107 protein-coding genes, 20 tRNA genes, 3 rRNA genes, 3 riboswitches and 1 other annotated feature (2 of these 134 cut by a window edge) are annotated in these 112,490 nt (G+C 48.8%); of the genes, 97 read left to right on the forward strand and 33 right to left on the reverse strand.

The window, feature by feature from the left end; all coding sequences use genetic code 11:
• Nucleotides 1-683 carry the 5' portion of an SDR family oxidoreductase gene (locus M1Q06_RS05925; protein ID WP_121301068.1) on the reverse strand. It extends 52 nt beyond the left edge of the window, so 683 of the gene's 735 nt are visible here — the first part of the coding sequence; the start codon lies at nucleotides 681-683; the stop codon falls past the left edge of the window.
• A 399-nt stretch (nucleotides 684-1,082) separates the two neighbouring features.
• Here M1Q06_RS05925 and M1Q06_RS05930 point away from each other — a divergent pair, with 399 nt between their 5' ends.
• A complete protein-coding gene (locus M1Q06_RS05930; protein ID WP_121301069.1) occupies nucleotides 1,083-2,579 on the forward strand; it encodes a glycine betaine uptake BCCT transporter in 1,497 nt (498 codons plus the stop codon).
• A gap of 387 nt (nucleotides 2,580-2,966) precedes the next feature.
• Nucleotides 2,967-3,845, forward strand: coding sequence for a 5'-3' exonuclease (locus M1Q06_RS05935; RefSeq protein WP_121301070.1), 879 nt, complete (start codon nucleotides 2,967-2,969; stop codon nucleotides 3,843-3,845).
• Here M1Q06_RS05935 and M1Q06_RS05940 read toward each other — a convergent pair.
• From M1Q06_RS05940 to M1Q06_RS05950, 3 genes are read right to left on the reverse strand one after another with little or no spacing between them, the layout of a single operon-like run.
• Nucleotides 3,834-4,355, reverse strand: a complete 522-nt coding sequence (locus M1Q06_RS05940) for a hypothetical protein (RefSeq protein ID WP_434402226.1) — start codon at nucleotides 4,353-4,355, stop codon at nucleotides 3,834-3,836. The two genes, M1Q06_RS05935 and M1Q06_RS05940, sit on opposite strands and share 12 nt — an antisense overlap.
• A 23-nt stretch (nucleotides 4,356-4,378) precedes the next feature.
• Nucleotides 4,379-4,837 carry an STAS domain-containing protein gene (locus tag M1Q06_RS05945; RefSeq protein ID WP_434402228.1) on the reverse strand — a complete coding sequence of 153 codons (459 nt, stop codon included), beginning with the start codon at nucleotides 4,835-4,837 and terminating at the stop codon, nucleotides 4,379-4,381.
• Nucleotides 4,838-4,884: 47 nt separating this feature from the next.
• A complete protein-coding gene (locus M1Q06_RS05950) occupies nucleotides 4,885-5,205 on the reverse strand; it encodes a thioredoxin family protein (protein WP_434402230.1) in 321 nt (106 codons plus the stop codon).
• Nucleotides 5,206-5,410: 205 nt separating this feature from the next.
• On the opposite strand from M1Q06_RS05950, the gene M1Q06_RS05955 reads away from it, so the two are divergent.
• From M1Q06_RS05955 to M1Q06_RS06045, 19 genes are all read left to right on the forward strand, one after another.
• On the forward strand, nucleotides 5,411-7,795 hold the full coding sequence (locus M1Q06_RS05955; protein WP_434402232.1) for a 3-hydroxyacyl-CoA dehydrogenase NAD-binding domain-containing protein: 2,385 nt from the start codon (nucleotides 5,411-5,413) through the stop codon (nucleotides 7,793-7,795).
• A gap of 28 nt (nucleotides 7,796-7,823) precedes the next feature.
• A complete protein-coding gene (locus M1Q06_RS05960; RefSeq protein WP_121301075.1) occupies nucleotides 7,824-8,996 on the forward strand; it encodes an acetyl-CoA C-acetyltransferase in 1,173 nt (390 codons plus the stop codon).
• Between the two features lie 66 nt (nucleotides 8,997-9,062).
• Nucleotides 9,063-10,844: an acyl-CoA dehydrogenase family protein gene (locus M1Q06_RS05965; protein ID WP_058381222.1), complete on the forward strand. Its 1,782-nt coding sequence runs from the start codon at nucleotides 9,063-9,065 to the stop codon at nucleotides 10,842-10,844.
• 553 nt (nucleotides 10,845-11,397) lie between these two features.
• Nucleotides 11,398-11,754: an arsenate reductase family protein gene (locus M1Q06_RS05970; RefSeq protein ID WP_167456536.1), complete on the forward strand. Its 357-nt coding sequence runs from the start codon at nucleotides 11,398-11,400 to the stop codon at nucleotides 11,752-11,754.
• A gap of 77 nt (nucleotides 11,755-11,831) precedes the next feature.
• Nucleotides 11,832-12,212 (forward strand): glycine cleavage system protein GcvH, encoded by a 381-nt coding sequence (gene gcvH, locus M1Q06_RS05975; protein WP_058381220.1) that lies wholly within the window; start codon nucleotides 11,832-11,834, stop codon nucleotides 12,210-12,212.
• A 61-nt stretch (nucleotides 12,213-12,273) separates the two neighbouring features.
• Nucleotides 12,274-12,615, forward strand: coding sequence for a toprim domain-containing protein (locus M1Q06_RS05980; RefSeq protein WP_058381219.1), 342 nt, complete (start codon nucleotides 12,274-12,276; stop codon nucleotides 12,613-12,615).
• Between the two features lies 1 nt (nucleotide 12,616).
• The gene (locus M1Q06_RS05985; RefSeq protein ID WP_058381218.1) at nucleotides 12,617-12,940 is read left to right on the forward strand and encodes a thioredoxin family protein; all 324 of its coding nucleotides are present in this window, start codon (nucleotides 12,617-12,619) and stop codon (nucleotides 12,938-12,940) included.
• A 35-nt stretch (nucleotides 12,941-12,975) separates the two neighbouring features.
• Nucleotides 12,976-13,080, forward strand: a riboswitch (SAM riboswitch).
• 90 nt (nucleotides 13,081-13,170) lie between these two features.
• Nucleotides 13,171-14,196, forward strand: coding sequence for a methionine ABC transporter ATP-binding protein (locus M1Q06_RS05990; RefSeq protein ID WP_434402236.1), 1,026 nt, complete (start codon nucleotides 13,171-13,173; stop codon nucleotides 14,194-14,196).
• Nucleotides 14,189-14,857 (forward strand): methionine ABC transporter permease, encoded by a 669-nt coding sequence (locus M1Q06_RS05995; RefSeq protein WP_058381216.1) that lies wholly within the window; start codon nucleotides 14,189-14,191, stop codon nucleotides 14,855-14,857. The genes M1Q06_RS05990 and M1Q06_RS05995 overlap by 8 nt, the downstream gene beginning before the upstream one ends.
• A gap of 93 nt (nucleotides 14,858-14,950) precedes the next feature.
• A complete protein-coding gene (locus M1Q06_RS06000) occupies nucleotides 14,951-15,781 on the forward strand; it encodes a MetQ/NlpA family ABC transporter substrate-binding protein (protein ID WP_101189997.1) in 831 nt (276 codons plus the stop codon).
• 239 nt (nucleotides 15,782-16,020) lie between these two features.
• Nucleotides 16,021-17,187, forward strand: a complete 1,167-nt coding sequence (locus M1Q06_RS06005) for a dicarboxylate/amino acid:cation symporter (RefSeq protein ID WP_434402239.1) — start codon at nucleotides 16,021-16,023, stop codon at nucleotides 17,185-17,187.
• A 102-nt stretch (nucleotides 17,188-17,289) separates the two neighbouring features.
• Entirely contained in the window at nucleotides 17,290-17,820 is a 531-nt protein-coding gene (locus M1Q06_RS06010) for a hypothetical protein (RefSeq protein ID WP_101189999.1), read from the forward strand.
• A 200-nt stretch (nucleotides 17,821-18,020) separates the two neighbouring features.
• Nucleotides 18,021-18,176 (forward strand): hypothetical protein, encoded by a 156-nt coding sequence (locus tag M1Q06_RS06015; RefSeq protein WP_167399234.1) that lies wholly within the window; start codon nucleotides 18,021-18,023, stop codon nucleotides 18,174-18,176.
• Nucleotides 18,177-18,522: 346 nt separating this feature from the next.
• On the forward strand, nucleotides 18,523-19,302 hold the full coding sequence (sufC, locus tag M1Q06_RS06020) for a Fe-S cluster assembly ATPase SufC (RefSeq protein ID WP_434402241.1): 780 nt from the start codon (nucleotides 18,523-18,525) through the stop codon (nucleotides 19,300-19,302).
• Nucleotides 19,303-19,320: 18 nt separating this feature from the next.
• Nucleotides 19,321-20,625, forward strand: a complete 1,305-nt coding sequence (sufD, locus tag M1Q06_RS06025) for a Fe-S cluster assembly protein SufD (RefSeq protein WP_101190000.1) — start codon at nucleotides 19,321-19,323, stop codon at nucleotides 20,623-20,625.
• Nucleotides 20,625-21,851 carry a cysteine desulfurase gene (locus M1Q06_RS06030; RefSeq protein ID WP_101805223.1) on the forward strand — a complete coding sequence of 409 codons (1,227 nt, stop codon included), beginning with the start codon at nucleotides 20,625-20,627 and terminating at the stop codon, nucleotides 21,849-21,851. The genes sufD and M1Q06_RS06030 overlap by 1 nt, the downstream gene beginning before the upstream one ends.
• Entirely contained in the window at nucleotides 21,841-22,281 is a 441-nt protein-coding gene (sufU, locus tag M1Q06_RS06035) for a Fe-S cluster assembly sulfur transfer protein SufU (protein ID WP_121301082.1), read from the forward strand. The genes M1Q06_RS06030 and sufU overlap by 11 nt, the downstream gene beginning before the upstream one ends.
• Nucleotides 22,282-22,301: 20 nt before the next feature.
• Nucleotides 22,302-23,699 (forward strand): Fe-S cluster assembly protein SufB, encoded by a 1,398-nt coding sequence (gene sufB / locus M1Q06_RS06040; RefSeq protein WP_101190002.1) that lies wholly within the window; start codon nucleotides 22,302-22,304, stop codon nucleotides 23,697-23,699.
• A 150-nt stretch (nucleotides 23,700-23,849) separates the two neighbouring features.
• A complete protein-coding gene (locus M1Q06_RS06045) occupies nucleotides 23,850-24,035 on the forward strand; it encodes a hypothetical protein (RefSeq protein WP_121301083.1) in 186 nt (61 codons plus the stop codon).
• Between the two features lie 57 nt (nucleotides 24,036-24,092).
• Here M1Q06_RS06045 and M1Q06_RS06050 read toward each other — a convergent pair whose 3' ends face one another.
• Nucleotides 24,093-24,770 (reverse strand): DNA alkylation repair protein, encoded by a 678-nt coding sequence (locus M1Q06_RS06050; RefSeq protein WP_434402244.1) that lies wholly within the window; start codon nucleotides 24,768-24,770, stop codon nucleotides 24,093-24,095.
• Nucleotides 24,771-24,921: 151 nt separating this feature from the next.
• On the opposite strand from M1Q06_RS06050, the gene M1Q06_RS06055 reads away from it, so the two are divergent.
• The 9 genes from M1Q06_RS06055 to M1Q06_RS06095 all read left to right on the forward strand — a co-directional run bounded on the left by M1Q06_RS06055 (nucleotide 24,922) and on the right by M1Q06_RS06095 (nucleotide 33,611).
• On the forward strand, nucleotides 24,922-25,782 hold the full coding sequence (locus M1Q06_RS06055) for a DUF72 domain-containing protein (RefSeq protein ID WP_434402246.1): 861 nt from the start codon (nucleotides 24,922-24,924) through the stop codon (nucleotides 25,780-25,782).
• Nucleotides 25,782-26,612: a sulfite exporter TauE/SafE family protein gene (locus M1Q06_RS06060; protein ID WP_434402248.1), complete on the forward strand. Its 831-nt coding sequence runs from the start codon at nucleotides 25,782-25,784 to the stop codon at nucleotides 26,610-26,612. The genes M1Q06_RS06055 and M1Q06_RS06060 overlap by 1 nt, the downstream gene beginning before the upstream one ends.
• A 13-nt stretch (nucleotides 26,613-26,625) precedes the next feature.
• A complete protein-coding gene (locus tag M1Q06_RS06065; RefSeq protein ID WP_434402250.1) occupies nucleotides 26,626-27,969 on the forward strand; it encodes a bifunctional metallophosphatase/5'-nucleotidase in 1,344 nt (447 codons plus the stop codon).
• Between the two features lie 71 nt (nucleotides 27,970-28,040).
• Nucleotides 28,041-28,223, forward strand: a riboswitch (Lysine riboswitch).
• A 110-nt stretch (nucleotides 28,224-28,333) separates the two neighbouring features.
• Nucleotides 28,334-29,908, forward strand: a complete 1,575-nt coding sequence (locus M1Q06_RS06070) for a Na+/H+ antiporter NhaC family protein (RefSeq protein WP_434402252.1) — start codon at nucleotides 28,334-28,336, stop codon at nucleotides 29,906-29,908.
• 199 nt (nucleotides 29,909-30,107) lie between these two features.
• Nucleotides 30,108-31,652 carry a sodium-dependent transporter gene (locus tag M1Q06_RS06075; RefSeq protein WP_101190008.1) on the forward strand — a complete coding sequence of 515 codons (1,545 nt, stop codon included), beginning with the start codon at nucleotides 30,108-30,110 and terminating at the stop codon, nucleotides 31,650-31,652.
• 12 nt (nucleotides 31,653-31,664) lie between these two features.
• Nucleotides 31,665-31,787, forward strand: coding sequence for a methionine/alanine import family NSS transporter small subunit (locus tag M1Q06_RS06080; RefSeq protein ID WP_145990591.1), 123 nt, complete (start codon nucleotides 31,665-31,667; stop codon nucleotides 31,785-31,787).
• A gap of 174 nt (nucleotides 31,788-31,961) precedes the next feature.
• Nucleotides 31,962-32,309, forward strand: coding sequence for a YutD-like domain-containing protein (locus M1Q06_RS06085; protein WP_434402254.1), 348 nt, complete (start codon nucleotides 31,962-31,964; stop codon nucleotides 32,307-32,309).
• A gap of 83 nt (nucleotides 32,310-32,392) precedes the next feature.
• On the forward strand, nucleotides 32,393-32,851 hold the full coding sequence (gene hepT / locus M1Q06_RS06090; RefSeq protein WP_434402256.1) for a type VII toxin-antitoxin system HepT family RNase toxin: 459 nt from the start codon (nucleotides 32,393-32,395) through the stop codon (nucleotides 32,849-32,851).
• A complete protein-coding gene (locus tag M1Q06_RS06095) occupies nucleotides 32,838-33,611 on the forward strand; it encodes a TIGR01457 family HAD-type hydrolase (RefSeq protein ID WP_434402258.1) in 774 nt (257 codons plus the stop codon). Before hepT ends, M1Q06_RS06095 begins: the two co-directional genes overlap by 14 nt.
• Nucleotides 33,612-33,633: 22 nt before the next feature.
• Here the strand turns inward: M1Q06_RS06095 and M1Q06_RS06100 are convergent, their stop codons facing one another.
• Nucleotides 33,634-33,870 carry a YuzB family protein gene (locus M1Q06_RS06100; protein WP_058381198.1) on the reverse strand — a complete coding sequence of 79 codons (237 nt, stop codon included), beginning with the start codon at nucleotides 33,868-33,870 and terminating at the stop codon, nucleotides 33,634-33,636.
• Between the two features lie 151 nt (nucleotides 33,871-34,021).
• On the opposite strand from M1Q06_RS06100, the gene M1Q06_RS06105 reads away from it, so the two are divergent.
• Nucleotides 34,022-35,089 carry an NAD(P)/FAD-dependent oxidoreductase gene (locus tag M1Q06_RS06105; protein ID WP_434402260.1) on the forward strand — a complete coding sequence of 356 codons (1,068 nt, stop codon included), beginning with the start codon at nucleotides 34,022-34,024 and terminating at the stop codon, nucleotides 35,087-35,089.
• A 444-nt stretch (nucleotides 35,090-35,533) separates the two neighbouring features.
• Here M1Q06_RS06105 and M1Q06_RS06110 read toward each other — a convergent pair whose 3' ends face one another.
• Nucleotides 35,534-35,860 carry a YuzD family protein gene (locus tag M1Q06_RS06110; protein ID WP_101190012.1) on the reverse strand — a complete coding sequence of 109 codons (327 nt, stop codon included), beginning with the start codon at nucleotides 35,858-35,860 and terminating at the stop codon, nucleotides 35,534-35,536.
• An 83-nt stretch (nucleotides 35,861-35,943) separates the two neighbouring features.
• Here M1Q06_RS06110 and M1Q06_RS06115 point away from each other — a divergent pair, with 83 nt between their 5' ends.
• The 6 genes from M1Q06_RS06115 to M1Q06_RS06140 all read left to right on the forward strand — a co-directional run bounded on the left by M1Q06_RS06115 (nucleotide 35,944) and on the right by M1Q06_RS06140 (nucleotide 39,369).
• The gene (locus tag M1Q06_RS06115; RefSeq protein WP_058381195.1) at nucleotides 35,944-36,180 is read left to right on the forward strand and encodes a NifU family protein; all 237 of its coding nucleotides are present in this window, start codon (nucleotides 35,944-35,946) and stop codon (nucleotides 36,178-36,180) included.
• A 79-nt stretch (nucleotides 36,181-36,259) separates the two neighbouring features.
• Nucleotides 36,260-36,622, forward strand: a complete 363-nt coding sequence (locus M1Q06_RS06120) for a HesB/IscA family protein (protein WP_121301093.1) — start codon at nucleotides 36,260-36,262, stop codon at nucleotides 36,620-36,622.
• A 185-nt stretch (nucleotides 36,623-36,807) separates the two neighbouring features.
• A complete protein-coding gene (locus M1Q06_RS06125; RefSeq protein WP_121301118.1) occupies nucleotides 36,808-38,022 on the forward strand; it encodes an NAD(P)/FAD-dependent oxidoreductase in 1,215 nt (404 codons plus the stop codon).
• 59 nt (nucleotides 38,023-38,081) lie between these two features.
• Nucleotides 38,082-38,585: an NUDIX domain-containing protein gene (locus tag M1Q06_RS06130; protein ID WP_434402263.1), complete on the forward strand. Its 504-nt coding sequence runs from the start codon at nucleotides 38,082-38,084 to the stop codon at nucleotides 38,583-38,585.
• A gap of 175 nt (nucleotides 38,586-38,760) precedes the next feature.
• On the forward strand, nucleotides 38,761-38,889 hold the full coding sequence (locus M1Q06_RS06135; protein WP_167456537.1) for a YuiA family protein: 129 nt from the start codon (nucleotides 38,761-38,763) through the stop codon (nucleotides 38,887-38,889).
• A gap of 150 nt (nucleotides 38,890-39,039) precedes the next feature.
• A complete protein-coding gene (locus tag M1Q06_RS06140; RefSeq protein ID WP_058381191.1) occupies nucleotides 39,040-39,369 on the forward strand; it encodes a YuiB family protein in 330 nt (109 codons plus the stop codon).
• Between the two features lie 53 nt (nucleotides 39,370-39,422).
• Here M1Q06_RS06140 and M1Q06_RS06145 read toward each other — a convergent pair whose 3' ends face one another.
• Nucleotides 39,423-39,896, reverse strand: a complete 474-nt coding sequence (locus M1Q06_RS06145; RefSeq protein WP_058381190.1) for a divergent PAP2 family protein — start codon at nucleotides 39,894-39,896, stop codon at nucleotides 39,423-39,425.
• Between the two features lie 134 nt (nucleotides 39,897-40,030).
• Here M1Q06_RS06145 and M1Q06_RS06150 point away from each other — a divergent pair, with 134 nt between their 5' ends.
• Nucleotides 40,031-41,524 carry a leucyl aminopeptidase gene (locus M1Q06_RS06150; RefSeq protein WP_434402266.1) on the forward strand — a complete coding sequence of 498 codons (1,494 nt, stop codon included), beginning with the start codon at nucleotides 40,031-40,033 and terminating at the stop codon, nucleotides 41,522-41,524.
• A 30-nt stretch (nucleotides 41,525-41,554) separates the two neighbouring features.
• Here the strand turns inward: M1Q06_RS06150 and mnhG are convergent, their stop codons facing one another.
• From mnhG to M1Q06_RS06190, 8 genes are all read right to left on the reverse strand, one after another.
• Nucleotides 41,555-41,968: a monovalent cation/H(+) antiporter subunit G gene (mnhG, locus tag M1Q06_RS06155; RefSeq protein ID WP_244201660.1), complete on the reverse strand. Its 414-nt coding sequence runs from the start codon at nucleotides 41,966-41,968 to the stop codon at nucleotides 41,555-41,557.
• A complete protein-coding gene (locus tag M1Q06_RS06160; RefSeq protein WP_121301096.1) occupies nucleotides 41,919-42,197 on the reverse strand; it encodes a Na(+)/H(+) antiporter subunit F1 in 279 nt (92 codons plus the stop codon). The genes mnhG and M1Q06_RS06160 overlap by 50 nt, the downstream gene beginning before the upstream one ends.
• The gene (locus M1Q06_RS06165; RefSeq protein ID WP_434402268.1) at nucleotides 42,194-42,673 is read right to left on the reverse strand and encodes a Na+/H+ antiporter subunit E; all 480 of its coding nucleotides are present in this window, start codon (nucleotides 42,671-42,673) and stop codon (nucleotides 42,194-42,196) included. Before M1Q06_RS06165 ends, M1Q06_RS06160 begins: the two co-directional genes overlap by 4 nt.
• A 6-nt stretch (nucleotides 42,674-42,679) precedes the next feature.
• On the reverse strand, nucleotides 42,680-44,161 hold the full coding sequence (locus M1Q06_RS06170) for a Na+/H+ antiporter subunit D (RefSeq protein WP_434402270.1): 1,482 nt from the start codon (nucleotides 44,159-44,161) through the stop codon (nucleotides 42,680-42,682).
• On the reverse strand, nucleotides 44,154-44,501 hold the full coding sequence (locus M1Q06_RS06175; protein ID WP_121301099.1) for a Na(+)/H(+) antiporter subunit C: 348 nt from the start codon (nucleotides 44,499-44,501) through the stop codon (nucleotides 44,154-44,156). Before M1Q06_RS06175 ends, M1Q06_RS06170 begins: the two co-directional genes overlap by 8 nt.
• Entirely contained in the window at nucleotides 44,501-44,923 is a 423-nt protein-coding gene (locus M1Q06_RS06180; RefSeq protein WP_121301100.1) for a Na(+)/H(+) antiporter subunit B, read from the reverse strand. Before M1Q06_RS06180 ends, M1Q06_RS06175 begins: the two co-directional genes overlap by 1 nt.
• On the reverse strand, nucleotides 44,910-47,324 hold the full coding sequence (locus M1Q06_RS06185; protein ID WP_274625589.1) for a Na+/H+ antiporter subunit A: 2,415 nt from the start codon (nucleotides 47,322-47,324) through the stop codon (nucleotides 44,910-44,912). Before M1Q06_RS06185 ends, M1Q06_RS06180 begins: the two co-directional genes overlap by 14 nt.
• A gap of 234 nt (nucleotides 47,325-47,558) precedes the next feature.
• The gene (locus M1Q06_RS06190) at nucleotides 47,559-48,791 is read right to left on the reverse strand and encodes an MFS transporter (RefSeq protein WP_121301120.1); all 1,233 of its coding nucleotides are present in this window, start codon (nucleotides 48,789-48,791) and stop codon (nucleotides 47,559-47,561) included.
• Nucleotides 48,792-48,922: 131 nt separating this feature from the next.
• Here M1Q06_RS06190 and M1Q06_RS06195 point away from each other — a divergent pair, with 131 nt between their 5' ends.
• Nucleotides 48,923-49,618 (forward strand): peptidylprolyl isomerase, encoded by a 696-nt coding sequence (locus tag M1Q06_RS06195; protein WP_434402273.1) that lies wholly within the window; start codon nucleotides 48,923-48,925, stop codon nucleotides 49,616-49,618.
• 49 nt (nucleotides 49,619-49,667) lie between these two features.
• On the opposite strand, the gene M1Q06_RS06200 is transcribed toward M1Q06_RS06195, so the two are convergent.
• Entirely contained in the window at nucleotides 49,668-50,831 is a 1,164-nt protein-coding gene (locus M1Q06_RS06200; protein WP_434402275.1) for a MalY/PatB family protein, read from the reverse strand.
• A gap of 81 nt (nucleotides 50,832-50,912) precedes the next feature.
• Here M1Q06_RS06200 and M1Q06_RS06205 point away from each other — a divergent pair, with 81 nt between their 5' ends.
• Nucleotides 50,913-51,173 (forward strand): DUF1871 family protein, encoded by a 261-nt coding sequence (locus tag M1Q06_RS06205; RefSeq protein ID WP_121301104.1) that lies wholly within the window; start codon nucleotides 50,913-50,915, stop codon nucleotides 51,171-51,173.
• Between the two features lie 44 nt (nucleotides 51,174-51,217).
• On the opposite strand, the gene M1Q06_RS06210 is transcribed toward M1Q06_RS06205, so the two are convergent.
• Both M1Q06_RS06210 and M1Q06_RS06215 read right to left on the reverse strand, forming a co-directional pair.
• Complete coding sequence (locus M1Q06_RS06210) at nucleotides 51,218-51,433, reverse strand: helix-turn-helix domain-containing protein (protein ID WP_175578541.1); 216 nt, start codon at nucleotides 51,431-51,433, stop codon at nucleotides 51,218-51,220.
• 101 nt (nucleotides 51,434-51,534) lie between these two features.
• On the reverse strand, nucleotides 51,535-52,872 hold the full coding sequence (locus M1Q06_RS06215) for a sodium-dependent transporter (RefSeq protein WP_121301105.1): 1,338 nt from the start codon (nucleotides 52,870-52,872) through the stop codon (nucleotides 51,535-51,537).
• 196 nt (nucleotides 52,873-53,068) lie between these two features.
• On the opposite strand from M1Q06_RS06215, the gene M1Q06_RS06220 reads away from it, so the two are divergent.
• Nucleotides 53,069-55,564 (forward strand): hypothetical protein, encoded by a 2,496-nt coding sequence (locus M1Q06_RS06220; RefSeq protein ID WP_434402278.1) that lies wholly within the window; start codon nucleotides 53,069-53,071, stop codon nucleotides 55,562-55,564.
• A gap of 86 nt (nucleotides 55,565-55,650) precedes the next feature.
• Nucleotides 55,651-56,025, forward strand: a complete 375-nt coding sequence (gene yugI / locus M1Q06_RS06225) for a S1 domain-containing post-transcriptional regulator GSP13 (protein ID WP_121301107.1) — start codon at nucleotides 55,651-55,653, stop codon at nucleotides 56,023-56,025.
• A gap of 26 nt (nucleotides 56,026-56,051) precedes the next feature.
• On the opposite strand, the gene M1Q06_RS06230 is transcribed toward yugI, so the two are convergent.
• Nucleotides 56,052-57,362, reverse strand: a complete 1,311-nt coding sequence (locus M1Q06_RS06230; protein WP_434402280.1) for a sigma 54-interacting transcriptional regulator — start codon at nucleotides 57,360-57,362, stop codon at nucleotides 56,052-56,054.
• Between the two features lie 139 nt (nucleotides 57,363-57,501).
• On the opposite strand from M1Q06_RS06230, the gene pruA reads away from it, so the two are divergent.
• The 4 genes from pruA to M1Q06_RS06250 all read left to right on the forward strand — a co-directional run bounded on the left by pruA (nucleotide 57,502) and on the right by M1Q06_RS06250 (nucleotide 62,993).
• Nucleotides 57,502-59,046, forward strand: coding sequence for an L-glutamate gamma-semialdehyde dehydrogenase (gene pruA, locus M1Q06_RS06235; RefSeq protein ID WP_121301109.1), 1,545 nt, complete (start codon nucleotides 57,502-57,504; stop codon nucleotides 59,044-59,046).
• Between the two features lie 153 nt (nucleotides 59,047-59,199).
• Nucleotides 59,200-60,393, forward strand: a complete 1,194-nt coding sequence (locus tag M1Q06_RS06240) for an ornithine--oxo-acid transaminase (protein WP_121301110.1) — start codon at nucleotides 59,200-59,202, stop codon at nucleotides 60,391-60,393.
• Nucleotides 60,394-60,474: 81 nt separating this feature from the next.
• Complete coding sequence (locus M1Q06_RS06245; protein WP_058381172.1) at nucleotides 60,475-61,719, forward strand: Glu/Leu/Phe/Val family dehydrogenase; 1,245 nt, start codon at nucleotides 60,475-60,477, stop codon at nucleotides 61,717-61,719.
• Nucleotides 61,720-61,829: 110 nt separating this feature from the next.
• Complete coding sequence (locus tag M1Q06_RS06250) at nucleotides 61,830-62,993, forward strand: iron-containing alcohol dehydrogenase (protein WP_058381171.1); 1,164 nt, start codon at nucleotides 61,830-61,832, stop codon at nucleotides 62,991-62,993.
• 53 nt (nucleotides 62,994-63,046) lie between these two features.
• Here the strand turns inward: M1Q06_RS06250 and M1Q06_RS06255 are convergent, their stop codons facing one another.
• On the reverse strand, nucleotides 63,047-64,024 hold the full coding sequence (locus M1Q06_RS06255; protein ID WP_434402284.1) for a cation diffusion facilitator family transporter: 978 nt from the start codon (nucleotides 64,022-64,024) through the stop codon (nucleotides 63,047-63,049).
• 13 nt (nucleotides 64,025-64,037) lie between these two features.
• Nucleotides 64,038-64,769, reverse strand: a complete 732-nt coding sequence (locus M1Q06_RS06260; RefSeq protein ID WP_434402286.1) for an MgtC/SapB family protein — start codon at nucleotides 64,767-64,769, stop codon at nucleotides 64,038-64,040.
• Nucleotides 64,770-64,865: 96 nt separating this feature from the next.
• Here M1Q06_RS06260 and M1Q06_RS06265 point away from each other — a divergent pair, with 96 nt between their 5' ends.
• From M1Q06_RS06265 to M1Q06_RS06380, 24 genes are all read left to right on the forward strand, one after another.
• Entirely contained in the window at nucleotides 64,866-65,768 is a 903-nt protein-coding gene (locus M1Q06_RS06265; RefSeq protein WP_121301114.1) for a DMT family transporter, read from the forward strand.
• A 350-nt stretch (nucleotides 65,769-66,118) separates the two neighbouring features.
• Nucleotides 66,119-67,669, forward strand: a 16S ribosomal RNA gene (locus tag M1Q06_RS06270).
• 190 nt (nucleotides 67,670-67,859) lie between these two features.
• Nucleotides 67,860-70,792 (forward strand): 23S ribosomal RNA (locus M1Q06_RS06275).
• A gap of 135 nt (nucleotides 70,793-70,927) precedes the next feature.
• Nucleotides 70,928-71,043 (forward strand): 5S ribosomal RNA (rrf, locus tag M1Q06_RS06280).
• The 16S, 23S and 5S rRNA genes sit together here with 20 tRNA genes alongside, the layout of an rRNA operon.
• A gap of 8 nt (nucleotides 71,044-71,051) precedes the next feature.
• Nucleotides 71,052-71,127, forward strand: a tRNA-Val gene (locus M1Q06_RS06285).
• Nucleotides 71,128-71,139: 12 nt separating this feature from the next.
• Nucleotides 71,140-71,215, forward strand: a tRNA-Thr gene (locus M1Q06_RS06290).
• Between the two features lie 9 nt (nucleotides 71,216-71,224).
• A tRNA-Lys gene (locus M1Q06_RS06295) sits at nucleotides 71,225-71,300 on the forward strand.
• A gap of 21 nt (nucleotides 71,301-71,321) precedes the next feature.
• Nucleotides 71,322-71,406: transfer RNA gene (locus M1Q06_RS06300), tRNA-Leu, on the forward strand.
• A gap of 1 nt (nucleotide 71,407) precedes the next feature.
• Nucleotides 71,408-71,482, forward strand: a tRNA-Gly gene (locus M1Q06_RS06305).
• 23 nt (nucleotides 71,483-71,505) lie between these two features.
• Nucleotides 71,506-71,594 (forward strand) — tRNA-Leu (locus M1Q06_RS06310).
• A 25-nt stretch (nucleotides 71,595-71,619) separates the two neighbouring features.
• Nucleotides 71,620-71,696: transfer RNA gene (locus tag M1Q06_RS06315), tRNA-Arg, on the forward strand.
• Nucleotides 71,697-71,721: 25 nt separating this feature from the next.
• Nucleotides 71,722-71,798 (forward strand) — tRNA-Pro (locus M1Q06_RS06320).
• 6 nt (nucleotides 71,799-71,804) lie between these two features.
• Nucleotides 71,805-71,880 (forward strand) — tRNA-Ala (locus tag M1Q06_RS06325).
• 21 nt (nucleotides 71,881-71,901) lie between these two features.
• A tRNA-Met gene (locus tag M1Q06_RS06330) sits at nucleotides 71,902-71,975 on the forward strand.
• A gap of 8 nt (nucleotides 71,976-71,983) precedes the next feature.
• Nucleotides 71,984-72,060: transfer RNA gene (locus M1Q06_RS06335), tRNA-Ile, on the forward strand.
• Between the two features lie 15 nt (nucleotides 72,061-72,075).
• Nucleotides 72,076-72,168, forward strand: a tRNA-Ser gene (locus tag M1Q06_RS06340).
• Nucleotides 72,169-72,210: 42 nt separating this feature from the next.
• Nucleotides 72,211-72,287: transfer RNA gene (locus M1Q06_RS06345), tRNA-Met, on the forward strand.
• A 3-nt stretch (nucleotides 72,288-72,290) separates the two neighbouring features.
• Nucleotides 72,291-72,366, forward strand: a tRNA-Asp gene (locus M1Q06_RS06350).
• Nucleotides 72,367-72,381: 15 nt separating this feature from the next.
• Nucleotides 72,382-72,457, forward strand: a tRNA-Phe gene (locus tag M1Q06_RS06355).
• Nucleotides 72,458-72,461: 4 nt separating this feature from the next.
• A tRNA-Gly gene (locus M1Q06_RS06360) sits at nucleotides 72,462-72,535 on the forward strand.
• Between the two features lie 5 nt (nucleotides 72,536-72,540).
• A tRNA-Ile gene (locus M1Q06_RS06365) sits at nucleotides 72,541-72,617 on the forward strand.
• 4 nt (nucleotides 72,618-72,621) lie between these two features.
• Nucleotides 72,622-72,696: transfer RNA gene (locus M1Q06_RS06370), tRNA-Asn, on the forward strand.
• A gap of 4 nt (nucleotides 72,697-72,700) precedes the next feature.
• A tRNA-Ser gene (locus M1Q06_RS06375) sits at nucleotides 72,701-72,792 on the forward strand.
• 6 nt (nucleotides 72,793-72,798) lie between these two features.
• Nucleotides 72,799-72,870: transfer RNA gene (locus M1Q06_RS06380), tRNA-Glu, on the forward strand.
• Between the two features lie 12 nt (nucleotides 72,871-72,882).
• On the opposite strand, the gene M1Q06_RS06385 is transcribed toward M1Q06_RS06380, so the two are convergent.
• Nucleotides 72,883-73,863 carry a DMT family transporter gene (locus M1Q06_RS06385; protein WP_434402288.1) on the reverse strand — a complete coding sequence of 327 codons (981 nt, stop codon included), beginning with the start codon at nucleotides 73,861-73,863 and terminating at the stop codon, nucleotides 72,883-72,885.
• A gap of 138 nt (nucleotides 73,864-74,001) precedes the next feature.
• Complete coding sequence (locus M1Q06_RS06390; protein ID WP_434402290.1) at nucleotides 74,002-74,916, reverse strand: 1,4-dihydroxy-2-naphthoate polyprenyltransferase; 915 nt, start codon at nucleotides 74,914-74,916, stop codon at nucleotides 74,002-74,004.
• A 160-nt stretch (nucleotides 74,917-75,076) separates the two neighbouring features.
• On the opposite strand from M1Q06_RS06390, the gene M1Q06_RS06395 reads away from it, so the two are divergent.
• The 6 genes from M1Q06_RS06395 to menC all read left to right on the forward strand — a co-directional run bounded on the left by M1Q06_RS06395 (nucleotide 75,077) and on the right by menC (nucleotide 82,368).
• Nucleotides 75,077-76,468 carry an isochorismate synthase gene (locus M1Q06_RS06395; RefSeq protein WP_434402292.1) on the forward strand — a complete coding sequence of 464 codons (1,392 nt, stop codon included), beginning with the start codon at nucleotides 75,077-75,079 and terminating at the stop codon, nucleotides 76,466-76,468.
• Nucleotides 76,455-78,152 (forward strand): 2-succinyl-5-enolpyruvyl-6-hydroxy-3-cyclohexene-1-carboxylic-acid synthase, encoded by a 1,698-nt coding sequence (gene menD, locus M1Q06_RS06400; RefSeq protein ID WP_434402294.1) that lies wholly within the window; start codon nucleotides 76,455-76,457, stop codon nucleotides 78,150-78,152. The genes M1Q06_RS06395 and menD overlap by 14 nt, the downstream gene beginning before the upstream one ends.
• Complete coding sequence (gene menH / locus M1Q06_RS06405) at nucleotides 78,149-78,970, forward strand: 2-succinyl-6-hydroxy-2,4-cyclohexadiene-1-carboxylate synthase (protein WP_434402296.1); 822 nt, start codon at nucleotides 78,149-78,151, stop codon at nucleotides 78,968-78,970. The genes menD and menH overlap by 4 nt, the downstream gene beginning before the upstream one ends.
• Nucleotide 78,971: 1 nt before the next feature.
• Nucleotides 78,972-79,793 carry a 1,4-dihydroxy-2-naphthoyl-CoA synthase gene (gene menB, locus M1Q06_RS06410; RefSeq protein WP_058381162.1) on the forward strand — a complete coding sequence of 274 codons (822 nt, stop codon included), beginning with the start codon at nucleotides 78,972-78,974 and terminating at the stop codon, nucleotides 79,791-79,793.
• A gap of 92 nt (nucleotides 79,794-79,885) precedes the next feature.
• Nucleotides 79,886-81,316: an o-succinylbenzoate--CoA ligase gene (locus M1Q06_RS06415; protein WP_434402835.1), complete on the forward strand. Its 1,431-nt coding sequence runs from the start codon at nucleotides 79,886-79,888 to the stop codon at nucleotides 81,314-81,316.
• On the forward strand, nucleotides 81,307-82,368 hold the full coding sequence (menC, locus tag M1Q06_RS06420; protein WP_434402298.1) for an o-succinylbenzoate synthase: 1,062 nt from the start codon (nucleotides 81,307-81,309) through the stop codon (nucleotides 82,366-82,368). Before M1Q06_RS06415 ends, menC begins: the two co-directional genes overlap by 10 nt.
• A 34-nt stretch (nucleotides 82,369-82,402) precedes the next feature.
• Here menC and M1Q06_RS06425 read toward each other — a convergent pair whose 3' ends face one another.
• Together M1Q06_RS06425 and yidD are read right to left on the reverse strand one after the other, a co-directional pair.
• On the reverse strand, nucleotides 82,403-83,428 hold the full coding sequence (locus M1Q06_RS06425; protein WP_434402300.1) for a metal ABC transporter solute-binding protein, Zn/Mn family: 1,026 nt from the start codon (nucleotides 83,426-83,428) through the stop codon (nucleotides 82,403-82,405).
• A gap of 108 nt (nucleotides 83,429-83,536) precedes the next feature.
• Entirely contained in the window at nucleotides 83,537-83,767 is a 231-nt protein-coding gene (gene yidD, locus M1Q06_RS06430; protein ID WP_058381158.1) for a membrane protein insertion efficiency factor YidD, read from the reverse strand.
• A gap of 111 nt (nucleotides 83,768-83,878) precedes the next feature.
• On the opposite strand from yidD, the gene M1Q06_RS06435 reads away from it, so the two are divergent.
• The 3 genes from M1Q06_RS06435 to M1Q06_RS06445 all read left to right on the forward strand — a co-directional run bounded on the left by M1Q06_RS06435 (nucleotide 83,879) and on the right by M1Q06_RS06445 (nucleotide 85,656).
• Entirely contained in the window at nucleotides 83,879-84,325 is a 447-nt protein-coding gene (locus tag M1Q06_RS06435; protein WP_121301190.1) for a Dps family protein, read from the forward strand.
• Nucleotides 84,326-84,392: 67 nt separating this feature from the next.
• Entirely contained in the window at nucleotides 84,393-84,845 is a 453-nt protein-coding gene (locus M1Q06_RS06440) for an NUDIX domain-containing protein (protein WP_434402303.1), read from the forward strand.
• A complete protein-coding gene (locus M1Q06_RS06445; protein ID WP_434402305.1) occupies nucleotides 84,832-85,656 on the forward strand; it encodes an alpha/beta hydrolase family protein in 825 nt (274 codons plus the stop codon). Before M1Q06_RS06440 ends, M1Q06_RS06445 begins: the two co-directional genes overlap by 14 nt.
• Before the next feature lie 73 nt (nucleotides 85,657-85,729).
• Here M1Q06_RS06445 and pckA read toward each other — a convergent pair whose 3' ends face one another.
• A complete protein-coding gene (gene pckA / locus M1Q06_RS06450) occupies nucleotides 85,730-87,319 on the reverse strand; it encodes a phosphoenolpyruvate carboxykinase (ATP) (protein WP_434402307.1) in 1,590 nt (529 codons plus the stop codon).
• Between the two features lie 237 nt (nucleotides 87,320-87,556).
• A riboswitch (SAM riboswitch) is annotated at nucleotides 87,557-87,667 on the forward strand.
• A 204-nt stretch (nucleotides 87,668-87,871) separates the two neighbouring features.
• Here pckA and metK point away from each other — a divergent pair.
• Nucleotides 87,872-89,068 carry a methionine adenosyltransferase gene (metK, locus tag M1Q06_RS06455; protein WP_058381154.1) on the forward strand — a complete coding sequence of 399 codons (1,197 nt, stop codon included), beginning with the start codon at nucleotides 87,872-87,874 and terminating at the stop codon, nucleotides 89,066-89,068.
• A gap of 35 nt (nucleotides 89,069-89,103) precedes the next feature.
• On the opposite strand, the gene M1Q06_RS06460 is transcribed toward metK, so the two are convergent.
• On the reverse strand, nucleotides 89,104-89,613 hold the full coding sequence (locus tag M1Q06_RS06460) for a gamma carbonic anhydrase (RefSeq protein WP_434402309.1): 510 nt from the start codon (nucleotides 89,611-89,613) through the stop codon (nucleotides 89,104-89,106).
• Between the two features lie 99 nt (nucleotides 89,614-89,712).
• Here M1Q06_RS06460 and M1Q06_RS06465 point away from each other — a divergent pair, with 99 nt between their 5' ends.
• The 4 genes from M1Q06_RS06465 to M1Q06_RS06480 all read left to right on the forward strand — a co-directional run bounded on the left by M1Q06_RS06465 (nucleotide 89,713) and on the right by M1Q06_RS06480 (nucleotide 94,376).
• The gene (locus M1Q06_RS06465) at nucleotides 89,713-90,513 is read left to right on the forward strand and encodes an alpha/beta hydrolase (protein ID WP_434402311.1); all 801 of its coding nucleotides are present in this window, start codon (nucleotides 89,713-89,715) and stop codon (nucleotides 90,511-90,513) included.
• Nucleotides 90,514-90,563: 50 nt separating this feature from the next.
• Complete coding sequence (locus M1Q06_RS06470; RefSeq protein WP_434402313.1) at nucleotides 90,564-91,574, forward strand: LLM class flavin-dependent oxidoreductase; 1,011 nt, start codon at nucleotides 90,564-90,566, stop codon at nucleotides 91,572-91,574.
• Nucleotides 91,575-91,694: 120 nt separating this feature from the next.
• Nucleotides 91,695-93,293 carry a pyruvate oxidase gene (locus tag M1Q06_RS06475; RefSeq protein ID WP_434402315.1) on the forward strand — a complete coding sequence of 533 codons (1,599 nt, stop codon included), beginning with the start codon at nucleotides 91,695-91,697 and terminating at the stop codon, nucleotides 93,291-93,293.
• Between the two features lie 60 nt (nucleotides 93,294-93,353).
• Nucleotides 93,354-94,376, forward strand: a complete 1,023-nt coding sequence (locus M1Q06_RS06480; RefSeq protein WP_434402837.1) for a zinc-binding alcohol dehydrogenase family protein — start codon at nucleotides 93,354-93,356, stop codon at nucleotides 94,374-94,376.
• 46 nt (nucleotides 94,377-94,422) lie between these two features.
• Here the strand turns inward: M1Q06_RS06480 and M1Q06_RS06485 are convergent, their stop codons facing one another.
• Entirely contained in the window at nucleotides 94,423-94,992 is a 570-nt protein-coding gene (locus M1Q06_RS06485) for a class I SAM-dependent methyltransferase (RefSeq protein WP_434402317.1), read from the reverse strand.
• Nucleotides 94,989-95,942 (reverse strand): TIGR01212 family radical SAM protein, encoded by a 954-nt coding sequence (locus M1Q06_RS06490; protein WP_434402319.1) that lies wholly within the window; start codon nucleotides 95,940-95,942, stop codon nucleotides 94,989-94,991. Before M1Q06_RS06490 ends, M1Q06_RS06485 begins: the two co-directional genes overlap by 4 nt.
• Nucleotides 95,943-96,115: 173 nt before the next feature.
• Between M1Q06_RS06490 and M1Q06_RS06495 the strand changes: the two genes are divergently transcribed.
• The 3 genes from M1Q06_RS06495 (at nucleotide 96,116) to leuS (ending at nucleotide 100,214) form a co-directional block, all read left to right on the forward strand.
• Nucleotides 96,116-96,802: a CoA transferase subunit A gene (locus M1Q06_RS06495; RefSeq protein ID WP_434402321.1), complete on the forward strand. Its 687-nt coding sequence runs from the start codon at nucleotides 96,116-96,118 to the stop codon at nucleotides 96,800-96,802.
• Nucleotides 96,803-96,820: 18 nt separating this feature from the next.
• Nucleotides 96,821-97,474, forward strand: a complete 654-nt coding sequence (locus M1Q06_RS06500; protein ID WP_434402323.1) for a 3-oxoacid CoA-transferase subunit B — start codon at nucleotides 96,821-96,823, stop codon at nucleotides 97,472-97,474.
• A 44-nt stretch (nucleotides 97,475-97,518) separates the two neighbouring features.
• Nucleotides 97,519-97,714 (forward strand) — a binding site (T-box leader).
• Between the two features lie 88 nt (nucleotides 97,715-97,802).
• A complete protein-coding gene (leuS, locus tag M1Q06_RS06505) occupies nucleotides 97,803-100,214 on the forward strand; it encodes a leucine--tRNA ligase (RefSeq protein WP_434402325.1) in 2,412 nt (803 codons plus the stop codon).
• A 749-nt stretch (nucleotides 100,215-100,963) separates the two neighbouring features.
• Here leuS and M1Q06_RS06510 read toward each other — a convergent pair.
• Complete coding sequence (locus M1Q06_RS06510) at nucleotides 100,964-102,250, reverse strand: NAD(P)/FAD-dependent oxidoreductase (protein ID WP_434402838.1); 1,287 nt, start codon at nucleotides 102,248-102,250, stop codon at nucleotides 100,964-100,966.
• Nucleotides 102,251-102,381: 131 nt separating this feature from the next.
• Between M1Q06_RS06510 and M1Q06_RS06515 the strand changes: the two genes are divergently transcribed.
• On the forward strand, nucleotides 102,382-103,986 hold the full coding sequence (locus M1Q06_RS06515) for a putative polysaccharide biosynthesis protein (RefSeq protein ID WP_434402327.1): 1,605 nt from the start codon (nucleotides 102,382-102,384) through the stop codon (nucleotides 103,984-103,986).
• Nucleotides 103,987-103,997: 11 nt separating this feature from the next.
• Nucleotides 103,998-104,711: a pseudouridine synthase gene (locus tag M1Q06_RS06520; RefSeq protein WP_434402329.1), complete on the forward strand. Its 714-nt coding sequence runs from the start codon at nucleotides 103,998-104,000 to the stop codon at nucleotides 104,709-104,711.
• 29 nt (nucleotides 104,712-104,740) lie between these two features.
• On the opposite strand, the gene M1Q06_RS06525 is transcribed toward M1Q06_RS06520, so the two are convergent.
• Nucleotides 104,741-104,962, reverse strand: a complete 222-nt coding sequence (locus M1Q06_RS06525; protein WP_121301176.1) for a DeoR family transcriptional regulator — start codon at nucleotides 104,960-104,962, stop codon at nucleotides 104,741-104,743.
• 303 nt (nucleotides 104,963-105,265) lie between these two features.
• On the opposite strand from M1Q06_RS06525, the gene pepV reads away from it, so the two are divergent.
• The 6 genes from pepV to M1Q06_RS06555 all read left to right on the forward strand — a co-directional run bounded on the left by pepV (nucleotide 105,266) and on the right by M1Q06_RS06555 (nucleotide 110,610).
• Nucleotides 105,266-106,633 (forward strand): dipeptidase PepV, encoded by a 1,368-nt coding sequence (gene pepV, locus M1Q06_RS06530; RefSeq protein WP_434402331.1) that lies wholly within the window; start codon nucleotides 105,266-105,268, stop codon nucleotides 106,631-106,633.
• A gap of 22 nt (nucleotides 106,634-106,655) precedes the next feature.
• Entirely contained in the window at nucleotides 106,656-107,504 is an 849-nt protein-coding gene (gene dat, locus M1Q06_RS06535) for a D-amino-acid transaminase (protein ID WP_434402333.1), read from the forward strand.
• A gap of 88 nt (nucleotides 107,505-107,592) precedes the next feature.
• Nucleotides 107,593-108,129: an RNA 2',3'-cyclic phosphodiesterase gene (thpR, locus tag M1Q06_RS06540; protein ID WP_434402335.1), complete on the forward strand. Its 537-nt coding sequence runs from the start codon at nucleotides 107,593-107,595 to the stop codon at nucleotides 108,127-108,129.
• A gap of 17 nt (nucleotides 108,130-108,146) precedes the next feature.
• A complete protein-coding gene (locus M1Q06_RS06545) occupies nucleotides 108,147-109,058 on the forward strand; it encodes a diacylglycerol/lipid kinase family protein (protein ID WP_434402337.1) in 912 nt (303 codons plus the stop codon).
• A 21-nt stretch (nucleotides 109,059-109,079) separates the two neighbouring features.
• Complete coding sequence (trmB, locus tag M1Q06_RS06550) at nucleotides 109,080-109,727, forward strand: tRNA (guanosine(46)-N7)-methyltransferase TrmB (RefSeq protein ID WP_434402339.1); 648 nt, start codon at nucleotides 109,080-109,082, stop codon at nucleotides 109,725-109,727.
• 25 nt (nucleotides 109,728-109,752) lie between these two features.
• Nucleotides 109,753-110,610 (forward strand): YtnP family quorum-quenching lactonase, encoded by an 858-nt coding sequence (locus tag M1Q06_RS06555; protein WP_121301169.1) that lies wholly within the window; start codon nucleotides 109,753-109,755, stop codon nucleotides 110,608-110,610.
• Between the two features lie 56 nt (nucleotides 110,611-110,666).
• On the opposite strand, the gene M1Q06_RS06560 is transcribed toward M1Q06_RS06555, so the two are convergent.
• Entirely contained in the window at nucleotides 110,667-110,981 is a 315-nt protein-coding gene (locus M1Q06_RS06560) for a PepSY domain-containing protein (protein WP_058381133.1), read from the reverse strand.
• 176 nt (nucleotides 110,982-111,157) lie between these two features.
• Between M1Q06_RS06560 and M1Q06_RS06565 the strand changes: the two genes are divergently transcribed.
• Together M1Q06_RS06565 and M1Q06_RS06570 are read left to right on the forward strand one after the other, a co-directional pair.
• Nucleotides 111,158-112,231, forward strand: a complete 1,074-nt coding sequence (locus tag M1Q06_RS06565) for a M42 family metallopeptidase (RefSeq protein ID WP_434402342.1) — start codon at nucleotides 111,158-111,160, stop codon at nucleotides 112,229-112,231.
• Nucleotides 112,232-112,305: 74 nt separating this feature from the next.
• Nucleotides 112,306-112,490, forward strand: partial view of a DUF84 family protein gene (locus tag M1Q06_RS06570; RefSeq protein ID WP_068347023.1) — the 5' end (the start) only. Its footprint extends 325 nt past the window's final position; 185 of the gene's 510 nt are visible here — the first part of the coding sequence; its start codon is at nucleotides 112,306-112,308; its stop codon lies beyond the right edge, outside the window.

The following is a 112,490-nucleotide window of genomic DNA, read 5'->3' on the forward strand; positions in this document are numbered from 1 at the left end:
GGCTGTTCCACCGCATAGCCGATAGCATTCGCGATATCTTCCGCCTGTAGCGGTTCCATGGACATGCTCTTGAAGCTGTCGAGTACATCATCATCAGTGATGGTATCTGTCAATTCGGTTGCGACCGCACCTGGCGATACGATGGTCACGCGGATTTCATGCGATGGATCGATCTCTTGGCGCAGCCCATCTGAAATGGCGCGCACCGCGTATTTCGTGCCGCTGTAAACGGCGCTGCCTTTCATGACTTGATGGCCTGCCACAGAGGAAACGTTCAAGATGTGGCCGGATTTCTGTTCTTCCATGATCGGAAGAACAGCCGCGATGCCGTAAAGCACGCCTTTAATGTTAACGTCGACCATCTGGTCCCATTCATCGAGTTTCAGCTTATTCATATAGGACAATGGCATAAGTCCGGCATTATTGACGAGGATGTCAATTTTTCCGGTTTTCTCTAATGCCGCTTGTGCTAGTGATTTCATTTCATCGGCTGAGGTGACATCGGTTACTTTATAATCAGCGCTTCCGCCTTCAGCTTCGATTTCTTTTTTCAAGTCCACTAAGCGCTCTTCGCGCCGTGCAGCGAGCATGACGTGGTAGCCTCTTGCTGCCAGTTCCTTTGCAGTAGCTTGACCGATACCACTGCTTGCCCCTGTAATGATTGCAGTATTTTTCTCTGTCATATCTATTCAGCTCCAGTTCTGTTTTATTTTAAATGATGGCGAAAATGTCCTGAAATAAAGACATCTTATTTCCTTACCCGCAACTATGGCTTTTCTAAACAAGTGCTGATTATGCAGTGTCGAATGCTCTGCTTATGGGTGTTTTGGCAAGATGCGTGGCTTCGAATGACTTGAAAAAGAGAGATGGAAGTTTAAGAATTGGAGCACGAAGTCATGCAAGCGGATTCCAACTATTTCCATGGGCAATTGGTCTTAATTTCCATTGTTTCATTCCGCAGGTTGATGGGTATTTGATATTGAACCTAAGTGCTTTAGTTGATACATAATTCAGACAGTTGACAAGCGCGCCAATGTTCCGTAGCGTAATATCTTGTGAAGAAATTTAAAGGAGGAGACTATATGAAGAAAGTAACAAACGTGTTTTGGATCTCGATCGTTCTAATTGCTTTGGCAGTTGGCTACGGTGCGCTTGCTCCAGAACATTTTGCGGAAGTTACCGGCAATATGGAATCGTTCCTGACTACTTCGTTCGGTTGGTATTATTTATTGATCGTTTCAGTAATGGTTATCTTTTGCTTGTACTTCCTTGTTAGTCCAATGGGACAGATTAAATTAGGGAAAGACACAGACAAGCCGGAATATTCATTTGCAACATGGATTGCAATGCTGTTCTCAGCGGGCATGGGTATCGGGCTCGTATTCTGGGGTGCGGCAGAGCCGCTATCGCATTTCGCGATCGACCCGGCGACAGCTGAGCCGGGATCTCAGGAAGCGTTCCGGGAATCCATGCGTTTTACATTTTTCCACTGGGGCATCCATGCATGGGCAATTTACGCAGTAGTTGCATTATCGCTGGCATACTTCCAATTCCGTAAAGGTGAGCCAGGGCTTATTTCCTCGACGCTTCGCCCATTGTTCGGCGACCGCATGAAAGGCCCGTGGGGTGTTCTTGTTGACGTTATTGCTGTATTCGCTACAGCGGTCGGTGTCGCGACGACACTTGGCTTCGGTGCCATCCAGATCAATGGAGGGCTCGCGTATTTGTTTGACGGCATTCCAGGGGATAGCCTGATTACGCAAATCATCATCATCGCAGTCGTCACTGTGCTGTTTATGGTTTCCTCTTGGTCAGGCATCAGCAAAGGGATCAAGTACTTGTCGAATACCAATATGGTGCTTGCTATTACCTTGCTCATTTTGGTAATCGTTCTTGGGCCGACCTTATTGATTTTCAACATGTTCACCGATTCACTCGGAAGCTATTTCCAAAACTTGATCAATATGAGTTTCCGTTCTGCCCCGATCAATGGCGAAAACCGCTCATGGATTGACGGTTGGACGATCTTCTATTGGGCATGGTGGATCTCTTGGTCGCCATTTGTCGGGATTTTCATTGCCCGCGTTTCCAAAGGCCGGACCATCCGGGAATTCCTGTTTGGCGTCTTGCTCATTCCGACGTTCATCAGCTTCATCTGGTTCGCGGCATTTGGCACAACGGCAATCGATGTGCAAAGCAGCGGCGTCGATTTGACTGGATTGTTGACAGAAGAAACATTGTTCGCCGTGTTTAATGAATTGCCGCTTGGCATGTTGTTGTCGATTGTGGCAGTGTTGCTCATTTCGACTTTCTTTATCACTTCTGCCGACTCAGCTACATTTGTACTCGGCATGCAGACTTCCAACGGATCGCTGGACCCAGCGAACGCCGTGAAGCTGACATGGGGGATTGCGCAATCGACCATCGCGGTCATCCTGCTCTTTGCAGGCGGGCTCGGGTCCTTGCAGACGGCATTGATTATCGCCGCCTTCCCGTTCTCGTTCATCATGCTATTGATGATGGCGTCGTTCTATAAAGCCTTGAACCTTGAATACAAAGCAATCAAGCGCAAACGATAAGCTATAAAAGATGCTGAACTAGAGGATAGCTTTCTATATGTAAAAGTGATCAAAAGCTTATCCTATATAAAAAATTCAGTGAACTGTCTAAGTGTTTGGAGAAGCGTTTGCTTGACTCCTGTGGGATCAGCGGGTTTGAGAGACCCCGCAGGCAATGATTAAGCGAAGCATTGCTGAGTCTAATCATTTGCGACGCATCTGCTATGCAGATGTGAGAGCACAAAGGTTTCGAAGCGGTTGAGGAGGCTCGATTCCCGCCCCACGGAAAGCAAGCAAGTAGCTTCGGAAAACACAGAACGAAAAGGGTGCCGGAAGTCCGGCACCCTTTTTCTATGGAAAGTCGCGTATAATGGATAATGGAAATCGTGTTGAATGGAGGAGTATTTTTTGGAAAAACCACATATTATGCTTGTAGACGGAATGGCGGTATTGTTCCGTTCGTATTTTGCCACTGCGGGCGTCGGGCAATTTTTCCGCACAGAAAGCGGGCTCGCGACAAACGGTGTGCAAGGATTCGCTCGCCACGTGCTCACCGCAAAATCATTGATGAAGCCGACCCATATCGCCGTGTGCTGGGATATGGGCGCGCATACGTTCCGCACAGACTTGTTCGACGGCTATAAGGCAAACCGGCCGGCGCCGCCTGAAGATATGTTGCATCAATTCGACCAAGCACGTGAAGTTTCTGAGCTTCTGGGATGGAAAAATTACGGCGAAAAGGGCATCGAAGCGGATGATTTTATCGGCTCGTTTACGAAAAAATGGCCTGACGAGGCAGACTATACGATTATTACCGGCGATAAAGACATGCTTCAGCTATTGAACCCATCGGTCAAGATCGCTTTCATGAAAAAAGGCTTCCATATCTATGACCTCTATACCGAAGCGCGATTCGGTGAAGAATATGGCATCTTGCCGGAGCAGTTCGCCGATGTGAAAGCGTTTATGGGCGACCCGAGCGACGGCTATCCAGGTGTCAAAGGCATCGGCCCGAAGACGGCGCTTCAGTTGATTCAGCGCTATGGTTCGGTAGAAGGCGTCCTGGAACATATTGAGGACTTGAAGCCGGCCCAGAAAAAGAAAATCGAAGAACATCAGGATATGCTCGCGCTATCAAAAAAGCTGGCGGTCATCAAAGATGACCTCCAGCTCGATGTGGCACTCGAGGAAATCGCAGTGCCCGATTATTCTTCTGATTTGGTGAGGATATGCGACGAACGGGAATTCCGTCTGCTCGCAAGACTTTTGGAAAAATCATTTATCTGACTTCGACACCGGTGAAATCTGGACGAAACTCAATACGCCCCGGTTCTCCCGGAACGACACCGCCCGCAGCTTGCTCGGGCGGTTTTTTTGTCCGTTATCGTGAATATACAGAAGCAAATCGTCCGGAGTTTCCTCATAACCGATGAGCGGAACCCAGTGATAGGCGAAAGTGGTTTTTTGGCACCAACGCATTGAAAAATAACAGTCGAATTTCACAGCGAGCGGATAGCCGGCATCGAGTTGCAGTTTGATCTGTTCAGTCGTGCGAACCCGCTTGATGTCATACCGCGGCCAAGCCATTTTTCTCAATCGCCGGATCAGGCAAAAAGCGCTCAATCCGATCGGCGTCGTCCCGAGATATTTATAAAGCGGCCCGATCCCCGGTGCCACACCTTCATGGTAGAGGAGAATCGACGCAGCGGTGACCGGCCCGCATGCAGAAGCACGGTAAGCAGCCGGTACATGTTCAGCGTATTGGTTCATGGCTTGAAAAGGCAGCAGCACTTTCATGATGCATCCTCCTTTTAAACGGTTCAGCGCAGCTTGGCTTCTCGTTCATCGAGCAAAGTTTGCAAGGCACTGCGGAATGTCGTATAGACTTCCAGCTCAACGTGAATGCCGGCGTGGACAATTTCCCTGACGAAGCGGGGGTTGAAGCCGACATAAATGCCGCGTAAGCCCATCAATTTCAAGGCGCTGTTCAATTGGGTCAGTTCGAGTGCGAGCTCATTGAAATCAAACGATTGGACGTCTTGCATAGTCACTCCGGTGAAGTCGAAAATCGCTTGTTCCGTATCGCGGTGGTTATCGGCATAATCGAGTACTTTTTTCCGGATCGTCTCGAAGCGGTCGCGGAAGATATACCCGGCAATCGGCACGAGAATGGTATTCGGGACAATCGATGGGATGATCGGTGCCGACATGTTGTAGATGACGTCTTGGTAATACGCCACGAGGTCTTGCAATTCCTTAATTTCTTGTTGCGGATCCATTTCGGCACCTCTGTTTTATAGTATTCGTAAATATCGGGCTTTCGCCTTTAAGCTTTTTGCTCTTCCAGGAAGTGGATGACAGAAGCGGGGGTCTTGGCATTGGCACTATGCAGATGTGCTTGTTTCACGCCGTCCTTGAAGATCAGCAGGCTCGGAATGCCCATCACTTCGTACTGCTCTGCGATTTCTGGCAGTTCGTCACGGTTGACGTCAAACCATTGGTAGTTGTTGTATTGCTCGATGATCGGATCGATGAACATATCCATGCGCGTGCAGTCAGGGCACCAGCCAGCCTGGAATTTCACGATGACTGGTTCGCCGTTTTGGATTGTATCGTTGAACTGTTCAGTTGTTTTTAGGGATTTCATTAAAATGCCTCCTTTAATAGTCCTTTTAATCTTACCCTTTTTTTGCTTTCTCTCCAAGCGCTTGGATAAAAGCGGCAGAAAAATCTTCCGATTAAATATTGCGAAAATAGGAAAAATAATTTACACTAAGAACGAGAAGGAAAGTATTTCTTTTTTTTACCCAGAAAATGAATGAGTGTTCATTCAAAAATAGGAGGGTTTGCTCGTGTCATACAAAATCAAAAAAGCAGCCGTGCTCGGATCTGGCGTCATGGGATCTGGTATCGCAGCTCATCTAGCCAATATCGGAATTCCGGTCATGCTGCTCGACATTGTGCCGAAAGAAGTGACAAAAGAAGAACAAGCGAAAGGGCTAACGCTTGAAGATAAAGCAGTCCGCAACCGGATCGCAGCGACTGCCACTCAAAAACTATTGAAACAAAAGCCTGCTCCGCTGACACAAAAGAAAAATTTGCAGTTGATCACGCCAGGTAATTTAGAAGACGATCTCGAGAAATTATCCGATGTGGATTGGATCATTGAAGTCATCGTAGAAAACTTGGATATCAAGAAATCACTCTATGAAAAGGTGGATGCGGTCAGAAAGCCCGGCACCATCATTTCCTCCAATACATCAGGCATCAGCATCAATGCGATGTCAGAAGGGCGCTCGGAAGATTTCCAGAAGCATTTCCTCGGCACCCATTTCTTCAACCCGCCGCGCTATTTGAAATTGCTTGAAGTCATTCCGGCAGAAGCGACAGCTCCCGAAGTCGTTGAATTCATGCAGCAATTCGGCGAAGACCGCTTAGGTAAAGGTGTCGTCTTGGCAAAAGATACGCCCAACTTCATCGCCAACCGCATCGGCACATACGGCTTGCTCGTCACGGTCCGTGAAATGCAAAACCGCGGCTATTCTGTCGGTGAAGTGGATTCCGTTACCGGCCCATTGATTGGCCGCCCGAAATCGGCGACATTCCGTACACTCGATGTCGTAGGCCTGGATACGTTTATGCATGTTTCGAAAAACGTTTACGATCAAACCGAAGGCGAAGAACAGCAAGTGTTCAAAACGCCTGAATTCATGAAGAACATGGTCGAAAACGGCTGGATTGGCGCCAAAGCTAAACAAGGCTTTTTCCAGAAGAAAGACAAAGAAATTCTGGAGCTCGACCCGGAAACAATGGAATACCGCCCAGCGCAAAAATTGAAAACGCCTTCACAGGAAATGGCCAAGCAGCAAAAAGGCTTGTCCGCGAAAATGAAGACACTCGTTTATGCAGAAGACCGCACAGGCGAATTGCTGTGGAGCATCCTCGCTCCGACACTCGTCTATTCCGCACAGCTTCATGGCGAGATTGCAGACGACATCGTCGCCATCGACAACGCCATGAAATGGGGCTTCGGCTGGGAACAAGGTCCATTTGAAGTATGGGACGCAATCGGCGTCAAGCAGTCGACAGAAAAAATGGCTGCTCAAGGCCTAGAAGTACCGGCATTTGCACAAGCGCTATTGGAAAAAGGCTTTGATTCCTTCTATAAAGAAGAGAACGGCGATCTGTATTATTTCGACGGTTCAGATTACCAGCCTGTTCCGGTCAATGAAAAAGTGATCGACTTGAAACGTTACAAGAAAAAGCACGGCGTCATCAAATCGAATTCCGGCGCAAGCTTGATCGATCTTGGAGACGGCATCGCATTGCTCGAATTCCATTCGCGTTCGAACGCGATCGGGCTCGATATCATGCAAATGATTAATTTCGCTGTGGACGAAGTCGAGAAAAACTTCAAAGGACTCGTCATCGGCAACCAAGGAAAGAACTTCTGTGTTGGCGCCAACCTTGGCATGATTTTGATGGAAGCACAAGACGACAATATCTTTGAACTGGATTTGACGATCCGTACGTTCCAGAACGCCATGCTGAAATTGAAATACAGCTCGAAGCCGGTCGTAGCGGCACCATTCGGCATGACACTCGGCGGCGGGGCGGAAGTCATCCTGCCGGCAGCACGTGTACAGGCATCTATGGAAACCTATATGGGCTTAGTCGAAGCAGGCGTTGGGCTCATTCCGGGCGGCGGCGGAAACAAGGAATTGTATATGAAACAATTGAAAGGCTTACCGAATCATGTCACGGCAGACTATGTCAACTTGGCAGCGGGCGTGTTCGAATCGATCGCGACTGCGAAAGTGTCGACATCGGCAGACGAAGCACGTGAAAACAATTTCCTGAATTTCGTCGACGGCATCAGCGTCAATAGCGACCATTTGATCTACGATGCAAAGCAATTGGCATTGTCGCTCCACGATAATGGCTACCAGGCGCCGAGAAGAGAAAAAGTACCGGTTGCAGGGGAAGCAGGCTATGCGGCGATGTTGCTTGGGGCTGAAGGTATGTTATTGTCCGGCTATATCAGCGAACACGATATGAAAATCGCCAAGAAACTGGCTTATGTATTGTCAGGAGGCAAATTGCCATACGGCACGAAAGTCGATGAGCAGTATTTGCTCGATTTGGAACGCGAAGCCTTCCTGAGCCTCGTTGCTGAACCGAAGTCACAGCAGCGCATGCAACATATGCTTGTCAAAGGGAAACCATTACGCAATTGATCGCCGATTAGATAGAGGAGGAAATGATATGCGCGAAGCAGTAATTGTGGCCGGAGCCAGAACACCGGTCGGAAAAGCGAAAAAAGGTTCTCTTGCCTCGGTGCGCCCGGATGATTTCGGGGCACTCGTCGTACGGGAAACATTGAAGCGGGCTGGATATGACGGCCCTATTGATGATTTGATTATGGGGTGTGCCATGCCCGAAGCAGAACAAGGCATGAACATTGCCCGCAACATCGGGGCACTCGCAGGGCTTCCGGATACGACGCCGGCAGTTACCGTCAATCGCTTTTGTTCATCGGGCTTGCAGTCGATCGCTTATGCCGCTGAACGAATCATGGTCGGCCATGCTGAAGCGATTGTTGCCGGCGGTGTTGAATCGATGAGCATGGTGCCAATGATGGGCAACGTGTTGCGGCCGAATGCCAAAATCGCCGAAACCGCTCCACAATATTATATGAGCATGGGGCATACAGCAGAGCAAGTAGCGACACAATACGGCGTTAGCCGTGAAGACCAGGATGCATTTGCGGTCCGGTCCCATGAAAATGCAGCTAGAGCTATCGAAAAAGGGCATTTCGTCGATGAAATCGTTCCGGTCGAAGTGATCCAACGCTATGTCGATAGCCAGAATAAATACCAGGAAAAATCGTTTATGTTTGAAATGGACGAAGGGGTACGCCACGGCACATCCATCCAGACACTCAATAAATTGCGTGCGGCATTCTCGGCACGCGGCACGGTGACAGCGGGCAACTCTTCGCAGACTTCTGACGGCGCAGGTTCAGTGCTCGTCATGGACCGTGAAAAAGCGGAAGCGCTTGGCCTTAAGCCGATCGCGAAATTCCGTTCATTTGCAACAGGCGGCGTTCCGCCGGAAGTCATGGGTATCGGCCCGGTCGTCGCGATTCCGAAAGCCTTGAAACTGGCCGGCCTGACGAAAGACGATATCGACGTCTGGGAACTGAACGAAGCATTTGCGTCTCAATCGCTTGGCGTCATCCGAGAGCTTGGCCTGGATATGGATAAGATCAATTTGAACGGCGGCGCCATCGCACTCGGCCATCCGCTAGGTGCGACAGGTTCGATTTTGACCTTGCGCATGCTCAGCGAATTGAAGCGCCAGAACAAACAATTCGGCGTCGTCACGATGTGCATCGGCGGCGGAATGGGCGCAGCTGGCGTCTTCGAAATGCTGTAAAGAGAACTTTAGGGGATACGGTTAACAGGGGATTCAAGATAAACGATAAATTGGGAGGAATGGAAAATGGAACAAGAAAAAACATTGATCAAAGGCGGAAGCTTCTTGATCGAAGATGCAGACCTATCGCGTGTGTTCACGCCGGAAGATTTCACGGAAGAGCATAAAATGATCGCCAAAACGACAGAGGATTACGTCAACACGGAAGTTATGCCTTTGGTCGAAAAGTTGGAGAACCATGAATTCGAACATTCCGTCAAGCTTCTGAAGAAAGCCGGCGAACTCGGGCTCCTTGGGGCAGACGTTCCGGAACAATACGACGGGCTCGGGCTCGACAAAATCGCGTCGGCCTTGATTGCTGAGAAAATGTCCAAAGCGGGCGGCTTCTCCATCACTCACGGCGCACACGTGGGCATCGGTTCATTGCCGATCGTCCTATTCGGTAACGAAGAACAGAAAAAGAAATACTTGCCGGTTCTTGCAACGGGCGAGAAAATCGCAGCATACGCCTTGACAGAGCCAAGCTCCGGATCGGATGCTTTGGGTGCGAAAACAGTTGCGAAACTGAACGAAGCGGGTACACATTACGTCTTGAATGGTGAAAAACAGTGGATCACAAACGCAGGATTTGCGGATGTCTTCGTCGTCTATGCAAAAATCGACGGTGAACAGTTCTCGGCATTTATCGTTGAGCGCGACTTCGGGGGCGTATCGGTTGGTCCGGAAGAAAAGAAAATGGGCATCAAATCGTCTTCCACACGTACATTGATCTTGGAAGACGCAGAAGTGCCAGTGGAAAATCTTCTTGGTGAAGCAGGGCGCGGACATATCATCGCCTTCAATATTTTGAACATCGGGCGCTACAAACTCGGTGTCGGCACAATCGGCGCATCCAAGCGTGCTATGGAATTGACCATTCCTTACACGAACCAGCGCCAGCAATTCAAGACGCCGATTTCTTCTTTCAACCTGACAAAAGAGAAATTGGCGACAATGGCATCCAAATTGTATGCGGTTGAAAGTTCCGTTTACCGCACAGTCGGCTTGTTCGAAGACCGCATGAGCGGCTTCACGGATGAACAGCAGGCTGACGGCAAACTAGTCGCCGATTCCATCGCGGAATTTGCCATCGAATGTTCATTGAATAAATTCTTCGGAACGGAAACTCTGGATTATATCGTTGATGAAGGCGTCCAGCTTCACGGCGGCTACGGCTTTATGCAGGAGTATGAAATCGAGCGCATCTACCGCGATTCCCGCATCAACCGGATCTTCGAAGGAACAAATGAAATCAACCGCCTGCTTGTACCTGGCACACTGCTCCGCAAAGCGATGAAAGGTGAATTGCCGCTATTGCAACATGCACAAGCTTTGCAGGAAGAATTATTGATGATGATGCCTGAAGAAGTCGGAACCGAAGCTTTGGCACAGGAAAAAGCATTGGTGAAAAATGCGAAGAAAATTGCCATCCTCGCTGCAGGCCTTGCCGCACAGACTTACGGCAAGAAACTTGAAGCAGAACAGGAAGTGCTCGTGAACATCGCGGATATCGTCAGCAATGTCTTCGCGATGGAATCGGTTGTCTTGCGCACAGAAAAAGCGATCGCAGCAAGCGGCGAAGAAAAGGCGAAGCAGAAACTTCTTTATACGCAGATCTTCTGCCAGGAAGCTTTGGAGGAAATCGAGAAAGACGCGAAAGAAACCTTGATCGCAGCAATCGATGGCGACAACCAGCGCATGATGCTGTCCGCACTCCGCAAGTTGACGCGTTCAACGCCGTACAACTTGATCGCGAAAAAACGCGAAGCATCCGAAAAATTGATCAGTGTAGAAAAATACGTCGTCTAATAGATTGCACAAAACAGGAAGGGGAAACCCTTCCTGTTTTTTAAGGTTGTCGATATAATTGGGAAGTCGTATTTTCCGATGCTTATCGCTCGCTTTCCGTGGGCTCGCACCCAAGCCTCCTCCGTCGCTACGAAACCTTTTTTTGTTTAAGACATGCAAGAAGAGGAGTTTTATAATTTTTGTATAAAGTGTTTCTTCTGAGAGCAACAGAAACGGTGAGATTTAATTAGCATTTAAGGTTTTTCCTTCGTTCAATACACAATACCGGATGGGAATGGAGACGGCGACTCCTGCGGAAATAGCACGAGCTGAAGACCCTGGACTGAGCGCAGCGAAGGAAGCGGCTGAAGCCGTGTCCTGGCAGCTGGCACCGCGACGTCCTGTCGCGCCAGCTGCATGACCCACATCCTGTGGGCCCGAAAGCGTCCGTCGAAATGGACATCCGATTTTTCATACAAGAAAGTCACATTTTCAATTCAATTTTCACTAACTCCCTTCCAGTCGACTGCTCTGTGGCATTTTGATATGCTTGATTTACAAGACAGGAGGAGATTTGATGATCCAGTATTACGCTTACCCGAAATGCTCGACCTGCCAAAAAGGCAAGAAATGGCTTGAAGCGAATGGCGCGGAGTTCGACTATATCGATATTTCGCAAAACCCGCCATCCGCGGCACAGCTGAAAGAGATCCACGAAGCAAGCGGCATCGAGCTGAAGAAGTTTTTCAATACGAGCGGCAAGAAATACCGTGAACTTGAACTGAAGGAAAAGCTGCCGGAAATGTCAGCAGATGAGCAATACGAATTGCTGGCAGCGGACGGCATGCTCATCAAACGCCCGCTCGCATGGGACGGTTCTCAGGCGACACTCGGTTTCAAGGAAGACGCTTACGCAAATACATGGAGCTGACAAGTTTGTCATCTTGTTTTTCATTCCTGGTTGTGGCAAACTAAAATTGAGTCAATTACATATTTGGAGGGGTTTGGATGAGCACACCACAAGAGCTTCGCTATTCAAAAGAACACGAATGGGTCAAAGTCGAAGACGGCAAAGCACGTATCGGCATCACTCATTTCGCGCAAGATGAACTTGGAGACATCGTATTTGTCGAGCTTCCGCAAGTCGGCGACGAGCTGAAAAAAGACGAGCCATTCGGCAGCGTCGAGTCCGTTAAAACAGTATCGGAATTGTATGCGCCGATCAGCGGCAAAATCGTCGAAGTCAATTCTGAGCTTGAAGACAGCCCGGAATTCGTCAACGAATCCCCTTATGAAAAAGCGTGGATGGTCGTTGTGGAAGCCCCTTCCGAAGATGAGGTCAATGCATTGATGTCAGCTGACGAATATAAAGAAATGACAAACGAGTAAGTTCTGAAAGCGCCTCTTCATGGCGCTTTTTTTCATATATGGTTTTCTGGGGGGATTACTTATGGAGAAAGTGATAGTGGTTGAAGGGATCAGCGACAAAACCCGGATAGCGCCATTGATTGCAGAACCCGTGACGATTCTTTGCACAAATGGTACAGTAAGTGCTACAAGACTCGAAGAAATGCTGTTGCCTTTTGAAGGGCAGGATATCATCATCCTCGTCGATGCGGATGCTTCCGGCGATAAACTGCGCAAGCTCATCAAGCGCGAATTTCCGGAAGCCCGCCATTTCCATATCGACCGAAGCTATAAAGAGGTGGCGACGACGCCGCTGCGGAAGCTGATTGATGTGCTCATCGCAGCAGATGTACGGGTCTTAAATCCAGTAGCAGGGAATGACTAGCATGAATGAATGGACACATAAAGAATGGCTGAAGGAAAAAAACACCCAGCCTGTTTCAGCTTATTATCTATATACGCCGATGTGCGGTACGTGCCAAGTCGCAAGCAAGATGCTCGGCGTGGTGGCGGAACTATTGCCAGACCTTCCAATGGGCAAAGCTAATTTGAATTATGTACAGGAAGTGGCGGAGCTTTATGAAGTGGAAAGCGTGCCGTGTCTGCTGATTTCACAGAATGGCCAAGTGACAGACAAGGTCTACGCTTTCCAGTCGGTGCCGTATCTATATGAGAAATTGAAAACGGTTGACGAATACAGCCAGCCATGATAAATTTAATTTCTAAAATTAACTTAATAGCGTAGCTCTTATACAGAGAGGTGGAGGGAAGTGCCCGATGAAGCCCGGCAACCGTCATGAAAATGAAATGGTGCCAAGTCACTCAAAGTGAAAACTTTGAAAGATGAGAGAACGGTTTATTGTGTTTACACATGTGCCTTTCTGCTTATCTGAGCAGGAAGGCTTTTTTATTAGCAAAAGATTTAGGAGAGTGCCCAACCATGATTGAGTTAAAAGGATTGACTAAAGTTTTCGATACTGGCAAAGCGCGCTTGACGGCTGTCGACCATGTCGACTTAACGGTGCCGGCCGGCGAGATTTTTGGCATTATCGGTTATAGCGGAGCGGGAAAAAGTACGTTGATCCGCCTTCTGAATGGCCTGGAAAAACCGAGCGAAGGTTCCGTTGAGATCAATGGCCAGAACATCACAGCGATTTCAGGGCCGAAACTTCGCAAAGCCCGCCAAAAAGTCAGCATGATTTTCCAGCATTTCAATTTGCTGTGGTCGCGGACTGTGCGCGAGAACATTGAATTCCCGCTCGAGATCGCGGGTGTGGGGAAAGAGGAGCGGCGCAAGCGTTCAGCAGAGTTAATCGAACTGGTTGGCCTGGAAGGTCGTGAAAGTGCATATCCTGCCCAGCTTTCCGGTGGACAGAAGCAGCGTGTCGGCATCGCCCGTGCGCTGGCCAATGATCCGGAAGTGCTTCTGTGCGACGAAGCGACATCGGCACTTGATCCGCAAACAACTGATGCGATATTGGAATTATTGGTCGACATCAATAAGCGACTCGGCTTGACGATTGTCTTGATCACGCACGAAATGCACGTCATCCGGAAAATCTGTCACCGCGTGGCAGTGATGGAAGGCGGGCGCGTCGTCGAACTGGGCGAAGTGCTCCATGTCTTCCAGCATCCGAAGGAAACAATCACCAAGCGATTTGTTGCCCAAGTGACCGAGACGGAAGATTCGGCAGAAACCGTCCGCCATTTGCGCGAACAATATCCGGAAGGACAATTGGTCAAATTAATATTCGTGGGGGACCAAGCGGAACAGCCGATCCTGACACAGCTGATTCGGGAATATACGGTGGAAGTCAATATCGTCCACGGCAATATCTCCCATACCCAGCGCGGTGCTTATGGCACACTCATCCTTCAATTGAAGGGGACAGCAGATGAAATCGCAAAGGCACTCGCCTTCCTCGGTGCGCATGATGTACAGACGGAGGTGATGGGCAATGCTTGAGAATTTGTTCCCGAACGTTGATTGGCAAGCTATGTGGGAAGCGACGCTCGAAACGATTTACATGACGGCAGTGTCCACACTGTTCACCTTTATCATCGGGCTCGTGCTAGGCGTTATCCTGTTTTTGACTGCACCAAACCAATTATGGGCGAATAAAGTAGTCAACTGGCTATCAGGAGCGTTCGTTAATATATTCCGTTCGATTCCATTTATCATCTTGATCATTTTGCTTATCCCATTCACGAAATTCCTGATCGGCAGCATCCGTGGGCCGAACGCTGCACTCCCGGCATTGATCATCGGGGCAGCACCATTCTATGCCCGCATGGTGCTGATCGCCTTGAAAGAAATCGACAAAGGCGTCATCGAAGCCGCGCGCTCGATGGGAGCGACAACGTGGACGATTATCCGCAAAGTGCTGCTGCCTGAATCAAAACCCGCTTTAATCTCCGGAATCACCGTAACCGCCATCGCTTTAGTTGGCTATACTGCCATGGCAGGCATCATCGGCGCTGGAGGGCTCGGAACGCTCGCGTTCTTGGACGGGTTCCAACGAAGCCGCGAAGACGTAACTCTCGTCTCGACGATCTTGATTTTGGTCATCGTCTTCGCCGTCCAATTTGTCGGTGACTTCTTGACCGGCAGAGCCGATAAACGCTAAGCCGTCTTGGGCGGATCGATTAAATAAAAAGGGGCAGTCATTGCCCGGTATTATATAAAACTACATTTAATAGAAGAAAAGGGGAATTTTGTAATGAAAAAATTAGTATTTGGTTCATTTGCAGCAGTATTGGCGTTATCGGCTTGCGGCGCTGAAGAAAGCAACGGCGGCGGTTCAGAAGGCGAAGAAACAAGCACGTTGACAGTCGGCGCTTCTAACGTGCCTCACGGAGAGATTTTAGAACAGGCAAAACCAATCCTTGCAGAACAAGGAATTGAGCTTGAAATCGAAACATACCAGGATTATATCCTTCCGAACCAAGACTTGGAATCAGGGGATCTGGATGCCAACTATTATCAGCACATTCCTTATCTGGAAGCACAAATTGCCGATCACGGATATGACTTCGCCAATGCTGGCGCGGTCCACATCGAGCCAATGGGCATCTACTCAAAAGACATTGCGTCTTTGGATGAGATTCCACAAGATGGAACGATTCTTATGAGCAACTCTGTCGCGGAGCACGGCCGTATGCTGTCCATCCTAGAAGCAGAAGGGTTGATCAAGCTCGATGAAAACGTCGATAAAACGACAGCTGAAGTCAGCGACATCGTTGAAAACGAGAAAAACATCCAGTTCGAGACAGAATACGAGCCGGCTCTTCTTGTGCAAATGTACGAAGCAAATGAAGGCGACGCTGTCTTCATCAACGCTAACTACGCTATCGATGCCGGCTTGAAGCCGATGGAAGATTCAATCGCACTTGAAGGTTCGGATTCTCCTTATGCCAACCTGATCGTCGTTCAATCCGGTGATGAAGAAAACGAAGACATTCAAGCACTAGTCGAAGTCTTGACTTCACAAGAAATCCAAGACTTCATCCTTGAAGAATGGGACGGCGCTGTCATTCCTGTTGAACAATAAACCATAAAACGCGATGCATTCCCGAGAGGAATGCATCGCGTTTTTTTATGTTGAAAAACAGGGGGAACGGAAGAGCTTGCGGAATAAAACACTTTCAGCAATCCTTCAAAACATTTTATTATTTTTTCGAAATAATAAAAATATTACGTGATTTAGGAAAAAGCTATTAGCTTTTCGAAAACTATGGTAATTTCACATAATAACGAATAAACAACTGTTTCCACAGGGAGGACAAGATTATGAAATTTCAATTCGGTTTGCTGCCGCGGATTGTGCTGGCCATCGTGCTTGGCGTACTCATCGGCTCTGTTGCGCCAGAAGCGCTCGTCCGTGTATTTGCTACGTTCACAGGAATTTTCGGAGGGTTCTTGAATTTTATCGTGCCATTGATCATTCTCGGTTTTATTGCACCAGGTATTGCAAAACTCGGCAAAGGTTCGGGGAAATTATTGGGCCTTGCGACTGCAGTCGCGTATCTATCCACTATCGTGGCAGGCGTCCTGGCCTTTATCGTAGCTTCTTCCATTTTGCCTAATTTGATGGAAGGCGGTTCGCTGAACAACTTGGATGACCCGGCAAATGCGCTTGCTTCAAGCTTCATTGAACTGGAAATTCCGCAATTATTCGGCGTGATGAGCGCCTTGATTTTGGCGTTCTTGCTCGGAATCGGCATGGCTTCTACAGGAAGCAAGACGATGGCATCATTCTTCGAAGAGTTCCAGGAGATCATTGAAAAAGTTATTTCATACATCATAATCCCGCTATTGCCATTCCACATCTTCGGTATTTTTGCGAACATGGCGTACGGTGGGGCTGTAATGGAGATCCTTTCACTATTTGCGGTGGTCTTCATCCTGATCATCGCTTTGCACTGGGTCATGCTCACGGGCCAATACACCACTGCAGGGGTATTGAGAAAGAAAAATCCGTTCGCTTTGATCCGGACGATGCTGCCGGCTTACTTCACGGCACTCGGCACTCAATCATCAGCAGCTACCATTCCTGTCACTTTGCGCCAAGCACGTAAAACGGGCGTGAAAGAACGTGTGGCTGACTTCACGGTCCCATTGTTTGCAACGATCCATTTATCGGGCAGTACAATTACGCTCGTCACTTGTGCAATCGGCGTGATTTTATTGACAGGGCAGTCGCCGTCATTCGGCAGCTTCTTCCCGTTCATCCTCATGCTTGGCGTGACGATGATTGCGGCTCCCGGCGTTCCAGGCGGCGCTGTCATGGCAGCCATTGGTTTGCTGGAAGTGATGCTCGGCTTCGACGAGACGATGGTCGCTTTGATGATCGCCTTGTACATGGCTCAGGACAGTTTCGGAACTGCAGCCAATGTAACAGGAGACGGGGCGCTCGCGAATATCGTCGACCGTTTCACTCCATCCCAAAAAGCATGAATTATGCCGGAATTCAATGAATTCCGGCTTTTTCATGCTCTCTATACGGATAAATCGGGCTATGCTATCATATGCTGGATATGAAAATCAGGAGGCACGATCATGAAAAAAATCACAATCCTCGGCCTATCTGCGGCCTTGTTGCTCGCGGCATGCGGAACCGAACAATCCACTGACACAACTGAAACGGCTTCTGGATCTGCCACGATGGAATCCGGAAAAGAAAGCATCAAAAGCCAATTGATGCAATTCTATCTATCCGTTTCCAAAGAAATAAATAAAGAAGACGCACAGCTGAACGATTTTGAAATTGCCCAAGCTGAAGATACACTGCCAAGCGGTACAGAACTTGCTGAGATGAAAGAAGCGGCTGCAAGCTCTGCTGAACAAGCGATGCAAGCGGTAAAATCAATCGAAGTGCCTGAATCGCTAAGCGATCATCAAGAGGAAATCGACGGGGCATTGGCTTCGATCGCTTCATCTTACGAGATGAAAATCGAAGAACTTGGAACAGATGCACCTGAATTCGGAGCGGCTGCTGATAAATTTGCCGAAGCGGATGCTACTTTCAATGAAATATTGAAAGAAAACGGCTTGGTTGCATCTAATTTATATAACGAAGTAAGCCAATAATTTATGAAAGCTGTCCGTATAACGGGCAGCTTTTTCTATATATTCCCAATAACTATGACGATAGGTCTATTTTCAGATAAATTAGATTATTTATCTTGTTTAATCTTTGGACGGTCGGGTATACTTGTAAAAGTAAAAATAAGATAACTCGAAAGGAATGGTTTATTATCGATTCTCAAGGTATTGAAAAGACGGAAAAAATGGAACAGGCATTCAGAGACGTACACGGGTACGGACTGAACGAATACCAAAATGACCCGCAAAAAATCCTTGAAGTTGAACAGCGCCGTGAGCAGGATTATCGCCAAGGCCAGTCGGTTGCGGCACAGATCGAGCGCCAAGCGCACCGCGAATAGCAATAGATACACGATCCACATACATTCAAACATTAAAATGAAGCTGCCGGACAGAGTGATTTCTCTGTCCGGTTTTTCTATGCCCAAACATGTGGAATCTAGTGTCTTACACGAAGTTTATTGAAATGAATTCTCATTTAGCCTAACTTTATTGAAAATGTAGGAAAACCGTGAATATCCATAAAAACAGCCCTCCAACAGCAGGAAATACGGATTTCAAAATGGTTTTTGGCAAGGACATGCAGCCGATTTTAACATTTGCTACTGAAGTCAATATAAGTTAAGATTAGAATGATACTAATTAAGAGTGCAAGGCATTCTTCAATAACATTATGGAGGTATTTACATGTCAACTTTGGTCATTAAAGATCTACACGTTGAAATCGAAGGAAAACAGATTTTAAAAGGTGTAAACATCACAATTAACACGAGCGAAATCCATGCTATCATGGGGCCGAACGGAACAGGGAAATCTACCTTGGCGTCCGCTATCATGGGGCATCCTAAATATGAAGTAACAAAAGGCACGATCGAATTGGACGGAGAAGACGTATTGGCGATGGAAGTCGACGAGCGCGCACGCGCAGGACTCTTCCTAGCTATGCAGTACCCGAGCGAAATCTCCGGCGTCACAAATGCTGACTTCATGCGCTCTGCGATGAACGCACGCCGCGAAGAAGGCAACGAAGTTTCATTGATGAAATTCATCCGTGAACTTGACAGCAAAATGGAAACTCTTGCAATGGACCAGGACATGGCACAGCGCTACTTGAACGAAGGATTCTCTGGCGGCGAGAAGAAACGCAACGAAATCCTCCAAATGATGATGATCAAACCGACATTCGCTGTACTTGATGAAATTGACTCCGGTCTTGATATCGATGCATTGAAAGTCGTTTCTGACGGCATCAACCAAATGAAGGGCGAGAACTTCGGCTGCTTGATCATCACTCACTATCAACGCCTGTTGAACTACATCACGCCAGATCACGTCCATGTCATGATGCAAGGCCGCGTCGTGAAATCCGGCGGACCTGAACTTGCGCATAAATTGGAAGCGGAAGGCTATGACTGGATCAAGGCAGAACTCGGCATCGAAGACGAGACTGTCGGACAAGAAGCATAATTGGAAGGAGAGACTAACGTGACGGTTGAAACAAAACTAACGATGACCGAGCAGGATGTACGCTCCTTCTCGGCTTCGCACTCAGAACCAGAAGAATTTACGAACTTGCGCGTACAGGCTTTGGCTGCTGCCGAAGCGTTGCCGCTCCCAAAACCCGATAAAACGAAAATCATCAACTGGAACTTCACGGACTTCCCGGTCCATACTGTGGAAAGCTCAACTTATGCGTCATTGGATGAGTTGCCGGAGCAGGTAAAGTCCATTGTTGATACTGATCAAAAAAATCTATACATCCAGCACAATAATACACCGGCTTATATTTCATTGGATAAGAACCTTCAGCAACAAGGTGTCATTTTGACAGATATCCAAACAGCGATCCGTGAGCACGGTGATTTGGTTGCTAAGTATTTCATGACAGAAGCAGTCAAAGCTGAAGAACATAAATTGACGGCTCTTCATGCAGCGCTTCTAAATGGCGGGATGTTCCTATACGTGCCAAAGAATCTTGCTATAAAGAATCCGGTGCAAGCGATCTTCGTGCATGACAATGAGGAAGCTTCCCTGTTCAATCACGCATTGATTGTTGCCGATAAAGGCAGTGAAGTAACTTACGTGGAGAACTATATTTCCACAGTACCGAATGCAAAAGGCCAAGCGAATATCGTTTCAGAAGTATTTGCAGAAGACAATGCGTCTGTCACTTACGGTGCAGTGGATGTACTCGCTGAAGGATTCACGACTTACGTGAACCGCCGCGGAGTTGCACAGCGCGATGCACGCATCGAATGGGCGCTCGGCATGATGAACGATAGCGATACTATTTCCGATAACACGACGTTCCTCATCGGCGATAATTCAGTCGGCGATACGAAAACAGTAGTGGTCGGAAGAGGCACGCAAAAGCAGAACTTCACGACTCAAGTCATCCATTGGGGCAAAAATTCCGATGGACAGATCTTGAAGCACGGCGTCATGAAAGACTCCGCTTCTGCGATCTTCAACGGCATCGGCAAAATTGAACACGGCGCAACGAAAGCTAACGCAGAACAGGAATCACGTGTGCTGATGTTGAGCCCGAAAGCGCGCGGCGATGCGAACCCGATCCTCTTGATTGACGAAGATGATGTAACGGCAGGCCATGCGGCATCAGTCGGACGCGTCGATCCGCTTCAATTGTATTATTTGATGAGCCGAGGCATTACAAAACAAGAAGCTGAACGTCTTGTTATTCACGGCTTCCTGGCACCGGTTGTAAACGTGTTGCCAATCGAAGGCGTTAAAAAGCAATTGACGGAGGTTATCGAAAGGAAAGTCCGCTAATGAATCCAGAGATCAAGAGCTATTTCCCGATACTCAACCAGGAAATCAATGGACATCCGCTCGTCTATTTGGACAGCGCGGCGACTTCCCAGAAGCCGACGCCAGTCATCGAGGCGCTGAAAGAATATTACGAGTCTGATAATTCCAATGTCCACCGCGGCGTCCACACGCTCGGCAACCGGGCAACAGAGAAATATGAAGGCGCCCGCGAGAAAGTGCAGCAATTCATCAATGCCAGATCGACGCAGGAAATCGTCTTTCTCCGCGGCACGACGACTGCGATCAACTTGGTCGCACAAAGCTATGGCCGTGCCAATGTGGAAGAAGGCGACGAAATCGTCATCACGTATATGGAGCATCACTCGAACATCATTCCTTGGCAGCAGCTGGCAAAAGAACGCGGCGCTGTCTTGAAATACATCGAGCTCGAAGAAGACGGTACCATCTCGCTTGAAAATGTCCGTGCAGCCATTACCGACCGGACAAAAATTGTGTCGATGGTTTATGTATCCAATGTGCTCGGCACGATGAACCCGGTGAAGGAAGTGGCGAAAATCGCCCACGAACATGGCGCTGTCATGATGGTGGACGGTGCACAGGCTGCGCCTCACTTGAAAATCGATGTCCAGGACTTGGATTGCGACTTCTTCGCATTTTCCGGCCACAAAATGGTCGGCCCGACCGGCATCGGCGTCTTGTATGGTAAAAAGCATTTGCTCGAAGCCATGGAGCCTGTCGAGTTCGGCGGCGAGATGATCGACTTTGTCGGATTATACGATTCGACCTGGAAAGAGTTGCCTTGGAAATTCGAAGGCGGCACGCCGATCATTGCTGGGGCAGTCGGACTGGCTGCGGCCATCGACTTCCTGCAGGAAATCGGATTGGATGAAATCGAAAAACATGAACACCATATGGCAGCCATCGCGATGGACAAGATGTCGGCTATTGAAGGGCTTGAGATTTACGGCCCGAAAGACCCAGCAAAACGTGCAGGGATCGTCACTTTCAATTTGAAAGAAGTCCATCCCCACGATGTAGCGACTGTGCTCGATATGAGCGGCATCGCTGTCAGAGCAGGTCATCACTGCGCACAGCCATTGATGAAATGGCTTGACGTGACAGCGACAGCACGCGCAAGCTTCTATCTTTATAATGACGAATCGGATATCGATCGCCTAGTGGAAGGTTTGCGTTCTGCAAAGGAGTATTTTAGCGATGTCTTTTAATAATTTAGATCAATTATATCGACAAGTGATCATGGACCATTACAAGACGCCCCGCAACAAGGGCGCGCTTGAACAGGACAGTGTCAATATCGAAATGAACAACCCGACTTGCGGCGACAGGATCCAATTGACGCTGCAAGTAGAAGATGGCATCGTCAAAGACGCCAAATTCGACGGGGAAGGCTGCTCGATTTCCATGGCATCTGCTTCCATGATGACGCAAGCCGTCAAAGGCAAAGATGTAGATACAGCATTGAAGCTGTCCGGAATCTTTTCGGACATGATGCTTGGCAAAGAGTACGACGATTCAGTGGACCTTGGGGATATTGAAGCATTGCAAGGTGTATCTAAATTCCCGGCGCGTATCAAATGCGCGACCTTAGCGTGGAAAGCCATGGAAAAAGGTGTGCACGACGAAGAAAAATCGTAACAGAGAACGGAGGAACGACGATGGCGAAAAAAATGCCGGAAATCGGAGATTATAAATATGGGTTCCATGACAAGGACGTCTCCATCTTCAGATCAAAACGCGGTCTGACGGAAGACATTGTCAGAGAAATTTCGAAGATTAAAGAAGAACCGGAATGGATGCTCGAATCACGCTTGAAAGCGTTGAAACTATTCTATTCCATGCCAATGCCGCAATGGGGCGGAGATTTGAACTCGCTGGATTTTGATGAAATCACGTATTATGTCAAACCTTCTGAAGCGAGCCAGACTTCATGGGATGAAGTTCCTGAAGAAATCAAGCGTACGTTTGATAAACTGGGCATTCCTGAAGCTGAACAGAAGTACCTTGCAGGTGTCTCTGCACAGTACGAATCCGAAGTTGTTTACCACAACATGAAAGAAGATTTGGAAGAGATGGGCATCATCTTTAAAGATACTGATGCAGCACTTCGTGAAAATGAAGACCTCTTCAGAGAAAACTTCCAGACAGTCATTCCAGCAGCAGACAATAAATTCTCTGCTTTGAACACGGCTGTTTGGTCGGGTGGTTCATTCATCTATGTACCGCCAGGCATCAAAGTGGAATCGCCACTGCAAGCCTATTTCCGCATCAACTCGGAAAACATGGGCCAATTCGAACGTACGATGATCATCGTCGACGAAGGCGCAAGCGTCCATTACGTAGAAGGCTGTACAGCTCCTGTCTACACGACGAACTCACTGCACTCTGCAGTTGTTGAAATCATCGTGAAAAAAGATGCTTATTGCCGCTATACAACAATCCAAAACTGGGCGAATAACGTATACAACCTGGTAACGAAACGTGCTTTCGTAGATGCAAACGGCACGATGGAATGGATCGATGGCAACATCGGTTCGAAATTGACGATGAAATACCCTGCAGTCTTCCTTAAAGGCGAAGGCGCACGCGGCATGACATTGTCGATTGCGATCGCCGGCAAAGGCCAGCACCAGGATGCAGGCGCGAAAATGATCCACTTGGCGCCGAATACATCTTCATCGATCGTTTCCAAATCGATTTCGAAACAAGGCGGGAAAGTTTCTTACCGCGGAATCGTGCACTTCGGCCGCAAAGCGGACGGCGCACGTTCGAACATCGAATGCGATACGTTGATCATGGACAACCAGTCGACATCCGATACAATTCCTTACAACGAGATCATGAACGATAACGTTTCGCTTGAACACGAAGCGAAAGTATCGAAAGTCTCTGAAGAGCAATTGTTCTATCTGATGAGCCGTGGCGTTTCTGAACAGGAAGCGACAGAAATGATCGTCATGGGCTTCATCGAGCCATTCACTAAAGAATTGCCGATGGAGTATGCAGTCGAAATGAACCGTCTCATCAAGTTCGAGATGGAAGGTTCAATCGGTTAATCAATCAATCAATCCCCGGCATGGAAAATGCCGGGGATTTTTTATGCCGGTTAGGAGGAGTGGATTTCCTCATTTGTATAAATTTCGTTTTACTCTTTTTCCTAAGGGTATACAAAGGATGAAGCAAAAAATTGAGGAGGGATTTTTCTAATGAGCCAAACTTTTGATGCATTAAAAGAGAAAATCAGCAACGCTGACATGGGAGAAGCGAAAGAAATCATCACTCAAGTCAAGCAAGCATACGACGACGGCAAAATCGATGAAAACGAAAAGAACGAATTGATGGATCTCGCTAAATCCAAAATCGGCGGCGGCGGGCTCGGCGGGTTGTTCTAAGAGCCTGCAGCCCAATTAAAAAAATAAGCTTTGGCGTCTCTTCATGGATGCCGAAGCTTATTTTTTTATGTGTTTTAGAGCTTCCCGCTTGCTCAGTGGCTGAAGCGTATGGGCAGAGACGAAGTCCAAGACCCACATGGGATCGGTTTTTGCGTATTCCCTCAAAGCCCAGCCGATGGATTTTTGGATGAAGAATTCGCGGGATTCGGCATGTAGAGAGATGATGGAGCCGAGCATTTCCGTGTCGGTCTGTTGCTTGAATTTCAGTTGGTGCAAAATTGCAGCGCGCTGGGTCCATAAGTTTTCTGCATGTGCCCACTCAACAAGGAGCGGGGCAGTGGTTGTTCGGTCAAGCAACACAATATGACCGACGAGTTTGGGGGCGATGGCATCAACAGTGTCCCACCAGGAATTGGATTCGACCAGCAGGCGCAAAAACGGCAAGTCGTCTGGAGTCAGTTCCTTTTTTGCTTGTTCCAGCAATTCGATGGCTGCGTAATGAAATTCGCGTTCCGGCAGTGCGTACAGTGCTTGGACAATGGACTTCAATTGTGCTTTTTCAGGGAGGAGATATGTGGATAGCTGCTCTTTCATTAACGCAGTACGCAGAGGTTTCTGGATTCCTAAAAATGGGAAGTTGTGTTTCATATAAGCGGCCATCGGAGCGGCAAGCTCCGGGTTGCGATGGTCCTCAAAGCTTGAGATAAGAGCCTCTGTGTTCCATGGTTTTTTCATTTCCAAAAACCTCCTAAAGAATGGCTTGATATGTGATTGTAACCATGTGCGAAATAGGGAGCTTCGCCTGGCGTGCTTCAGCGAATCTCAAAAAGGACGCCTGTTTTGTTCTATGCTATCATAAAATAATAACGAAAATGGAGGCAGGGCGATGATTTATGTTGGATTGACGGGCTGGGGAGATTATCCAGATGTGTATAGCCCCGGGTCGAAACAAAAAGATAAATTGGTCGATTACAGTGCGCATTTTCCGATTGTGGAACTGGATTCTTCATTTTATGCAGTCCAGCCTGAGCGCAATATCAGCAAATGGATTCGCGAGACGCCGGACAATTTCCAGTTCGTCGTAAAAGCTTATCAAGGCATGACCGGGCATCAGCGCGGGGAGAATCCATTCGCCACCCGCGAGGAGATGTTCGAAGCTTACAGGTTGTCTGTCAGGCCGCTTAAAGAAGCAGGGAAGCTAGCCATGGTGCTATTGCAATTTCCACCCTGGTTCGACTGCCAGAAAGATCATGTCGATGAAATACGCGCGATCATCGCGGAGCTGCAAGAATTTGACTTGGCGATCGAATTCCGCCATCAGTCATGGTATGCGGACGGCATGAAAGAAAAGACGCTGGAATTTCTTCGCGAACACGGATTGATCCATTCGGTCTGCGATGAGCCGCAGGCAGGGGATGGCTCCATTCCGCTTGTCCCCGAGTCCAGCCGCAAAGACAAAGTGCTGCTGCGTCTGCACGGGCGCAATGTCCACGGCTGGCTGAATCCCGGAAATGCCGAAAAATGGCGGGAAGTGCGCTATCTATACGATTATAACCGTGAGGAACTAGAAGAGATCAGCCGGGCCGTGAAGCGTCTTGAACAACAGGCAGAGCAGGTATATGTGATTTTCAACAATAATTCAGGCGGTCATGCGGCGGGGGATGCGAAACAGTTCCAGGATTTGAACGGTTTGCATTTTGAGGGATTGTCCCCGAAACAACTTGACCTGTTCGAAGGCGGGTTCTGATGGTATTTGTGATCCTTCTAGTGACCGGGCTTGCTTCAGGGATCGTCGGAGCGCTCATCGGCCTTGGCGGAGGCGTCATCTTGGTGCCTGTGCTGCTGTTCCTCAGCTCTTCAGTCAGCTTGTTTCCAGACTTATCCCCTCAACAGATTGTCGGGCTTTCGGTCGTCATGATGATTTTCACCGGTTTGTCTTCGACGATTGCCTACATGAAAGTGGGCACTGTCGATTACCGGAGCGGTTTCATTTTCTTTCTTGGCAGTGCGCCTGGAACCATTTTAGGCGCATTCGTCAACCGCAGTCTTGATGTACCGTCCTTTCAATTATATTTTGGCCTGCTATTGGTGTTCTTATCGCTGCTCCTGTTGCTCAGGGATCGCTTGAAGGCAGTGAGCTGGTTTGTCGATAACGGCAAAAAGCAAAGTTTCTATGACCGCAAAACCGATCAAGAATACGTCTACGGCTATCCGATATGGTTCGCGCTCGCATTGACTTTCTTCATCGGCTTTGCATCCGGGCTATTCGGCATCGGCGGCGGTTCGATCCTCGTTCCGGCCATGATCCTGCTATTTTTATTTCCGCCTCACGTAGCCGTTGGAACGTCGATGCTGATGGTCTTTCTGTCAGCCATCGTCAATTCCATCACGCATATTTCACTCGGTAATGTCCCGTGGATCTATACCTTGGCCATCATCCCTTCAGCATATATTGGAGCGAAGATCGGGGCTAGGCTGAACCGCAGCATCAAATCCGAGACTCTGGTTGTCGTGCTGCGGCTCGCATTATTATTACTCGGGCTCCGCTCGATTTACGAAGGAATTTTCAGTTCATAATGAGGTGTTTGACATGAGTGAAATCATCCATATTTATCATACGAACGACCTGCATAGCCATTTTGCGCACTGGCCCCGTATCCAATCCTTGCTGACGGAGCGCAGGCGCTGGCATGAAGAAGCGGGCGATGTGTGTTTGGTGCTCGATATCGGGGACCACGCTGACCGCTCACATCCTTTTACAGAAGGCACGGCTGGCAAAGGCAATGTCCAGTTGCTCAATGAAGCCGGTTATGATGCAGTGACCATCGGCAATAACGAAGGGATTACGCTGTCCAAAGCAGAACTGGACGAATTGTATGTGCAGGCTGATTTTTCTGTCGTTGTCGCTAATTTATTGGACTTAGACGGCAGGCAGCCGGAATGGGCAAGCGCAAATCAGATTATCGTGACGAATGACGGAGTGAAAATCGGGCTTGTTGCTGCAACGGCAGAGTTCACACCGTTTTACCGACGTCTCGGCTGGCAAGTGACGAGCGGCAGAGAAGCGATCAAGCGTGAGGCCGCGGAAATCCGCGGGTCGGTCGATTTTCTCATTTGCATGTCTCATCTTGGCATCAGGGAAGATGAACTGTTAGCAGCAGAATGCCCCGAACTCGATATTATCTTGGGGGCGCATACCCATCATTTATTCCACCAAGGAAAAGAAATCAGCGGGACCTTGCTTGGTGCTGCCGGCAAGTTCGGCTATTATATCGGCCATATTGAAATTGATATCGCGACACGCAAGATGACAGCGGAAGTGATCGAGACCGACCAGTTGCCAGAAGCCGATAAAGGGTTCAATGACTACTTGGTCGGTGTCGGCAAGCAGCAAATGGCAGAGACGGTTTTCTACAATGACCATCATTTGAAAGCGGAATGGTTCAAGCCGTCCCCCATGGCAGAGCTGTTTGGCGATGCCTTGGTGTCGTTTGCTTCGGCGGATTGCGGATTGTTCAATGCCGGCATTTTTATGGAGGATATGCCGCAAGGGGAGATGACGCGCTACGATTTCCACCGTATGCTTCCGCATCCGATCAATCCATGCGTCATCGATCTCAGCGGCGCGGAACTAAAGGAAATTTATCTCCAATCCTTGAACGAAGACTGGCCGCAACTTGAGCTCAAAGGCATGGGCTTTCGTGGCGCGGTATTCGGACGGATGATCCATAGCGGGATGGACATGCACAATCACCAATTGATGGTGAGGGGCAAGCCAGCCGATCCGGACCGCATCTACCGGCTCGCGACGCTCGACCTGTTCACATTCGGCTATTTTTTCCCTGCCTTGAAGCGTGCACCGAAGAGTTATTTCATGCCCGAGTTCCTGCGTGATGTCTTTGGTGATTATTTCCGAATGAAAACCGTTAAATAGAAGGAACATTCAAAATGGACTGTTAGTTGATTTCGTGTGCTTTTTGGGCTATGCTTTTTATGAATTAGATATCGATGGGTAGAGGCTGCAGCCTTCATCAGTAGAATGTGCGAGTTTGACCGCGTAGACCGCATTCGAAAGGGAAGCTTGCCGAAATCACCGTTTCCGGGTCAGGGGAGCGTCGATTGGGGGCATTTCGAACAGGAATGCCACTGTCATTTGCAGTGAGTTGCAGATGGAGAGCTACAGGGTTGTTTGATGCTTGTGCACACAGACGAATTGTAGGAAGCCGGTTTATCCATGGGATAAACCGGCTTTTTTGGTCTAAGCCTTACCATCAAAATGAATAGGAGGAAATCTAATTATGGAAAACACAATCTTTTCGATACTGCCGCCGATCATCGCGATTGCGATGGTACTGTTGACGCGCCGTGTATTACTGTCGCTCGGCGTCGGCATTGTGGCAGCTGCGTTGATCCTGACATCGTTTGCGCCGCTCGAAGCCTTGAACGAATTATTTACTTCATTTGCGGTAATTTTTTGGGATGAAGGCTTCAACGCTTACAATGTCTTCATCATTTTGTTCTTATTGCTGCTAGGAGTCATTACAGCATTCGTCAGCCTGTCTGGAGGCAGCCATGCGTTTGCCGATTGGGCATCTGCGCGTGTCAAAACACGCCGAGGGGCGAAATTGGTTACCGTATTTCTTGGCATTTTGATTTTCATTGATGATTATTTCAATGCCTTGGCCGTCGGGCAAGTTGCACGGCCGATTACGGACCGTTATAAAGTATCGCGTGCAAAACTAGCTTATTTCATCGATTCGACTGCTGCACCGATTTGTGTAGTGTCTCCCGTATCCAGCTGGGGAGCTGCGATCATCGGCATCATCGGAACGATCTTGGCTGGGCAGACCTTCCTTGATTATTCGGCGCTGGAAGCTTTCCTGTGGATGGCACCGATGAACTTCTACGTCATCGCGGCACTTGCCATCGTATTCTTCGTCGCAATCCGTGATGTGGATTTCGGGGAAATGAAAAAACATGAACGCCTGGCGATTACAGAAGGCCAGTTGTTCAATCCGGATAAAGTGATTCCTGGGGAAATGAAAGAAGATTTCCCGAGCCACTCGCACGGACGCGTCCGCGATTTGTTATTGCCGATCCTGTTATTGATCGTCGGAACAGTCGCAGCGATGATGTGGACAGGATATGTAAATGCCGATAGAGTATTTGACATTTGGCTTATTTTTGAAAACACTGATGTTCCTTTGTCCTTGATCACAGGCGGAATCGTCGGCGCACTTGCAGCGATCATCTTGTACGCACTGCAGATCAAGCGCAACGAAGCAGCGGAAGCGCATTGGATCGCTAGAGGCATCTGGGCAGGGATTCAATCAATGGCGGGAGCTGTCTTCATCTTGATCTTCGCCTGGTCGCTGACCTATTTGATCGGCGCTTTGGAAACAGGGAGTTACCTTGCTGACGCTGTCGCTCGCGGCAATGTGCCGACAAGCATCCTGCCTGTCCTATTGTTCTTGTTGGCTGGCGTCATGGCGTTTTCGACTGGTACTTCCTGGGGCTCTTTCGGGATACTGCTGCCGATTGCCGGCACGATCATGATCCAAGCAGAACCTGAACTATTGCTCGCTTCCTTATCGGCTGTATTAGCGGGAGCAGTATTCGGAGACCATTGTTCACCAATCTCGGACACGACAATTCTGTCGTCGACAGGCGCAGGAAGCAACCATATGGACCACGTTGTCACGCAACTTCCTTATGCATTGACCTCTGCAGCGATCGCAGCAGTAGGGTATATCGTCATAGGCTTTACCGGCTCCTTGCCTTTGGCTCTTGGAGCGGTAGCAATTGTCTTGGCAATACTATTCGTTTTCTGGTCTAAGCGTACAACCTTAATGGAAAAACATGAACAGAACTAAGATCTGGAAGGCGGAGATATTCTATCTCCGCCTTTTTATTATTGTAATAATAGTTTTTTTGAAAAATTTTCAGAAATTATCTTTACTTTGAACAGGGTCCTAGTTATACTAAATTTAGATTCCAAAATAATCTGAATATAAACAAACTTCCTATTTTTCTGTTAAAAAATTGGAAGTTCACAACAAAGGGGGAAGAGAAATGGAACGTTCTACATGGGGAACGAGAGCCGGTTTTATCATGGCGGCGGTCGGTTCAGCAGTAGGTTTAGGGAATATTTGGCGATTCCCGTATGTAGCATATGAAAATGGTGGTGGAGCTTTCTTAATTCCTTATTTGTTCGCACTTTTAACTGCCGGGATTCCAATTTTGATTCTGGAATTCACTATAGGCCATCGTTATCGCGGATCAGCGCCATTGTCATTCTTTAGAATGAGCGGGAAAAAATCTGAATGGCTCGGTTGGTGGGCAATATTCGTTTCGTTCGTCATATCGGTGTATTACGCAGTCATCATTGCTTGGGCAATGCGTTATACCTTGTTTTCATTCAATCAGGCATGGGGAGAGGATACAGAAGCTTTCTTATTCAATGATTTTCTCCAACTAACGGTGTCACCAGGCGAGACGGGGGGAATCGTCTGGGGAATCTTTATTCCGTTAGTTCTTGTTTGGGTCATTACGCTGGGCATCTTGCTTGCAGGCGTTAAAAAAGGAATCGAGATGGCGAACCGGATTTTCATTCCGACTTTGGTCATCATCTTTACCATCATCGTTATCCGTGCGGTTACGCTTGATGGGGCAATGCTCGGACTGGATGCATTCTTCAGCCCGAATTTCGACGCCATAATGGATCCAACCGTGTGGGTTGCGGCCTATGGGCATATTTTCTTCAGTCTATCGATTGCTTTTGCAATCATGATTACTTATTCCAGCTATCTTCCGAAAAAATCGGATATCACTAACAATGCTTTCATTACCGCTTTTGCAAACTCAAGTTTTGAGTTGCTGGCAGGTATCGGGGTGTTTGCGGTACTCGGTTTCATGGCGACCCAATCTGGTGTAGCTGTGGCGGATGTTGCATCAGCTGGCGTAGGGCTCGCGTTTGTGGTGTTCCCGGCAATCATCAATGAATTCCCGGGCATGAACGGGCTGTTCGGTTTCTTGTTCTTCCTATCACTAACACTTGCTGGATTGACATCTCTTATGTCGATCACAGAAACATATGTCGCAGGTTTTACTGAGAAGTTTGGGATTTCACGCAGAAAAGCGGTTGCCTTCGGCGGTGGTCTTGCAGCATTGATTTCAATCCTTTTTGCTACGCAGGGCGGATTGTTCTTCCTGGATATCGCTGATTACTACATCAACCAATTCGGTGTAGCGGCTCTTGGCCTCGTAGAAGTTATCATGGTAGTATGGATTCTGCGCAAAACAGGAGACCTTCAAGAGCATGCCAATGCAATTTCCGATATCCGGCTTGGTGGCTGGTGGAAATTCAGTTTGGGCGTCATCACTCCGATCGTTCTTGGCTATATGATGTTCGGCTTGCTGCGCCTAAATATTTTCCAGCAATTCGAAACGGAAACAGGGAACTATGAAGGCTATTCGAATATGTTCACATTGTTCGGCGGCGTAGCCGTCGCAGCGGGCGCTCTGCTCTTCGGGATTTTGTTCTCGCTCGGCAAATGGCATAAAAACTATCGCTATTACGATGAGCATTCCGAGCATCCAGCACGAGAAAAAGAATAAGGAGGGATCGACATGTCAGTTAGCGCGATTGTAGTTATGATTATCGGTATGATCCTCCTCTGGGGAGGGCTTGCAGCGAGCATTTTCCACGCTGTAAGATCGAGCAAAGCAAACAAAGCAGAAGACTTAGGATAAAATGGAAAACCTCTGGCAGAACGCTCGCCGGAGGTTTTTTGTTTATTTATGCGACGATAGCACAGCTTGTCCACAAAGTCTTGGTGTGATACATTTGAAGCAGGATGTAAGCAGGTAAAGCAGGATGATGCGGGCCCAGGCTTTTGTCATTACTAGGTATGGGTGGTGAGGATATTGATCACAATTGAAAAGTGGAATTACGAGGTGATCGAGGATCATCGCGAAGGCTTTCAGGAAGAAGCGATCCAGAACAGGTACAGTGATATTCTGGCCAAATACGATTACATCCTGGGCGACTGGGGATACGGGCAGCTTCGCCTTAAAGGTTTTTTTGAAGATAGTAATAACAAAGCAAGCTATGATACGAAGATCAGCACGCTGCAGGATTATTTATATGAATACTGCAATTTCGGCTGCTCTTACTTCGTCTTGAAAAAGGCCGGAAAAGCGCCGGAACCAGAAGTGCAGGAACAACCAGAACCAGAAGTACAGGAACAACCTGAACCCCCCACAGCGGATTGAGCCGCTGGGGGTTTTTTTGTGCCCATATGATATGATAGAGAAGAAACGCAACAGCGAGAAACAGTAAAATGGAGGGACTCATTATGTATTTTATCGACCGCGGAAAAATCAAGGAAGCCATCACATATATGGATGCGCTTATCGCTTTATATGAAGAGAATGGCCAGTGGAATTCGTTGAAAGACCAATTGGCTTTGGAGCGCCTGGCACTCGGGGCGATTGAAGCGGTGATCGATGTCGGGAATTCGATGATCGATGGTTTTATTATGCGCGATCCGGGTAGTTACGAAGATATCATCGATATACTGGTGGATGAAAAAGTGATCACCGAAAAAATGGACCAGCCTTTGAAAGAGCTGGTTGGCCTGCGCAAGATGCTTGTGCGCGAATTCATTGCGGTCGACCATACAGAAATCAAACGTGTAATGGATGCTCATTTGGATAGCCTGAAACAATTCGGCCCTAAGGTGGCCCATTATCTTGAACATGAACTTGGGCCGGTCTCTGCGTTCATTCCGGAGAACGACAATGGAAAAAATTAAGCGCTATAAGGCGTATTGCCTGGATCTGGATGGTACGGTGTACCGGGGCGAGGCGCCGGTTCAGGAAGCTGCGCAATTTGTCAGCCGCTTGCAACAACAAGGCATCGAAGCTTTTTATGTCACGAACAACGCCTCCAAAACGCAAGGGCAATTGTATGAAAAGCTGAAAAGGGTCGGTGTCAATGCCGATAAATCGCGCATTATGTCTTCAGCGGTCGCGGCGGCAAAATACATCAAGCGTTGGTACCCGGGCCGCACGGTTTACCTGATCGGTTCGGATGGCTTGAAGGAAGCGCTTGATGCGGAAGGAATCGATTGCGTCGAGAAACAGGCAGACATCGTCCTGATGGGGCTCGACCCACAGATTACTTACAAGAAACTATCGCGCGCTTGCCTGGAGGTGCAGAATGGGGCCGTGTTCTTGTCGACTAACCAAGACTTGGCATTCCCTTCAGAAGAAGGATTTCTGCCAGGCAACGGGGCCATAACAGCCGTCGTGTCAAAAGCGACAGATGTCGATCCGGTATTTATCGGCAAACCGGAAATCCATATGCTCGAAGCCATTCAGCACGAATGGGGATTCGATAAAGAGGAAATGGTGATGATCGGGGATAACTACGATACCGACATACAAGCAGGAATCCGTTTTGGAATCGACACGGTGCACGTCAATACCGGCGTGACCCCGATGGATGCCGTGATGCAAAAAGACCATCCTGCAACGCATTTGTTAGAAAATCTCAGTTTTTGGAAGCATTAAAAAAAGCCGTCCAAAAGGCGGCTTAAAACAATGGGTTTTCTTCTATGAACTCATATATTTTCTTGGTTAGCTCTTCAGGGGTGTCCGCTTCCACAATTTCACCGTTTACAAGTGCAAACAAGGATTCGGCACATTGGCTGCAGTAGCTTAAACAACCATATTCGAGTACATCCAGATTCGGGTCCTGCTCTAGTTTTGCAAAAGACTCTTCCGAACCATTGGCGAGATTGCTCATGCAAAATTCAATAATCGGGTTCATTCCAGCTCACCTCACTACTAGGAAATCCTACCGTGTTTCCGTGCAACCGTCAATTAATTGATTTTGCCTTGAAAGGATTGTGAAAGTTATCACAATCAGCTATACTCATATTTGGAATCAACAGCAGAATGACGGGCTAAAGGAGAATTATATGAAGAAATTAGTCTTACTAGGTGGCGGCTATGGCAATATGCGGGTCTTGCTTCGGCTCTTGCCGAATAATTTCCCGCAGGACATGGAAATTATCCTCATTGATCGCACACCTTTTCACAGCATGAAAACAGAATTTTACGCACTCGCTGCAGGCACTGAATCTGACCACGAGGTGCGCGTCCCGTTTCCGGAGCACGAACGCCTGAAAATCGTCAATGGCGAAATTCGTGAGATCGGCCTGGAGGAAAAATGCATCTTTTTGGAAGACGGCCAACGCATCGCCTATGATGAAGTGGTCATCGGGCTCGGTTGCATCGACAAATACCACGGCGTTCCGGGAGCGGATGAATTCACGTACAGCATCCAAACCATCGGCAACTCGCGGAAAACTTATGAAGCCTTGCTTGGACTGAAATCAGGAGCCACAGTCGGCGTGGTCGGTGCAGGGCTCAGTGGCATCGAACTTGCCAGTGAACTACGTGAAAGCCGGAAAGACCTGCAAATCAAGCTATTTGACCGCAGTCCGCGAATTTTACGCGACTTCCCGGAGCGGCTCAGCAATTTCGTCAAGAAATGGTTCGATAATAATAACGTTGATGTCGTGTCCAATTCGAATATCACCAAAGTGGAGCCTAATCTGCTCCACAACCACGAAGAAACGATTCCGGTCGATGCAGTCGTCTGGACGGCGGGCATCCAGCCGGTCAAGCCGGTACGCGACTTGAATTTGGAAAGCGACAGTAGCGGGCGTGTCGTCATCAACCAATATCACCAATTGCCGAACGATGAGAATGTCTATGTCGTCGGCGACTGTGCCGCATTGCCAATGGCGCCTTCTGCACAGCTTGCAGAAGAACAAGCTGAACAGATTGTCAAAGTGCTGCGCATGAAATGGAAAGGCGAAGCATTGCCTGAGACGATGCCAGAGATCAAGCTGAAAGGCTTCCTTGGCTCGCTCGGGAAAAAACAAGGCTTTGCCTATCTCGCAGACCGTACCGTTACCGGACGCATTGCGCGTTTGATGAAATCAGGCGTCTTGTGGATGTATAAATGGCATAATGGGTAAAGAAAAAAGCGCTCCCCGGAGCGCTTTTTTACAGAGTGTTGAAGAAGTCTATTACTTCATTACGAATTAGAATGGAATCGTTTTTTTTACATTCAACAATCAACGAACTCTTTAAGTATTTGGAGAAGTGTTCGCTCGTAAACCCTTCTGCTCAATAATGCTGCGCATTACTTTCGCAAAGATAATGTCTCCCGCAGGTCGACTTTATCTTTCCTGTGGAATAGCGAGACGACCGAGACCCCGCAAGGAATGAATGAGCGAAGCTTAGCTGAGCGCATTCATTTGCGACGCATCTGCCACGCAGATGTGGGAGCACAAGGGTTTCGAAGCGACTGAGGAGGCTTGGGCGCGAGCCCACGGAAAGCGAGCGATAAGCTTCGGAAAATACGATTTCTTACCTTTCTCGATAACCTGGAAAAAGCGCTCCCGGAGCGCTTTTTTTATTTATTCAGCAGCGGCAAAGCCGTGTTTCTCGAGCTCCTGGTAGACAGGCTTTAATTGAATATAGCCTTCGCCAACCACTTCACCTTCGATCAGCACGAGCGGGTAGAAAAACTCATCTTCCAAAATTCGCTCCGCATATTCTTGCTGTTTTGCATCTTGCAACGGTTTCTCAATATCGATATAGCTTATTGAAAATGGTTGGTCTTTGTATTTTCTGGAGATCGCTGCTTCGAGCCATTCGTAGGTATCTTTGGACGACGGGGCATTTACACAGCTGGCGCAGATCTGGTCGGTTCCGTAAACTTCGATGTTCGGGATTTTTGTCATGGATATTGGCCTCCTGGAAATTCATTATTGGCTTTTTGTGCTTATTCACATTATAATGATTGTAATGAAAGGAGTCGATAGAAATGACTGAAGCTATGATGGAAGATCAAGTAATGGAAGTCTTAGATAAATTACGGCCATTCCTTTTGCGCGACGGGGGAGACTGTGAATTGGTGGATGTAGAGGACGGCATCGTGAAGCTCCGTTTGCTCGGTGCTTGTGGCAGCTGCCCAAGTTCAACAATCACATTGAAAGCGGGCATCGAACGCGCGCTTGTCGAGGAAGTTCCTGGCGTCGTTGAAGTGGAACAAGTCTTTTAATATCCAGGGGCCTTTTGCAGGTCCCTTTTTATGTCTGCCCCATGCGGGTAGCAAAATGGAAAAGAAAGGGTGAACGTAGATGACACAAGTTGTAGAAATTACAGAAGCCGCTTCTTTCCAAGTGAAGGAAATGATGCGCCATAACGAAGAGGAAGGATCTTTCCTGCGCGTGGCTGTAAAAGGCGGCGGCTGCAGCGGCCTGACATATGGCATGGGTTTCGAGCCGGAAGCGGCAGAAACAGACGATCAATACGAACAGCATGGCATCCGTATCTTGATCAATAAGGAAGATGCACCGATTTTACAAGGGACTATAGTGGATTACAAGCAGTCCTTGATGGGCGGCGGATTCACCATCGATAACCCGAATGCCATCGCCTCATGCGGATGTGGAACAAGTTTCCGTACCGCGAAAAAAGCAGGGACTCCTGAAAACTGCTGATGCAAAAACCCGCTTTGTGACAAAAGCGGGTTTTTTTAATTTTCGCTTTTGTTGCGCATCTTGTGTAAGGGCATTCAACTGTTGAAAAGCATTTGCAAAAGGGCTAATATAGAGGATAGGTGTTTACTGGAATCTGTTTCATTATTTCCGGTACATAAAATGACTTGAAGGTGGTTGCGATTGTGTTGAAAAGACCGTCAATATTAGTATTAGGTGCAGGCTATGGTGGATTGACCACTGTAGTGAATCTGCAAAAAGAATTTGGGACAGACGCTGCGGACATTACGCTCATCAACAAAAATGAATATCATTACGAAAGCACATGGCTCCATGAAGCGGCAGCAGGAACACTGCTTCCGGAACAAGTGCGCTACGATATCGCAGACGTCATCGATACCGGCAAAGTGAACTTTGTTCAAGCCACTGTCGAAGGCATCGATGTAGACAGCAAAAAGGTTTCGACTGACAACGGAGAATTCACATACGATTATCTTGTCATCGGCCTTGGCTTTGAAGGGGAAACTTTTGGAATCGAAGGCCTCGACACATATGCGTTGTCGATCGCCAATGTAAAAGCTGCGCGTTATATCCGCGAGCACATCGAATTCCAATTTGCGACATGGTCTACTGAAGAAGTGAAGAACGACAGCCGTTTGACGATCGTTGTCGGCGGAGCCGGATTCACAGGAATCGAATTCCTCGGAGAACTTGCAAACCGCGTGCCAGAACTTTGCAAAGAGTACGACGTGCCGCGTGAAAAAGTACGTGTCATCTGTGTAGAAGCTGCACCGATGGTCTTGCCAGGATTCGATCCTGAATTGGTAGATTATGCAGTCGGCCATCTTCAAGCAAAAGGCATCGAATTCTCTATCGGAACGCCTGTCGTTGAAGCGACTCCAGAAGGTGTGAAGATCAAGAAGAATGATGATGAGTTTGAATTCATCTATGCTGGCACAGTTGTTTGGGCAGCTGGCGTCCGTGGCAACCGCTTGATTGAAGAAACATCCATCGAAAGCATGCGCGCGCGCATTAAAGTCGAAAAAGACATGCGTGCGCCAGGTTATTCCGATGTATTCATCGTCGGTGACTGCGCATTGATGATCAATGAAGAAACAAACCGTCCGTACCCGCCGACTGCACAAATTGCGATGCAGCAAGGCGAGCGCATTGCAAAAAACATCAAAGCGCTTGCTGGCGACGGGACGACGGAAGAGTTTGTTCCTGATTTGAAAGGAACTGTCTGCTCACTTGGCGATGAAGATGCGATTGGTGTTGTCTTCGGCAAGAAAGTGACAGGCAAACGTGCGTCGTTCATGAAGAAAATGATCGACAACCGTGCCTTGTACATGATTGGCGGCCCTGGCCTCGTCTTGAAAAAAGGTAAATTTAACGTACTATAAAAACGAAAGCCTCCCGGTGCGGGGGGCTTTTTTTCACATAGCCTGAAGGAGTGGGATTCATGTCGAAAAGCAAAAGAGGAGATGTTTGGCTCGGTGCTGCTGGGCTGGTCGTCAACCAACAAAACGAATGGCTCGTCGTCAAGAAGCGTTACGGCGGGCTTCATGGAAAATGGTCGTTGCCTGCAGGATTCGTCGAAAAAGATGAAACAGTGGATCAAGCAGCCTTGAGGGAAGTGAAAGAGGAGACCGGGATCGACTGCGTCTTGCTTGGCATGATCGGTTTCCGCTCGGGAGTGATCAAGGAGAGAATCAGCGACAATATGGCGGTATTCTTGCTGCGTCCTCTTGAAGACAAGCAACACATCCTAGTGCAGCAAGAAGAGCTCTACGAAGCTGCATGGCGCTCTCCTGAAGACTTATCGAAAGATGAAGATGCCTCGGTCATGCTACATGAAATGGCTTCGTACATAGTCGAGGAAGGGTTTGAACCAATCGAAGACGTCGACCCTGGTCATATTTTTGGCTATACTGACTATAAACTGTTTTTTCGGCATAAATACTAGATTTTAATTAACAGATAATTTAGAAAAAGATAGAATAATAAAGGATAAAAGAGAATAATGGAGATAAAGGCGTTTGTATCCGTTTACAAACGTTCTTTTTTATTTGCAGCGATTTGCGATACGTGATATATTACTAATTATCAGAATATTAAAAACAACAGAGGAGGTGTTTCGAATGACAGTCTTCAAGAAGAGAACTACTGCAACCCATTGCCCATACTGCGCGGGCCAAGGATATTTCCAACTACGGTTGGGCGGCTCCGAAACGTGCTCCTGCTGTTCAGGATCCGGGAAAAACAAATAAACTGTGAAAATATGAAAGAGCAGCTGCAATAGCTGCTCTTTTTTATATGGGCAGGGCTTCTGTGACAAAGTCATGAATACTGTTCCTCCACATTGAAAGGGCTTTGTCTTTCGGGTAAACTGAGGAAAGGAATAACGGAGGTTAGAGTCCATGAACAGTTCATTTACCATTGTCCAATTGATCATTTCCATCCTGCTTTTTTACGTGATGTTTTTCGGTATCGGCTTTTTGCTGAACATGCTGCTGCGCATGACGTGGCTAATGGCGGTCGTGTATCCGGTTGTCATCTTGCTTGTCATTGATGATGTCGGTGTATTTGATTACTTTACCGCCCCAGGCGAGTCCTTTTCGATGCTTGGGGAAACTATCCGTTCGTTGACGGGCAGCGATATTGCCGTACTGACGGCCGGATTCCTCGGCGCAGTCACTTCTGGAATCGTCATGAAAATATTGCGCAAGATGGGGTATCAAATGTTTTGATGCCGTTTATAGAAAAAGAAAAGCCGGTCCGCAATTTGCGGTCCGGCTTTTTTCTAGAGCATGCTGTAGAAGACGACAGACAGCGCGATTCCTGTCAGCGCCCCCATGAACACTTCACTCGGTTTGTGGCCGAGCAGTGTTTTGAGTTCCTCGATTTTCTCTTCTTCTTTTTTCGAAGGCCATTTACGGGTTTCTTCCATAAAATTATTCAAATCCTGGCGCAAGCGGTTGATCGTCAATGCTTGTTGCCCGGCTTGAAAACGGACCCCGGTTGCGTCATACATCGTGATCACCGCAAACAAGGCGGATACCGCGAATACCGTGGATGAAATGCCTGCCTCATAGGCGACTGCGGTTGTCAGGGAGGTTACAGCGGCAGAATGAGAACTCGGCATGCCGCCAGTCGATGTGAAAAGCCCCCAATTCAATTCACGGGTCACTGCGTATTGAATGGGAATTTTAACGAATTGGGCGAAAAAAATCGCAAACAACGCAATCATTAATGGCGTATTGGATAAGAGTTCCATTTGGCAAGCAGCCCCTTCCACTTAAATTCCGTACAGAAAGTATATCATATGCCTATGGCAGTACGCGCTTTGTCAAGCTATTCCGGAAGCCGAAGTAATGTTACACTGAATATGCAGTTAAAAGGAGGATTCTTATGGAAATCAATGTATTGAAACCCACAGAACAGAACGAAGCAGAAATTCTAATCGTCGGATTGAGCCGCCATCCCGATAATGCGGATGGCTGGAAAGGATTGGAGAAGCGCTTTGACGGACGCCTTGCTGATTGGATTAAAGGCGGTTTGTCATTCGACTTGAACTCGCTGAGCATTTATCCTACTTTAAAAGGCGACATCCCTCGTGTGCTATTTGTTGGGATAGGCGACCGCAAAAAACTGACGGAAGATGAGTTGCGCCGTTCATTTGGCATCGCAGGAAAGCAGTTGGTCAAAGAAAAAATTCGCCATGCCGCCATCTATACAGCTTCTTTCGAAAATGGGGAAGTGAACGGCGAACAAGTCGCGCACCTAGCGGCTGAGGGTATCCAAATGGGCGCATACCGCTTTGCTGATTACAAAACGAATTCCAATGAAGTGGATCACCGCGTGGAATCGCTGAGCTTTCTGACAGAGCAGCCAGCAGATGCCATCCGCCAGGCGGCTTTTATCGGCACAGTCCATGCGGAGGCAGTCAATGAAGCAAGAACGCTCGTCAATATGCCGGCGAATATCCTGACGCCAACAGCGATGGCTGAATATGCACAAGAGCTCAGCGAAGCTTACGGATTTGAAACGGATATCCTTGGGCGCAGCGAAATCGAAGAGCTTGGCATGGGCGCGCTGCTTGCAGTCAACCAAGGTTCTGTTGAAGAACCGCGTCTGATCGTCATGAAATACAAAGCGACAGACAGTTTCGAAGCCCCGCTCGCACTCGTCGGTAAAGGTATTACATTTGATACGGGCGGTTATTCCCTCAAGCCGAAAGACGGCATCGTCGGGATGAAAGGGGATATGGGCGGAGCAGCGGCTGTGCTGGGTGCAATGCGTGTCATCGGCGAACTGAAGCCGGACAAGGACGTGGTGGCTGTCATTGCCTCTACTGATAATATGGTGTCAGGCAATGCCTTCAAACCTGATGATGTCATCACGTCGATGAGCGGCAAGACCATTGAAATCCTCAACACGGATGCAGAAGGGCGTTTGGTATTGGCGGATGCTGTCACGTATGCCAAGCAGCTTGGCGCAAGCCAAGTGGTGGATGTGGCGACGTTGACAGGCGGCGTCATCGTCGCGCTCGGCAAAGACAAAACGGGCGCGTTGACGAACGACGAAGCGTTTTACGGCAAACTGCTGGACGTCTCGAAGAAAACGGGTGAGTTCGTCTGGCAATTGCCGCTCACGGAAAGCGACAAAAAGCGGCTGCGCAAAAGCGATGTCGCCGACTTGAACAATTCACCCGGGCGCGACGGCCATATGATTTTCGGCGGCGGCTTTGTCGGCGAGTTCGTCGGCGACACGCCGTGGATCCACCTAGATATCGCCGGAACTTCGCACGCCGATGCAGCGCATGACTTGGGCCCTGCTGGAGGCACTGGCGCCATGGTAAGAACACTGGCGTTATTTGTGGAAAAGTTGGGGAATAAGGAATAAAAAAACGCAGCCAAATTGGCTGCGTTTTTTTTATTCGTTTTCAAGTTCTTCTTGCTGGTTGTTTTTGCGCTTTTCAATTGCAGGGCCCATATCGTCACGCACCGTTTCTTCCGCGACTTTGATGCCTGTCATATAAGCGGCGCGACCGATCAGATGACCAGCAACCGGCTGCGTGATGAACAGGAAGGCGATGGCAATGACCATCTGCGTATTGAAGATGCCTTCATTAAACCAAAAATGGACGAAGGTTCCGAGCAGGATTGATAATACACCGAGTGTCGAACTCTTAGAGGCTGCGTGTGTCCTTGTGTAGACATCTGGTAGCCTGACGAGCCCGAGAGCAGTGACGGCGCTGAACAGGACGCCAGTGCCGATTAAAAGGATGATTAGGATATCAACGAGGATCTCGATCGAAAATCTCCCCTCTCTCCAGGAATTTCGCAAAGGCGGCCGTTCCGATAAAGGACAGAATGCTCATCAAGAGAATGACCTCCAGGAAAAATTCCGTCTCAATAATCAAGGACAATAAAGCAACAATCGACACGAGCGTCACGCCGATCGCATCGAGTGCCACGACGCGGTCTGCAACCGTCGGGCCTTTGACGAGGCGGAACAACAGGCCAGCAAAAGAAATGCTGACGATGAACAGGGAAACCCAATAAAACATCATCATGACCGGCTCACCTCCAATATCGCCCGTTCAAATGTATTCTTGATAGATGACACGGCCGAGTCAATGTCTTCGAAATCCAGGGCATGGATGTACAGGCGTTTTTGATCTTCGGAAATGCCGATTACCAAAGTGCCTGGAGTTAATGTGATCAATGCGGACAGCAAGGTTACTTGCCAGTCGTCATCGAGTTCCGTTTCCATTTCAAAAATGGCCGGTTTGATGTTCATGTTGGGGCTTATGACGATCGACAGCACCTGGATGCTTGACATGAAAAGTTCACGAAGGAACAACAGGAACAGTGAGATCAACGCCCAGACGCGTAGGATGTACAGCCGGTTTGAGAAAAACCGGCGCATCAAGATGATGATGCCGAGGCCAATTAGAAAGCCGATGACGAATCCGGAAGGAGTGAACGACACGGTCATGAACATCCAGACGAGCGCCAGGAAAAAATTCAATAGAACTTGTAAAGACATATTGACCTACTCCTTTAATACCGCGTCAATATAGAGCGATGGATTCAGTAGCACTTCACCTGCGTCCGAAATGAACGGCATGAAGAGTTCCGCACCGGCGCCGAGGAATACAGTCAAGGCGACGAGTATAGCTGTCGGGACGAACATCGATAGATAATGTTTTCGGTCAATCGTGACAATCTTCACCGGTTCTCCCCAGAATGCATAGATGAAGATCCTTACAACACTTAGCAACACGAGCAAGCTAGTCGCCAGGATCACTAAGCTGCCCCAGAAGTGGGTGCCTTCGAAACCGCCTTGGACGATCAGCAATTTGCCAGGGAAGCCGCTGAGCGGGGGGATGCCGGCAAGGCCGAATGCCGCGACCAGGAAGGTCCAGCCAAAGAGCGGATAACTCTTGATCAAACCGCCCATCTTGCGCAAATCGCTGGTGCCGAAAATGACGGTCAAGATGCCCACTAGAAGGAACAGTGCCGCTTTAATGAGCATGTCGTGCACCAAATAGAAAATGGAGCCTTCTACACCGGCTGCGTTCATTTGCGAAATACCGAACAAGATGACGCCAACCGCAATGATGATGTTGTAGATGATGATCTTTTTTACATCAAAATACGCAAGCGCCCCGACGCAGCCTGCGAGGATCGTCAAAATCGCAATGATCGCCAGCAGTTCGTGGGTAAAACCGGTATTCATCGTGAAGAACAAGGTATAGGTTCTCATGATGGCGTAGACGCCGACTTTTGTCAGCAATGCGCCGAACAAGGCGAGAATCGCCATTGGCGGTGCAAAATAGGAACCTGGCAGCCAAAAGTACAATGGGAAAATCGCCGCTTTGAAACCGAAGACGACCAGGAACAAGACGGCAATGACCGTTAGGATGCCAACTGCTTCGATTTGCGGGATCTTGACAGCCAAGTCGGCCATATTGAGCGTACCGGTAACGGAGTAAAGGTAAGCGACCGCCGAAACGAACAATGCCGATGAAATGATGTTCACCAGCAAGTACTTAATTGATTCGCGCAGCTGCGGCTTTTCACCGCCGTGAACGATCAATGCATAAGAAGCCATCAACAACACTTCGATGAAGACGAACAAGTTGAAGATATCGCCTGTTGTGAAGGCGCCGTTAACTCCGGTCATCAAGAACAGGACAGCTGGATAGTAGAACGACTGCTCGCGCTTCACGCCAATCGTCGGGATGCTGTAAAACAATACGAACAGCGTGACGATGGTGGAACTCAGTACCAATAGCACCGAGAACATATCGGATACCATAGAGATGCCGAACGGGGCAGGCCAGCTGCCGAGCGTGACAGCTTGGACGCCATCACTGTTAACTTTCGAGAATAGCACAAGCGCTGAAGCGAGTGTCGCGGCAACGCCGGCAATCGCCACTGCGCGTTGCATATGCAGCTTTTTTGGGAACAGCATCAAGATGGCGGCAAAAATCAATGGAATGACTACGGGGAACAAAGCTAAATTACTCATAATCTTCTGTACCTCTCAATAGCTCCATATTGTCTGTGCCAAGTTCCTGGTAGGCACGATAGGCGAGCACCAGGAAAAATGACGTGACCGCGAACGAAATGACAATCGCTGTCAGGATCAGCGCCTGTGGCAGAGGGTCGGCATAATCGCTAACCGTTACCCCATCAGCCACAACAGGCGGCGCAGTGCCGCCGAGGCCGCCCATTGTCAATAGCAAAAGGTGGGCGCCGTGGCTCAAAAGGCCTGTGCCGATGATGATGCGAATCAAACTTTTCGATAGCATTAAATATACAGCCGCCATGAACAATAAGCCGATGGCAACCGACATGACTATTTCCATTATTCATCCTCTCCAATCGTTTGAATAATGGTCATCGTTACTCCTACAACAACCAAATAGACGCCTATATCAAATAACAATGCCGAGTGCAGGGAGGTTTCGCCGAACAAAGGCAAATCGAAATAATCATAGGCATGTGTGAAGAATGGGACATCAAAAAAGATCGATGCACTGGCGGTTGCGATAGCAATCAACAAACCGACAGCGGTCAGCACGACGTAATTAATCGGCAGGATCTTCTTGATTGTCGGGATGTCGAACGCAAGCATCAACAAGACGATGGCACTTGCGGTCAACAATCCCCCAACAAACCCGCCGCCCGGCGTATAGTGGCCGGCGAAGAAAATATGGACAGCAAACATCAAGATGATGAAGGTCACCACTTTCGTGGCGGTTTGAAGCATGACATCATTTGTTCTCATGCTGACCCTCCTTTTTCGTGAGGCGCAGGCGGATCATCGTAATAATTCCGATGCCCGCAATGCCGAGTACTGCAATTTCGAACAAGGTATCAAACCCGCGGTAATCGACGAGAATGACGTTGACGATATTCCCGCCGCCCGCTTCTTTATAAACCGTTTCCTTGTAGAATTCGGAAATCGAAGGCATAGCTTTTTGTGAATGGGCCGATAACGCGACCAAAGTCATTGTGACGCCAACGCCAAGTGCCACGAGTGCATTGCCAAAGCGGAATTTCATGCGCTCTTCTTTGCGGCTGATCTGCGGCAAATGATAGAACGCCAGCAAGAACAAGGCAACCGAGATGGTTTCGATAACGAGCTGTGTCAATGCCAAGTCAGGTGCACGGAAGATGACGAACAGCAGTGCCACTGAATAGCCGACAGCCCCTAGTGCGATAATCGCGGTCAGGCGGGACTTGGAGCCGAGAATCGTCAAAGTCGCACCGACCAATGCCAGAAGGATAACAATTTCATAAACGCCAATTGGCGCCAAATTGTTAAAGTCGATCTGGAACGCTTCGTTCAAGAACAAGGTCAGCAACACGATGAATGTCATGAAGCTGAACATATAGACGAGGTATGACCGGATAAAACCTGTCATATAAATCCGGGAGAAGCGGTTGGCCCCTCCGTCGCTGAGCAGCATCATTTCATCATAAAGGCGGTTCAGTGAGATGGAATCCGGATATAGATCGTATAGATGCTGCCATTTGCGCAGCGTCCAGAACATCAAGCCACCGATTGCAAAAATACCTAGTGTCATGAATAATTCAGTGTTGAAGCCGTGCCACGCTGAAACGTGGATATCCACATTCTGCGGGGAATCATAAAGAAACGGCTGAATAGCGGCAACAGCGGGTTTCACAAGCCAATCCCCGATCAAGTTCGGGATGAAGAAAATCATTACGACGAGTGCGGCAAGGAAAACCGGTGAAATGAGCATGCCGATCGGTGCTTCATGCGCTTGTTTCGGCAATTGCTCCGGCTGATGTTTGCCGGCAAAAGTATGGAAGACGAAATATAAGCTGTAGATGAACGTGAAGACCGAACCGATCCAAGCGATGATCGGGAACAAAACCCACCAGACGTCCATCGAGAACATATTGAATTCCTGCAGCGACAGCATCGCCGTCAAGAACATCTCTTTACTGAGGAAGCCGTTGAAAGGCGGGAGGCCCGCCATTGACAAGGATCCGATCAATGCGACCGTGAAACTGACCGGCATCAAACTCATTAAACCGCCGAGTTTCCGGATATCGCGCGTCCCAGTTTCATGGTCGATGATGCCTGCGATCATGAACAGGCTTCCTTTAAAGGTTGCGTGGTTGATTAAATGGAATATCGCCGCGAACGCTGCGTATTTCAAATACGTATCAGCGGCGCCTTCTACATGATAAGCTGCTGCAGCAACACCGAGCAGTGACATGATGAGGCCCAACTGTGAAACGGTCGAGAAGGCCAGTATGCCTTTCAAGTCCTTCTGCTTCAAAGCAAAGAACGACGCCCACACCATCGTGAACAACCCGACGCCGGCAACAAGCCACATCCAAACTTCAGATAAGGCGAAGACCGGTGTCAAGCGGGCGACCAAGTAAATGCCGGCTTTAACCATTGTTGCGGAGTGGAGATAGGCACTGACAGGCGTCGGCGCTTCCATCGCGTCCGGCAGCCAGATATAAAATGGAAACTGGGCAGATTTTGTAAATGCGCCGAGCAGCACAAGCACCAGGGCCCAGATGAAGAAGTCATGCTGTGCAAGTTCTGGTGCTTGTGCAATCAATTCGCGGATCGAATACGTGCCGCCCATGATGCTGAGCAACACAAATCCCCCAAGCATCATCAAGCCGCCGAAGACGGTAATCATCATCGACTTCAATGCGCCGAATCGGGAGCGATCGCGCGTATACCAATAAGCGATCAGCAAGAATGAGGAAATCGAAGTCAATTCCCAGAACAAGTACAGCGTGATCAAATGATCCGATTGCACGACGCCAAGCATGGCGCTCATGAAGATCAATAGATACACATAGAAGTTATGTAATTGTTCGCGGTGCTTGTCCAAATAGAAAATCGAGTATAGCACAACGAGTGCGCCGATCCCGGTGATCAGCAAAGTGAACAATAAGCTCAACCCATCGAGATACGCAATAAAGGCGATATCGAGGGAAGGGATCCAGGAAAGTTCAGATACATAAGTGCCACCTTCCATAACTGAAGGAAGGCGGGTGGCGTAGTATAAGAACAGCGCTGCCGGAACCAGTAAAACGAACCAGCCTGTATGGATCTGGCCAAGTCGTTTAAATAGCAGCGGAATAAACAGCGCTGCAAGGATCGGTATGAAAATCAGAAATACAAGAGACAAATGAATCCTCCTTCCAAAGTGGTACGTGATGAGTTTCTAATTAAAAAGTATAACGCATTCAGAGCGGTTTTGCACCGTACACCCTTGCAGCTAGGAGGAAGAGCATAAAGATTTCATGTGTTTTGTAATAGGAAGAAACTCGATAAACAGAATATTGCGAATTTAAAAAAGTGTACACAAAAAACACTTGCTGAAAGAAGGACTCTCTATCCAACAAGTGTTTTTTGGAAGATGTTAGGAGTGTTTCAGCTCTTGTTCCAAGAGCACATCTTCGAAATCCTGGTCCGGTTGTTTTTTTGTATACCAGAGGAAAACGAAGGCGAAAACGAATAATGATCCGGTTACAACGAAGACGGAAGAAATTCCGATAAACCCACTGACGATACCGCCGAACATCGGGCCGACGATATTGCCGAGAAAGCGGAAGCTGGTGTTATAGCCCATCACTTCGCCTTGGATATCGATTGGCGCTTCGCGGCGCATCAGGGCAGTCGTTGTTGGAATCATGCCGCCGACCGCTACACCGAAGAACAAGCGCAGAACGATCAGCTGCCAAAGCTCGGTGACAAAGGCTTGCGGGATGATGAACAAGAATGCGAGCAGCAACAGCAAGCCGAGAATCTTCTCATAACCGACCGAATCCCCGAGCCGTCCCCAGAGCCTAGCGAACAGCAAATTGCCGACGCCCGTCGCGCTGAACGTGACACCTGCGAGAAAGGCCACTTGGGCGGTCCCTTCCGTCAATTCCGCCACATACAAAGACAATAAGGGCTGGATGCTGAAATTGCCGATTTGGATCAAAGCGGTGATGATCATGACATTCAGCAGCAAGCGGTGATGCAAGATGCCCTGGATCACGGTGCTGCGCGCATAGACATGGGCATCTTTTCGTTTCGGCTTGCGGATTTCCTTCAGCCCGAAGACAACGAATAATGCGGCGATGCCAATGATCGTAGCAGTGATGAGGAACGTATAAGTGAAGCCGAACGCATCGGCCATCAAGCCACCGAGCACCGGCCCGAACAAGGTACCCGACACGCTGCCCATTTGAAGCGTACCGAGCGTTTTGCCGGCCGTCTCCTTAGATGTTTGGGAACTGACGAATGCGAGTGAGGTCGGGATAAAGCCTGTAACGACGCCCATGAATAAGCGGATCATGAACAAGCCAAGGACGGAGTCAGCCGTCCCCATCAGAAAGATGCTGGTGGCAATCCCGAAGCCGTTGATGATCAAAATCGGCTTGAAGCCGTATTTGTCGGCGATGCGCCCCCATACCGGCGACATGAACAACGCAGCAACAAAAGTCACGCCGAACACCAACCCTGACCAGCGCTGAACATACTCATCCGAAAAACTGCCAAGCGATTCAATGTACAGCGACAAAAACGGCATGATCATCGTCGTACTGCCGGCGACCAGGAAATTGGTGAACATGATGATGTAAAAGTTTCTTTTTTGAGTATCCAGTTGGAACCCCTTCTTTCTGAAAACCAAAACTCTTCCTATATTATATAATAGTTCGTTACCCGAAAAAAGCGGAATAAATTACCACTGTATTCTGAATTATTCTATGCTAGAATAAAGCGGGGTGAAACGAAATGAAAAAAACTTTATGGTCAGTAATGCTCCTGTTCTCTGTCGTTGCGTTAGCAGCATGCGGCAGCTCGGGAGAACAACAGGAAAAAGGCGGAACAGAGCCTGCTTCAACAGAAGAAGTGCAAGGCTATCCGCAACTTGAACCAGGTATAACGGAAGAAACGGTTGTAGATCTGAATACATCAGAAGGCACGATCCGTATCCGCCTATTCCCTGAAATCGCACCAAAAGCAGTAGAGAATTTCCTGGGGCATGCCGAATCTGGTTATTATGACGGCGTTATTTTCCACCGCGTCATAGAAGATTTCATGTTGCAGACCGGTGACCCGACCGGCACAGGAGGCGGGGGCGAAAGCATTTACGGCGAGCCTTTCGAAGATGAATTCAGCGACAAACTATTCAATTTCCGCGGTGCTTTGTCGATGGCAAATGCTGGGCCGGGAACGAACGGCAGCCAGTTCTTTATCGTGCAGGCAAAAGAAATAAAAGAAGGAAGTGCCTCTGATTACCCGGAAGAAATCACGGCAGCTTACGAAGAAATGGGCGGAACGCCTTGGCTTGACGGGATGCATACAGTCTTCGGGCAGGTCGATGAAGGCATGGATGTCGTCGACAAAATCGCAGCTGTCGAAAAAGGCGCAAATGATAAACCGCTTGAAGACATCGTCATCGAATCGATCGATATCATCGAGCAATAAGAAAAAGCTATCGCAGCGGGCGATAGCTTTTTTCTTTTTTCCAAACATTTCAACGGAGTGCGCGGATGACTCGGCTGACACCATCTTCTAAGGTCTGTGTTGGGCACGCGATATTCATTCGCAAGAAACCGCGGCCGGCTTCGCCGTATTTTGATCCCGGCTCAAGCGCCACTTTTCCTTTTTCGAGCAGGCGTTTCATCACTTCGTCTTCGGTGAAACCGAGCGCCCGGTAATCGATCCACAATAAGTATGTCGATTGCGGTCTGCGAATCTTCAAGCCAGGCAATTCGCGTTCGAGCCGTTCCAACGCATAATCAATATGGTGTGCTAACACTTCGAGCAATTCATTCAGCCACGGTTCACCTTGTTCGTATGCGGCTTTCCATGCAACAGGCGCAAATGCATTTAGAGAACCAGTGCCGTGCGCTTGCATATGCTGTTCCAAACGAGAGCGTTTATCGGAATCGGGAGAAACGATCATCGCCGCTTGAATTCCTGCCAGGTTAAACGTTTTTGTCGGGGCGATGCATGTGAAGATGCGGTTTCGCTCGCTGCCGGCAACCGACAGGAGAGGGGTATGGGTTTCCCCAGCATGGATTAAGTCACTATGGATTTCATCCGAAAGAATCAACACATCATGGCGTGTGCATAACTGGACGATGTTCTCTAATTCAGTCGGTGTCCACAATTTGCCGCCGGGATTATGCGGATTACACAAAATAAACAACTGTGCTTTTTCGAGCTTGGCTTCAAAATCAACCCAATCGATGGTGTACTCGCCATCTTGCTCTGTCAATTCGGAGTACAGGACTCCGCGCCCAAGATTTTTAGGGATGGAGAAAAATGGCGGATAGACAGGCGGTGTTACCAGTACGTGATCTCCAATGTCGGTAAAGACGTCGATGATACTTGCCATGGCTGGGATAACCCCTTGATGAAACAGCATCCAATCCGTTTGGACGATTAAGCCATGCCGCTTTTCCAGCCAGTCCGCGGCTGCTGTTTTACATTCTTCGCATATGTATGAATAACCGAAAATCGGATGTTCCAATCGTTCTCGCAAAGCGTCAGTCACTGGAGGCGGCGCCGGGAAATCCATATCCGCAACCCACATCGGCAATATGCCGGATGCATCCTGGATTCCATAGACTGACTCCATCCGCCCCCATTTCACCGAACGGCTGTCCCGCCGGTCATGTGTTTGTTCGAACAAATTCAAAGCAATCTCCTCATTTCTTTTTGGTTTCTATGATATTATAGCTGTTAACGATACAGGAATGATAGGTGAAAACGAATGGATACGGTGGACATGGATAAAAGAGCGCTGAGGATTATGGAAGGGTGGGACCCATTTTCTGTCGGCACTGGCGAGTACAATACAGAAGCGAATGATGTCATCGACAGGCTGCACGATATCGACCATCCATCAGATTTAGCGAAAGCGATCCAAGGCATTTACGAATCAAGCTTCAAGCAATGGATTCCGTTGGAGAAATGCGTGGAAGTCTCCTATAAGCTATTGGCTGTAAAGTATGAAGCAAAACACATCATTTGAAAAAAGCCAAAATAAAAAAGCTCCGGCACAGTGCCGAAGCTTTTTTATTTTGGTGTTTCCAGTCCGTCAAGCAAGTTGGAAGCAGGTACTTCGAGTGCATTTGATAGCACAAGGATCGTTTGGACGGACGGTACTTCTTCGCCGCTTTCATAGGATTCAAGGCGCGCTGTGCCGATGCGTGTCTTTAAAGACAAGTCATCAAGCGACAAATTGCGTTCTTCCCGCAGCATTTTCAATTGGGTGTGCAAATCTTTTTTCAAAGTCATACACTCCTTTTCTTAAAGACTTCCTTCTAGCTCTATCATACCACGACGGAACGTTTTCTTACATATAGAGTTGTGGCATTTTTCGAACAATGAGATCACGAAAAGATATCGATGATGCCGTTGATGAAGACGACGATGATGGCGGCTGGCGCAACATAACGCACAAGCACACGCCACACTTCCACCCACTTCTGTTGCTGTGTTAATTCATTATGTGCATCTTTATTGGTCAGCACATATCCTGCAAACAGTGAGATGAACAATGCGCCGAGCGGCAAGCCGATGCGGCTCGTCAAGATATCCACGAAGTCAAAGAACGTATAGCCGAAGAAAACGGGCTCGCTCATGACGCCGAACGACAAGGCGCTCGGAATGCCGACTACAAAGATCGCCAAGCCGATAATGAATGCCAGACGGCGGCGGCGGTCGTATTTATTCTTCACGGCGATCGAGACGGTAATCTCAAGCATCGAAATGGATGAAGTCAAAGTCGCGAACAATAAGAGGATGAAGAAAATGATGATTAGGAATTGGCCCATGAACAATTGGTCAAAAATGGCCGGCAAGATAATGAAGACAAGGCCTGGCCCCTGATCCGGCAAGTAATCAAGTGCAAATACTGCAGGGAAGATGATCAATCCGGCCATGATGGAAATGACGATGTTCAAAGTCACAACGCTTACAGCTGAACGCGTCAAATTCTCGGATTTCTTGAGGTAAGATGCATAAGTGATCATTCCGGCAACACCGACACTCAAGGAGAAGAACGCTTGCCCGAGAGCGACAAGTGCCGTTTCGAAATTGAAGAACGACCAGTCAGGCACGAACATAAAGCGGACGCCTTCCATTGCCCCGTCAAGTGTCAATGAACGGATCATCAAGATGACGAAGAAGATGAGCAAGGCCGGCATCATGATTTTGCTGGCGCGTTCAATGCCGGCCTTGATGCCGCCTTGGACGATCCAGATGGTTAGTCCCATGAACGCCGCTTGTGCGATCAGCACTTCCCATGGATTGCTGATAATGCCGCCGAACAACTCGGCAAAATCTGCATCGCCTAGCCCCGACAGTTGCAAAGTAACAGCGCGTACGAGATACGATAGCACCCAGCCGCCGACTACACTGTAAAAGGAAAGGATTAGGAAAGAAAAAATAAATCCGGACCAGCCAATTAAATACCACGGCTTTCCGGGTGCTTGTTTTTTGAGTCCGCTGACGGCATCTGCCTGTCCGCGGCGCCCGATAACGAATTCAGCAAGCAAAATCGGCAAGCCGATCAAGACAGTGCTCAGGATGAACAGCAAGATAAACACGCTGCCCCCGTTCGCGCCGGTTTCGTATGGGAACTTCCAGATCGCCCCGAGGCCGATTGCACTGCCGGCTGCTGCGAGTATGAAACCGATCTTGGACGTCCATTGTTCACGTGCTTTCATAATTGGTTCCTCCTAAATCGATTAGATTTCACTATTTTACACGAGCCTCCCAGAAAAAAATAGAATTATTTAAAAATGCATTGAATTTCTTCTGTATAATAGAAATAAAAGGAAATTCACGAGAAAGAGAGCTGATGGAGAGATGGATGAAAACAGCAATCCAGTAAGCGGGAATAGTCGAAACGAGGAACAGGACATGGCCCAACTGATAGAAGAGCTCAGGCGATTTGCTTATCAAAATGGCATGGCGGCCGAACAGACGGATATCTTTACTAGGCAGGTCCAGGAACGTGCAGGCAAAATGGATACTAAGGACGACCCGAAAATAAAACTCTATCGTGCCGCTGCAAAGCAATTAGCGCAATTTCCCGATCTGCAAAACGACGGCAGCTTGATTGGCTTCCAAGAAGACCGGGAAAGCCATTTGGCGCTGCAATCACTTCCGGTCAATAAGCGCATGGCAGTTGTTCTCCATTTAGTAAACGGCCTTGAAATATCTTTCGCTTCACGAGCGCTGCAACTGGAAGAACAAGAGATGCTCGGTTACATAGACAGCGCAAAAAGCGAGTTAGCGAAAACATTGGCCATAGAAGATCAGCAAGAACTGACGAAGCGGCTCGAATTCCTGGACAAATCCATCAAGCGGGTCAAGCTTCCAGATCGTGAAGCACCGATTGAAGAAAGCCCAGCTGCTGACGAACAGCAAAAAGAGCAAGCGCCAAAAGTGAAAAAACCGGCCATCTGGCTCGTCGCAACATCGATTGCTTTGCTTGCCGGAGTCGTTGGGGCATCCTTTTTCTTCGACAGCTTCAGCCTGCCATCCGCCTCGGAAGCATCAGAAGGGCAGCTGACGCAGGAAATGGCAGATGAGATGGAACAGCAATACGAGGGAACGAGAGAAAATGCCAAACAACGCCTAGGGGCGGAAGAAAGGCAATTTGCGGAGTTTACCTTTGTAGCTAACGCCGATCAAGAAAAAGACGAACTGTTCAGCCGGAGCGAGCTGCAGCAACACAAAGACGACGCGGAACTTTTCACTCAACAGATGGAAGAATTGATTTGGATGATCGAAACGCCGAAAGGAATGGGCGAATCCTTGGCAAACTCAGGCCATATGCCAATCGATGAAATGGACCGTTTTATGGAACTATATTTGATGAAAACAAATGAACTGCAGGATTTTGCAGAAAACATTTTAAAAGATAACGAAGAACAATTACCCGCTGCATCCGAACATTATGGCGAGCCGCAATTATTAATAGAAGATATCCCGGACGCATCTGCTGAACTGGAGCAATTGCTTGCTGCATGGCCAGAATACAGGTTGCGCTTCCGTCTGACAGATCCGGACAGGATGCATTTGTTGACGAAGGATATTGAACAGTTGCAGCAGCTTCCGCAATTCCAGACACATCCATTTGCAGGGATGTATCTACCATTGTTCATGTTCCACCCTTATTTCGATGAACAAGGCTGGCTGGTCGAGCCGAACCATCTGATTGGCGCATTCGACGCTATGCTTTATTTATTGATTGATGAACCAACGGACAGCGCTTTAAAAACTGAGATCGAAGTAATGTATGAGCAGATCTTCTGGCAAATCACCAAAGGTTCGGACAGGGAAATTTATGGAGGGGGCACCGTTAAGCCCGAAATCCGCAAACTTTGGAAGACGCTCTCCTCATACGACCCGTTGGCGGCGATCTTATTGCCGGTGATCGATGAAATGGAAGACAGCGGCTGGCAGCAATCCGACTCTTTGGACCGCTTGGAATACGGAGATAGTCTGGAGATGCTCAAGCTGGAACAGCAAGGGGAACTGAGTTCAACCTTGCCAAACGGTGATTTTCCATTAGAGTCGGAATTGGTAGACTTGGCGGATTTCGATTACGATCGTGTCAAGGAACTGTATGCGCGTTTCAAACAATCCTATGATATGGATTTGCTAGCCGGCGTGCAGCCGCTGGATGTTTACTTCCTTTATTTTTATGCGAACCAGGAGAAAGACCCGGAAACGATGTACCATCTGTTGGCGGACAGCAAACTTAAGCCAAGCCTGGAGCAGTATAGGGCAGAGTGGGAGCCGATTCCTGAATTGACGGAAAATGCGCTTTGGGTTGAAATCCAGCAAGAAATGATGCAGCGCATCTACAAGAAAGTGATGATCCAGCCGGCAGTGGCGTATGAAGAGCAGGATATCGGGTTCCGCCGGTCCAATCCGCTTCAGCCAGCTTTAGTAACGGAACAGGACCATATTTGGCTCGTTCAATACCAGCAGCAAGAATTCTCTCAAGCGCCGGATCCGGAGTTGCAGAAACAGGGCATGGAGGCGTATAAAGCATTGGCGAATCAAGAGAAACTGCCGAAAAATACGTCGCCGCTCGTTGTCACGTATGCCTTATTGCATGCGATCGAACAAGAGGACGCAGCGGTCGCTAATACCTTGCTGGCACCCGGAACCGAGGGCCAGAAAATCGAGTTTTGGCGCAATTTTGCCGGAAGTCATCAAGTCGCAGGTTTCGATAATTTGAGGTCAGTGTCATTCACGGCAGCGGATTTAAATATCGAAAATGAAGTGGATGCCAGTCTTGAAATCTTATATGAAATAGAGGGTGCCAGTGAATGGTACGAACATTTGAATATGAAGAAAACACCGGATGGCTGGCGCTTCGAGTTGTTTCCTAGTTACTGATTTTACTCTTATAAGGAACCTGTGCTATAATATACAGATGCCAATAGGTGTACAGTAATTTAGATAAAGACTAGGAGCGGTTAACTATGACAAAAACGTATCAAACAGGAGATAAAGTCTCCGGCAAAGTAACAGGAATCCAGCCATACGGTGCATTCGTTGCACTTGACGACCAAACACAAGGACTTGTCCACATTTCAGAAATTACGCACGGTTATGTGAAAGAAGTCAGCGAATACTTGTCTGTTGGACAGGAAGTAGACGTGAAAGTTTTGGACGTCGATACTAAATCGAAAAAAATCAGCTTGTCGATTCGCGCGTTGCAAGAACAGCCGCCGGCAGCTCAAAAAAGTGAAAAGCCGCGTCAATCTCTTCAGTCTCATGTGAACGAGAGCGACTCTGAAGGCTTCAACACTTTGAAAGACAAAATGCAGGAATGGATCAAACGTTCCGGCCAATAAGAACTCAATAAAACGCCCAATCGACATTACGTCGATTGGGCGTTTTTTTTGATCTTCCGCAGGCGGTATTGAAGATTCTGGCGGCTCATGCCGAGTGCTTGGGCTGCCTTTGTTACATTACCCCCGAAAAGGTCCATCGCTTTTTCCAAGTAATACATTTCCGCTTCTTGCAAATATTCCTCGAGCGGCAGTAAATCCTTATCGGAGCGGACCAGGAAATCTTCCGGCTGCAGCGACCCGCTTTGGGTTTTTAGCTTAAAGTGGTGCGGTAGCATGGAAGCTGTCACGACTTCCTGTGTCGTGACGAGTGATGTGATTTCATCCAACAGCAATTCGAGTTCTTTCAAGTTGCCCGGCCAGTCATAGCTGAGGAATAATTTTTCGACTTCATCCGACAAGGAACGGATGACCGACCCGACTTTCATGCGGTGCCTGGAGAAATAATCATCGACAAACGGCAGGATGTCTTCTTTCCTGCGGCGCAATGGTTCCACTTTGATGGTCATGGCCGAGAAGAAATAGTATAAATCTTTTACTAGAGTATTAGAAGAGATCAGCTCGACGGGATCGTCACCGACGCTCGCGACAAAATAGCAATCGCCTGCCGCATGCCGTTCGACGACTTCAAGCAATTGCATCTGCAAGGCGCGCGGCAACAAGTCAATGCGCTCACAATAAATCGTGCCATGCTGCATGCGTTCAATTTCCTTATCCAACTCGTCAATCAACCGGCTATCGGTGCCGTGGCAATACAAGATATGCATCGGAAGCTCGGAAGCATGAGCGGAATGGATCGCTTCCGCGAGAAGTTCTTTTCCGGTACCTGATTCTCCGACCAATAACACGGGCAATTTCGCGGCTGCAGCTTTTTCTGCACGGGCAATGATGTTTTGCATGCTCGCCGATACGGCAGTCAAGCTCGCGAACGTAATCGGTTCCTCGTATTTTTTTAATGGTTGGTAGATGACACGCTCTAAAGTCGTGACATCCCGTGCAAGTTCAATCGCTCCAATCAATTCGCCGTTCTCAAAGACTGGATAACTATCGTTGATGGTCGTAATCTCTTGGCCTTTACGGTTCCAGTACGTTTGTTTGATGTTTAATATTGGGGTGCCGCTCGTCAGTACTTGCAGCAAAGTGCTCTGTGTTTGGTCGAAACGGAACATTTCCAAAAGCGACCGGTCCGTTAATTCCTGAAAATCGAAGCCTTCGATTTCCCGCATCTTGCGGTTATATAAAATGGTCTTCCCTTTGCTGTCTATGGCGTGTAAACCTACAGCCACATGGTCTCCAGCGAATTTATAAAAAGGGGCCAAGTCTATTTGCGCATCGTTCATGGCCATCACTCCAAAATTTTTTTGACTTTTTAGATTAAAATACTTGAAAAACGCAATAATCTTTTGCATTATTATAAGTGGAAACAGATTAAGAGTGCAAATTTTTTTTGCGCTCGCTCAATTATAAGGAGGATTCCCAATGATTCCCTACAAACATGAACCATTCACAGATTTCTCGATCGAGGAGAATCGCAATGCATACTTGGAAGGCCTGAAAACGGTTGAAGGATACCTCGGCCAGGATTACCCGCTAATCATCGGCGGAGAACGCGTAACGACTGAAGACAAAATCGTTTCATTCAATCCGGCGGATAAAGAAGAAATCGTTGGGCGCGTCTCCAAATCAAATAAAGAACTCGCAGAAAAAGCTATGCAAGAAGCGGACGCTGCCTTTAAAACATGGAAAAAAGTGAAACCTGAAGTACGTGCAGATGTCTTGTTCAGAGCAGCAGCGATCATTCGCCGCCGTAAACATGAATTCTCTGCGCTACTTACTAAAGAAGCAGGCAAGCCATGGAATGAAGCAGATGCAGATACTGCAGAAGCAATCGATTTCCTAGAATACTACGGCCGCCAAATGCTGCGCCTAAAAGACGGCATGCCAATGGAAAGCCGTCCTGGCGAATACAACCGCTATGACTATATTCCACTCGGCGTCGGCGTTGTCATCTCTCCGTGGAATTTTGCATTCGCAATCATGGCGGGTACAACAGTTGCAGCGATGGTAGCAGGGAACACGGTTCTTTTGAAGCCAGCTTCAACAACCCCGGTTGTCGCTTATAAATTCATCGAAGTATTGGAAGAAGCGGGCATGCCTAAAGGCGTCGTCAACTATATTCCTGGACCGGGATCTGAAGTAGGCGACTATTTGGTCGACCACCCGAACACTCGCTTCATTTCATTCACAGGTTCAAAAGAAGTGGGCTTGCGCATCGCAGAACGTTCTTCGAAAGTGAATGAAGGCCAAATCTGGATGAAACGCCTAATCGCTGAAATGGGCGGCAAAAACACAATGGTCGTCGACAACAATGCAGACCTTGAGCTTGCAGCACAATCCATCGTCAAATCCGCTTTCGGCTTCAGTGGGCAGAAATGTTCTGCTGGATCACGTGCGGTCATCGTTGAAGATGTCTACGACGAAGTACTTGAGCGAGTAGTGGAATTGACAAATGAACTAACGATCGGCAACACAGTTGACCAATCGAACTTCATGGGTCCTGTCATTGACGGAAACTCATATAAAAAAATCATGGATTACATTGAAATCGGCAAAGGCGAAGGCCGCCTAGTTGCTGGTGGAGATGGCGACGATTCCACAGGATTCTTCGTGAACCCAACGGTTTTCGCTGACTTGGATCCACAAGCCCGCATCATGCAAGAAGAAATCTTCGGGCCGGTTGTTGGATTGATGAAAGCAAAAGACTTCAAAGAAGCGATTGATATCGCCAACAACACAGAATACGGCTTGACTGGCGGCGTCATCACCAACAACCGTGAACACCTCGAGTATGCGCGCGACGAGTTCCATGTCGGCAACTTGTACTTTAACCGCGGCTGCACAGGCGCAATCGTAGGTTATCAGTCATTCGGCGGATTCAACATGTCCGGTACCGATTCAAAAGCAGGCGGGCCAGACTACTTGGTTCTTCATATGCAAGCACAAACAACTTCTGAGATGTTTTAATTATTCACTTAATGGTATAATGATGCACAAAAGGCAGACTCCGTGTCTGCCTTTTTTTAAAAAAGGTTCCGTTAAGCGCATACATCTATGAGTAGTGCCACATCGCCTTAAGAGCTCAGCGGGTCTACCCTTAACTAAAAGGAGGAATTTGGAATGACACAAACACAGTCAATCATTGAAAAAACAGAACAGTACGGGGCAAAGAACTACCATCCACTACCAATCGTCATCTCGAAAGCGGAAGGTGTATGGGTGACGGATCCGGAAGGCAATAAATTCATGGATATGCTGTCTGCCTATTCAGCAGTGAACCAAGGCCACCGCCATCCGAAAATCATCCAGGCTTTGAAAGACCAAGCTGATCGGGTGACTTTGACGTCGCGCGCTTTCCACAATGACCAATTGGCGCCGTGGTATGAAATGATCTGCAAGATTTCAGGGAAAGAAATGGCTTTGCCGATGAACACGGGAGCGGAAGCTGTCGAAACTGCAATCAAAGCTGCCCGCCGCTGGGCATACGACGTTAAAGGCGTTGAAGAAAACAAAGCAGAAATCATTGCATGCGAAGGCAACTTCCATGGCCGTACGATGACTGCTGTTTCACTTTCATCTGACCCAGAATACCGCAGAGGCTTCGGCCCGATGCTTCCTGGCATCAACATCGTACCGTTTGGTGATTTGGAAGCATTGAAAAATGCCATTACGCCAAACACTGCAGCCTTCCTCATCGAGCCGATCCAAGGCGAAGCCGGGATCATCATGCCGCCAAAAGGCTTCTTAAAAGCAGCGCGCGAACTTTGCCGCGAAAACAATGTTTTGTTCATCGCTGACGAAATCCAGTGTGGCCTTGCACGTACCGGTAAAATGTTCGCTTGCGAATGGGAAGATGTAGATCCGGATATGTACATTCTCGGTAAAGCACTTGGAGGCGGAGTATTCCCGATTTCTTGTGTCGTCGCGGACAATGAAGTGCTCGGCGTATTCAATCCAGGTTCACACGGCTCCACTTTCGGCGGCAACCCACTAGCATGTGCCGTATCCATTGCTTCCATGCAAGTCATCCAAGACGAAAACCTTACAGGGCGTTCTCAGGAACTCGGCACTTACTTCATGGATGAACTGAAAAAACTCGACCATCCTGTAATCAAAGAAGTACGCGGACGCGGCTTATTTATCGGAATGGAATTGACTGAAGCTGCGCGTCCTTACTGCGAACAGCTGAAAGAACTCGGGCTTTTGTGCAAAGAAACGCATGATACAGTCATCCGTTTTGCACCGCCATTGATTATCACGAAAGAAGAGCTAGACTGGGCACTAGAGCGTATTCACCAAGTGTTCACAAAATAACAATCGATGTGGCAAATGGAAGTTTGCCATGTTACACTAGATGCGAGTAATTACTAAAATACAAAGAGGCGAAACTAAACAATGGCTGAAAACTTGAACTTGTTGACGTCAACGCAGGATGTCATTAAAATTGCATTGGATAAACTTGGATACGAAGATTCGATGTATGAACTTCTGAAGGAACCGATGCGGATCTTGGAAGTGCGTATCCCGATCCGGATGGACGATGGGAAAACCAAAGTGTTCACGGGATTCCGCGCGCAGCATAACGACGCTGTCGGCCCGACTAAAGGGGGAGTCCGATTCCACCCTGATGTGAACCGCGACGAGGTTATCGCGCTTTCCATGTGGATGACATTGAAATGCGGAATCGTGGACTTGCCATACGGCGGCGGTAAAGGCGGCATCATTTGCGACCCGCGCGAAATGTCCATGCACGAAATCGAAAAGCTGAGCCGTGGCTATGTACGCGCCATTAGCCAGATTGTCGGACCGAACAAGGACATCCCTGCGCCGGATGTATTCACAAACTCGCAAATCATGGCCTGGATGTTCGACGAATACAGCAAGATTGACGAATTCAACTCACCAGGATTCATTACAGGTAAGCCGATTGTGCTGGGCGGCTCACAAGGCCGTGACAAAGCAACTGCACAAGGCGTTACGATCGTGATCAATGAAGCGGCGAAAAAACGCGGACTTGACATGAAAGGCGCACGCGTCGTTATCCAAGGATTCGGCAACGCAGGCAGCTTCTTGGCGAAGTTCCTTCACGATGCAGGAGCCAAAGTTGTTGGTATTTCCGATGCTTACGGTGCACTGCACGACCCAGAAGGTTTGGATATCGATTACCTTCTCGACCGTCGCGACAGCTTCGGTACCGTTACAACGCTTTTCGACAATACCATCACCAATAAAGAATTGTTCGAAATCGACTGTGATATCCTGGTGCCGGCGGCAATCGCCAACCAGATCACAGAAGAAAATGCACACGATATCAAAGCTTCTATCGTAGTCGAAGCTGCAAACGGGCCAACAACGGCTGAAGCAACGAAGATCTTGACAGATCGCGGAATCTTGCTGGTCCCTGATGTGCTTGCGAGTTCAGGCGGTGTTACAGTTTCTTACTTTGAATGGGTGCAGAATAACCAAGGTTATTACTGGACGCAGGAAGAAGTTGACGAGAAGCTCGAGAAGAAATTGGTGGAAGCTTTTGAGAACGTATACAATGTAGCCACTAACCGCAATATCGACATGCGCCTTGCCGCTTATATGGTCGGTGCAAGAAGAACTGCAGAAGCCTCACGCTTCCGTGGATGGGTATAAAAAACAACCGCTCGGCTGATGCCGAGCGGTTTTCTTATGCTCAATGTTTTGCATTTTCAGGATTGAAAATTCATAATGAAATCTGAACGTATATCGGAGGAGGAGATTAAATGAACGCATTTTCTTTCTATAACCCAGTCAAATTGATTTTTGGCAAAGGGCAATTGGAAGCATTGAAAAACGAAGTGCCGAATTATGGCAAAAAAGTATTGGTCGTATACGGCGGAGGCAGCATCAAGAAAAACGGCCTTTACGACGAAGTTATGGCCACGCTAAATGACATGGGCGTCGAAATCCATGAACTTTCTGGCGTTGAGCCAAACCCGCGCCTTTCAACAGCAAAACGCGGAATTGAAATCTGCAAAAAAGAGAATATCGATATGCTGCTGGCAGTTGGCGGCGGTTCTGTCATCGATTGCACGAAACTCATTGCAGCCGGAGCTAAGTACGATGGCGATGCATGGGATTTTGTTACACGCAAAGCAACGCCTGAAGAAGTATTACCATTCGGAACAGTTTTGACGTTGGCAGCAACAGGCTCTGAAATGAACGCCGGTTCTGTTATTACGAATGAAGAAACAGAAGAGAAATACGGATGGGGCAGCCCACTGACATTCCCGAAATTCTCTATTTTGGATCCAACATACACGAAATCCGTGCCACGCGACCACACAGTATACGGCGTAGTGGATATGATGTCGCATATGTTCGAACAGTATTACCACAATGCAACGAATACACCGGTACAGGACCAGATGATCGAGGGCGTGTTGCGAGCAGTAATCGAAACAGCTCCGAAGCTCATGGAAGACCTCGAAAGCTACGAGCACCGTGAAACGATTCTTTTTGCTGGAACTATGGGGCTTAACAACTTCCTGCAAATGGGCTATAACGGAGACTGGGCATCGCATAATATTGAGCATGCGGTCTCTGCGATTTATGACATTCCACATGCAGGCGGCTTGGCGATTCTATTCCCGCAATGGATGCGCCACAATGTACCAGTCAATCCAGCGCGATTTGCACAGATGGCTACCCGCGTGTTCGGAGTCGACCCGTCAAACAAATCTGAAGAACAAATCGCAAACGAAGGAATCGACCGTCTCGTCGAATTCTGGACGTCGATTGGGGCTCCAAGTAGCCTGAAAGATTACGACATCGATGATTCCCGTTTCTCGGACATCGTTGACAAAACATTAGTCTATGGCGAGTTCGGCAATTTCAATAAATTGAACGGGGAAGATGTAGAAAAAATTCTACAAGCTTCGCTATAATATAGAAAAAATCCCGATGCATAAGGCATCGGGATTTTTTTATTCGGGTTTCTTCAATGAATCTCGGGGCGCTTACTTACATGCACCCAGTGTTTTTCCCCATCATCTGCATCGAGTGAGACGATGACATCATCGACGCTAGGCTGGCTCAAAATAAGTTCAGCCAAACGGTTCTGCAACTCGTCCGCTTCTTTGACGGTTAGGTTAGGGTCAACCTCTACCAAAGTTTCAACGTGGAGAAATTCACCCTCTTTAACTACTTCCAATTCACGGATATCTTTGACAGAAGGACGTTCAGAAAGAAGGTGTGCAATGTGATTGACCATCTGTTCATCTGTTTCCCCAATGACACCACGTGCATTATCCAAGAAGATTTTCGTCACGACATAGAACATCATGAAGCCGATTGCAATGGATGCCGCCCCTTCAATTTGCAGGAATCCAGTATAGTGTGCGATCAAAACAGCAACTAGGGCCAGCAAACCACCAGAAGTTGCGACTAAGTCTTCTAAGAAAACCAGTTTTGTAGCTGGCTTTGCACGGTTTAAATGGGTAAAACTTGTAGTAAGTGGAGCAAGTGCTCCCCCTTTCACGCCAGCTTCATGCAGAACTTCTTTACCAGCTTTGTAAAGTACAAACAACTCAAGTAAAATTGCGATTGATAGAACAACAACGCTGATAATAAAGCCTTCTGCTTCCATCGGGTGCAACATTTGGTGCCAGCCCTCACGAATGGTTTCATAAGCCATGATTCCTACAATTAAAACGGCTGCAAGCAAAACTAAGTTTAACAGGCGACCAAAACCATTGGGAAACCTTTTGGTTGGGGCTTTTTTCGATAATGCAGAGCCAATGAAAACAAAATACTGGTTCGCTGCGTCACCGATCGAGTGCATCGTTTCTGCGAACATGGCAACATTTCCGGTAAAAGTAAAGGCGACGCCTTTCATAATAGCAATAAACGTATTGATAAGTGCTGCATAAAGAGATGGTTTATTTCCTCCCTTTAACAATCCGAAAAATTCTCCCAAAAAAACTCCTCCTTTAATTAATCATTTCGATGTCCACTTGCTTTACGCTACTAATAGAAGAAATCTCCCTGTACAGTTCGATAGTTTCTTTTCCTTGTGCGTAAGACATGCGAATCGAAAGTTTGTAATACAAATTTCCATTTTGCTGTTCAGAATGAAGAATCGACAAGTCTTCAATGGTCATACCGCTATGTTTAAGCTCTTCTAACACTTCACTGATAGCTTCCTCTCCAGAAACAAAAATAGTCAGTCTAGCTTCTGTTTGTCTCAGTCGCTTAGGGCCAAAACGAAAAAGGAGGGGAGGTATCACTTCGATGCCAATAAGAACTAGCAAGACAGCGGTCAATGCTTCAATGTAAAAGCCGGCGGCCACGGCAATACCAATTCCGCCAGACCCCCAAATCATTGCTGCTGTAGTTAATCCTGAAATGGAATCATTCCCTCGCTTCAATATAACCCCGGCTCCTAGAAACCCGATACCTGAAACAATTTGTGCTGCAAGCCGTAGCGGATCCATTGTGATATTTACACCTTCATTGCTGCTCGATTCTGCAATATAAGCAGACTCAATTGAAATAATGGTCAATAAACAGCTGAATGTGGCAATGACCATACTTGTCTTCAAACCAACAGGCTTCCTCTTTAATTCCCTTTCTAACCCTATAACTAAACTTAAAACAGCAGCAATCGTTAATTTCATAAATGTCTCGAATGAAGAGATTTCGAGCGCGCTGAAAAATTCCAAGATCACAACCTCCATTTCACTTTGCGGTTGAATGTGAAGCCGGCAAGTGGCAAACTGAAAAGTGATGTCAAAATCTAATTTAGCAAGAGGTGCCTAATGGAAAAACCAACGATTCACCCTTATATACCCATTCTGATCGGAGTCATCTCAGTGGCGATGTCTGCAATCTTTGTAAAGATGACCACAGCTGATGCAGGCGTCACTGCATTTTACCGGATGTTATTTTCTATTCTATTAATGTCCCCGGTATTCCTCTATAGCTATCTGCCTGAAATAAAGAAACTAAATAGAAGAGACTGGGTATTTTCAGCAATCGCTGGCATCTTCTTGGCTTTTCATTTTATTCTTTGGTTCGAATCACTTAACTATACTTCTGTAGCGAGTTCTACAGTTCTCGTAACTTTGCAGCCTCTTTTTGCATTTGCAGGAACATACTTCTTCTTTAAAGAGCGCCTCTCTGCAAAAACTTTAATATCTGGAGCAGTTGCAATAACAGGAAGCGTTGTTATTGCTTACGGTGACTTCCAAGTAAGCGGAAGTGCATTGTTCGGTGACATACTTGCGCTAATTGCTTGTGCGCTGATTACTGCGTATTTATTATTTGGCCAAGATGTGCGGAAGCGATTGTCTTTAGTGACATACACATTCATTGTGTATAGTTTCAGTACTATATCGCTATTTTTCTATATCATTGCAAAAGAAGAGTCGTTTGGGCCATACCCTAAAGAAGAATGGATGTGGTTCATTCTATTAGCTCTTATCCCAAATCTTCTTGGACACACGCTATTTAATTGGGCAGTGAAGTGGGTGAGCACGAATGTAATATCCATTGCCATTCTATTTGAGCCAGTCGGGGCAGCGATTCTGGCGTATTTTATACTTGGAGAATTGGTCAGCAAATCGCAAATTATAGGAGGGAGTATTGTTATCGCCGGGCTTTTGTTTTTCGTAACCGACTATAAAAAAATTAGAAAAATCTTTTTTCGGAAAAGCGCTTGATTTTTTCAAGCGCCCGGTATATAGTAGTAAATGTCCTCGAAACAAGCCGATAAAAATATTTTGAAATAGTATTGACATCGAGTTTTAAAAAGGATATAGTAATCAAGTCGCCAAAACAAGGCGCACAACATGAACCTTGAAAACTGAACAGCAAAACGTCAACGAAAGACGTCACGAGCGCCTTGGCGCGAGAACGGCTTTTGCGATGGTCGCCCCCGGGCGATCGGAGCAATCAGCCATTCCAAACTTCGGTGTTCGTGACTTACTTACTGATCAGCTTCGGCAGATCAAGCGAATCGCGCGTCTTTTAGACGGCGATACGCCAGCAGTATTGAGCAATCAACTACTCTATAATGGAGAGTTTGATCCTGGCTCAGGACGAACGCTGGCGGCGTGCCTAATACATGCAAGTCGAGCGGAACCATTGGAGCTTGCTCCTTTGGTTTAGCGGCGGACGGGTGAGTAACACGTGGGCAACCTGCCCTGCAGATCGGGATAACTCCGGGAAACCGGTGCTAATACCGAATAGTTTGCGGCCTCTCATGGGGCTGCACGGAAAGACGGTTTCGGCTGTCACTGCAGGATGGGCCCGCGGCGCATTAGCTAGTTGGTGAGGTAACGGCTCACCAAGGCCACGATGCGTAGCCGACCTGAGAGGGTGATCGGCCACACTGGGACTGAGACACGGCCCAGACTCCTACGGGAGGCAGCAGTAGGGAATCTTCCGCAATGGACGAAAGTCTGACGGAGCAACGCCGCGTGAGTGAAGAAGGTTTTCGGATCGTAAAACTCTGTTGTGAGGGAAGAACAAGTACCAACTAACTACTGGTACCTTGACGGTACCTCACCAGAAAGCCACGGCTAACTACGTGCCAGCAGCCGCGGTAATACGTAGGTGGCAAGCGTTGTCCGGAATTATTGGGCGTAAAGCGCGCGCAGGCGGTCCTTTAAGTCTGATGTGAAAGCCCACGGCTCAACCGTGGAGGGTCATTGGAAACTGGGGGACTTGAGTGCAGAAGAGGAAAGTGGAATTCCACGTGTAGCGGTGAAATGCGTAGAGATGTGGAGGAACACCAGTGGCGAAGGCGACTTTCTGGTCTGTAACTGACGCTGAGGCGCGAAAGCGTGGGGAGCAAACAGGATTAGATACCCTGGTAGTCCACGCCGTAAACGATGAGTGCTAAGTGTTAGGGGGTTTCCGCCCCTTAGTGCTGCAGCTAACGCATTAAGCACTCCGCCTGGGGAGTACGGCCGCAAGGCTGAAACTCAAAGGAATTGACGGGGGCCCGCACAAGCGGTGGAGCATGTGGTTTAATTCGAAGCAACGCGAAGAACCTTACCAGGTCTTGACATCCCGCTGACCGCCTAGGAGACTAGGCTTTCCCTTCGGGGACAGCGGTGACAGGTGGTGCATGGTTGTCGTCAGCTCGTGTCGTGAGATGTTGGGTTAAGTCCCGCAACGAGCGCAACCCTTGATCTTAGTTGCCAGCATTCAGTTGGGCACTCTAAGGTGACTGCCGGTGACAAACCGGAGGAAGGTGGGGATGACGTCAAATCATCATGCCCCTTATGACCTGGGCTACACACGTGCTACAATGGACGGTACAAAGGGCTGCAAACCCGCGAGGGGGAGCCAATCCCAGAAAACCGTTCTCAGTTCGGATTGCAGGCTGCAACTCGCCTGCATGAAGCCGGAATCGCTAGTAATCGCGGATCAGCATGCCGCGGTGAATACGTTCCCGGGCCTTGTACACACCGCCCGTCACACCACGAGAGTTTGTAACACCCGAAGTCGGTGGGGTAACCCTTACGGGAGCCAGCCGCCGAAGGTGGGACAGATGATTGGGGTGAAGTCGTAACAAGGTAGCCGTATCGGAAGGTGCGGCTGGATCACCTCCTTTCTAAGGATAATATCGGAACCGATTCTCACGAATCGGGTTGACGTTTTGCGTTCAGTTTTGAAGGTTCACTCCGCAAGGATTGACTTTCAAACTTGTTCTTTGAAAACTGGATAGATCGACATTGATTAAGAAACAAGCATCAAGTAGCGTGATCGCTTTGCGATCAACTTATTTTTTTTGACCATTCAGTGGTTAAGTTAATAAGGGCGCACGGTGGATGCCTTGGCACTAGGAGCCGAAGAAGGACGGCACTAACACCGATATGCCTCGGGGAGCTGTAAGTGAGCTGGGATCCGGGGATTTCCGAATGGGGAAACCCACTGTTCGTAATGGAGCAGTATCCATGTGTGAATACATAGCACATGAGAAGGCAGACTCAGGGAACTGAAACATCTAAGTACCTGAAGGAAGAGAAAGCAAATGCGATTCCCCAAGTAGCGGCGAGCGAAACGGGATCAGCCCAAACCAGAAGGCTTGCCTTCTGGGGTTGTAGGACACTCTATACGGAGTTACAAAGGAACGGATTAAGCGAAGCGACCTGGAACGGTCCGCAAGATAGGGTAATAGCCCCGTAGCTGAAAGTTCGTTCCCTCCAGAGTGGATCCTGAGTACGGCGGAACACGAGAAATTCCGTCGGAATCCGGGAGGACCATCTCCCAAGGCTAAATACTCCCTAGTGACCGATAGTGAACCAGTACCGTGAGGGAAAGGTGAAAAGCACCCCGGAAGGGGAGTGAAATAGATCCTGAAACCGTGTGCCTACAAGTAGTTAGAGCCCGTTAATGGGTGATAGCGTGCCTTTTGTAGAATGAACCGGCGAGTTACGATTGCATGCAAGGTTAAGGTGAGAAGCCGGAGCCGCAGCGAAAGCGAGTCTGAATAGGGCGAGTGAGTATGCAGTTGTAGACCCGAAACCAGGTGATCTACCCATGTCCAGGGTGAAGGTAAGGTAACACTTACTGGAGGCCCGAACCCACGCACGTTGAAAAGTGCGGGGATGAGGTGTGGGTAGCGGAGAAATTCCAATCGAACCTGGAGATAGCTGGTTCTCTCCGAAATAGCTTTAGGGCTAGCCTCAAGAAGAGAATCCTGGAGGTAGAGCACTGTTTGGACTAGGGGCCCATCCCGGGTTACCGAATTCAGACAAACTCCGAATGCCAGTGATTTATGCTTGGGAGTCAGACTGCGAGTGATAAGATCCGTAGTCAAGAGGGAAACAGCCCAGACCACCAGCTAAGGTCCCCAAATATCCGTTAAGTGGAAAAGGATGTGGCGTTGCTTAGACAACCAGGATGTTGGCTTAGAAGCAGCCATCATTTAAAGAGTGCGTAATAGCTCACTGGTCGAGTGACACTGCGCCGAAAATGTACCGGGGCTAAACGGATTACCGAAGCTGTGGATGGACATCGTAGATGTCCGTGGTAGGAGAGCGTTCTAAGGGCGTTGAAGTCAGACCGGAAGGACTGGTGGAGCGCTTAGAAGTGAGAATGCCGGTATGAGTAACGAAAGACGGGTGAGAATCCCGTCCACCGAATGCCTAAGGTTTCCTGAGGAAGGCTCGTCCGCTCAGGGTTAGTCGGGACCTAAGTCGAGGCCGATAGGCGTAGACGATGGACAACAGGTTGATATTCCTGTACCACCTCCCCGCCGTTTGAGTAATGGGGGGACGCAGAAGGATAGGGTGAGCGTGCCGTTGGTTGTGCACGTCCAAGTTGTGAGATGAGAAACGAGGCAAATCCCGTTTCTATGTACATCAAGCAGTGATGGCAAGAGGTTTAACCTCAGAGTCCCTGATTTCACACTGCCAAGAAAAGCCTCTAGCGAGGCGGGAGGTGCCCGTACCGCAAACCGACACAGGTAGGCGAGAAGAGAATTCTAAGGTGAGCGAGTGAACTCTCGTTAAGGAACTCGGCAAAATGACCCCGTAACTTCGGGAGAAGGGGTGCTCTGGTAGGGTGTTAAAGCCCGAGAGAGCCGCAGTGAATAGGCCCAGGCGACTGTTTAGCAAAAACACAGGTCTCTGCAAAACCGTAAGGTGACGTATAGGGGCTGACGCCTGCCCGGTGCTGGAAGGTTAAGGGGAGTGCTTAGCGCAAGCGAAGGTGCGAACCGAAGCCCCAGTAAACGGCGGCCGTAACTATAACGGTCCTAAGGTAGCGAAATTCCTTGTCGGGTAAGTTCCGACCCGCACGAAAGGCGTAACGATCTGGGCACTGTCTCAACGAGAGACTCGGTGAAATTATAGTACCTGTGAAGATGCAGGTTACCCGCGACAGGACGGAAAGACCCCGTGGAGCTTTACTGTAACCTGATATTGAATTTTGGTGCAACTTGTACAGGATAGGTAGGAGCCAGAGAACCCGGAGCGCCAGCTTCGGGGGAGGCGTCGGTGGGATACTACCCTGGTTGTATTGAACTTCTAACCCACAAGCCTTAGCGGCTTGGGAGACAGTGTCAGGCGGGCAGTTTGACTGGGGCGGTCGCCTCCTAAAGAGTAACGGAGGCGCTCAAAGGTTCCCTCAGAATGGTTGGAAATCATTCGCAGAGTGTAAAGGCACAAGGGAGCTTGACTGCGAGACGGACAGGTCGAGCAGGGTCGAAAGACGGACTTAGTGATCCGGTGGTTCCGCATGGAAGGGCCATCGCTCAACGGATAAAAGCTACCCCGGGGATAACAGGCTTATCTCCCCCAAGAGTCCACATCGACGGGGAGGTTTGGCACCTCGATGTCGGCTCATCGCATCCTGGGGCTGTAGTCGGTCCCAAGGGTTGGGCTGTTCGCCCATTAAAGCGGTACGCGAGCTGGGTTCAGAACGTCGTGAGACAGTTCGGTCCCTATCCGTCGCGGGCGCAGGAAATTTGAGAGGAGCTGTCCTTAGTACGAGAGGACCGGGATGGACACACCGCTGGTGTACCAGTTGTTCTGCCAAGAGCATCGCTGGGTAGCTATGTGTGGCCGGGATAAGTGCTGAAAGCATCTAAGCACGAAGCCCCCCTCAAGATGAGATTTCCCATTGCGCAAGCAAGTAAGATCCCTCAAAGACGATGAGGTAGATAGGTTCGGGGTGGAAGCGTGGCGACACGTGCAGCTGACGAATACTAATCGATCGAGGACTTAACCAACAAACTGAACATGCGTTTCCAATGTCGATTTATCCGGTTTTGAAAGAACAAGAATTTTTGCCTCCGGGCAAAAAAAAGACTTGTAAAACTCGCCAGAGTTGGTATAATAAGACTTGTCTTTCAAAAACCTTATAGTCCAGTGATGATGGCAAAGAGGCCACACCCGTTCCCATCCCGAACACGGAAGTTAAGCTCTTTTGCGCCGATGGTAGTTGGGGGTTTCCCCCTGTGAGAGTAGGACGTCGCTGGGCATACATACGGAGGATTAGCTCAGCTGGGAGAGCATCTGCCTTACAAGCAGAGGGTCGGCGGTTCGATCCCGTCATCCTCCACCATTTTTACTCCATGCCGGAGTAGCTCAACTGGTAGAGCAACTGACTTGTAATCAGTAGGTTGAGGGTTCAAGTCCTTTCTCCGGCACCACTCATGTTTGAGCCATTAGCTCAGTTGGTAGAGCATCTGACTTTTAATCAGAGGGTCGAAGGTTCGAATCCTTCATGGCTCACCATTTTAATTTCATAATTGCCACGCGGGTGTGGCGGAACTGGCAGACGCACTAGACTTAGGATCTAGCGCCTTCGGGCGTGGGGGTTCGACTCCCTTCACCCGCACCAAGCGGAAGTAGTTCAGTGGTAGAACGCCACCTTGCCAAGGTGGAGGTCGCGGGTTCGACCCCCGTCTTCCGCTCCAATTTTTTATCTGTCCAATGCCCCGCCGGGGTGGCGGAACTGGCAGACGCACAGGACTTAAAATCCTGCGGTAGGTGACTACCGTACCGGTTCGATTCCGGTCCTCGGCACCAACTGTTTTATCAAATTTTATATTATGCGCCCGTAGCTCAATTGGATAGAGTACTTGACTACGAATCAAGCGGTTAGAGGTTCGAGTCCTCTCGGGCGCGCCATATTTTTGTCATCATCCTATTTAGTCGGGAAGTAGCTCAGCTTGGTAGAGCACTTGGTTTGGGACCAAGGGGTCGCAGGTTCGAATCCTGTCTTCCCGACCACTTTATGGGGCCTTAGCTCAGCTGGGAGAGCGCCTGCCTTGCACGCAGGAGGTCAGCGGTTCGATCCCGCTAGGCTCCACCAACTATACAATTTAAAGATCCTGGCGGCGTAGCTCAGCTGGCTAGAGCGTACGGTTCATACCCGTAAGGTCGGGGGTTCGATCCCCTCTGCCGCCACTTTTTTAGGACCTTTAGCTCAGTTGGTTAGAGCAGACGGCTCATAACCGTCCGGTCGCAGGTTCGAGTCCTGCAAGGTCCACCATTTAATATTTATCACGGAGGAATACCCAAGTTTGGCTGAAGGGATCGGTCTTGAAAACCGACAGGGGAGTCAAATCCCGCGGGGGTTCGAATCCCTCTTCCTCCTCCATCTTTAAAAAATGTGTGGACAATTTTTCTTCAATATAATTATCGCGGGGTGGAGCAGTTCGGTAGCTCGTTGGGCTCATAACCCAAAGGTCGCAGGTTCAAATCCTGCCCCCGCAACCAAATGGTCCCGTGGTGTAGCGGTTAACATGCCTGCCTGTCACGCAGGAGATCGCCGGTTCGATCCCGGTCGGGACCGCCATTTTTATAAATATGTGGGTCAGTAGCTCAGTCGGTAGAGCATTAGATTGAAGCTCTAAGTGTCGGCGGTTCGATTCCGTCCTGACCCACCATATTGCGGGTGTAGTTTAGTGGTAAAACCTCAGCCTTCCAAGCTGATGATGAGGGTTCGATTCCCTTCACCCGCTCCAATAATGGGCCTATAGCTCAGCTGGTTAGAGCGCACGCCTGATAAGCGTGAGGTCGGTGGTTCGAGTCCACTTAGGCCCACCATTGTTCCGAAGTAGCTCAGTGGTAGAGCACCGCACTGTTAATGCGATGGTCGTAGGTTCGAGTCCTACCTTCGGAGCCATACTGGGGAAGTACTCAAGTGGCTGAAGAGGCGCCCCTGCTAAGGGTGTAGGTCGGTAACACCGGCGCGAGGGTTCAAATCCCTCCTTCTCCGCCAGTATTTGGCCCCTTGGTCAAGCGGTTAAGACACCGCCCTTTCACGGCGGTAACACGGGTTCGAATCCCGTAGGGGTCATATTAAAAAGCGTCATGCATTCATATGCATGACGCTTTTTTCTTTTTCTAATTTTTGTTCATTGTGTGAAGCGAAACTGTGTATTGCCATTCCTAGTATTACCATGGTTAAGCCAATTAATGCTATTGGGGAAGGAAATGCGATGCTTAAAAGAAAAAATTCACCTATTAATGCAAATATAACTTCCATAGATTGCGTGGCTTCAACTGCAGCAAGCTTTGACATGTTGTTTCTGACCATATCGGTCGCCATAAAGAATAGAACAGTCGCTACTACTCCTGAACTGATGGCAACTATCAAAGATTGATAAATTTGAGAGTTAGAAGGCAACCCAGTTGTCGAGAAACCATAAATAGAGAGAACCAACCAAAGCGGGAGACTGGCAATCGTCATTCCAAGCACGCGTTGATATGCATCTAGACGACCTTCGCAAACCTCCATCATTTTCCGATTTCCAAGTGGGTAGGCAAAAGCTGCTATCAAAACGGGTATTAACCCGAGTAGCAACGTGGAAATAGTAACATTAGTTAAGTGGTCAAGTTGAAGAAGGGCTATCCCAGCTAAAATAATCGTTGAAAACAATAAGCCTTTGATCGGAATGTGTTGTCTATGCATAATAGTTTGGCCGGATACATGAATTTTAACTAAAAAAAGAGGTGCCAGTAAAGTTCCAGCGATGATTGTAAATTGCCAAGTTCCGGCTATTAGCCATCCTGGGGAATATGCTGCTGCAAAACACAAGGGAGCGTAAAAAAGACCGAATCCTATGAAACTCCACAATAACCATTTCACCTTATGTTTTTTCATTTCGTGGAGGAGCGGAAGCAAGTTTCCCCTAAGCATGACAATTAATAAGAGGAAAGGAATCATAAATAGGTAACGCAGGGACGCGCTCCATACCCAATGGCCTCCTTGTGCCTCCATTAATGCATTAACAATAAATGTGACTGCAAAAAACATTGCTCCTGCAAGACCTAATAAAATTGGTTTCATAGGAAAACCCCTTTAAAATATATTAGATACAATATATCGCAACCGAGAAATTTTCACCACTCTTATTTTAAATGAGACTTCTCATAGCTATTTCAATAATAAAAAGCTGATGGCAATGAGCCATCAGCTTTTAGGTATTTAAGATAAAAAATAATCTACTAGTAGACCGATTGCTAGCAGGAAGCTGAACAAAGTGTTCGTGATTCCCGTGTCTTTCATGGCAGGCATTACTTGTAGAGGCTCAGTGTAGCGCTTAAAAGTCATAATTACTTTCAGGGGCTTAATAACACTTAGTAGCACCAATAAAGCCCAGGGTGTAACAATACCGAGCAACACCAATAAAATAATCCAAGCATAAGACAAAATAAAGAACCACATGAAAGTTGTTACTGCAGCCGGTCGGCCGGCTAGGATCGCTAAAGTGCGCCGCCCGCTTTTTTTATCTCCGACCATATCGCGGATGTTATTGGCCATCATAATTGCTGCTACGAGCAATGTGCTGGGTACAGCTAACATAACAGCGGTGGAGGTGATCGTTTCTGCTTGGATATAAAAAGCGACGATTACTATGAGGAAGCCCATGAACAATCCTGAAAACAATTCACCTAATGGCGTGTAAGCAATCGGGTATGGCCCACCGGTATAAAAATAACCGACTAGCATACCAATGCCACCAACCGCCAATAGCCACCAACTGGTAGAAGCTGCAATATAAAGCCCTAATACAGCAGAGATAGCGTAAAGCAGAAATGCCAGAACCAGAACGGTTTTCGGTGAAACACCATTCCGGACGATAGCGCCTCCAATGCCAACGGATTCTTCAGTATCGAGCCCTCTGGCGTAGTCATAGTATTCATTGAACATATTGGTTGCTGCTTGAATCAGTAGGCTTGCGATCAGCATGGCTAAGAACAGCGCCCAATTTAAAGCGGTATAATGGATTGCAATCATTGTCCCTAGGAATACTGGGGCAAAAGATGCCGTTAAAGTATGGGGCCGGGTGAGCTGCCACCAGACGCGCCATCCACTATCAGCTTGTATGGAATGTGTCATTTCTATCTCTCCTATTCATTTCTTTCCAACCTATATTGTACTTCAAAACGCAGAGATTTACAGCATATGTTGTGCTGAATTCCGGAGAAAGGGGTATGATAGAAGGTAGAGATAAAATGTATCGCAGTGAATTGAAGCTGCAGTAAACGGAGGTAATCCGGTGAATTCACAATCGTATTCATCAACTGAACAAATGGAAGCGAATCGCTTCAGCGGCTATCGCTTCTATACAGAAACAATTGAAGTATCGACCATGTCTGCTCTGGCATTTTTCGAAGCTGGGCAGGAACAGTACGAAGGTAAGCGCATGTTTTGGCAGAATCGTGAAAAGTCCTTCACGATGGTGGGCCTGGGACATGCTTATGTGCTGACGGCTGACGATTATAAAGGACGATTCAGCAGCATTCAGAAGGACTGGAAAGCGCTGAGTGCCCAATTGGTGAATGAAGAAACAGCCGTTCAGCCAGTGCTATTCGGCGGTTTTTCATTTGATCCTTTGAATGATCAGCCGAGCGAGTGGCGAAATTTCCCGCAGGCTTATTTTGCTGTGCCGACATTTCAGCTTATTATCAAGGGAGAGCAGGCGTATGTCAGTGTCCATTTGATTACTAAGCAGCCAAACAGCTTTATGGATTTTGAAGTGTTGCGTAAAGAACGTGACCGGCTAATTCATGGCGCGCAAGTTTCAGAGCCAAAAGCGTACCAAAAACCTCTAGTTTCTGACAAAAAGGAACTGAAAAAAGACGAGTATATGCGGTCCATCGAAAAAGTGACGGACGTAATCCAAGCAGGCGAAGTCGATAAGGTGGTTATCGCAAGAGCGCTGGAACTTCGCTTTAAGGAAGCTTTAGCACCGGCTTCTGCCCTCTACCAAGCAGCGAATGAACAGCCAGAAAGCTTTTTGTTCGGGCTGGAAGCTGGCGAACAATTCTTTTTCGGAGCGACTCCGGAGCGCCTGGTTAAAGTGGAGCAGCAAAGAGCATTGTCTACTTGTTTGGCGGGTTCTACCCCACGAGGTCAATCCGTTGAACAGGACGAAGCGCTGGGACAAGCTTTATTAAATGATTCAAAAAATCGTTCCGAACATCAGTATGTTGTCCAGATGATCGGTGACGTGTTCGAGGAGCATTGTTCGGATCCGCGCATTCCGCAAAATCCTAAGTTGATGAAAATTCGGGATATACAACATTTGTATACACCGGTGGAAGGCAAGTTGAAAAAAGGCAGTTCGTTACTGGATCTTGTTGAAGCGCTACATCCGACACCCGCACTCGGCGGCGAACCGAAGTTACAGGCACTTAGCTTGATCCGCTCTTATGAACCTCTGAATAGAGGATATTATGCAGCGCCGATCGGCTGGATCGACGCAAAAGGCGATGGTGAATTCGCTGTGGCGATCCGTTCCGCTTTGCTTGATGGAGATAAAGCGTATTTATTCGCAGGCGGCGGCATTGTGGCAGATTCTACACCAGAAGCCGAATATGATGAGACATGGGTGAAGTTCCGCCCGATGCTTCGTGTGCTGGGAGGAAATTTGCATGACGAATCGTGAGTTTTTAACTGAATATGTTTCGGCATTTACACATTCGCTGTTACATGCAGGGGTGAAAAAGGCGGTTATCAGTCCGGGTTCGCGTTCGACGCCTCTTGCCTATGCTTTCATGAAACAGGAAGGGATAGAGACGTATCGGCAAATAGATGAACGATCGGCTGCGTTTTATGCACTAGGTTTGGCAAAAGCTTCGAACAGTCCAGTTGTTTTGATTTGTACATCAGGGACTGCGGCAGCCAATTATTTCCCTGCGATTGTCGAAGCCTATTATGCGCGTGTGCCACTTTTGGTCGTGACGGCAGACCGTCCGCATGAGCTTCGTGAAGTCGGGGCCCCGCAAGCGATTAACCAGATCAATTTATTCGGCTCCCATGTCAAGTGGTCAGCTGATTTGCCGTTGCCGGAGCAGGGCAACCGTTTGGACTTTTTGAAGCGCCATTTGGGGCGTGCAGCAGCCATGGCTGAAACCGCGCCAAAGGGACCGGTTCATTTGAATGTGCCATTCCGTGAACCGCTTAGCATTGATTTCGAACAGCCTTATGAAAGCAAAAGAGAACTATACCGTTTTGAAAGCAGCCAGCAGCTGAATGATGAAGCTGCGGCATTTTTACGAGGAGTGTTCAGCCATTCGCGGGGCTTGCTGATCGCTGGGGAAAATACGGCTCTGGTTTCATCGGAGCAATGGGAGTTTATCCGCCGCCTCGGTTGGCCAGTGCTTGCCGATCCGTTGTCGAATCTACGCTCGAATGTACCTGATGATCTAATGGATGTCATCGTCGATTCCTATGATGCCTTGCTGAAGAACGAGAAATTTGCTGACAGTGTAGCGCCGGACGTAGTGGTAAGGATTGGGCCTCAGCCTGTATCCAAGCCGCTCAGCCTATTTTTAGGGAAAGCCGAGCCTGCGAGTTATGTCGTGCTCGATGAAAGCCCGATGCTTAGAGACCCGCAATCAGCTGTCACGCATCACATCCAACAGCATGCTTCTGCCCTATGGAAGTTGAGTTTGGAAGCGAAATCGTCGAATCCGTATCTCGAACAATGGATAAAAGCAGGGGAATTGGTGCAGGAGACGATGTCTATCCATTGCCAGCAAGAATTGGATGAAGGCGTATTGGCGAAAGCCTTTTTTGATGAGCTCGATGGGTGTGATTTAACTGTGAGCAGCAGTATGCCGATACGGGATGCAGATACGTATTTCCAGGTGACGCAACGGGACGTCCGGATTTATGCCAACCGCGGCGCCAATGGCATAGACGGAGTGGTATCGACTGCTTTCGGGATCCAGGCAGCGAATAAACGGCCTAGCTATCTATTGATCGGTGATTTGGCTTTGCTGCATGATATGAACGGTTTGCTTGCATCGAAACTGCAAGCTGCCGATATGACGATCATTGTCATGAACAATGATGGAGGCGGGATATTCTCTTATTTGCCCCAGTCGAAAGAAGAGCGCTACTACGAGGAACTTTTCGGCACGCCGACAGGAATCCAGTTCAAAGCAGCAGCTGAAATGTACGATGCGGAATATTTCTCTGCGGAGACTGTGGATGAATTGCAGTCGGCGCTTAGAACGCTGAAAGACAAACCGGTGCGCATCATTGAAGTGGCAACAAACCGCGCCAATAACGTAACGGTTCACCGGAAATTGTGGGACCGGCTCGATGAGGTGCTAAATACATGAAATTGATAGCGAATGGTGTTCGCTACCATATTGAGGTAGTGGGAGATAGAGCCCATCCTGTCCTGGTTTTGCTTCACGGCTTTACGGGCAGCACTGCTACATGGGAAACGGCCATTGAAAACTGGAGAGACTATCGGATAGTGGCGATCGACTTGATTGGGCATGGCCAGACAGAAAGCCCGGCAGACGAAAGCCGTTATGCGATGGAACGGCAGCTGGATGACCTTGATTACATTTTCAAAGAAATGAAGTTGGAGAAATTCACATTGCTCGGCTATTCGATGGGCGGTCGCACAGCACTTGCCTATACTTGTGAATTTCCACATCGCATTGACCAGCTTATTTTGGAAAGTGCTTCACCTGGCTTGAAAACAGAAGCTGCAAGAGAAGAGCGGCGAGAACGGGATGCGCAGTTAGCCACTAATATTGTTGATGGTGGACTAGAGCAATTTGTTGAGAAATGGGAGAACATCCCGTTGTTCGACAGCCAGAAATCATTGCCGGAACATGTGCGGCAGCAAGTAAAACAAGAACGATTGGCACAGACTGCACAAGGTTTGGCGAATAGCTTGAAAGGCATGGGCACAGGTTCACAGCGATCTTATTGGGACTGTTTGCCGGAATTGGAGATGCCAGTTTTGCTGGTGACCGGAGAACTGGATCCGAAGTTTTGCGCCATCGCTCGTGAGATGGAGGAATTATTGCCGAACGCAGAACACTGCATCATTTCAGCGGGACATGCGATTCATGTGGAAAAACCTGCTGAATTTGCTACAATGGTTATGGAACGATTAAATGGAATTAATGAGGAGGACTAGTATGTCAACACGTCAATGGGTTACAGAACTTACATATGAAGACATTAAATACGAAACATATAATGGGATTGCAAAAATCACCATTAACCGTCCGGAAGTACGCAATGCATTCCGCCCGAAAACGGTCCATGAATTGATCGACGCGTTTTCACGCGCGCGCGATAATTCGGATGTCGGCGTCATCGTCTTGACAGGCGAAGGCGAAAAAGCATTCTGTTCAGGCGGAGACCAATCCGTCCGCGGACATGGCGGCTACGTTGGGGAAGATGAAATTCCGCGCCTTAACGTCCTGGACTTGCAGCGTTTGATCCGCGTCATTCCAAAACCGGTTGTTGCAATGGTTGCTGGATTCGCGATCGGCGGCGGACACGTGCTTCACGTTGTTTGTGATTTGACGATTGCTGCAGATAACGCACGCTTCGGCCAAACTGGACCGCGTGTCGGTTCATTTGATGCAGGTTATGGCTCCGGCTATTTGGCACGCATCATTGGACATAAGAAAGCACGCGAAATCTGGTACTTGTGCCGCCAATACGATGCACAGGAAGCGCTTGATATGGGCCTCGTCAACACAGTTGTTCCTTACGAGCAATTGGAAGATGAAACCGTGAAATGGTGCGAGGAAATGCTCGAAATGAGCCCGACTGCATTGCGTTTCGTCAAAGCGGCAATGAATGCCGATACGGACGGCCTTGCTGGACTTCAGCAAATGGCTGGCGACGCGACTTTGCTTTATTACACAACGGATGAAGCGAAAGAAGGCCGCGATGCGTTTAAAGAAAAACGCAAACCGGACTTCGGTCAATTCCCACGTTTCCCTTGATTATATGAATGAATTGAGCTGTCTTCTTCGGAGGCAGCTTTTTTTCAATCAACGGCTAATAAATGAACTTGCTTGAGGAAAGGATTTTGAAAATGACATATCCGAATTGGCTTTCGCAGCGTGCTTACCTGACGGGAAATCAATTGGCTTTATCGTTCGGCGAGGATGAATGGACGTTTGGGGAAGTGAACAAAATAGCGCTCGATTATGCCGGCAAGCTGGCCCATTTTGGCATTACGGAACATTCGCGTGTGGCGTTGCTCGCCAGATCGAATGCCGAAGCTGTTTTTGTCATGTACGGCTGCCTGCATATCGGCTGTGAAATGGTCATGCTTAATGAACGGCTGGCTGGAGCGGAACTTGCTTACCAAATCGAAGATGCCAAGGTGGACCAGGTATTTGCAACTAGTGAACTCTGCGAGAAGGTGGCAGCATCGCAGCCGGTTTCTTTTGAACAATTGAGACAGGCGCCATCTGCGGACTTTGAATTGAAGGTGGAATGGGTTAAAGACCGGACTATATCGATCATGTATACTTCGGGTACGACGGGCAATCCAAAAGGGGTCAGGCAGACAGCTGAAAACCATTTTTCAAGCGCAGTGTCTTCTGCGCTGAATTTGGGTGTGTCGCCTGACGATTTCTGGTTGTGCACAGTGCCTTTATTCCATATCAGTGGATTCTCGATTTTGATGAGGTCGCTCGTATACGGGATGGGTGTCCGGCTTTACGAGAAATTCGACGCCACGGTGTGTGCGGATGAATTGTGCAAAGGGCAAGTGACGCACAGTTCGATGGTCGCTGTCACGCTTGATCAAGTGCTACGGGAAATCGAGCAGCGCGAACTGAGCGTTTCAGCTCGCTTCAAGCAGATCCTGGCGGGGGGCGGCCCCGTGCCGGTGTCTTATTTGCAGCGGGCGGAAGCGCATGGCATTCAAGTGCTCCAAACCTACGGCATGACCGAAACGTCTTCGCAGACGACAACTTTGCAGCCGGCTGATGCGAAAATGAAGATCGGTTCTGCCGGCAAGCCGCTATTTTTATACCAAGTAAAAATTGACGGCGCAAAGACAGGGGAAGCAGGAGAGATTCTCATCAAGGGGCCTCAAGTGACTCCTGGCTATATCGGCAAGTTCAAAGACCGGGCCGTGCAAAAAGACGGCTGGCTCGCAACAGGTGATATCGGTTATGTGGACGCAGAAGGATTTTTATTCGTCGTTGACAGGCGCTCGGATCTGCTTGTTTCTGGCGGGGAGAATGTTTATCCGGCAGAAATCGAGAAGGTTTTGATGGCACATCCATCCGTCCGGGAAGCCGGGGTTTGCGCAATGGCAGACAGCACATGGGGAGAAGTGCCGGCGGCGTTTGTCGTGCTAGATGAACCTGAAGTGTTGGATGAGCTGGCGGAATTTTGCCGAGGTCAGCTGGCCGGCTATAAAGTGCCGAAACTGTTCCGTATGGTGGATGCGTTGCCAAGGAATGCGTCGAATAAACTGCTCAGAAGGGAATTGAAGACATGGCTTTAATTGCCGGTATTGAATTCCATAAAGTAAAGCAGCCTTTGAACCAGCCTTTTATCACTGTCTTGCAGAAAGTACAAGAGCGGGAAGTGACGATAGTGATCGTCCGGGACGCTGAAAGGAGAGAGGGCTACGGTGAATGTGTTGCTTTTGATACGCCTTGGTATACCGAAGAGACCGTAACGGGCAGCCGCTTTGTGATGGAACAGGTGCTGGCTCCGCTATTGTTGAATGAACGTTTGGAGCATCCGACAGAGCTGGAAAGATTATTTTCCAAAGTAAAAGGCAATCATATGGCTAAAGCCGCTATGGAAATGGCTGTATGGGATTTATTCGCCAAGCGACAAGGTGTGCCGCTCTATGAATTTGTCGGGGGAGTTCGGAAAACAATCCCTGCAGGTGTGGTTGTTGCAGGAGAAGGTGATGAACTGGCACCCAACGTAAAAGCAGCGATCAGCAGAGGTTATCGGCGCATCAAACTGAAAATTTCACCTGATACCGATGCGGCTTTATTGAAAAGCTTGGTTGCGGCCAATCCAGAGATTTCGTTCTATGCCGATGCCAATGGCAGTTTTTCAGGGCGGGCATTGGAAGAGCTGCTGGCATTTGACCAGGCCGGTTTTGCATTGATCGAGCAGCCCTATAGCGAACAGGAGTGGGATGCCCATAGTGCTGCACATTCAAAAATGACGACGCCGATTTGCCTGGATGAAAGCATCCATAGCCTCGACGATGTAAAACGCATGGCAGAACAGCAAGCAGGGGATATTATCGTCTTGAAGATGGGTCGTCTCGGTGGTTGGTCAGAAACCTTGAAGGTCGTCGAGTTCTGCAGAAATGAACAGATCGGGATGTGGGTCGGCGGCATGATCGAGTTTGGCGTATCAAAAGCGCATAATCTGGCGCTTGCATCGCTGCCCGAAGTGAAACTGACTGGGGATTTTTCAGATTCAGGCCATTTTTGGCAGGTAGATATCGTCTCTCCGGAAATCCGTGTAGAGCACGGGGAAATCAAATTAAGCGAAAGCCCGGGAATCGGACATAAGCTGAACATATAAAAAACTCGCCGACTTATTGTTCGGCGAGTTTTTACTATTTCAAGACTGTTTCGAGTGCTTGAAGATTTTTTTTCATCAAAGTGAAATACGTTTCATCGTTGTCGATGTTTTCTTGTGTCAAGACTCCAAGATTATGCATTTCAATCGCTTCGGCGCCAACTTCGTTTTGGATGACTTCCGTCAAATTCGACGAGACGTTTTGTTCGAAGACGATGTATTGAATGTCTTTTTCACGCGCCATGTCGACGATTTCCGTTAATTCTTTCTGGGATGGTTCGTCTTGGCTATTCAAGCCTGCGACGGCCACTTGCTCAAATCCGTAAGGTGCTGCAATATAGCCGAATGCTGAGTGGGACACGAAGAAGGTGTCACGTTCAACTTTTTCGTCCAAGTTTTGGAATGATTCATCAAGCGCTTCTAGTTCAGCGACGAGTTCTTCATAATTCTTATCGAATTCCTCTGCGCCTTCCGGGTCTTTTTCCGCTAAAGCATCACGGACAGAAGCAGCGAGTTCCTGGCTAAGGACAGGTGAGATCCAGACGTGTGGATCAGTGGAGCCATGGTCATGGCCTTCGTGGCCTTCTTCCTCTTCATGGCTCTCCTCGTCGCTATGTCCATCTTCTTCATGCCCATGTTCGTCTTCACTATGCGCCTCGGCTTGTTTACCAGCCGCAGCTTCGAGTTGTTCATCGGTGATTCCGTCTGCCGTAGCGACAAATTCGAGGTCTTCATTTTGAAGCGTTTCCTGTGCGCTGTCGATAAAGCCTTCAAGCCCTAAACCGACATAAAAGAGCAGATCGGCGTCCGCCATATTGATCATGTCTTTTTGGGTTGGTTCAAAGCTATGCTCGTTGGCGCCAGCCGGGTAAACGGATTTGACGTCGACACGCTCGCCACCGATACGTTCTGCAAAATAGACGAGCGGATAAACCGTTGCATATACATCAAGTTTCCCTTCGGCCGCTTCGCCTTCAGGGCCGCTATCGGGTTGTGCCGTTCCGCCGCACGCAGCCAATAATAAAATGAGTGCTATTCCTGCAAATAATGCTAGTTTCTTCATAAAATGTCCCTCCAAATTTAATGCGTGTTCATAAAATGTAATCGTTACGTTTTGTTGACTCTTAGAATCATACAATACAATCCGATTCAACACAAGAAAAAAACCCACCTATTTTTTAGGGGGCCATTCTTCCGGGACAAAGTCCACTCCGCCTTTATGGAACGGGTGGCAGCTCAATATGCGGCGGATGGCAAGATAGCCGCCTTTTAATGCGCCATGTTTTTCTACCGCTTCAATCCCATAATGGGAGCATGTCGGATAGAATCTGCAGCTCGGCGGCGACAGTGGGGAGATGAAGCGTTGATAGAAACGGAACAGCTTCACTAATGCGGTTTTCATCGTGATTCCACTCTTTTCTTGTTTGGTTGCGGTTCGTTGATGTTTATTGTAGGGCTTTTAGAGGTATTTATAAAGCAGAAGAGCTTATCAAAAAATGGAGAGTGATGAATTGTGTCAACAGCATTAAACGAGGAATTGAACGTACAAGTCGCTTCATGGTCAGTACTCTATACGAAATTACATAATTTCCACTGGTATGTCAAAGGGCCATCTTTCTTTACCTTGCATGTAAAGTTTGAAGAACTCTATAACGAAGCGACGCTTCATATGGATGAGATTGCGGAACGCCTGCTGGCACTTGGCGGCAAGCCGGTAGCAACAATGAAAGAGCAGCTCGAATTGTCGGTCGTAGATGAAGCGACCAGCAGCGAGAGCGCGGAGCAGATGGTCGATACCATCGTTTCCGATTACGACAAGATCATGAAATCCTTGAAAAAAGGCATGGAACTTGCGGCTGGAGACGGCGATGACATGACAGAGGACATGTTCAATGCCATCCATCAAAACTTAGAGAAGCATTCGTGGATGCTGTCTGCATTTCTCGGCGAAAAGAAGTAGAATAGAAGAAATGGGCGTACGACCGTTAGCCGGTTGTGCGCTTTTTCTGAAGGCGGGAGGATGTTTGATGGAATATAAGGACTTGAACGGCTGCACTTGCCGTTTATTTTTTGAAAAAGGACAGTCACAGATTGAAAGCCGGCATGTGCTGGTGATAGGAAAATATAATGGCAGCTGGCTGTTGACGAGGCATTCCGTGCGCGGCCTTGAATTTCCGGGGGGCAAAGCCGAGCCAGGCGAATCGCTGGAGCAGGCGGCGAAGCGGGAAGTATTCGAAGAAACTGGAGCCAGTGTGAATGAATTAAATTGGCTTGCGGAATATACAGTTTATACAGATAAACCTTTTAGCAAAACGGTATTTACAGCCACTATTGAGGACATGAAGCAAGTGGAGTGGATGGAGACAGACGGACCGGTGCTGGTTCCGAAGCTTGTGATTGATGGAAATTACAGCTTCCTGATGCGTGACGCGGGCATGGAAGCGATTATAGAGAAGGTGAAGACTGTTGAAAAATGGTGATATTGAATCGATGAGATGGTATCCATCGCCGAATCCGAATGTACGACTGCGGGAAGTGACGTATTGGTCTGAAGGCTTGCGTATTAAAGGCTTGCTGGCGCAGCCGAAAAAAGATGATGCCGGAAGTGGAATCTTGTACCTGCGCGGTGGCATCCAGTCCATCGGCATGGTGCGGCCGGCACGGATCGCTCAATTTGCGGGAATGGGATTTACCGTTTTCGCCCCTTATTACCGCGGCAACCGCGGCGGTGAAGGGAAAGATGAGTTTGCCGGGGAAGACCGCTATGACGCCGTGAATGCCGTGGAAGTGCTGAAAAAATTCAGTGCAGGCCCAGTTCATTTGCTGGCATTTTCAAGAGGCGGCATCATGGCGCTGTGGACTGCTGTGCTGAGAAGCGATATTTGTTCCGTCGTCACATGGGCAGGCGTCACGGATACGGTGCTGACGTATAAAGAGAGGCTGGATATGCGCCGTATGATGAAGCGTCTTTACGGCGGCACGCCGAATACCGCGCTTCCAGCCTTTGAAGAACGCAATCCCTTGATGCGCATCGGAGAGAGCGATGCTTCTTACTTAATTATCCATGGCTTGAAAGACGACAATGTTTCGCCTCAGCAAGCCTTCCTATTGGAAGAAGCGTTGCAGCTCAATCATCAGCCATGTGAAACGTGGTATTTTCCGGAGTACACACATTTTTTCCCTCCTATGGCAAATCGCAGGACTGCGAAGGCGCTGACGGTATGGATGAAAGAGCAGGAGAAGCGCAAAGAAGATTTAACCGAAGCTGTCCGCAATAATGCAGAAGCTTAACGCGGTAGTTGAGAATAAAACAAAAAAGGCCGGAGAGAAATGAATGATTTCTCTCCGGCCTTTTATGATGTAATTAATTATGGGTAGGGCCGCCTTTTTGGCTGATGCCAGCATCCACAGTGCCGAATTTTTCAAAGTTGTCTTTGAACTTCTTCGCCAATTCCTGTGCTTTTTGATCATAAGCTTCTTTATCAGCCCATGCATTGCGCGGGTTCAATACTTCAGTCGGCACGCCTGGGATTTCTGTTGGCATGTTCAAGCCGAAGACCGATTCATGTTCCATGTCCACGCCGTTCAAGTCGCCGCGGATCGCTGCGCGGACCATTGTGCGTGTGTAGGACAGTTTCATGCGGCTTCCGACGCCGTAAACCCCGCCAGTCCATCCTGTGTTTACCAGGTAGACGTCTGCGCCGTGCTCATCGATTTTGTCGCCGAGCATTTCAGCGTAAACTGTCGCGTGAAGCGGAAGGAATGGTGAGCCGAAGCATGTCGAGAATGTCGCTTCCGGTGAAGTCACACCGCGTTCTGTGCCGGCCAGTTTTGATGTGTATCCGCTAAGGAAGTGGTACATCGCTTGTTCTTTCGTCAATTTGCTGATTGGAGGCAATACGCCGAATGCGTCCGCAGTCAAAAAGACGATCGTTTTCGGGTGCCCTGCAACAGAAGGGACGACGATATTGTCGATAGCATCGATCGGGTACGCTGCACGCGTGTTTTCTGTTAACGATCCATCGTCGTAATCAGGGATGCGGGTTTCTTCATCGACGACGACGTTTTCAAGGACAGAGCCGAAACGGATGGCATCGAAAATCTGTGGTTCATTTTCACGAGACAAGTTGATCGTTTTTGCATAGCAGCCGCCTTCGATGTTGAAGACGCCGTTATCCGACCAGCCATGTTCATCGTCGCCGATCAATTTGCGGTCTTCGTCAGCTGACAAAGTCGTTTTGCCTGTGCCGGAAAGGCCGAAGAACAAAGCGACGTCATCGTTTTTGCCGACGTTCGCTGAGCAGTGCATCGGCAGGATGCCTTTTTCAGGAAGGATGTAGTTCATGATCGAGAAGATGGATTTTTTCATTTCGCCTGCGTATTCCGTACCGCCGATCAAGATGATTTTCTTTTCCATCGAAACGATGATGAAGGTTTCGGAATCCGTTCCGTCCACCGCAGGGTCTGCATGGAAAGTCGGGGCGTAAACGACAGTGAATTCAGCTTCATGCGCCTTCAGTTCTTCCGCAGTCGGGCGGATGAACAATTGATGGGCGAACAGGTTATGCCATGCGTATTCATTGATTGTCTGAATCGCAAGGCGCGACTCAGGATCTGCGCCGGCAAAACCTTTGAAGACGTACAAAGCGTCTTTTTCTTTCAAATGATTGAGGACTTTAGCATATAGGTTTTCAAAGATTTCAGAGGAAATCGGGCGGTTGACGCTGCCCCAATCAATTTTATCTTTCGAAATCGCCTCTTCTACCATATACTTGTCTTTAGGCGAACGGCCCGTGTATTTGCCGGTTTCCGCTTTGACAGCACCTTCACGCGTCAATACTGCCTCCCCGCGGGATGTTGCAGCTTCCACCAATTGTGGAACGGATAGTTGCGTATTAATATTCGAGCCGTTCAAAAGCTCTTTCAAATCATTTGCTAGGTTCACTGAAGTCATATATATGTACCTTCCTTTTCGTTTATTCCCAAATGAATGGGGAAGATGTATATTCGAACATTAGTATAACACATTGACGCGATTAGTCTATACTAATAACTAGAAATCTGTCAATGTTAACGATTTGTGCTGTTTCAATAGTAGAAAAAGATGCATGCTTAAAAGTCTGACAATCGTTTCCGGTAAAAACGTTGACAGTGCTTGCTGCATTCCGTATGATGGGAAATTGAACGGATACTCTTATTCCGAGCTGGTGGAGGGTGCAGGCCCAATGAAACCCGGCAACCTGCTGCAATTGCAGCGATGGTGCCCAACCTGAAGCAAGGCGAATGCCTTGGACGATAAGAGTGAAAGGTGCTTATGATGATTATTCCTTTCCTCATTGCTTGAAGATGAGAGAAGGGATTTTTTTATGGAATGCCCTTAATCCTCGTGTGCAGGCTGAAAAAGCTGGAAGTTCAATTCCTATAAACGGAAACGGACTTGACATGGGAAAACGAGTACCGTATCAATTTCGAGAGCAATCTCGCAGGATATAAGGAGGAACTTTTTTTGACAAACCGTCGATTATTCACATCAGAATCAGTAACAGAGGGCCATCCGGATAAGATTTGCGACCAGATTTCAGACGCAATCCTGGATGCGATCCTGACAGAAGACCCGAATGCGCGTGTCGCATGCGAAACGACCGTAACGACAGGGCTCGTCCTTGTCGCAGGCGAAATCACGACATCCACATATGTAGACATTCCGAAAGTGGTCCGCCAGACAGTTAAAGAAATCGGCTATACACGCGCGAAATACGGATTCGATTCCGAGACAAGCGCAGTGTTGACAGCGATCGATGAGCAGTCGGCAGATATCGCTGCAGGCGTCAATGTGGCACTTGAAGCGCGTGAAGGCCAGATGACCGATAAGGAATTGGATGAGATCGGAGCAGGCGACCAAGGCTTGATGTTCGGGTATGCGTCAAACGAAACAGAAGAATTGATGCCATTGCCGATCAGCCTGGCGCACAAACTCGCACGCCGCTTGGCAGAAGTGCGCAAAGAAGAAATCTTGCCGTATTTGCGCCCTGATGGCAAAACGCAAGTAACGATTGAATATGATGAAAACAATAAACCGGTGCGTGTCGATACGATCGTCATTTCGACGCAGCACCATCCGGAAGTTTCCTTGGAGCAAATCCAGCGCAACTTGAAGGAATACGTCATCAATGCAGTCGTACCTGCTGAACTGCTAGACGCTGAAACGAAATACTTCATCAACCCGACAGGCCGTTTCGTCATCGGCGGGCCTCAAGGTGATGCAGGGCTTACAGGCCGCAAGATCATCGTTGATACGTACGGCGGTTATGCACGACACGGCGGTGGGGCATTCTCCGGTAAAGACGCGACCAAAGTCGACCGTTCCGGTGCCTATGCAGCACGCTATGTGGCGAAGAATATCGTTGCTTCTGGCCTCGCCGATAAATGTGAAGTGCAGCTTGCTTATGCAATCGGCGTAGCACATCCGGTATCGATTGCTGTCGATACGTTCGGCACAGGGAAAGTCAGCGAAGACAAATTCATCGAACTCGTACGCGCAAACTTCGATTTGCGCCCAGCCGGGATCATCAAGATGCTCGACCTGCGCCGCCCGATCTACAAACAGACAGCGGCTTACGGCCACTTCGGCCGCACGGATGTCGACCTTCCGTGGGAACGCACAGACAAAGCGGATGCTTTGAAACAACAAGCAAACGCATAATAAAAAGCAGGCGGATATTTTTCCGCCTGCTTTTTCTATTGAAGTGATTTATAATAAGCTGCTTTTTCCGCGTATTCCCGGACAATGCGTTCCATATCTTGTTTGTCCGCTTCGTTCAGCTCACGCACAACTTTTGCAGGACGGCCGAATGCCAGTGTGCCCGCTGGGATTTTCTTTCCTTGTGCGACAAGGCTGCCTGCGCCGATAAAAGCCCCTTCGCCAATTTCAGCGCCGTCCAGAATGATCGAGCCCATGCCGACCAGAGCGCCTTTTCTAATTTTGCAGCTGTGAAGCGTCACTTGGTGGCCGATGGTGACATCATCTTCCAAAATGAGCGGGTTGTCCGGACTTTGGTGGAGCATCGATAGGTCTTGGATATTGGTGTTTTTCCCGATAATAGTCGGTGCCACGTCGCCGCGGATGACTGTGTTGAACCAGACAGAAGAATTCTCGCCGATCGTCACATCACCGGTGACGGTAGCATAATCGGCAATGAATACCGATTTGTCAATCTTTGGTGATTTGTCTTTATATGGATAGATCATGGCAAAGCTCCTTTATCATTGATAAGATGTAATTAGTTCTAATCGTATCAAAACAACGGAAAAGGTCAATCGATCAAGCTGTATAGGGAGGCGCGGATTATGTGGAAATGGCAAGCGGAAGGCGAGGCAACAGGCGTTATCGTGTTGATCCATAGTGCATACGAGGAACATAAGCGCTATGCGTGGCAAATCGAGCAATGGCGGAGGAGCGGCTTTCATGTCTATATGGGTGATTTGCCGGGCCACGGGACGCTAGCAGCAGCTGATTCGGTACACCGTGAAACATTTTTCGAATATGATAAGACGGCCGCTGAACTGCTGCGCCTGGCAGCGGGCAATGACTTGCCGGTCGTGCTCGCGGGACATGGGCTCGGCGCAGCGATCGCCATCCATGCCCTTGGAGAAAACCGCCATCCTATAGCAGCGCTTATTCTCACGTCGCCATGGTTTGAACTGCAAAAAGTGCCGAGCAAGCCAACACTTGCGTTGTCCGGAATCAGCAAGCTTACTGGAAAAGGTAAAATCGACCATGGCATCGAATTGCGCCATTTGACGAGACGCAAGTTCCAGGATGAATTGGGAGGGAGAGACCGAGCGATCCAATCGCTCAGTTCACCGGCCTGGTGGAAGGAATTGCAAAGCTATTTGGAACAAGCAGCACAAATGCAACTTCAGGATATTCCGATCATGCTCAACACTGGCCAGCGTGATTTGATTACGCGCACGGCAGCAGGGCGCACTTGGCTGTCCAAGCAAGCCGTCAATGAGTTCCATTTCAAGGAATGGCCGTTTTGCTACCATGATCTGCTGCAGGAACCCGAGCGGGATGAAATATTCAAGGCAGTCCTATACTTTGCCGAATCCGCAGCCGAAGCGGAAAGAATGCGCCGCAGCCAATAATCCTATAGTATATTCATAATTATAGGTAATGATAAAAAGGAGAGATGGAGATGCCGCTTCGTTTCAGCATATTAGACCAATCCCCGATTTCACAAGGCCAGACAGCTAGCGAAGCTTTGGCCGATACGGTCCGGTTGGCGCAACACGCAGAAAAATGGGGCTATACGCGCTTTTGGGTATCGGAACATCACGATGCCAAAACTTTGGCGGGCTCTTCTCCGGAGATCCTGATCAGCCATATCGGTGCCAGGACTCTATCGATCCGCTTGGGTTCTGGCGGTGTCATGCTGCCGCATTATTCGGCATTTAAAGTGGCCGAGAACTTTAATTTATTGGAGAGCCTGTATCCTGGGCGTATCGATGCAGGAGTGGGCCGTGCGCCAGGCGGCATGCCGAGAGCATCGTTCGCTTTATCGAATGGCCGCTTGCGGGATGCGGGGCGCTTTCCTGAACAATTGGATGAGCTGCGCATGTATTTGGAAAACAGCATTCCGGAGTCGCATGATTATTATGGAATGACTGCAACCCCGGTGCCGCTTGAAACACCGCCGATCTGGATGCTCGGTTCAGGGGAGGGGTCTTCGCAATTGGCCGCCCAAAAAGGCTTGCCGTATATGTTCGCCCACTTCATCAACGGCGAAGGCGGACAGGACTTTGCAGCCAACTACAGAAAAAATTTCATTTCCCATAAAGGCAATGGACCGTATACAGGCTTTGCGATTTTCGCGGTTTGCCAGGAAACTCGTGAACAGGCGGAATATGTCGCGTCTTCACTCGATTTGTCGCTTGCGATGGGAGCACAGGGCATGCCGTCTGACGGCACGCCGTCTCCCGAACAGGCAGCCGCTTACGAATACTCGAAATTTGAAAAGCTGCTTGTCGCGGAAAACCGCCGGCGCATGGTCGTCGGCGACCCTAAGCAAGTGGTGGATCAATTGGAAGCGCTCGGCGAGGAATATGGCGCCGATGAAGTGATGATTGTTTCCGTCGCCTATGATTTCAATGATAAGTTAACGACGTTCCGATTGATCGCTGAAGAAATGACTAAAAGAATATCCTAAAAAGGCAGCAGGCTAAAAAAACGGCCTGCTGCCTTTTTACATGTTTGCCGAAAAAGGTTTACAGATGAGCTGGAGGGATAAAGAGATGGAACAGCAGAAATAAGGAAAGAGGGAATGTATATGTTTGAACGCACCGCAGGCAGCCATGTAGTAGAGCTGTTGAAGGAATGGAATGTAGGCCATATTTACGGAATGCCGGGGGATTCCATCAATGAATTAATGGAAGAACTGCGCAAAGTGGATATCCGTTTTATCCAGATACGCCATGAAGAGACAGGGGCGCTCGCCGCTTCAGCTTATTCGAAATTGACCGGGCGCATTGGCGTATGCCTGTCGATCGCAGGACCTGGGGCAATCCATCTGCAAAACGGTCTATATGATGCGAAAAAAGACAAAACCCCGGTACTCGCGATCGTCGGGCAAGTGACCAGCAGTGCTGTTGGGACCGATACTTTCCAGGAGCTGAAATTGGAATCAATGTTTGAAGACGTTTCGGTCTATAACCGCCGCGTGCAAAATGCCGAGCAATTGCCGGATATGCTGAATCAGGCGGTACGTGCAGCCTATGCGGAAAAAGGTCCAGCTGTTCTCGTTGTGTCGGACGATCTATTTAGCACGAAAATCAAGCGGGAAAAGGAGATGACCTCGCCGGAATATTCCGTGCCGCATATCGGGGCGGCGGAAGAAGATTTGAAGGAAGCGCTGAAGCTATTGGAGACTGCGAAAAAGCCAGTCATCTTGGCAGGCAAGGGCGCACAGGACGCACCTGGCGAAGTATTGTCATTTTCGGAAAAGCTGAAAGCGCCAATCATTGCATCGCTTCCGGCTAAAGGTCTGATTCCTGATGATCACCCGAATAACCTAGGACAGCTTGGGCAACTCGGGACGGAGCCGGCTGAAGAGGCGATGAAACAAGCTGATTTGGTGATCCTAGCCGGTACAGCCTACCCGTACAGGGAGTATTTGCCGGACAAAGCACCTGCCATCCAAATTGATCTCGAACCGCGCGTGATCGGAAAATATTATCCGGCGACGGTAGGCGTAGTCGGGGAACTCGGGCCAGCGCTTGCTTGGTTGACAAGCCAGCTCGGCGAAAAAGATCCAGCATTCTTGAATCAATTTCAGGAGAAACGACGTGCTTGGCATGACAAGCTGCGTGAAGATGTCGATAAGCAAACCGACATGCTTCAACCTCAGCAAGTGCTGGGCGAAATCCAGCACATCATGGAGCGGGACGCTGTCGTTTCACTGGATGTCGGGAGCATCACCATCTGGACAGCGAAGTACTTGCAGTTGACTGGCCAGAAGTTGGTGTTGTCGTCCTGGCTCGGCACGATGGGCTGCGGTTTGCCGGGAGCCATTGCAGCGAAACTGGCATATCCGGAAAGACAGACCATCGCCATCGTCGGGGACGGCGGATTTTCCATGGGCATGCAGGATTTTGTCACTGCAGTTAAATACGAGCTGCCGATGATCATCGTCGTCTTCAACAACCAGAAGCTTCAATTGATTGAAGACGAGCAAAAAATGGCAGGCAATAAGCCGACCAATGTCGATCTTGCCAATATCGACTTTGCGGCGTTTGCCATTGCTTGCGGCGGTGAAGGCTACACAGTAAAAACACGTGCCGAATTGCAGGACGTTTTATCAAAAGCGAAAGCAAGCAAACAGCCAGTCGTCATCGATGCATACGTGGAAGACATCTCGGCTGTATTATAGAAGAAAATGCAACAGGCATATGAATAGATGAAAGGAAGGCGAAATGGATTGAATTCGAAAATGATAGCACTTGGATTTTATAAACCCGGGAATACGGAACAACCGCCTCAGTTCGAAGCGGTGGAATTGGACAAGCCAGAGCCAAAAGGTCACGATTTGCTTGTGGAGGTAAAGGCGGTATCGGTGAATCCGACCGATTACAAAACGCGTGATTCGAAAAAACCGGACGACGATTCCTTGACAATCGTCGGCAGGGATGTCGCGGGTGTTGTAGTATCGACGGGAAGCGATTGTTCCTTGTTCAAAGAAGGCGATGAAGTATTTTATGCAGGCACCAATGTCCGGGCAGGCGGCCACAGCGAATTTCATTTAGTTGATGAGCGCATCGTCGGCCACAAGCCAAAAAACTTGGATTTTGCGCATGCAGCCGCCTTGCCATTGACGGGATTGACCGCAATGGAAGCCTTGTTTGTCCGCTTGGGCATCTCGGAAAACCCTCAGGACAACGAAGGCAAGAACATTCTAATCATCGGCGCTGCGGGAGGTGTCGGTTCGATCGCCACGCAGATCGCCAAATTAGCAGGGCTCACCGTAATCGGAACCGCGTCGCGTCAGGAGACGGTCGAGTGGGCCAAAGATCATGGCGCCCATCACACGATTAACCATCACCAGGAATTGCTGCCTCAATTGAAGGAACGGGATATGGACGGCGTGGACTATATCTTCTGCCTGACCAATACCGATGACCATATGGCAGGCATGGCCGAAGCGATCCGGCCGCAAGGAAAAATCTGTTCAATCCTGCCAGCGTTCGAACCGCTTGATCCAGGATTCTTCGGAAAAAGCGTGACCTTCGTTTACGAATTGATGTACACACGCTCGATGTTCCAGACCGAAGACATGATCGAGCAGCATCATTTATTGAATGAGCTGTCAGAGTGGGCAGATAGCGGCAAGGTCCAATCAACGCTCAATGAAAAGATGGCGCCAATCAATCCGGAAAACTTGAAAGAAGCCTACGGAAAATTGATGGCTGGCAAGACGATCGGGAAAATTGTTCTCGAAGGTCCTGTCGAGAAATAAGTGAAAGAGCAGCGTGCACATGCACGCTGCTCTTTTGATTTAGCTGTTACTTCTTTTGGCGTTGCTGTTTTTTCTCGATCGCGACTAAAAATGGCGGAGAATGCTGTTGGTTGATGAATTCGTATTTCATGACGTCGTAGCGGGTTTGCGGCAATTGCTTGACGTAATCCATCACCGCGTCGCGCTCTTCGCTGCCGCCATCGTGGCCAGAATAAATGACGACTAACACCAAGCCGCCTGTCTTTAAGCGCTCGAGGCATTGGCCGATTGCCTGCAAAGTGCTGTCCGCTTTGGTGATGATGGCGTGATCGCCTTTTGGCAGATAGCCGAGATTGAAAACGGCGGCTGATATCGATTCGGTTACGTATTGTGAAATTTTCGCGTGGCTGTCGCAAATCAATTCGACATGACGAAACGCTTCTGTGCGCTGTCTAGTCGCTTCAATCGCTTGTTTTTGGATATCGAACGCATAAACTTTTCCGGATGCACCGGTAAGCCCAGCTAGGAAATGGGTGTCATGCCCGTTTCCGGCAGTGGCATCTACCACACTGTCACCTTTGTATACTACTCGTTCGAGCAAGGATTTGGTGAAAGGCAAGACGCGCTGCAAAGTCATAATGCCACACTCCCCGCATAATGCTTGCCTTGCCAACTGCCGCGGGTTTCGAGTTCTTTATCGATGCCGTTTAGCACTTCCCATTTATTCGTGCTCCACATCGGCCCGATCATCAAATCGATCGGGCCATCGCCGGTGATGCGCTGGACGACCATATCGGGCGGGATGATTTCCAGCTGGTCGGCGACGAGTTGGATATAGGCATCTTTTTCCATAAAATCGAGCATGCCTTTTTCATATTGTTTAACCATCGGCGTACCGTGGAGCAGATGCAGCAGGTGGATCTTGATTCCTTGGACGTCGAGTTTTGCGACTGTCTGTGCCGTTTCCATCATCATGTCTATGTCTTCCAGCGGCAAGCCGTTGATGATGTGGCTGCATATATTGATGCCGTGTGCGCGCAGTTTGTCGACGCCTTCTTTGTAAGTGTCAAAATCATGTGCACGGTTGATGAGCTGCGCAGTGCGCTCATGGACAGTCTGCAGGCCGAGTTCCACCCATAAATACGTGCGTTCATTGAGTTCAGCTAAGTATTCAACGACTTCATCCGGCAGGCAGTCGGGCCGTGTGCCGATGCTGATGCCGACCACATTTTCCTGTGCGAGTGCCGCTTCGAATTGTCTTTTGATGACATCGATCGGTGCATGGGTATTCGTATAGGCTTGAAAATAGGCGATGTATTTGGCGTCTTTCCATTTGCGGTGCATTTTCGCTTTCACCTGCTCGAATTGCACAGGGATCGGGTCGACACGGTCTCCGGCAAAATCACCGGAACCGGCGACCGAGCAAAACGTGCAGCCGCCAAAAGCGACTGTACCGTCGCGATTCGGGCAGTCAAATCCGGCGTCCAGCGAGATTTTCATGATTTTTTCGCCGAATTGCCCGCGCAAATGGCGGTTCCATGTATAATAACGCTTCCCGTCACTCGGGAAGGGGAATTCATTGTCCATAATAAAACCACTCCTTAGCTGTCATTATAACACGCAGTTGCCGGCCGAAAAGCCGACAAAAATCGTACTCCCATTGTCCTTGTTGCGTTTCCCATGGAGTTTTGGTTAAATTGTTAATGGAAGCGTTTTATTGAATCAAAATTCAGTTAATGTTGCAGAGGGGGAAACGCGCGATGAAACCGATTTACAATTCTGCCAAAGAGGCAGTCGAACCGATACAAGACGGAGCCACCATCATGGTTGGAGGATTCGGGCTGGTCGGTATTCCAGAACAGCTGATCCTGGCGCTTGTCGATAAAGGGGTAAAAGATTTAACAATAATTTCCAATAACTGTGGGGTCGACGAATGGGGCCTTGGCTTATTGCTGAAAAACAAGCAAATCAAGAAAATGATCGGCTCGTACGTCGGCGAAAACAAAGAATTCGAACGCCAAGTGTTGTCCGGCGAAATCGAAGTGGAACTCACGCCTCAAGGCACGCTCGCTGAAAAAATGCGCGCAGGCGGAGCCGGGATTCCAGCATTCTTCACACCGGCAGGCGTCGGCACGACCGTCGCTGAAGGCAAGGAAATCCGCGAATTCGATGGCAAGAAACACGTGCTTGAAATGGCGTTGAAAGCTGATTTCTCACTGGTCCGTGCACATACTGCAGATAAAATGGGCAATCTCGTCTACAACAAGACTGCACAGAACTTCAACCCGCTAGCGGCAGCTGCCGGGAAAGTGACGATTGCGGAAGTCGAGCATGTAGTGGAAATCGGCGATATCGACCCGAACCACGTGCAAACGCCGAGCATTTACGTACAAGGCTTGCTGCAAGCAGACCAAGAAAAACGAATCGAGCGTTTGACGACGCGTTAAGAAAGGGTGGGGACAGAAGTGGACAAACAGGCTATCAGAGAACGAATCGCAAAACGAGCGGAAAAAGAAATCAACGACGGAGATTACGTCAACCTGGGCATCGGCATGCCGACTTTGGTCGCGAACTTCATTTCCGATAATAAACAAGTCGTCTTGCAGTCCGAAAACGGATTGCTCGGCATCGGTCCGTATCCGACAGAAGACCAAGTCGATCCCGATTTGATCAACGCCGGTAAAGAAACCGTCACGACGATCCCGGGTTCAGCTTTCTTCACCAGTGCTGAGTCTTTCGCAATGATTCGCGGCGGGCATATCGACGTCGCGATTCTTGGCGGCATGGAAGTCGCAGAAAACGGCGACTTGGCCAACTGGATGATTCCAGGAAAAATGATCAAAGGCATGGGCGGTGCGATGGACCTCGTGCACGGAGCGAAGAAAGTCATCGTCATCATGGACCATGTCTCAAAAGACGGTTCAGCGAAAATCAAAAAAGCGTGCGAATTGCCGCTTACAGGAAAAGCGGTCGTCAATATGATCATCACGGAACGCGCAGTGATTGAAGTTGCGGATTCCGGACTTGTTTTGAAAGAAGTGTTCGAAGGCTTCTCGGTCGACGACGTTGTCGCTGCAACAGATGCCGACTTGAACACCGATAGCGTCAAAGTACACTGAGCTATTGCATTAAAACAAGCGCTCAGCTAAAATGAAATCAATAGCAAATGGCCGTGAAGAGGAGCAGTAGGACATTTCATGCATTAAAGAGAGCCGGCGGATGGTGCGAGCCGGCATGCAGGATGTCTGAACTCGCCTTGGAGTCTGCGCAACGATTGCGCCGTTTTCCGCGTTAAGGAATCAAGTTGGGCGCCTGAGCGCTAATTTGGGTGGTACCGCGGGAAGAATCCCGTCCCTTAGTTTAATTTAAGGGGCGGGATTTTTTATTTTGCTGAAAACTTGCTACGCTTGCGGACATCCGCTTGTATTTAGAGGAGGAAAATTGGAAATGTCTTTTAACCACAAGGAAATCGAAAAGAAATGGCAGCAACATTGGCAAGAAAACAAAACCTTCAAAACGGAGAACACGCCGGGCAAGGAAAAATTCTATGCACTTGATATGTTCCCGTATCCGTCAGGCGCCGGGCTTCACGTCGGGCATCCGGAAGGCTACACGGCGACCGATATCTTAAGCCGCCAAAAACGCATGCAAGGCTACGATGTGCTGCATCCGATGGGCTGGGATGCCTTCGGATTGCCGGCAGAACAATACGCGCTCGATACCGGAAACGACCCGGCGGAATTCACGGCGAAAAATATCAAGACCTTCAAGCGCCAAATCCAGGAACTGGGCTTCTCCTATGATTGGGACCGTGAAATCAACACGACCGACCCGAACTATTATAAATGGACGCAGTGGATTTTCATCCAGCTTTACAATAAAGGCTTGGCGTATGTCGATGAAGTGGCCGTCAACTGGTGCCCGGCACTCGGCACCGTCTTGGCCAATGAAGAAGTGGTCGACGGGGTTTCTGAGCGCGGGGGCCATCCGGTCGAACGCCGCCCGATGCGCCAATGGGTGCTGCGGATCACTGAATACGCAGACCGTTTGCTGGAAGATTTGAACGAACTCGACTGGCCGGAAAGCTTGAAGGACATGCAGCGCAACTGGATCGGCAAATCCGAAGGGGCGGAGCTTGAATTCAAGATCGATGGCACAGGGCTTTCCTTCCGCGCCTTCACGACGCGCCCGGATACGATTTTCGGCGCGACTTACGCAGTGCTTGCCCCGGAGCATAAATTGGTCGGGGAAATCACGACATCCGAACAAAGTGAAGCAGTAGCTGAATATATCGATAAAGTGAAAACAAAAAGCGATTTGGAACGTACCGATCTAGCAAAAGATAAAACGGGCGTCTTCACTGGAGCTTATGCGGTCAATCCGGCAAGCGGCGAGAAAATGCCGATCTGGATCGCCGACTATGTCCTCGCGACATACGGGACCGGCGCGATCATGGCCGTGCCGGCACATGATGAACGCGATTATGAGTTCGCAAAACAATTCGACTTGCCGATTGTCGAAGTGGTCTCAGGCGGCAACATCGATGAAGAAGCCTATGCTGGCGACGGCGAACTCGTCAATTCCGGTTTCCTTGACGGCTTGAACAAAACCGAAGCGATTGGAAAAGCGATCGACTGGCTCGAGCAACAAGGCGTCGGCGAGAAGAAAATCACTTACCGCTTGCGCGACTGGCTGTTCAGCCGCCAACGCTATTGGGGAGAGCCGATTCCGATCATCCACTGGGAAGACGGCACGATGTCTCCGGTCGATGATAAAGACCTGCCGCTCGAACTTCCGGTCACCACGGATATCAAGCCGAGCGGTACAGGCGAATCACCGCTTGCCAATATCGAGGAATGGGTCAATGTCACGCATCCTGAAACCGGCATGAAAGGCCGCCGCGAAACGAACACGATGCCGCAATGGGCCGGCAGCTGCTGGTATTATCTGCGCTTTATCGACCCGACGAACGACGAAGCAATCGCAGATCCGGAACTGTTGAAACGCTGGCTCCCGGTTGACGTCTACATCGGCGGTGCGGAACACGCCGTCCTTCACTTATTGTATGCGCGTTTCTGGCATAAAGTGCTGTACGATCTTGGCGTCGTGCCGACAAAAGAACCATTCCAGAAATTGTTCAACCAAGGAATGATCCTCGGCGAAGGCAATGAGAAAATGTCGAAATCCAAGGGCAATGTTGTCAACCCGGACCAGATCATCGAAAGCCACGGGGCGGATACGCTGCGCATGTACGAAATGTTCATGGGGCCGCTCGAAGCGTCCATCGCCTGGTCGACGAACGGGCTCGACGGATCACGCCGCTTCCTTGACCGCGTATGGCGTTTATTGGTTGAAGACGGAGCGATTTCCAGCAAAGTCAGCGAGCAAAATGACGGCAAATTGGAGAAAGTCTACAACCAGACCGTCAAGAAAGTGACCGAAGACTTCGACGGCCTTCGCTTCAATACGGCTATTTCGCAAATGATGGTATTCATCAATGAAGCGTATAAAGCAGACAGCTTGCCGAAAGAATACATCGAAGGCTTCGTGAAGATGCTGTCGCCGATCGCGCCGCATTTGGCCGAAGAGCTTTGGAATAAACTTGGCCATAGCGAGACGGTAACGTATGAAGCATGGCCGACGTATGATGAGTCGAAACTGGTCGATGATGAAGTTGAAATCGTCGTCCAAGTGAACGGCAAAGTGAGAAGCAAGCTGACTGTCGCAAAAGACAGCACGAAAGAACAACTGGAAGAAGCGGCACTCGCCGACGAGCACGTCCAAAAGGCGGCAGAAGGCAAGCAAGTACGAAAAGTCATCGCCATTCCAGGGAAATTGGTTAATATCGTTGTAGGATAAATAATGAAAGCCGCCAGGGAAATTTCTCTGGCGGCTTTTTGTGATACTAAATTAGAGAATTAAATAGTTTCTGTTATTCGACGGCACTCCAATGGCTGCTTGGGGCTCGCAGGATGCGAGTCATGCAGTTGATGCGACAGAAAGATAAATGAAGTGAATAGAATAACTTCCGCAATTCGACTGCGTTTCAGGGGGCTGCTTGCCGTGGGGCGGGTGTTGAGCCAACGTGTCGCAAAGTGCGCGACACGTTTGTCTCGCCAGCCCGCGCGGTCTCACAGGCGTCAGCCTCCTTCCACTCCGTCTCTAGTTTTAGAGCGGGAGATCTTTTTTCGACTTTAATTAATGAGCCTTGTAGAAATGCATCATATTTTGCAACTTGTTTCATGCTGAAAAACATGTCGCTGGTTACCCCTCACTAAATGCAACAACATGCTGTTCGACCGCTTCTTGGGAAGCGATTTCCCCACTAGCCGGCAACTACCTAAAGAAGTAGATCTGCTTAAACAGTCTTCACACAACGAAATCGCTCAGCCGCCGAGCGCCAAGGGGAAGCCAGGAAGACAGGTGGTCTTCCTGGCTTCCTGCAAGAGGCCAATCCAAAGCAAGGTGGCGAATACAAAGAAGAAACTTACTTCAATGTTCAGTAACATCTTTACAAGAAAACTCCCGCTATCTTTGATTCTGTCTACTTTAAGAAGTGAGTTCTCATTTGCCCTTTCAATTTCATTCCAAAGAAAAAAGCCCATTGCTTAAGTAATGGGGCTTTCGGTTTGATAAGAAGCAGCGAACTCGGCTGCGTTTTTTCCTGCGACGTGTCCGGTGACAAGGGCGGACGTGATATTATAGCCGCCGGTGTAGCCGTGGATGTCGAGGATCTCGCCGCAGAAGAACAAGCCAGGCTTTTTCTTCGAATGCATCGTCTTCGGCTCGATTTCCTTGATCGACACGCCGCCGCCTGTAACAAATGCTTTCTCAATTGGCTGCGTGCCGGAAACAGTCATCGTAAATGCAGTCATTTCAGCAGCGAGTGTACGGACTTTATCCGATGGCAATTCTGCGCCTGTCAATTGCGGGTCGATGCCTGCACGGTCCAACAGGAACAATAGCCAGCGTTCCTGGGCCAAACCTTTCCAGACATTTTTCAACGCTTTTTTCGGTTCGTCTTTCATCAATTTATGAAGCAGCTGGAAAGCCGATTCCGCGTTGTCATTCGGCATGGAATTGATGCGGACGGTGACCGCTTGGCCGCCATTTTTCTTCATTTCCTTGACGACGTACTGGCTGCAGCGCAGGATGGCAGGCCCGCTCAGCCCGAAATGGGTGAACAGCATGTCCATCTGGTGCGTGACGAGCGCTTTGTTTTTCTTGTTGAGCACCGTGACAGCGACATCGCGCAGGGCAAGCCCTTGCAGGTCGCGTGATTTGATGAACGGTTCATTCGACAACAAAGGAACTTCCGTCGGATAGAGGTCGGTGACCGTGTGTCCCGCTTTTTCTGCCCACGGGTAGCCGTCTCCGGTCGATCCGGTTTGCGGCACCGCTTTTCCGCCGACTGCCACGACGACTGCGTGCGATTCGAACTCTTCGCCAGAGTGCAGGCGGATGCCGGTCACTTTATCGTCGTTCATCAATAAGCTTTTGACGGGGGAATCGAGTTTTCGCTCGACGCCGAGCCGATCCATCTCGCCAAACATCGCATCCGCCACGTCTTGTGCGCGGTTTGACACAGGGAACATGCGGCCGTGGTCTTCTTCTTTTAACGCCACGCCGAGGTTTTCGAAAAACTCGATGATGTCTTCATTATTGAAGACTGAAAACGGGCTGTACATGAAACGGCCATTCCCGGGAATGTGGCGGACGATTTCTTCCAACGGCAGGCGGTTGGTCACATTACAGCGGCCGCCGCCGGAGATGATCAATTTCTTGCCGAGCTTTTTGCCTTTTTCGACGAGCAGCACACGCTTGCCGTTCGAAGCGGCGGCGATGGAAGCCATCAAGCCGGAAGGGCCTCCGCCGATGATGATGATGTCATACATATAATAAAAACTCACTTTCGTTTTTCTTTTCAGTATACACGATGAGGCAAAACACGTTGAGTAATTTTGTCTATAGGTGTAAACTATCGTGTAGATTGCTTTTTATTTTGAACAAAGTCAGGGAGTGCAAAATGTCCTCATTAATTAAAGGTACCGCCATTTTAACTTTAGGTTTATTTCTGTCGAAAGTGCTCGGCGTCATCTATATCATCCCGTTCTACAGCATGGTGGGAGCAGATAATATCGGACTTTACCAGTATGCATACATACCGTACAACTTGATGCTTGCACTGGCGATATCCGGTGCGCCGATCGCGTTTTCCAAGTTCACGGCTAAATACAATTCACTCGGGGATTACGAAACCGGGAGGCGATTATTGCGCTCAGGCTTGCTGACGATGATGGTCACGGGCATTGTGTCGTTTTTGGCGCTTTATCTGCTGGCTGAACCGCTTGCGCGCGTCACCATTTCGGAAGACGAGCGCATCTATTCGGTAAACGATATCGCGGACGCCATCCGTTGGGTCAGCTTCGCATTGATCGTCGTGCCGTTCATGAGCCTATGGCGCGGCTTTTTCCAAGGCTATAACTATATGATGCCGACCGCCGTGTCGCAATTGATCGAACAGATTGTCCGCATAATCTTCCTGCTTGGCGGCGCGTTCGCTGTCATTTATCTCTTTGATGGCACGCCGAAGACCGCTATCCAGTTCGCCGTTTTGTCGGCTGCAGTCGGGGCGCTTGGCGGACTTGTCACTTTGTATTATTTCTGGCGCAAAAAGAAGCCGGAATACAATCACTTGCTTGCAACATCCGTTGAATCCTACGACGTGCGGTTGCGTGATATGTACCGCGAAATCCTGTTGTACGCTGTGCCGGTCATTTTCCTCGGCATCGCCAATCCCTTGTTCCAGTTCGTCGATTTGATGACCTTCAACCGGGCAATGGCAGCCGGCAATAATATTATGGAGACGGACCTTCTCGGGATCTTGAATTTGACTGCCCATAAACTGGTCATGATCCCGGTCATGCTCGCGACAGGCTTCTCGATGGCGCTCATCCCGCTCATCACGAAGCATTTCACGCGCAACGAACACTTGCAAGTAACCAAAACATTGGATCAGTCGTTCCAGTTGATCTTGTTCTTGACCTTGCCTGCAGTCATCGGCATGACGATGCTGTCGGATGAGCTGTATCACGTGTTCTACAAAGTCAGTGATATCGGTTCTGAGATTTTGGCGCATTATTTGCCGGTCGCGATCTTGTTTGCCGCATTCCCGGTGACAGCATCGATCTTGCAGGGCATCAATAAACAAAAATGGATCATCATCAACTTGCTGATCGGCCTCGGGCTGAAGGCATTGCTAAATACGCCGCTGATCATGTGGTTCGAGACGGACGGTGCGATTGCTGCAACGATCATCGGCTACGTGGTCGCGATTACGATGAACATGATCGTCATTTCGAAGACGATGAATTACCGCTCGAAAATGGTCTTCCGCCGCATTTTGCTCATTCTCATCTTGAATGCCGTCATGGCGTTCGCTGTGTATTTTGCAATGAACGGCCTCGATTATATTATCGGCATGGATAATAAATTCTTGTCGATGATCCGCATCATCCTGATCGGTGGAGTGGGCGCTATTGTCTACGGATACCTCAGCTTGAAGACAGGGCTTGCCCAGAAGCTGCTCGGCGCGAGAATTACGCGCATTACAAGACGCTTCGGCTTCTAGGAGGAAAAGATATGAGAATCGATAAATTGTTGTCGAATTCAGGATTCGGCTCAAGAAAAGAAGTGAAAATCTTACTGAAATCGAAAGCGGTGGAAGTGAACGGCGAAACGGTACGCGATCCGAAGTTTCATGTCGATGAGAAAACAGATGAAATCTCGGTCGCTGGTGAACCGGTCGTCTACCGGGAGTTTATCTACTTGATGATGAACAAACCGCAAGGCGTCATTTCAGCGACAGAAGACCGCTTTGATGAAACCGTCATCGATTTGCTGACAGAATACGAGCAGCGCTTCGAACCGTTTCCGGTCGGGCGCCTCGATAAAGATACGGAAGGGCTGCTGCTGATCACCAACGACGGCAAATTGGCACACGAGCTATTGTCGCCGAAAAAGCATGTCGATAAAACCTATTATGCGAGAATCAACAGCCCCGTAACGGATGAAGATATAGAAGCGTTCAAACTAGGCGTCGTGCTTGATGATGGTTACGAGACAAAGCCTGCACAGCTGAACATTTTACGCAGCGGGGAAGAATCCGAAATCGAATTGACCATTACGGAAGGCAAATTCCACCAGGTCAAGCGCATGTTCGAAAGCGTGAACAAGCAAGTGGTATTTTTGAAGCGTTTGGCGATGGGCCCGCTCCCGCTGGATGAAACGCTTGCTTTAGGGGAATACCGCGAATTGACGGAAGATGAATTAACTAAATTAAAACAAAGAAAATGACCGCAATTTTGCGGTCATTTTCTTTGTTTTCAAGACGTCATTTTGACTTTTTTCTCCGTCGTTGTCCATTTGCCCCGAACTGGGCTTTCTATCAGTTCGTTAAAGGCCAACACATTCAAATCCCTTTGAATGGTGCGAGGAGTGATGCCGAATTCATCGACCAGATCCTGTGTGGTCACAGTCCCGTTCTCGAGAATGTACTTGTACATGTCTTTGATTCGAATGAGCATGCGGTCAGTTGTGGGTTTCATAAGTTAAGAACCACTCCTTCATCTTTAGTACCAATGGCAAAGACTAGCGGACGCGTGAGTGTGGTGTATACAGCGATTAAGGAATAATAGCGGTAGACAGCTCCTTTTTTTAGAAAATCCGTCAATTTGACTTATCTGACAATTTGATTATAGCGGAAAAACTTCTCGAATTCCATGATTTCGGGTTTTCTTTACTGGAACTTAATATGAATGAAATAGAAAAAAGTGCCCGAAAATAACCGGCTGTTCTTTAAATTATTTGAAAAAGGTGTACAATAGCCATAACAAAAAGGAGTGTGAGGCATGGATTGGCAGCAGGAAGCAGAGCGGCGTAAAGAAGAATTGCTCAGTGAATTGCAAGAGTTGATCGCAATTCCGAGCGTATTAAGCGAAGACGGAATTCCTGACGCTCCTTATGGAAAAGAAGTTCGGCAAGCGCTGGATTGGTTTTTGGAAAAAGGAGAGCGTGCAGGGTTTAAGGCGAAAAATATCGACAATGTTGCAGGGCATTTGGAGACAGGTGAAGGGCCGGAACTTCTCGGAATTCTCGGCCACGTCGATGTCGTTCCAGCCGGAGACGGGTGGACAAAAGAGCCGTTCGGCGGCGAGATCGCCGACGGGAAATTATTCGGGCGCGGAGCCATCGATGATAAAGGCCCGACAATCGCTGCATGGATGGCGCTGAAAATGGTCAAGGATTCAGGATTCGAGTTCAAGCGCAGAGTCAGGTTGATCATCGGCACTGATGAGGAAAGCGGCTTCCGCTGCGTGGAGCGTTATTTCCAGACAGAAGAAATGCCGGATATCGGATTTGCGCCGGATGCGGATTTTCCGATCATCAATGCAGAGAAGGGCATCGCGGACATCAAGTACACGCTTGGTGCTGCAAAAACCGGCGAATTGCTAGAATTTACTTCAGGGGAACGGACCAATATGGTGCCTGACCGTGCGGTGGCAAAGCTAACACTGGCAAGTGGCGAGATGGATGCAGCTTTCCGGGAGTTTTGCGAAACGGAAAAGGTGTCAGGGGACTGTACGCCGAATGCTGACGGGATTGTGTTGACCGTATACGGCAAATCGGCCCATGCCATGGAACCCGACGCAGGCGTCAATGCCGGCATTTTGCTTGCGAAATTTTTGCAAGATAAAGTTACAGGAAACGGTGGAGAATTCGTCCGCTTTATCGCCGATTATTTCAGCGGTGATTCCAGAGGGCAAAAGCTCGGTCTCTCGTATTCGGATGACGCGTCCGGCGACACGACATTCAATGCCGGAATCATGCGCTATAAAGCAGGAGAGCGTGCCGATGTGCGCGTCAGCATGCGCTATTCGGTCAGCTGCCCATTCGATGATTTGATGGCTGGCCATCAAATAGACGGCGTTGAAGTGGATATAGTATCCAATTCCAAGCCGCATCACGTGGATGCAGCGGATCCTTTTATTCAAACATTGCAACAGGCTTACGAGAAGCAGACTGGCGAACCGGCAGACTTATTGGCGATCGGTGGCGGGACTTATGCACGCGTGCTCGATAAAGGCGTCGCTTTCGGGATGTTGTTTCCGGGAGAACCCGATGTCGCGCATCAAGCCGATGAATTCGTCGATATCGACAATTTGGTAAAAGCAACAGCGATATATGCAGAAGCCATTTATCAATTGGCTTGCAAATAATTACAGGAAAGAAGGAATGGCAATGGAATGGATTTTGTCTAACGGCGAGATTGTAAAAGAACAGGATTTGGAGATTTCAAAAGAAGACCGCGGGTATCAGTTCGGCGACGGAATTTACGAAGTCATCCGCGTGTATGAAGGGGATTTGTTCACGGCAACGGAACACATCGAACGTTTCTATGCCAGTGCAGAGAAAATCCGCATTACGGTTCCTTACACGAAAGACGTGTTCCATAAGATGCTCCACGACTTGGTTGAATTGAATCAGATCGACAATGGCCAAGTGTATGTCCAGATTACACGGGGAGCGGCTCCGCGAAATCATCAATTTCCCGAAAATGCTGAACCGGTTGTGGTCGGGTACACGAAATCGGTCGAGCGCCCTGTGGAATTCCTGGAAAACGGCGTGAAAGCGCTAATGGTCGAAGACGTGCGCTGGTTGCGCTGCGACATCAAGAGCTTGAACTTGCTCGGCAATGTGATGGCGAAACAGCAGGCTTATGAAGAAGGTTATTTCGAAGCGATCCTTCACCGCGGCGATACGGTGACGGAAGGTTCATCATCGAATATGTACGGCATCAAAGACGGAGTTCTTTACACACACCCAGCGACCAACTTGATCTTGAACGGCATCACAAGACGCGTCATCTTCGAGCTATGCGACGAGCTGGGCATCGACGTGATAGAAACGGCGTTCACGAAGCAGCAGGCGCTTGAGATGGATGAATTCTTCATGTCTTCGACAACTTCCGAAGTCATGCCGGTCATTGAGATTTCCGGACAGAAAATTGCGGATGGCTCGCCTGGCGAATTGACGCGCAAACTTCAAAAGGCTTTCGAAGCGCGGATTAAATTGGGCGTTATTTCCTGATTCCTGCACTTATTATGCAATCCCAGGACCAGTGAAGAGCTGGTCCTTTTTTTGTTCCCGTCAGTTATAATGAATAGAGGTGATGACGATGAGCACGCATTATTTTATTGGAATCCGGATTCCCGGGCAAACAGCAGAAAAAATCGGGCAAGCGAGAGATTCCTGGAATTTGTCCACGCATAAGCGCCTGACACCACCGGGTGATATGCATATTACCTTGGTGTTTATCGGCGAAGACCGTTTCGGTGAATTGGAAGAGATTGCCGAACGGCTCGGGCAAATCGATCAAGCGCCATTTTGTTTGCAACTCGCCGGCGTGAAGACGTTCGGCAATCCCGAAACGCCGCGCATCGTTTATGCCGCACTGGCTGACAGCCCTGAATTGATGGAACTTCAACACACTGTGCAGCAACAGTTGGAGCCATTGGAGCTTGTTACTGACCCGAAACCGTTTGTGCCGCATATTACGCTTGCCAGCCGCTGGAAAGGCGGAAGCTTGCCGGAAAACTGGCAGCTGGAAGAGCTGGAATTTGCGGTCGATTCGTTCTCTCTATTCGAGATTCATCCGCGGGAAACTCCGCGATACAAAGAAATTCAAACTTATCCATTGAAAGGCGGCGCTTAAGCGCCAGGGAAAATAATATGGAAATTGTCTTTATCATTAACCCAACAGCCGGCAACGGGGCGGCATTTAGGAAATGGCGCAAGTTTTCCGAAACGATCGATTTTCCTTTCGAGCAATTCATCACCCGTTCTCCAGGGCATGCATTTCAAATAGTTGAACAATTGAAAGCAAGGGCACGGAAGACCTTGGTGATCGGCTTCGGCGGAGACGGGACGATGCGTGAAATTGCTGCAGCATCGGCGGGGACTGAGCTTTTATTCATCGCTTCGGTACCCGCCGGCTCAGGCAATGATTTCGCGCGCAGCTTCAGTTGTTTTTCCACCACGCAGGAAATCAGCCGTTTTTTGGCAAACCCTAGAGGATTGCTGACCGATATCGGGCAAGTAGGCGTTCAACCGGAGCAGCTATTTGCCAGCAGTTCGGGCATCGGCTTTGATGCTGCCGTCGCGCATGCTGTCAATCGTTCGCGGACGAAGCTATGGCTCAATAAGTTCGGGCTCGGCAAATTGGCGTATTTGGTTTTTGTCGTCACGACCTTATTTGCGTTTAAGAAATTCCGTCTCACTGTCGAATCGTCTGGAACGGTTTATCATTATGAGGATGTGTGGCTTGCTACTGTCAGCAATCAAGCGTATTTTGGCGGGGGTATGAAGATTTCACCTAATTCGTCTGTTCACGATGGCCTGCTCGAACTGACGATCGTCCACCGCCTGCCGAGATTGAAACTACTGGCCGTTTTTGGTACGGTATTTAGCGGAAGCCATACGAAATTTCCGGAAGTCGTGCAGTTCAGCGGCAAGCATTTTTCGCTCGCCGTGGATCGCCCAGTGCCGAGTCATGTGGACGGGGACGATGCAGGAATGGCGGATGCGCAAGAACCACTCGAGTTTTGTGTTTCAGCCACACAATGGCAACAAGCAAAATTATAACCAGAAAGAGGATGTCTATACATGAGAGCAAGATATAAACCATGGGCGGCAGAGTTGATCGAAGCCCATCCGGAAATCGTCATTCCCAATCCGGAAGCGTTGAAAGGCAAATGGCACGAAGAGTTTGGCAATGATCGCCCGATCCACATCGAGGCAGGAAGCGGGAAAGGCCGCTTCATTACAGGCATGGCTCAAGCCAATCCGGACATCAATTACATTGGAATTGAATTATTTGAAAGCGTGATCGTGACGGCGCTTCAAGGGGCGTTAGAGCCAGAAGGCGGCATCCCGAACTTGCGCCTCTTGCAAGTGAATGCACAAGAGCTTGAAACGTTCTTCGAAGCAAACGAGATCGATCGCGTCTACTTGAACTTTTCGGATCCTTGGCCGAAGACGCGACACGCGAAACGACGTTTAACTCATGAGAGTTTCCTGAAATTGTATGAGCGTGTGTTGCCTGAAGAAGGCGAAATTCATTTCAAGACCGATAACCGCGGACTTTTTGAATATTCGCTCACGAGCATTTCCGAATATGGTATGTTATTGAAGGATGTATCGCTGGATCTTCACGCCAACGAGCCGGAATGGAACATCATGACGGAATATGAAGAGAAGTTTTTGAAAAAAGGGCAGCCGATCTACCGGCTGGAGGCGAAATTCCAAGCGTAACATCAACTCATAAGGGGGAGTTTGTATGCAGAAATTTCAATTTCACGATATGTTGTTAACTTGGCTTGATGGTGGGGTGACTTGGCTCGACGGAGGCACGATGTTCGGCGTGGTCCCGAAAGTGGTGTGGTCGAAACGTTATCCTGCAAATGGGCAGAACCAGATCGAATTGCCGACGCATCCGATTTTGGTCCAGTTCGATGGCCATAATATCCTTGTTGACAGCGGACTCGGCAATGGCAAATTGACCGATCGCCAAAAGCGCAATCTGGGCGTTTCCTCGGAATCGCGTGTGGAAGAGGAGCTAGAAGAGCTCGGCTTGTCTGCAGAAGATATTGACACGGTGTTGATGACGCATCTTCACGGTGATCACGCGGCCGGCCTGACGAAAAAGCAGGGCGAGGGATACGTGTCTGCGTTCCCGAACGCAAAAATTTACGTATCGGCTGTAGAATGGGAAGAAATGCAAAACCCGAACATCCGCTCACGCAATACGTATTGGAAAGAAAATTGGGAGCCAATCACCGGACAGGTCGAAACCTTTACCGACAAAGTGACCGTATTCGATGCGATCACCATGATTCACACCGGCGGACATTCAAACGGCCATAGCGTCATCAAGTTCGAACAGAACGGAGAGACGATTCTCCATATGGGCGATATCATGCCAACCCATGCCCATCAAAACCCGCTGTGGGTATTGGCATTCGACGATTACCCGATGGATTCGATCTATGCAAAAGACAAATTGATGAAAGAAGCGCTGCCGGGCAATTTCTATTTCAGCTTCTACCACGATGCTTTTTACCGCCTCATCAAATGGAACGAGGACGGAAAAGAAGTGGTCGACGCGCTCGAACGCAAAGAAAAAGTGTTTGAATAAAAAGAAGGCAAAACGCCCTGCGGCATATATCCGCAGGGCGTTTTAACGTAGGTCTTCTATGATTTGGTGACTTCCAGCACAGCTCCGGTGTAAGCATCGGCCAGAAACTCATATTGCTCGAGTTCATCGTCGCGATGCCGCGTGATGCCGCCTTTATACACTTCGGTTTTGACTGCATGCTGGTTGTAAGGTTCGGTTTTCATAAAGATCCACGAACCGTCGATCGGGCCTTCCTCTTTGAAAGACTGTTTGACCTTCTTCAACACATCGTCGGCCGGGTAGAGCGTCTGTTTGTTTTCGTAAACTTCCTTTGCGATATAAGCTGCGGCTGCACCGGCAGCAAATCCAATGAGCAAATCACGATTTTTCATGAAAACCCCTCCTTTGCATTCTGGCTAAATTGTACCATAAAGCGGAAAAATGCACGCAACGAACTGCAAGCACTCAAAATATTTCGTCAATCGAACTACCTGAACTGGCATTCACAAGGAAAAAGCTCTAAACTGATAAAGGATGCACATACATATCTTATCAAGGGGGAATTCATATGAACCAGGATACAAGAGCGATGTTTAAAACCTTAACCGAGCTTCCGGGAGCACCAGGCAATGAACATGCCGTGCGCAAGTTCATGCGCAGCGAGCTTGAAAAATATTCGGACGACATTATCTCGGATAATCTCGGCAGCATATTCGGCGTCAAAAATGGCGCACAAGACGGGCCGCGCGTCATGGTAGCCGGCCATATGGACGAAGTCGGCTTCATGGTAACGCAAATCACCGATAATGGCATGCTGCGCTTTCAACCGCTCGGCGGCTGGTGGAATCAAGTCATGCTCGCCATGCGTGTAGACGTAGTTGCAGGAGACCGCATCGTTCCGGGCGTCGTTGGATCGATCCCGCCGCATCTACTGGATGAGGCAACGCGCCAAAAGCCGATGGACATCAAGAACATGCTGATCGATATTGGCGCAGATGATAAGGATGATGCATTGTCGATGGGCGTTCGCCCTGGACAGCAAATCGTCCCATTCAGCCCGTTCACGCCGATGGCCAATGACAAGAAAATCATGGCAAAAGCGTGGGACAACCGCTATGGCTGCGGCTTATCGATTGAGTTGCTCAAAGAATTGCAAGGCGAGTCCTTGCCGAACCAATTGTTCTCCGGCGCGACGGTCATGGAAGAAGTCGGCCTTCGCGGTGCGCAGACGGCAGCCAATTTGATCCAGCCGGATATCTTTTATGCGCTGGACGCAAGCCCGGCAAACGATGCGACAGGGGACAAGAACGAATTCGGCCAGTTAGGGAAAGGGGCGCTATTGCGCATCCTCGACCGCACGATGGTCACGCATCGCGGCATGCGTGAATTCATTCTCGATACTGCTGAAACACATAACATCCCCTATCAGTATTTCGTTTCGCAAGGCGGAACAGATGCTGGAAAAGTCCACATCGCCAACGAAGGCATTCCGAGTTCCGTCATCGGCATCTGCTCGCGCTATATCCATACTTCCGCCTCGGTCATCCACACCGACGATTACGCAGCGGCCAAAGAGCTGCTCGTGAAATTGGTGAAAGCTACAGACCAGTCGACGATTGACACAATCAAACAAAACGTCTGACGAAAAGCGGCCCCCGGGCCGCTTTTTATCTAGTTGTGAATAAAAATTTACCGCGATGCAAAGGAGAGAGAGAAATGAAATTATGTGTGGCATCGACCAATCCGGCTAAAACCGGGGCAGTCGCATCAGCTCTTGAGAAGTTGGGCATTCAGGCAGAAATCAATCAACAAGAAGCACAATCAGGTGTTTCAGCACAGCCATTTTCCATTGAAGAAACCAAAGCCGGAGCGATCAATCGCGCCCATCATGTGCTTGGGGA

The sequence above is a fragment of the Planococcus sp. 11815 genome, from assembly GCF_051096385.1.
Lineage (GTDB): Bacteria > Bacillota > Bacilli > Bacillales_A > Planococcaceae > Planococcus > Planococcus citreus.

What these genes read in the sequence shown, in the direction of transcription:
- M1Q06_RS05930 (WP_121301069.1), top strand. Translation starts at nt 1,083, where the DNA reads ATGAAGAAAGTAACAAACGTGTTTTGGATCTCGATCGTTCTAATTGCT.
- M1Q06_RS05940 (WP_434402226.1), bottom strand. Translation starts at nt 4,355, where the DNA reads ATGAAAGTGCTGCTGCCTTTTCAAGCCATGAACCAATACGCTGAACAT.
- M1Q06_RS05945 (WP_434402228.1), bottom strand. Translation starts at nt 4,837, where the DNA reads ATGGATCCGCAACAAGAAATTAAGGAATTGCAAGACCTCGTGGCGTAT.
- M1Q06_RS05950 (WP_434402230.1), bottom strand. Translation starts at nt 5,205, where the DNA reads ATGAAATCCCTAAAAACAACTGAACAGTTCAACGATACAATCCAAAAC.
- M1Q06_RS05960 (WP_121301075.1), top strand. Translation starts at nt 7,824, where the DNA reads ATGCGCGAAGCAGTAATTGTGGCCGGAGCCAGAACACCGGTCGGAAAA.
- M1Q06_RS05965 (WP_058381222.1), top strand. Translation starts at nt 9,063, where the DNA reads ATGGAACAAGAAAAAACATTGATCAAAGGCGGAAGCTTCTTGATCGAA.
- gcvH (WP_058381220.1), top strand. Translation starts at nt 11,832, where the DNA reads ATGAGCACACCACAAGAGCTTCGCTATTCAAAAGAACACGAATGGGTC.
- M1Q06_RS05980 (WP_058381219.1), top strand. Translation starts at nt 12,274, where the DNA reads ATGGAGAAAGTGATAGTGGTTGAAGGGATCAGCGACAAAACCCGGATA.
- M1Q06_RS05985 (WP_058381218.1), top strand. Translation starts at nt 12,617, where the DNA reads ATGAATGAATGGACACATAAAGAATGGCTGAAGGAAAAAAACACCCAG.
- M1Q06_RS05990 (WP_434402236.1), top strand. Translation starts at nt 13,171, where the DNA reads ATGATTGAGTTAAAAGGATTGACTAAAGTTTTCGATACTGGCAAAGCG.
- M1Q06_RS05995 (WP_058381216.1), top strand. Translation starts at nt 14,189, where the DNA reads ATGCTTGAGAATTTGTTCCCGAACGTTGATTGGCAAGCTATGTGGGAA.
- M1Q06_RS06000 (WP_101189997.1), top strand. Translation starts at nt 14,951, where the DNA reads ATGAAAAAATTAGTATTTGGTTCATTTGCAGCAGTATTGGCGTTATCG.
- M1Q06_RS06005 (WP_434402239.1), top strand. Translation starts at nt 16,021, where the DNA reads ATGAAATTTCAATTCGGTTTGCTGCCGCGGATTGTGCTGGCCATCGTG.
- M1Q06_RS06010 (WP_101189999.1), top strand. Translation starts at nt 17,290, where the DNA reads ATGAAAAAAATCACAATCCTCGGCCTATCTGCGGCCTTGTTGCTCGCG.
- M1Q06_RS06015 (WP_167399234.1), top strand. Translation starts at nt 18,021, where the DNA reads ATGGAACAGGCATTCAGAGACGTACACGGGTACGGACTGAACGAATAC.
- sufC (WP_434402241.1), top strand. Translation starts at nt 18,523, where the DNA reads ATGTCAACTTTGGTCATTAAAGATCTACACGTTGAAATCGAAGGAAAA.
- M1Q06_RS06030 (WP_101805223.1), top strand. Translation starts at nt 20,625, where the DNA reads ATGAATCCAGAGATCAAGAGCTATTTCCCGATACTCAACCAGGAAATC.
- sufU (WP_121301082.1), top strand. Translation starts at nt 21,841, where the DNA reads ATGTCTTTTAATAATTTAGATCAATTATATCGACAAGTGATCATGGAC.
- sufB (WP_101190002.1), top strand. Translation starts at nt 22,302, where the DNA reads ATGGCGAAAAAAATGCCGGAAATCGGAGATTATAAATATGGGTTCCAT.
- M1Q06_RS06045 (WP_121301083.1), top strand. Translation starts at nt 23,850, where the DNA reads ATGAGCCAAACTTTTGATGCATTAAAAGAGAAAATCAGCAACGCTGAC.
- M1Q06_RS06050 (WP_434402244.1), bottom strand. Translation starts at nt 24,770, where the DNA reads ATGAAAAAACCATGGAACACAGAGGCTCTTATCTCAAGCTTTGAGGAC.
- M1Q06_RS06055 (WP_434402246.1), top strand. Translation starts at nt 24,922, where the DNA reads ATGATTTATGTTGGATTGACGGGCTGGGGAGATTATCCAGATGTGTAT.
- M1Q06_RS06060 (WP_434402248.1), top strand. Translation starts at nt 25,782, where the DNA reads ATGGTATTTGTGATCCTTCTAGTGACCGGGCTTGCTTCAGGGATCGTC.
- M1Q06_RS06065 (WP_434402250.1), top strand. Translation starts at nt 26,626, where the DNA reads ATGAGTGAAATCATCCATATTTATCATACGAACGACCTGCATAGCCAT.
- M1Q06_RS06070 (WP_434402252.1), top strand. Translation starts at nt 28,334, where the DNA reads ATGGAAAACACAATCTTTTCGATACTGCCGCCGATCATCGCGATTGCG.
- M1Q06_RS06075 (WP_101190008.1), top strand. Translation starts at nt 30,108, where the DNA reads ATGGAACGTTCTACATGGGGAACGAGAGCCGGTTTTATCATGGCGGCG.
- M1Q06_RS06080 (WP_145990591.1), top strand. Translation starts at nt 31,665, where the DNA reads ATGTCAGTTAGCGCGATTGTAGTTATGATTATCGGTATGATCCTCCTC.
- hepT (WP_434402256.1), top strand. Translation starts at nt 32,393, where the DNA reads ATGTATTTTATCGACCGCGGAAAAATCAAGGAAGCCATCACATATATG.
- M1Q06_RS06095 (WP_434402258.1), top strand. Translation starts at nt 32,838, where the DNA reads ATGGAAAAAATTAAGCGCTATAAGGCGTATTGCCTGGATCTGGATGGT.
- M1Q06_RS06100 (WP_058381198.1), bottom strand. Translation starts at nt 33,870, where the DNA reads ATGAACCCGATTATTGAATTTTGCATGAGCAATCTCGCCAATGGTTCG.
- M1Q06_RS06105 (WP_434402260.1), top strand. Translation starts at nt 34,022, where the DNA reads ATGAAGAAATTAGTCTTACTAGGTGGCGGCTATGGCAATATGCGGGTC.
- M1Q06_RS06110 (WP_101190012.1), bottom strand. Translation starts at nt 35,860, where the DNA reads ATGACAAAAATCCCGAACATCGAAGTTTACGGAACCGACCAGATCTGC.
- M1Q06_RS06115 (WP_058381195.1), top strand. Translation starts at nt 35,944, where the DNA reads ATGACTGAAGCTATGATGGAAGATCAAGTAATGGAAGTCTTAGATAAA.
- M1Q06_RS06120 (WP_121301093.1), top strand. Translation starts at nt 36,260, where the DNA reads ATGACACAAGTTGTAGAAATTACAGAAGCCGCTTCTTTCCAAGTGAAG.
- M1Q06_RS06130 (WP_434402263.1), top strand. Translation starts at nt 38,082, where the DNA reads ATGTCGAAAAGCAAAAGAGGAGATGTTTGGCTCGGTGCTGCTGGGCTG.
- M1Q06_RS06135 (WP_167456537.1), top strand. Translation starts at nt 38,761, where the DNA reads ATGACAGTCTTCAAGAAGAGAACTACTGCAACCCATTGCCCATACTGC.
- M1Q06_RS06140 (WP_058381191.1), top strand. Translation starts at nt 39,040, where the DNA reads ATGAACAGTTCATTTACCATTGTCCAATTGATCATTTCCATCCTGCTT.
- M1Q06_RS06145 (WP_058381190.1), bottom strand. Translation starts at nt 39,896, where the DNA reads ATGGAACTCTTATCCAATACGCCATTAATGATTGCGTTGTTTGCGATT.
- M1Q06_RS06150 (WP_434402266.1), top strand. Translation starts at nt 40,031, where the DNA reads ATGGAAATCAATGTATTGAAACCCACAGAACAGAACGAAGCAGAAATT.
- M1Q06_RS06160 (WP_121301096.1), bottom strand. Translation starts at nt 42,197, where the DNA reads ATGATGATGTTTTATTGGGTTTCCCTGTTCATCGTCAGCATTTCTTTT.
- M1Q06_RS06165 (WP_434402268.1), bottom strand. Translation starts at nt 42,673, where the DNA reads ATGTCTTTACAAGTTCTATTGAATTTTTTCCTGGCGCTCGTCTGGATG.
- M1Q06_RS06170 (WP_434402270.1), bottom strand. Translation starts at nt 44,161, where the DNA reads ATGAGTAATTTAGCTTTGTTCCCCGTAGTCATTCCATTGATTTTTGCC.
- M1Q06_RS06175 (WP_121301099.1), bottom strand. Translation starts at nt 44,501, where the DNA reads ATGGAAATAGTCATGTCGGTTGCCATCGGCTTATTGTTCATGGCGGCT.
- M1Q06_RS06180 (WP_121301100.1), bottom strand. Translation starts at nt 44,923, where the DNA reads ATGAGAACAAATGATGTCATGCTTCAAACCGCCACGAAAGTGGTGACC.
- M1Q06_RS06195 (WP_434402273.1), top strand. Translation starts at nt 48,923, where the DNA reads ATGAAAAAAACTTTATGGTCAGTAATGCTCCTGTTCTCTGTCGTTGCG.
- M1Q06_RS06205 (WP_121301104.1), top strand. Translation starts at nt 50,913, where the DNA reads ATGGATACGGTGGACATGGATAAAAGAGCGCTGAGGATTATGGAAGGG.
- M1Q06_RS06215 (WP_121301105.1), bottom strand. Translation starts at nt 52,872, where the DNA reads ATGAAAGCACGTGAACAATGGACGTCCAAGATCGGTTTCATACTCGCA.
- M1Q06_RS06220 (WP_434402278.1), top strand. Translation starts at nt 53,069, where the DNA reads ATGGCCCAACTGATAGAAGAGCTCAGGCGATTTGCTTATCAAAATGGC.
- yugI (WP_121301107.1), top strand. Translation starts at nt 55,651, where the DNA reads ATGACAAAAACGTATCAAACAGGAGATAAAGTCTCCGGCAAAGTAACA.
- M1Q06_RS06230 (WP_434402280.1), bottom strand. Translation starts at nt 57,362, where the DNA reads ATGAACGATGCGCAAATAGACTTGGCCCCTTTTTATAAATTCGCTGGA.
- pruA (WP_121301109.1), top strand. Translation starts at nt 57,502, where the DNA reads ATGATTCCCTACAAACATGAACCATTCACAGATTTCTCGATCGAGGAG.
- M1Q06_RS06240 (WP_121301110.1), top strand. Translation starts at nt 59,200, where the DNA reads ATGACACAAACACAGTCAATCATTGAAAAAACAGAACAGTACGGGGCA.
- M1Q06_RS06245 (WP_058381172.1), top strand. Translation starts at nt 60,475, where the DNA reads ATGGCTGAAAACTTGAACTTGTTGACGTCAACGCAGGATGTCATTAAA.
- M1Q06_RS06250 (WP_058381171.1), top strand. Translation starts at nt 61,830, where the DNA reads ATGAACGCATTTTCTTTCTATAACCCAGTCAAATTGATTTTTGGCAAA.
- M1Q06_RS06265 (WP_121301114.1), top strand. Translation starts at nt 64,866, where the DNA reads ATGGAAAAACCAACGATTCACCCTTATATACCCATTCTGATCGGAGTC.
- M1Q06_RS06385 (WP_434402288.1), bottom strand. Translation starts at nt 73,863, where the DNA reads ATGAAACCAATTTTATTAGGTCTTGCAGGAGCAATGTTTTTTGCAGTC.
- M1Q06_RS06390 (WP_434402290.1), bottom strand. Translation starts at nt 74,916, where the DNA reads ATGACACATTCCATACAAGCTGATAGTGGATGGCGCGTCTGGTGGCAG.
- menD (WP_434402294.1), top strand. Translation starts at nt 76,455, where the DNA reads ATGACGAATCGTGAGTTTTTAACTGAATATGTTTCGGCATTTACACAT.
- menH (WP_434402296.1), top strand. Translation starts at nt 78,149, where the DNA reads ATGAAATTGATAGCGAATGGTGTTCGCTACCATATTGAGGTAGTGGGA.
- menB (WP_058381162.1), top strand. Translation starts at nt 78,972, where the DNA reads ATGTCAACACGTCAATGGGTTACAGAACTTACATATGAAGACATTAAA.
- M1Q06_RS06415 (WP_434402835.1), top strand. Translation starts at nt 79,886, where the DNA reads ATGACATATCCGAATTGGCTTTCGCAGCGTGCTTACCTGACGGGAAAT.
- menC (WP_434402298.1), top strand. Translation starts at nt 81,307, where the DNA reads ATGGCTTTAATTGCCGGTATTGAATTCCATAAAGTAAAGCAGCCTTTG.
- M1Q06_RS06425 (WP_434402300.1), bottom strand. Translation starts at nt 83,428, where the DNA reads ATGAAGAAACTAGCATTATTTGCAGGAATAGCACTCATTTTATTATTG.
- yidD (WP_058381158.1), bottom strand. Translation starts at nt 83,767, where the DNA reads ATGAAAACCGCATTAGTGAAGCTGTTCCGTTTCTATCAACGCTTCATC.
- M1Q06_RS06440 (WP_434402303.1), top strand. Translation starts at nt 84,393, where the DNA reads ATGGAATATAAGGACTTGAACGGCTGCACTTGCCGTTTATTTTTTGAA.
- pckA (WP_434402307.1), bottom strand. Translation starts at nt 87,319, where the DNA reads ATGACTTCAGTGAACCTAGCAAATGATTTGAAAGAGCTTTTGAACGGC.
- M1Q06_RS06460 (WP_434402309.1), bottom strand. Translation starts at nt 89,613, where the DNA reads ATGATCTATCCATATAAAGACAAATCACCAAAGATTGACAAATCGGTA.
- M1Q06_RS06465 (WP_434402311.1), top strand. Translation starts at nt 89,713, where the DNA reads ATGTGGAAATGGCAAGCGGAAGGCGAGGCAACAGGCGTTATCGTGTTG.
- M1Q06_RS06470 (WP_434402313.1), top strand. Translation starts at nt 90,564, where the DNA reads ATGCCGCTTCGTTTCAGCATATTAGACCAATCCCCGATTTCACAAGGC.
- M1Q06_RS06475 (WP_434402315.1), top strand. Translation starts at nt 91,695, where the DNA reads ATGTTTGAACGCACCGCAGGCAGCCATGTAGTAGAGCTGTTGAAGGAA.
- M1Q06_RS06480 (WP_434402837.1), top strand. Translation starts at nt 93,354, where the DNA reads ATGATAGCACTTGGATTTTATAAACCCGGGAATACGGAACAACCGCCT.
- M1Q06_RS06485 (WP_434402317.1), bottom strand. Translation starts at nt 94,992, where the DNA reads ATGACTTTGCAGCGCGTCTTGCCTTTCACCAAATCCTTGCTCGAACGA.
- M1Q06_RS06490 (WP_434402319.1), bottom strand. Translation starts at nt 95,942, where the DNA reads ATGGACAATGAATTCCCCTTCCCGAGTGACGGGAAGCGTTATTATACA.
- M1Q06_RS06495 (WP_434402321.1), top strand. Translation starts at nt 96,116, where the DNA reads ATGAAACCGATTTACAATTCTGCCAAAGAGGCAGTCGAACCGATACAA.
- leuS (WP_434402325.1), top strand. Translation starts at nt 97,803, where the DNA reads ATGTCTTTTAACCACAAGGAAATCGAAAAGAAATGGCAGCAACATTGG.
- M1Q06_RS06510 (WP_434402838.1), bottom strand. Translation starts at nt 102,250, where the DNA reads ATGTATGACATCATCATCATCGGCGGAGGCCCTTCCGGCTTGATGGCT.
- M1Q06_RS06515 (WP_434402327.1), top strand. Translation starts at nt 102,382, where the DNA reads ATGTCCTCATTAATTAAAGGTACCGCCATTTTAACTTTAGGTTTATTT.
- M1Q06_RS06520 (WP_434402329.1), top strand. Translation starts at nt 103,998, where the DNA reads ATGAGAATCGATAAATTGTTGTCGAATTCAGGATTCGGCTCAAGAAAA.
- M1Q06_RS06525 (WP_121301176.1), bottom strand. Translation starts at nt 104,962, where the DNA reads ATGAAACCCACAACTGACCGCATGCTCATTCGAATCAAAGACATGTAC.
- pepV (WP_434402331.1), top strand. Translation starts at nt 105,266, where the DNA reads ATGGATTGGCAGCAGGAAGCAGAGCGGCGTAAAGAAGAATTGCTCAGT.
- dat (WP_434402333.1), top strand. Translation starts at nt 106,656, where the DNA reads ATGGAATGGATTTTGTCTAACGGCGAGATTGTAAAAGAACAGGATTTG.
- thpR (WP_434402335.1), top strand. Translation starts at nt 107,593, where the DNA reads ATGAGCACGCATTATTTTATTGGAATCCGGATTCCCGGGCAAACAGCA.
- M1Q06_RS06545 (WP_434402337.1), top strand. Translation starts at nt 108,147, where the DNA reads ATGGAAATTGTCTTTATCATTAACCCAACAGCCGGCAACGGGGCGGCA.
- trmB (WP_434402339.1), top strand. Translation starts at nt 109,080, where the DNA reads ATGAGAGCAAGATATAAACCATGGGCGGCAGAGTTGATCGAAGCCCAT.
- M1Q06_RS06555 (WP_121301169.1), top strand. Translation starts at nt 109,753, where the DNA reads ATGCAGAAATTTCAATTTCACGATATGTTGTTAACTTGGCTTGATGGT.
- M1Q06_RS06560 (WP_058381133.1), bottom strand. Translation starts at nt 110,981, where the DNA reads ATGAAAAATCGTGATTTGCTCATTGGATTTGCTGCCGGTGCAGCCGCA.
- M1Q06_RS06565 (WP_434402342.1), top strand. Translation starts at nt 111,158, where the DNA reads ATGAACCAGGATACAAGAGCGATGTTTAAAACCTTAACCGAGCTTCCG.